This window comes from Candidatus Limnocylindrus sp. (genome assembly GCF_040397235.1).
Taxonomy (GTDB): domain Bacteria; phylum Chloroflexota; class Limnocylindria; order Limnocylindrales; family Limnocylindraceae; genus Limnocylindrus.
Genome location: NZ_JBBAWH010000002.1, coordinates 56,272 through 168,014, shown reverse-complemented (window position 1 = coordinate 168,014; position 111,743 = coordinate 56,272). Strand labels below are relative to the sequence as shown.

The 111,743-nt window shown below is 62.8% G+C and carries 112 protein-coding genes, 3 tRNA genes, 1 other RNA gene and 1 pseudogene (2 of these 117 only partly in view); 51 read left to right on the top strand and 66 right to left on the bottom strand.

The annotated features are described in order from the left end of the window. The 3 genes in view from AC3LB0_RS02495 to AC3LB0_RS02485 are tightly spaced (at most 17 nt apart) and all read left to right on the top strand, a layout consistent with a single transcriptional unit that may run on beyond the window. Positions 1–424 carry the 3' portion of a response regulator gene (locus tag AC3LB0_RS02495; protein WP_488649588.1) on the top strand. The gene continues 305 nt to the left of window position 1, outside the view, so 424 of the gene's 729 nt are visible here — the last part of the coding sequence; its start codon lies off the left edge, out of view; its stop codon occupies positions 422–424. 17 nt (positions 425–441) lie between these two features. Continuing rightward, on the top strand, positions 442–2,175 hold the full coding sequence (locus AC3LB0_RS02490; RefSeq protein WP_488649587.1) for an ATP-binding protein: 1,734 nt from the start codon (positions 442–444) through the stop codon (positions 2,173–2,175). Further along, entirely contained in the window at positions 2,168–3,406 is a 1,239-nt protein-coding gene (locus AC3LB0_RS02485) for a S1C family serine protease (RefSeq protein WP_488649586.1), read from the top strand. Before AC3LB0_RS02490 ends, AC3LB0_RS02485 begins: the two co-directional genes overlap by 8 nt. 18 nt (positions 3,407–3,424) lie before the next feature. Here AC3LB0_RS02485 and folP read toward each other — a convergent pair whose 3' ends face one another. Further along, the gene (folP, locus tag AC3LB0_RS02480; protein WP_488649585.1) at positions 3,425–4,771 is read right to left on the bottom strand and encodes a dihydropteroate synthase; all 1,347 of its coding nucleotides are present in this window, start codon (positions 4,769–4,771) and stop codon (positions 3,425–3,427) included. Then, positions 4,768–6,252, bottom strand: a complete 1,485-nt coding sequence (locus AC3LB0_RS02475; RefSeq protein WP_488649584.1) for a bifunctional folylpolyglutamate synthase/dihydrofolate synthase — start codon at positions 6,250–6,252, stop codon at positions 4,768–4,770. The genes folP and AC3LB0_RS02475 overlap by 4 nt, the downstream gene beginning before the upstream one ends. A gap of 46 nt (positions 6,253–6,298) precedes the next feature. Between AC3LB0_RS02475 and AC3LB0_RS02470 the strand changes: the two genes are divergently transcribed. Next, complete coding sequence (locus tag AC3LB0_RS02470) at positions 6,299–7,468, top strand: hypothetical protein (RefSeq protein ID WP_488649583.1); 1,170 nt, start codon at positions 6,299–6,301, stop codon at positions 7,466–7,468. Positions 7,469–7,581: 113 nt separating this feature from the next. Next, complete coding sequence (locus AC3LB0_RS02465; RefSeq protein ID WP_488649582.1) at positions 7,582–7,791, top strand: hypothetical protein; 210 nt, start codon at positions 7,582–7,584, stop codon at positions 7,789–7,791. Between the two features lie 4 nt (positions 7,792–7,795). Here the strand turns inward: AC3LB0_RS02465 and AC3LB0_RS02460 are convergent, their stop codons facing one another. From AC3LB0_RS02460 to AC3LB0_RS02445, 4 genes are read right to left on the bottom strand one after another with little or no spacing between them, the layout of a single operon-like run. Further along, a complete protein-coding gene (locus AC3LB0_RS02460) occupies positions 7,796–9,619 on the bottom strand; it encodes a protein kinase domain-containing protein (protein ID WP_488649581.1) in 1,824 nt (607 codons plus the stop codon). Next, positions 9,616–10,503 carry a UTP--glucose-1-phosphate uridylyltransferase GalU gene (gene galU, locus AC3LB0_RS02455; protein ID WP_488649580.1) on the bottom strand — a complete coding sequence of 296 codons (888 nt, stop codon included), beginning with the start codon at positions 10,501–10,503 and terminating at the stop codon, positions 9,616–9,618. The genes AC3LB0_RS02460 and galU overlap by 4 nt, the downstream gene beginning before the upstream one ends. Positions 10,504–10,540: 37 nt before the next feature. Next, positions 10,541–11,584 (bottom strand): hypothetical protein, encoded by a 1,044-nt coding sequence (locus AC3LB0_RS02450; RefSeq protein ID WP_488649579.1) that lies wholly within the window; start codon positions 11,582–11,584, stop codon positions 10,541–10,543. A 12-nt stretch (positions 11,585–11,596) separates the two neighbouring features. After that, complete coding sequence (locus AC3LB0_RS02445) at positions 11,597–11,953, bottom strand: hypothetical protein (RefSeq protein WP_488649578.1); 357 nt, start codon at positions 11,951–11,953, stop codon at positions 11,597–11,599. Between AC3LB0_RS02445 and AC3LB0_RS02440 the strand changes: the two genes are divergently transcribed. The 3 genes from AC3LB0_RS02440 (at position 11,937) to AC3LB0_RS02430 (ending at position 14,801) form a co-directional block, all read left to right on the top strand. Then, positions 11,937–14,324 carry a glycoside hydrolase family 13 protein gene (locus AC3LB0_RS02440; RefSeq protein WP_488649577.1) on the top strand — a complete coding sequence of 796 codons (2,388 nt, stop codon included), beginning with the start codon at positions 11,937–11,939 and terminating at the stop codon, positions 14,322–14,324. The two genes, AC3LB0_RS02445 and AC3LB0_RS02440, sit on opposite strands and share 17 nt — an antisense overlap. A gap of 21 nt (positions 14,325–14,345) precedes the next feature. After that, positions 14,346–14,684 carry a hypothetical protein gene (locus tag AC3LB0_RS02435; protein ID WP_488649576.1) on the top strand — a complete coding sequence of 113 codons (339 nt, stop codon included), beginning with the start codon at positions 14,346–14,348 and terminating at the stop codon, positions 14,682–14,684. Positions 14,685–14,724: 40 nt separating this feature from the next. Then, positions 14,725–14,801 (top strand) — tRNA-Glu (locus AC3LB0_RS02430). Between the two features lie 22 nt (positions 14,802–14,823). Here AC3LB0_RS02430 and AC3LB0_RS02425 read toward each other — a convergent pair. The 4 genes from AC3LB0_RS02425 to AC3LB0_RS02410 form a co-directional block, all read right to left on the bottom strand. Next, the gene (locus AC3LB0_RS02425; protein ID WP_488649575.1) at positions 14,824–16,422 is read right to left on the bottom strand and encodes a glycoside hydrolase family 13 protein; all 1,599 of its coding nucleotides are present in this window, start codon (positions 16,420–16,422) and stop codon (positions 14,824–14,826) included. Beyond that, on the bottom strand, positions 16,419–17,327 hold the full coding sequence (locus AC3LB0_RS02420) for a sugar ABC transporter permease (protein WP_488649574.1): 909 nt from the start codon (positions 17,325–17,327) through the stop codon (positions 16,419–16,421). Before AC3LB0_RS02420 ends, AC3LB0_RS02425 begins: the two co-directional genes overlap by 4 nt. Continuing rightward, positions 17,314–18,294: a carbohydrate ABC transporter permease gene (locus tag AC3LB0_RS02415; RefSeq protein WP_488649573.1), complete on the bottom strand. Its 981-nt coding sequence runs from the start codon at positions 18,292–18,294 to the stop codon at positions 17,314–17,316. Before AC3LB0_RS02415 ends, AC3LB0_RS02420 begins: the two co-directional genes overlap by 14 nt. A 109-nt stretch (positions 18,295–18,403) precedes the next feature. Further along, positions 18,404–19,603 carry a sugar ABC transporter substrate-binding protein gene (locus AC3LB0_RS02410; RefSeq protein ID WP_488649572.1) on the bottom strand — a complete coding sequence of 400 codons (1,200 nt, stop codon included), beginning with the start codon at positions 19,601–19,603 and terminating at the stop codon, positions 18,404–18,406. Positions 19,604–19,839: 236 nt separating this feature from the next. On the opposite strand from AC3LB0_RS02410, the gene AC3LB0_RS02405 reads away from it, so the two are divergent. The 3 genes from AC3LB0_RS02405 to AC3LB0_RS02395 are packed head-to-tail and all read left to right on the top strand — an operon-like array spanning position 19,840 to position 21,889. Next, a complete protein-coding gene (locus AC3LB0_RS02405; RefSeq protein ID WP_488649571.1) occupies positions 19,840–20,193 on the top strand; it encodes a hypothetical protein in 354 nt (117 codons plus the stop codon). Then, entirely contained in the window at positions 20,190–21,074 is an 885-nt protein-coding gene (locus AC3LB0_RS02400; RefSeq protein ID WP_488649570.1) for a histidinol-phosphatase HisJ family protein, read from the top strand. The genes AC3LB0_RS02405 and AC3LB0_RS02400 overlap by 4 nt, the downstream gene beginning before the upstream one ends. Further along, on the top strand, positions 21,053–21,889 hold the full coding sequence (locus AC3LB0_RS02395; protein WP_488649569.1) for an MBL fold metallo-hydrolase: 837 nt from the start codon (positions 21,053–21,055) through the stop codon (positions 21,887–21,889). Before AC3LB0_RS02400 ends, AC3LB0_RS02395 begins: the two co-directional genes overlap by 22 nt. A 10-nt stretch (positions 21,890–21,899) precedes the next feature. On the opposite strand, the gene AC3LB0_RS02390 is transcribed toward AC3LB0_RS02395, so the two are convergent. Next, positions 21,900–22,556, bottom strand: coding sequence for a hypothetical protein (locus AC3LB0_RS02390; protein ID WP_488649568.1), 657 nt, complete (start codon positions 22,554–22,556; stop codon positions 21,900–21,902). On the opposite strand from AC3LB0_RS02390, the gene argS reads away from it, so the two are divergent. From argS to AC3LB0_RS02370, 4 genes are all read left to right on the top strand, one after another. Next, the gene (gene argS, locus AC3LB0_RS02385) at positions 22,550–24,286 is read left to right on the top strand and encodes an arginine--tRNA ligase (RefSeq protein WP_488649567.1); all 1,737 of its coding nucleotides are present in this window, start codon (positions 22,550–22,552) and stop codon (positions 24,284–24,286) included. The two genes, AC3LB0_RS02390 and argS, sit on opposite strands and share 7 nt — an antisense overlap. Before the next feature lie 232 nt (positions 24,287–24,518). Beyond that, positions 24,519–25,244 carry an MBL fold metallo-hydrolase gene (locus AC3LB0_RS02380; protein ID WP_488649566.1) on the top strand — a complete coding sequence of 242 codons (726 nt, stop codon included), beginning with the start codon at positions 24,519–24,521 and terminating at the stop codon, positions 25,242–25,244. Between the two features lie 45 nt (positions 25,245–25,289). Beyond that, positions 25,290–25,499, top strand: a complete 210-nt coding sequence (locus AC3LB0_RS02375; RefSeq protein ID WP_488649565.1) for a hypothetical protein — start codon at positions 25,290–25,292, stop codon at positions 25,497–25,499. Continuing rightward, positions 25,492–25,683 (top strand): hypothetical protein, encoded by a 192-nt coding sequence (locus AC3LB0_RS02370; protein WP_488649564.1) that lies wholly within the window; start codon positions 25,492–25,494, stop codon positions 25,681–25,683. The genes AC3LB0_RS02375 and AC3LB0_RS02370 overlap by 8 nt, the downstream gene beginning before the upstream one ends. Before the next feature lie 26 nt (positions 25,684–25,709). Here AC3LB0_RS02370 and AC3LB0_RS02365 read toward each other — a convergent pair whose 3' ends face one another. Continuing rightward, on the bottom strand, positions 25,710–26,660 hold the full coding sequence (locus AC3LB0_RS02365) for a glutamate formimidoyltransferase (protein ID WP_488649563.1): 951 nt from the start codon (positions 26,658–26,660) through the stop codon (positions 25,710–25,712). Further along, positions 26,660–27,418: a GNAT family N-acetyltransferase gene (locus tag AC3LB0_RS02360; RefSeq protein WP_488649562.1), complete on the bottom strand. Its 759-nt coding sequence runs from the start codon at positions 27,416–27,418 to the stop codon at positions 26,660–26,662. The genes AC3LB0_RS02365 and AC3LB0_RS02360 overlap by 1 nt, the downstream gene beginning before the upstream one ends. A gap of 20 nt (positions 27,419–27,438) precedes the next feature. Between AC3LB0_RS02360 and AC3LB0_RS02355 the strand changes: the two genes are divergently transcribed. Together AC3LB0_RS02355 and AC3LB0_RS02350 are read left to right on the top strand one after the other, a co-directional pair. Next, positions 27,439–27,597: a hypothetical protein gene (locus AC3LB0_RS02355; RefSeq protein ID WP_488649561.1), complete on the top strand. Its 159-nt coding sequence runs from the start codon at positions 27,439–27,441 to the stop codon at positions 27,595–27,597. A 13-nt stretch (positions 27,598–27,610) separates the two neighbouring features. Then, a complete protein-coding gene (locus AC3LB0_RS02350; protein WP_488649560.1) occupies positions 27,611–28,147 on the top strand; it encodes a DUF305 domain-containing protein in 537 nt (178 codons plus the stop codon). Between the two features lie 30 nt (positions 28,148–28,177). Here AC3LB0_RS02350 and AC3LB0_RS02345 read toward each other — a convergent pair whose 3' ends face one another. The 6 genes from AC3LB0_RS02345 to AC3LB0_RS02320 form a co-directional block, all read right to left on the bottom strand. Continuing rightward, positions 28,178–29,110, bottom strand: a complete 933-nt coding sequence (locus AC3LB0_RS02345) for a DUF4349 domain-containing protein (protein ID WP_488649559.1) — start codon at positions 29,108–29,110, stop codon at positions 28,178–28,180. An 81-nt stretch (positions 29,111–29,191) separates the two neighbouring features. Beyond that, positions 29,192–30,904, bottom strand: a complete 1,713-nt coding sequence (locus AC3LB0_RS02340) for a formate--tetrahydrofolate ligase (RefSeq protein WP_488649558.1) — start codon at positions 30,902–30,904, stop codon at positions 29,192–29,194. A gap of 9 nt (positions 30,905–30,913) precedes the next feature. Continuing rightward, positions 30,914–31,789 carry a tetrahydrofolate dehydrogenase/cyclohydrolase catalytic domain-containing protein gene (locus AC3LB0_RS02335; protein WP_488649557.1) on the bottom strand — a complete coding sequence of 292 codons (876 nt, stop codon included), beginning with the start codon at positions 31,787–31,789 and terminating at the stop codon, positions 30,914–30,916. Between the two features lie 6 nt (positions 31,790–31,795). After that, entirely contained in the window at positions 31,796–32,398 is a 603-nt protein-coding gene (locus AC3LB0_RS02330; RefSeq protein WP_488649556.1) for a cyclodeaminase/cyclohydrolase family protein, read from the bottom strand. Positions 32,399–32,442: 44 nt separating this feature from the next. After that, the gene (locus AC3LB0_RS02325; RefSeq protein ID WP_488649555.1) at positions 32,443–32,967 is read right to left on the bottom strand and encodes a phosphate-starvation-inducible PsiE family protein; all 525 of its coding nucleotides are present in this window, start codon (positions 32,965–32,967) and stop codon (positions 32,443–32,445) included. Positions 32,968–32,987: 20 nt separating this feature from the next. Beyond that, positions 32,988–33,305: a hypothetical protein gene (locus tag AC3LB0_RS02320; protein ID WP_488649554.1), complete on the bottom strand. Its 318-nt coding sequence runs from the start codon at positions 33,303–33,305 to the stop codon at positions 32,988–32,990. A 154-nt stretch (positions 33,306–33,459) separates the two neighbouring features. On the opposite strand from AC3LB0_RS02320, the gene rplI reads away from it, so the two are divergent. The 5 genes from rplI (at position 33,460) to AC3LB0_RS02295 (ending at position 38,532) form a co-directional block, all read left to right on the top strand. Further along, positions 33,460–33,906: a 50S ribosomal protein L9 gene (gene rplI / locus AC3LB0_RS02315; protein ID WP_488649553.1), complete on the top strand. Its 447-nt coding sequence runs from the start codon at positions 33,460–33,462 to the stop codon at positions 33,904–33,906. Next, the gene (gene dinB, locus AC3LB0_RS02310) at positions 33,903–35,072 is read left to right on the top strand and encodes a DNA polymerase IV (protein ID WP_488649726.1); all 1,170 of its coding nucleotides are present in this window, start codon (positions 33,903–33,905) and stop codon (positions 35,070–35,072) included. The genes rplI and dinB overlap by 4 nt, the downstream gene beginning before the upstream one ends. 56 nt (positions 35,073–35,128) lie before the next feature. Continuing rightward, entirely contained in the window at positions 35,129–35,776 is a 648-nt protein-coding gene (lexA, locus tag AC3LB0_RS02305) for a transcriptional repressor LexA (RefSeq protein WP_488649552.1), read from the top strand. A 130-nt stretch (positions 35,777–35,906) separates the two neighbouring features. Then, complete coding sequence (dnaB, locus tag AC3LB0_RS02300; RefSeq protein ID WP_488649551.1) at positions 35,907–37,283, top strand: replicative DNA helicase; 1,377 nt, start codon at positions 35,907–35,909, stop codon at positions 37,281–37,283. A 4-nt stretch (positions 37,284–37,287) separates the two neighbouring features. Next, positions 37,288–38,532: an MFS transporter gene (locus AC3LB0_RS02295; RefSeq protein WP_488649550.1), complete on the top strand. Its 1,245-nt coding sequence runs from the start codon at positions 37,288–37,290 to the stop codon at positions 38,530–38,532. Here the strand turns inward: AC3LB0_RS02295 and AC3LB0_RS02290 are convergent. Both AC3LB0_RS02290 and AC3LB0_RS02285 read right to left on the bottom strand, forming a co-directional pair. Further along, a complete protein-coding gene (locus tag AC3LB0_RS02290) occupies positions 38,525–39,664 on the bottom strand; it encodes a Rieske 2Fe-2S domain-containing protein (RefSeq protein WP_488649549.1) in 1,140 nt (379 codons plus the stop codon). The two genes, AC3LB0_RS02295 and AC3LB0_RS02290, sit on opposite strands and share 8 nt — an antisense overlap. Further along, complete coding sequence (locus AC3LB0_RS02285; RefSeq protein ID WP_488649548.1) at positions 39,661–40,623, bottom strand: nucleoside hydrolase; 963 nt, start codon at positions 40,621–40,623, stop codon at positions 39,661–39,663. The genes AC3LB0_RS02290 and AC3LB0_RS02285 overlap by 4 nt, the downstream gene beginning before the upstream one ends. Before the next feature lie 142 nt (positions 40,624–40,765). Here AC3LB0_RS02285 and AC3LB0_RS02280 point away from each other — a divergent pair, with 142 nt between their 5' ends. Further along, the gene (locus AC3LB0_RS02280; RefSeq protein WP_488649547.1) at positions 40,766–42,478 is read left to right on the top strand and encodes an AfsR/SARP family transcriptional regulator; all 1,713 of its coding nucleotides are present in this window, start codon (positions 40,766–40,768) and stop codon (positions 42,476–42,478) included. Here AC3LB0_RS02280 and AC3LB0_RS02275 read toward each other — a convergent pair. Both AC3LB0_RS02275 and AC3LB0_RS02270 read right to left on the bottom strand, forming a co-directional pair. Then, on the bottom strand, positions 42,435–42,875 hold the full coding sequence (locus tag AC3LB0_RS02275; protein WP_488649546.1) for a vitamin K epoxide reductase family protein: 441 nt from the start codon (positions 42,873–42,875) through the stop codon (positions 42,435–42,437). The two genes, AC3LB0_RS02280 and AC3LB0_RS02275, sit on opposite strands and share 44 nt — an antisense overlap. 4 nt (positions 42,876–42,879) lie before the next feature. Next, a complete protein-coding gene (locus AC3LB0_RS02270; RefSeq protein ID WP_488649545.1) occupies positions 42,880–43,551 on the bottom strand; it encodes a DsbA family protein in 672 nt (223 codons plus the stop codon). Positions 43,552–43,643: 92 nt separating this feature from the next. On the opposite strand from AC3LB0_RS02270, the gene AC3LB0_RS02265 reads away from it, so the two are divergent. From AC3LB0_RS02265 to AC3LB0_RS02250, 4 genes are read left to right on the top strand one after another with little or no spacing between them, the layout of a single operon-like run. Further along, positions 43,644–44,075 carry a Fur family transcriptional regulator gene (locus AC3LB0_RS02265; RefSeq protein WP_488649544.1) on the top strand — a complete coding sequence of 144 codons (432 nt, stop codon included), beginning with the start codon at positions 43,644–43,646 and terminating at the stop codon, positions 44,073–44,075. Beyond that, positions 44,072–44,998 carry a metal ABC transporter substrate-binding protein gene (locus tag AC3LB0_RS02260; RefSeq protein WP_488649543.1) on the top strand — a complete coding sequence of 309 codons (927 nt, stop codon included), beginning with the start codon at positions 44,072–44,074 and terminating at the stop codon, positions 44,996–44,998. Before AC3LB0_RS02265 ends, AC3LB0_RS02260 begins: the two co-directional genes overlap by 4 nt. 12 nt (positions 44,999–45,010) lie before the next feature. Beyond that, entirely contained in the window at positions 45,011–45,808 is a 798-nt protein-coding gene (locus tag AC3LB0_RS02255) for a metal ABC transporter ATP-binding protein (protein WP_488649542.1), read from the top strand. Then, positions 45,805–46,659 (top strand): metal ABC transporter permease, encoded by an 855-nt coding sequence (locus tag AC3LB0_RS02250; RefSeq protein ID WP_488649541.1) that lies wholly within the window; start codon positions 45,805–45,807, stop codon positions 46,657–46,659. Before AC3LB0_RS02255 ends, AC3LB0_RS02250 begins: the two co-directional genes overlap by 4 nt. A 7-nt stretch (positions 46,660–46,666) precedes the next feature. Here the strand turns inward: AC3LB0_RS02250 and AC3LB0_RS02245 are convergent, their stop codons facing one another. Continuing rightward, positions 46,667–47,587: a PIG-L family deacetylase gene (locus AC3LB0_RS02245; RefSeq protein ID WP_488649540.1), complete on the bottom strand. Its 921-nt coding sequence runs from the start codon at positions 47,585–47,587 to the stop codon at positions 46,667–46,669. A gap of 84 nt (positions 47,588–47,671) precedes the next feature. Between AC3LB0_RS02245 and AC3LB0_RS02240 the strand changes: the two genes are divergently transcribed. After that, the gene (locus AC3LB0_RS02240) at positions 47,672–48,499 is read left to right on the top strand and encodes an SDR family NAD(P)-dependent oxidoreductase (RefSeq protein ID WP_488649539.1); all 828 of its coding nucleotides are present in this window, start codon (positions 47,672–47,674) and stop codon (positions 48,497–48,499) included. Between the two features lie 11 nt (positions 48,500–48,510). Here AC3LB0_RS02240 and AC3LB0_RS02235 read toward each other — a convergent pair whose 3' ends face one another. Then, positions 48,511–49,185, bottom strand: coding sequence for a pyridoxamine 5'-phosphate oxidase family protein (locus AC3LB0_RS02235; RefSeq protein ID WP_488649538.1), 675 nt, complete (start codon positions 49,183–49,185; stop codon positions 48,511–48,513). A gap of 41 nt (positions 49,186–49,226) precedes the next feature. Further along, positions 49,227–49,303: transfer RNA gene (locus AC3LB0_RS02230), tRNA-Asp, on the bottom strand. Positions 49,304–49,346: 43 nt separating this feature from the next. Between AC3LB0_RS02230 and AC3LB0_RS02225 the strand changes: the two genes are divergently transcribed. From AC3LB0_RS02225 to AC3LB0_RS02195, 7 genes are all read left to right on the top strand, one after another. Next, complete coding sequence (locus tag AC3LB0_RS02225) at positions 49,347–50,480, top strand: GntG family PLP-dependent aldolase (RefSeq protein WP_488649537.1); 1,134 nt, start codon at positions 49,347–49,349, stop codon at positions 50,478–50,480. Positions 50,481–50,493: 13 nt separating this feature from the next. Then, positions 50,494–51,207 carry a 1-(5-phosphoribosyl)-5-[(5-phosphoribosylamino)methylideneamino]imidazole-4-carboxamide isomerase gene (locus AC3LB0_RS02220; protein WP_488649536.1) on the top strand — a complete coding sequence of 238 codons (714 nt, stop codon included), beginning with the start codon at positions 50,494–50,496 and terminating at the stop codon, positions 51,205–51,207. A gap of 37 nt (positions 51,208–51,244) precedes the next feature. After that, positions 51,245–52,216, top strand: a complete 972-nt coding sequence (locus AC3LB0_RS02215) for a DMT family transporter (RefSeq protein WP_488649535.1) — start codon at positions 51,245–51,247, stop codon at positions 52,214–52,216. Positions 52,217–52,220: 4 nt separating this feature from the next. Continuing rightward, positions 52,221–52,853 carry a peptidylprolyl isomerase gene (locus AC3LB0_RS02210; RefSeq protein WP_488649534.1) on the top strand — a complete coding sequence of 211 codons (633 nt, stop codon included), beginning with the start codon at positions 52,221–52,223 and terminating at the stop codon, positions 52,851–52,853. 91 nt (positions 52,854–52,944) lie between these two features. Next, a complete protein-coding gene (locus AC3LB0_RS02205) occupies positions 52,945–53,397 on the top strand; it encodes a peptidylprolyl isomerase (RefSeq protein ID WP_488649533.1) in 453 nt (150 codons plus the stop codon). 276 nt (positions 53,398–53,673) lie between these two features. Then, positions 53,674–53,750, top strand: a tRNA-Arg gene (locus AC3LB0_RS02200). Between the two features lie 20 nt (positions 53,751–53,770). After that, a complete protein-coding gene (locus AC3LB0_RS02195) occupies positions 53,771–54,214 on the top strand; it encodes a hypothetical protein (RefSeq protein ID WP_488649532.1) in 444 nt (147 codons plus the stop codon). Here the strand turns inward: AC3LB0_RS02195 and AC3LB0_RS02190 are convergent, their stop codons facing one another. The 7 genes and pseudogenes from AC3LB0_RS02190 to hpt all read right to left on the bottom strand — a co-directional run bounded on the left by AC3LB0_RS02190 (position 54,215) and on the right by hpt (position 60,546). Further along, positions 54,215–54,919, bottom strand: coding sequence for an HNH endonuclease family protein (locus AC3LB0_RS02190; protein WP_488649531.1), 705 nt, complete (start codon positions 54,917–54,919; stop codon positions 54,215–54,217). Between the two features lie 393 nt (positions 54,920–55,312). After that, positions 55,313–55,717, bottom strand: a pseudogene (locus tag AC3LB0_RS02185) (acyl-ACP thioesterase domain-containing protein); the annotation flags it as partial. After that, positions 55,714–56,751: a hypothetical protein gene (locus tag AC3LB0_RS02180; RefSeq protein WP_488649530.1), complete on the bottom strand. Its 1,038-nt coding sequence runs from the start codon at positions 56,749–56,751 to the stop codon at positions 55,714–55,716. The gene AC3LB0_RS02180 and the pseudogene AC3LB0_RS02185, both read right to left, overlap by 4 nt. After that, positions 56,748–57,935 carry a DNA polymerase III subunit gene (locus AC3LB0_RS02175; protein ID WP_488649529.1) on the bottom strand — a complete coding sequence of 396 codons (1,188 nt, stop codon included), beginning with the start codon at positions 57,933–57,935 and terminating at the stop codon, positions 56,748–56,750. Before AC3LB0_RS02175 ends, AC3LB0_RS02180 begins: the two co-directional genes overlap by 4 nt. Before the next feature lie 4 nt (positions 57,936–57,939). Continuing rightward, positions 57,940–59,331 (bottom strand): LabA-like NYN domain-containing protein, encoded by a 1,392-nt coding sequence (locus tag AC3LB0_RS02170; protein ID WP_488649528.1) that lies wholly within the window; start codon positions 59,329–59,331, stop codon positions 57,940–57,942. A 159-nt stretch (positions 59,332–59,490) separates the two neighbouring features. Next, positions 59,491–59,961, bottom strand: coding sequence for a hypothetical protein (locus AC3LB0_RS02165; RefSeq protein WP_488649527.1), 471 nt, complete (start codon positions 59,959–59,961; stop codon positions 59,491–59,493). Positions 59,962–59,964: 3 nt separating this feature from the next. Beyond that, positions 59,965–60,546 carry a hypoxanthine phosphoribosyltransferase gene (hpt, locus tag AC3LB0_RS02160; RefSeq protein WP_488649526.1) on the bottom strand — a complete coding sequence of 194 codons (582 nt, stop codon included), beginning with the start codon at positions 60,544–60,546 and terminating at the stop codon, positions 59,965–59,967. Positions 60,547–60,638: 92 nt separating this feature from the next. Here hpt and AC3LB0_RS02155 point away from each other — a divergent pair, with 92 nt between their 5' ends. The 6 genes from AC3LB0_RS02155 (at position 60,639) to AC3LB0_RS02130 (ending at position 67,526) form a co-directional block, all read left to right on the top strand. Continuing rightward, the gene (locus AC3LB0_RS02155; RefSeq protein WP_488649525.1) at positions 60,639–60,968 is read left to right on the top strand and encodes a metal-sensitive transcriptional regulator; all 330 of its coding nucleotides are present in this window, start codon (positions 60,639–60,641) and stop codon (positions 60,966–60,968) included. A gap of 53 nt (positions 60,969–61,021) precedes the next feature. Further along, on the top strand, positions 61,022–61,735 hold the full coding sequence (rsmG, locus tag AC3LB0_RS02150) for a 16S rRNA (guanine(527)-N(7))-methyltransferase RsmG (RefSeq protein WP_488649524.1): 714 nt from the start codon (positions 61,022–61,024) through the stop codon (positions 61,733–61,735). A 63-nt stretch (positions 61,736–61,798) separates the two neighbouring features. Next, positions 61,799–63,811 (top strand): APC family permease, encoded by a 2,013-nt coding sequence (locus AC3LB0_RS02145; RefSeq protein ID WP_488649523.1) that lies wholly within the window; start codon positions 61,799–61,801, stop codon positions 63,809–63,811. 122 nt (positions 63,812–63,933) lie between these two features. Further along, entirely contained in the window at positions 63,934–64,290 is a 357-nt protein-coding gene (locus AC3LB0_RS02140; protein WP_488649522.1) for a MerR family transcriptional regulator, read from the top strand. Beyond that, positions 64,287–66,800: an endopeptidase La gene (lon, locus tag AC3LB0_RS02135; protein WP_488649521.1), complete on the top strand. Its 2,514-nt coding sequence runs from the start codon at positions 64,287–64,289 to the stop codon at positions 66,798–66,800. Before AC3LB0_RS02140 ends, lon begins: the two co-directional genes overlap by 4 nt. Positions 66,801–66,809: 9 nt before the next feature. Continuing rightward, the gene (locus AC3LB0_RS02130; protein WP_488649520.1) at positions 66,810–67,526 is read left to right on the top strand and encodes an NUDIX hydrolase; all 717 of its coding nucleotides are present in this window, start codon (positions 66,810–66,812) and stop codon (positions 67,524–67,526) included. Between the two features lie 11 nt (positions 67,527–67,537). Here AC3LB0_RS02130 and AC3LB0_RS02125 read toward each other — a convergent pair whose 3' ends face one another. From AC3LB0_RS02125 to AC3LB0_RS02025, 21 genes are all read right to left on the bottom strand, one after another. Further along, positions 67,538–68,722, bottom strand: a complete 1,185-nt coding sequence (locus tag AC3LB0_RS02125; RefSeq protein WP_488649519.1) for a glycosyltransferase family 4 protein — start codon at positions 68,720–68,722, stop codon at positions 67,538–67,540. Beyond that, complete coding sequence (locus AC3LB0_RS02120) at positions 68,719–69,546, bottom strand: CehA/McbA family metallohydrolase (RefSeq protein ID WP_488649518.1); 828 nt, start codon at positions 69,544–69,546, stop codon at positions 68,719–68,721. Before AC3LB0_RS02120 ends, AC3LB0_RS02125 begins: the two co-directional genes overlap by 4 nt. Continuing rightward, a complete protein-coding gene (locus AC3LB0_RS02115) occupies positions 69,543–70,439 on the bottom strand; it encodes a lysophospholipid acyltransferase family protein (RefSeq protein ID WP_488649517.1) in 897 nt (298 codons plus the stop codon). Before AC3LB0_RS02115 ends, AC3LB0_RS02120 begins: the two co-directional genes overlap by 4 nt. Further along, entirely contained in the window at positions 70,436–71,494 is a 1,059-nt protein-coding gene (locus AC3LB0_RS02110) for a lysophospholipid acyltransferase family protein (protein ID WP_488649516.1), read from the bottom strand. Before AC3LB0_RS02110 ends, AC3LB0_RS02115 begins: the two co-directional genes overlap by 4 nt. 100 nt (positions 71,495–71,594) lie before the next feature. Beyond that, the gene (locus AC3LB0_RS02105) at positions 71,595–72,803 is read right to left on the bottom strand and encodes an inositol-3-phosphate synthase (RefSeq protein ID WP_488648590.1); all 1,209 of its coding nucleotides are present in this window, start codon (positions 72,801–72,803) and stop codon (positions 71,595–71,597) included. A gap of 129 nt (positions 72,804–72,932) precedes the next feature. After that, positions 72,933–73,613, bottom strand: a complete 681-nt coding sequence (locus tag AC3LB0_RS02100) for a CDP-alcohol phosphatidyltransferase family protein (RefSeq protein WP_488649515.1) — start codon at positions 73,611–73,613, stop codon at positions 72,933–72,935. 2 nt (positions 73,614–73,615) lie between these two features. Continuing rightward, on the bottom strand, positions 73,616–74,044 hold the full coding sequence (locus AC3LB0_RS02095; protein ID WP_488649514.1) for an ArsR/SmtB family transcription factor: 429 nt from the start codon (positions 74,042–74,044) through the stop codon (positions 73,616–73,618). Positions 74,045–74,137: 93 nt separating this feature from the next. Next, positions 74,138–75,577, bottom strand: a complete 1,440-nt coding sequence (locus tag AC3LB0_RS02090; protein ID WP_488649513.1) for an NADH-quinone oxidoreductase subunit N — start codon at positions 75,575–75,577, stop codon at positions 74,138–74,140. Further along, entirely contained in the window at positions 75,574–77,085 is a 1,512-nt protein-coding gene (locus tag AC3LB0_RS02085; protein WP_488649512.1) for a complex I subunit 4 family protein, read from the bottom strand. Before AC3LB0_RS02085 ends, AC3LB0_RS02090 begins: the two co-directional genes overlap by 4 nt. After that, positions 77,082–79,031, bottom strand: a complete 1,950-nt coding sequence (nuoL, locus tag AC3LB0_RS02080; RefSeq protein ID WP_488649511.1) for an NADH-quinone oxidoreductase subunit L — start codon at positions 79,029–79,031, stop codon at positions 77,082–77,084. Before nuoL ends, AC3LB0_RS02085 begins: the two co-directional genes overlap by 4 nt. Positions 79,032–79,034: 3 nt before the next feature. After that, the gene (gene nuoK / locus AC3LB0_RS02075; protein ID WP_488649510.1) at positions 79,035–79,355 is read right to left on the bottom strand and encodes an NADH-quinone oxidoreductase subunit NuoK; all 321 of its coding nucleotides are present in this window, start codon (positions 79,353–79,355) and stop codon (positions 79,035–79,037) included. After that, positions 79,352–79,912 (bottom strand): NADH-quinone oxidoreductase subunit J family protein, encoded by a 561-nt coding sequence (locus tag AC3LB0_RS02070; protein ID WP_488649509.1) that lies wholly within the window; start codon positions 79,910–79,912, stop codon positions 79,352–79,354. The genes nuoK and AC3LB0_RS02070 overlap by 4 nt, the downstream gene beginning before the upstream one ends. Positions 79,913–79,915: 3 nt before the next feature. Continuing rightward, positions 79,916–82,462 carry an FAD-dependent oxidoreductase gene (locus tag AC3LB0_RS02065; protein ID WP_488649508.1) on the bottom strand — a complete coding sequence of 849 codons (2,547 nt, stop codon included), beginning with the start codon at positions 82,460–82,462 and terminating at the stop codon, positions 79,916–79,918. A gap of 1 nt (position 82,463) precedes the next feature. Further along, the gene (locus tag AC3LB0_RS02060; protein ID WP_488649507.1) at positions 82,464–83,723 is read right to left on the bottom strand and encodes an NADH-ubiquinone oxidoreductase-F iron-sulfur binding region domain-containing protein; all 1,260 of its coding nucleotides are present in this window, start codon (positions 83,721–83,723) and stop codon (positions 82,464–82,466) included. Continuing rightward, positions 83,720–84,541, bottom strand: a complete 822-nt coding sequence (locus AC3LB0_RS02055) for an NAD(P)H-dependent oxidoreductase subunit E (protein ID WP_488649506.1) — start codon at positions 84,539–84,541, stop codon at positions 83,720–83,722. The genes AC3LB0_RS02060 and AC3LB0_RS02055 overlap by 4 nt, the downstream gene beginning before the upstream one ends. Positions 84,542–84,543: 2 nt before the next feature. Continuing rightward, positions 84,544–85,884 (bottom strand): complex I subunit 1/NuoH family protein, encoded by a 1,341-nt coding sequence (locus AC3LB0_RS02050; protein ID WP_488649505.1) that lies wholly within the window; start codon positions 85,882–85,884, stop codon positions 84,544–84,546. Then, a complete protein-coding gene (locus AC3LB0_RS02045; RefSeq protein ID WP_488649504.1) occupies positions 85,881–87,092 on the bottom strand; it encodes an NADH-quinone oxidoreductase subunit D in 1,212 nt (403 codons plus the stop codon). The genes AC3LB0_RS02050 and AC3LB0_RS02045 overlap by 4 nt, the downstream gene beginning before the upstream one ends. A gap of 2 nt (positions 87,093–87,094) precedes the next feature. Beyond that, entirely contained in the window at positions 87,095–87,646 is a 552-nt protein-coding gene (locus AC3LB0_RS02040; RefSeq protein ID WP_488649503.1) for an NADH-quinone oxidoreductase subunit C, read from the bottom strand. Next, positions 87,647–88,129, bottom strand: a complete 483-nt coding sequence (locus AC3LB0_RS02035) for an NADH-quinone oxidoreductase subunit B (protein WP_445844411.1) — start codon at positions 88,127–88,129, stop codon at positions 87,647–87,649. Between the two features lie 215 nt (positions 88,130–88,344). Next, positions 88,345–88,701, bottom strand: a complete 357-nt coding sequence (locus tag AC3LB0_RS02030; protein WP_488649502.1) for an NADH-quinone oxidoreductase subunit A — start codon at positions 88,699–88,701, stop codon at positions 88,345–88,347. Between the two features lie 72 nt (positions 88,702–88,773). Next, complete coding sequence (locus AC3LB0_RS02025) at positions 88,774–89,955, bottom strand: SAM-dependent methyltransferase (RefSeq protein ID WP_488649501.1); 1,182 nt, start codon at positions 89,953–89,955, stop codon at positions 88,774–88,776. Positions 89,956–89,989: 34 nt separating this feature from the next. Here AC3LB0_RS02025 and folK point away from each other — a divergent pair, with 34 nt between their 5' ends. After that, positions 89,990–90,580: a 2-amino-4-hydroxy-6-hydroxymethyldihydropteridine diphosphokinase gene (gene folK / locus AC3LB0_RS02020; protein WP_488649500.1), complete on the top strand. Its 591-nt coding sequence runs from the start codon at positions 89,990–89,992 to the stop codon at positions 90,578–90,580. A gap of 4 nt (positions 90,581–90,584) precedes the next feature. Here the strand turns inward: folK and purH are convergent, their stop codons facing one another. Then, a complete protein-coding gene (purH, locus tag AC3LB0_RS02015) occupies positions 90,585–91,994 on the bottom strand; it encodes a bifunctional phosphoribosylaminoimidazolecarboxamide formyltransferase/IMP cyclohydrolase (protein WP_488649499.1) in 1,410 nt (469 codons plus the stop codon). A gap of 55 nt (positions 91,995–92,049) precedes the next feature. Between purH and AC3LB0_RS02010 the strand changes: the two genes are divergently transcribed. Next, entirely contained in the window at positions 92,050–92,463 is a 414-nt protein-coding gene (locus AC3LB0_RS02010; RefSeq protein ID WP_488649498.1) for a hypothetical protein, read from the top strand. A gap of 36 nt (positions 92,464–92,499) precedes the next feature. Beyond that, positions 92,500–92,880 (top strand): cupin domain-containing protein, encoded by a 381-nt coding sequence (locus AC3LB0_RS02005; protein ID WP_488649497.1) that lies wholly within the window; start codon positions 92,500–92,502, stop codon positions 92,878–92,880. Here AC3LB0_RS02005 and AC3LB0_RS02000 read toward each other — a convergent pair. Next, positions 92,791–96,975 carry a phospholipid carrier-dependent glycosyltransferase gene (locus AC3LB0_RS02000; protein ID WP_488649496.1) on the bottom strand — a complete coding sequence of 1,395 codons (4,185 nt, stop codon included), beginning with the start codon at positions 96,973–96,975 and terminating at the stop codon, positions 92,791–92,793. The two genes, AC3LB0_RS02005 and AC3LB0_RS02000, sit on opposite strands and share 90 nt — an antisense overlap. Before the next feature lie 34 nt (positions 96,976–97,009). On the opposite strand from AC3LB0_RS02000, the gene AC3LB0_RS01995 reads away from it, so the two are divergent. Beyond that, the gene (locus AC3LB0_RS01995) at positions 97,010–97,765 is read left to right on the top strand and encodes a glycosyltransferase family 2 protein (protein ID WP_488649495.1); all 756 of its coding nucleotides are present in this window, start codon (positions 97,010–97,012) and stop codon (positions 97,763–97,765) included. Here AC3LB0_RS01995 and AC3LB0_RS01990 read toward each other — a convergent pair. The 6 genes from AC3LB0_RS01990 to dnaA form a co-directional block, all read right to left on the bottom strand. Beyond that, positions 97,762–98,250: a bifunctional nuclease family protein gene (locus AC3LB0_RS01990; RefSeq protein WP_488649494.1), complete on the bottom strand. Its 489-nt coding sequence runs from the start codon at positions 98,248–98,250 to the stop codon at positions 97,762–97,764. The genes AC3LB0_RS01995 and AC3LB0_RS01990 overlap by 4 nt on opposite strands. A gap of 18 nt (positions 98,251–98,268) precedes the next feature. Beyond that, on the bottom strand, positions 98,269–100,755 hold the full coding sequence (locus AC3LB0_RS01985) for an SMP-30/gluconolactonase/LRE family protein (RefSeq protein WP_488649493.1): 2,487 nt from the start codon (positions 100,753–100,755) through the stop codon (positions 98,269–98,271). 15 nt (positions 100,756–100,770) lie between these two features. Beyond that, on the bottom strand, positions 100,771–101,112 hold the full coding sequence (locus AC3LB0_RS01980; RefSeq protein ID WP_488649492.1) for a DciA family protein: 342 nt from the start codon (positions 101,110–101,112) through the stop codon (positions 100,771–100,773). After that, positions 101,109–102,263, bottom strand: a complete 1,155-nt coding sequence (recF, locus tag AC3LB0_RS01975) for a DNA replication/repair protein RecF (protein ID WP_488649491.1) — start codon at positions 102,261–102,263, stop codon at positions 101,109–101,111. The genes AC3LB0_RS01980 and recF overlap by 4 nt, the downstream gene beginning before the upstream one ends. A gap of 31 nt (positions 102,264–102,294) precedes the next feature. Next, positions 102,295–103,410, bottom strand: coding sequence for a DNA polymerase III subunit beta (gene dnaN, locus AC3LB0_RS01970; RefSeq protein WP_488649490.1), 1,116 nt, complete (start codon positions 103,408–103,410; stop codon positions 102,295–102,297). Positions 103,411–103,721: 311 nt separating this feature from the next. Then, entirely contained in the window at positions 103,722–105,161 is a 1,440-nt protein-coding gene (gene dnaA / locus AC3LB0_RS01965; RefSeq protein ID WP_488649489.1) for a chromosomal replication initiator protein DnaA, read from the bottom strand. 442 nt (positions 105,162–105,603) lie between these two features. Here dnaA and rpmH point away from each other — a divergent pair, with 442 nt between their 5' ends. The 6 genes from rpmH to AC3LB0_RS01935 are packed head-to-tail and all read left to right on the top strand — an operon-like array spanning position 105,604 to position 108,958. Then, the gene (gene rpmH, locus AC3LB0_RS01960; RefSeq protein WP_445843764.1) at positions 105,604–105,738 is read left to right on the top strand and encodes a 50S ribosomal protein L34; all 135 of its coding nucleotides are present in this window, start codon (positions 105,604–105,606) and stop codon (positions 105,736–105,738) included. 35 nt (positions 105,739–105,773) lie between these two features. Continuing rightward, a complete protein-coding gene (gene rnpA, locus AC3LB0_RS01955; RefSeq protein ID WP_488649488.1) occupies positions 105,774–106,112 on the top strand; it encodes a ribonuclease P protein component in 339 nt (112 codons plus the stop codon). Further along, complete coding sequence (gene yidD / locus AC3LB0_RS01950; RefSeq protein WP_488649487.1) at positions 106,109–106,345, top strand: membrane protein insertion efficiency factor YidD; 237 nt, start codon at positions 106,109–106,111, stop codon at positions 106,343–106,345. Before rnpA ends, yidD begins: the two co-directional genes overlap by 4 nt. After that, entirely contained in the window at positions 106,342–107,478 is a 1,137-nt protein-coding gene (locus AC3LB0_RS01945) for a YidC/Oxa1 family membrane protein insertase (RefSeq protein WP_488649486.1), read from the top strand. Before yidD ends, AC3LB0_RS01945 begins: the two co-directional genes overlap by 4 nt. Then, positions 107,478–108,386, top strand: a complete 909-nt coding sequence (gene jag / locus AC3LB0_RS01940; RefSeq protein WP_488649485.1) for an RNA-binding cell elongation regulator Jag/EloR — start codon at positions 107,478–107,480, stop codon at positions 108,384–108,386. The genes AC3LB0_RS01945 and jag overlap by 1 nt, the downstream gene beginning before the upstream one ends. A 17-nt stretch (positions 108,387–108,403) precedes the next feature. Further along, positions 108,404–108,958, top strand: coding sequence for a DUF4287 domain-containing protein (locus AC3LB0_RS01935; protein WP_488649484.1), 555 nt, complete (start codon positions 108,404–108,406; stop codon positions 108,956–108,958). Between the two features lie 29 nt (positions 108,959–108,987). Here AC3LB0_RS01935 and ssrA read toward each other — a convergent pair. From ssrA to AC3LB0_RS01915, 4 genes are all read right to left on the bottom strand, one after another. After that, positions 108,988–109,363, bottom strand: a transfer-messenger RNA (tmRNA) gene (gene ssrA, locus AC3LB0_RS01930). A gap of 50 nt (positions 109,364–109,413) precedes the next feature. After that, positions 109,414–109,932 (bottom strand): SsrA-binding protein SmpB, encoded by a 519-nt coding sequence (gene smpB, locus AC3LB0_RS01925; protein WP_488649483.1) that lies wholly within the window; start codon positions 109,930–109,932, stop codon positions 109,414–109,416. Between the two features lie 286 nt (positions 109,933–110,218). After that, positions 110,219–111,436, bottom strand: coding sequence for a S41 family peptidase (locus AC3LB0_RS01920; protein WP_488649482.1), 1,218 nt, complete (start codon positions 111,434–111,436; stop codon positions 110,219–110,221). A gap of 28 nt (positions 111,437–111,464) precedes the next feature. After that, positions 111,465–111,743, bottom strand: the 3' portion of a protein-coding gene (locus AC3LB0_RS01915; protein WP_488649481.1) for a cell division protein FtsX. It continues 645 nt past the right edge of the window; only the last 279 of its 924 coding nucleotides appear in the window; its start codon lies off the right edge, out of view; it ends in the stop codon at positions 111,465–111,467.

The window sequence follows — 111,743 nt, the reverse complement described above, 5'->3', positions numbered from 1 at the left end:
GAAGCCCTTCCGCGTTCGCGAACTGCTGACCCGGGTGAAGTCACATCTACGCCGTGCCTACGGTGACCTCGCCGATGCGATGGGCGGGCGTGTCATTCGGGCTGCAGATCTGGTGATTGACCTTGAGCGCCGCAGGGTCACACGTGGTGGCGCACGCATCACCCTCACCCCAACGGAGTTTGAAATTCTGCGCATCCTTGCCGAGAAGCCGGGGCGCGTCTTTGGCCGTCGAGACCTTCTTGAACGTGTCCGTGATTACGACGCGGCGATTGCAGGTGACGAGAAGACGATCAACGTGCACGTCAGCCACTTGCGCGACAAGGTTGAGCCGAATCCAGCCAAGCCACGCTTCGTGTTGACCGTTCGCGGGGTGGGGTACAGCTTCTCTGACCGCAGTGATCGTGGCGAACGGAGCGGCACCTGAGCCCGCTTACCGACTCCTTGTACGGCGTACCGCCCCGAGGGCTGCGCGCTCGCCTCACCATCGCCTTCCTCGGTATTGTTGCGATCTCCCTCGTGCTCTCTGCCTATCTTGTTGTTGACCGCGTCTCACAAGAGTTCGAGACACAAGAGCGCGCGGCACAGGCGGCTCGAACATCGGCCGTGTCAAGCGCCGTCCGCAGCCTCGCGCAGAGCGTTGCAGGGACTGATGACATTATTGATAGCAAAGGGCAGCTCAACGACAAGGTACGTGAGCGCTTCTTGTTGCAGGATCCAGAGTTGCAGCAGCTCGCACTTGGCATCGCCCGTGCTGACGTGCGCGTTCGATTTGGCACATGGAATCCAGATAGGGAGCGCTTCTCTCCTGCAGCTGAATCGGAGTTCTTGATTAGCTCTGACGGGGCCGTATTAGAGCCTGGCGAGGAGCGTGACTTAATTCAGCTTGAGCCGAGCGTCGTGATCATTGGCGGCGCGCCTTCGTCGATTGGTATTGAGGTCACGCTGATCTCGCCACTTACCACCCGTGAATGGCGCGTGGCGGGAATCACCGGCACGATTACCTTTGTCGGCATCCTCGCAATGATTGTCGCCATCATCATCTCTACAATCGCTGCAGCAAGATTCGCAAAGCCCGTACAGCTTCTCTCTGAAACGGCATCAGCGATTAGTGATGGTGATCTCTCTGCTCGCGTCCCTACCGGCATTGAGGTCGCAGCAAACGACGAGATGGTGGCGCTGCTCAATCAGTTTAATCTCATGGCTGATCGGCTGCAGGGATCAATGCAGGCGCTACGCCGCGAACGAGATCGGGGGCAGCAGCATCTCGCGGATGTTTCACACGAGCTCCGCACGCCGCTCGCCGCCTTGCGCGCATTCGTTGACCTGCTGCAAGATTCAGCGACTGATGAGGTGACACGGAAGAGGCTTTTCGTTGAGGCGGGTCGACAACTTGAGCGAATGGACTCACTTACGTCAAACATTTTGGAGCTCTCGCGGTTTGATGCGGGGATCGCACGCCCTGTATTCCTTGTTGCCGACATGCGTGCCAGTGTGCAGTTGGCCGTCGAGCAGGCGGCGGCAGGTGCACGCCGGGCTGGTGTTGCGGTCGACGAGCGGGTGCCGACGCGTAAGGTGCTGGTTCGACACGACGCTGCGCTCGTTGGGCATGCTGTTGCCAACCTCGTCGCTAATGCGCTGAAGTTCACCACGCGGGGCGGCAGCGTCCTTGTCTCGGTACAACTCCTCTCAACCGGGGCCGCGACGGTGACCGTCCGCGATACGGGGGTCGGCATCTCGTCGGACGAGCTGCCACGCATCTTCGATCGCTTCTACCGCGGTACCGAGGGCCTGGCGGCGGCGAGCCGGGCCGCCCGAGCCACGGGCTCTGGCCTCGGCCTGGCGATCGTGAAGTCGATCGTGGACATGCACGCTGGGCGCATCGTGGTGGAAAGCCTCCCTGGCGAGGGGACGAGCTTCGCCCTCACCTTCCCAGCCGACCCCGAGGCGGTTGAGGAGGAGGTCCCTGAGGCTCCCCTAACTGAGGCGGGACCAGCCACGCTCGTGAGCTTCGGTCGGCGTGCCGCAGCCCTCCTCGGTGAGGTTGCGAAAACTTCACTCCGCCTTCGCAGTGTTCTACGTGCCGATCCCCCATCCTCTACGGTGAGTGAGACGCCCGCCTCATTGAGCGTGGCACCTGAGAGCGCCGAAGATCCAAAGGAGACGCAACGTGGTTGAGAAAGCGAAGCGCACCCCCGCCGCCCCAAAGAGGGTGACAAAGGCTCCAGTGAAGCGGCGCTCGCCACTTCGATTTGAACCAGAGCCCGCCACGGGACCAGCCGCCTGGGTCACGCGAGAGAGTGGCCCCCTACAGGCGGCGCGCAATTCGCTTCGTGCCGGAAACGGATCGCTCAGCCGCGGCGCGATCGCCGGGATGCTCGCCCTCTCGCTGCTCTTTGGCGCTGGCGGTGGCGTTGCGGCGACGATTCTCCTGCTTGATGGCCTCTCTGGTGGTGACATCACCACGCAGATTCGACAGACACTGGTCTCCGAGCAGTCGGCGATTGTTGCTGTTGCAGAACGGGTCTCTCCAGCAATCGTCACCCTCGAGGTCACCACAGTTGATGGTGATTCCATCGGCTCTGGTGTGATTTATTCGGCTGATGGTTGGATTGTGACAAACAAGCACGTTGTTGCCGGCGAGACCTCCATTCTTGTTCACCTCAAAGATGGCCGAGACTTTACTGGCACGGTCTACGGCGTTGACACCCTTACCGATCTTGCTGTCGTAAAGATTGACGCCGCCGGGCTGCCTACGGCAACACTCGGACGCTCCGGTGGCATCAAGGTTGGGCAGACCGCGATCGCGATCGGCTCACCACTCGGCGTGTACACCAACTCTGTCACCGCTGGCATTGTCTCGGCACTCGGCCGTGACATCACGACGGAGAGCGGATCCATCAACGGCCTCATTCAAACAGACGCCGCAATCAACCCAGGAAACTCTGGTGGCGCACTGGTCGACTCAAGCGGTGCCGTGATCGGCATCAACACCGCAATCTCTACAGAGGGAGCTGGCATTGGATTCGCAATTCCAATTGATATCGCTCGACCGATCCTTGAGCAGGCGCTCGCGGGCATCCCGCTGTCGCGACCGTGGATCGGCGTGCGCTACACGGCACTCAATCTGCGTATTGCCACTGAGAATGGTCTCTCTGTCAGCGCCGGTGCATGGATCGTCGCTGACGGAACCACATCGCCAATCATCTCCGGCAGCCCAGCTGAGGCGGCGGGACTGAAGAGCGGTGACATCATCACCGCCGTCAACAAGACAGCGATTGACGAGGGGCACCCACTGCAAGATCTGTTGGTACAGTACTCGCCCGGCGCAACAATTACGTTGACCGTGCTTCGCGATGGCTCATCAATCGCGATCACGGTGGAGTTGGGGATTCGCCCAACCGAGTAGGTTGATGCGTCGCTGGCCTTACGGCTTGCGTACAACCTCAACACCGGCCCAATCAATCGGCGCCGCTACGGCAGCCTCAGGCTTGCGTACGCGCACCCGTACCTCGTGCACGGTCGCTCTGCTCGTTGCAACAACCTCCATCGCGGCGTCGGCGACGCGCTCTGCGATTGCCTCAATAAGATCGGCGTGTCTGCCTGCACCGACGCGCTCAACCGCGACGCGCACGAGTTCGCTGTAATCGACTGAGGCGGCGAGGGCGTCGCCGCGACCAGCTGGGGCAAGATCGGCGTCCACTTCAACGTCGACGAAGAATGGCTGCGGCTTCTGATGCTCCTCCGGGTAGACGCCATGTGCCGCATCAAAGCGCACGTTGTATACGGTGATCCGGTCACGCTGGCTCGGGCGCAGAGGCCGGTCAGCACGATTCGGGTTGGGGCCGATGGCATCATCGGGCTGATCGCCCTTTGCGCGAAGTGCAGCATCGATGACGCGCACCGCATCGCGGTTCTCTTGCACGTCATGCACGCGCACGATATCGACCCCAGCCAGGGCCCCGAGCGCGCTCGTGGCCACCGTGGCCGCCAGGCGGTCAGCTGGGGACCCGTCGATGACGCGCCCGAGCGTGGACTTACGGCTCGTGCCGAGCAGCACGGGATGGCCCAGGTCACGCAGGGCGCCGAGGAGGCGAAGGCTGACGAGGTTCTGCGCGGGACCCTTCCCGAAGCCGAATCCAGGGTCGAGGATCAGCCGCTCCGGCGGAATGCCCAGAGCGCGGCCGCGCGCCACAACGGCCGCCATCTCGTCCATGAACTCCTCGGTGAAGTTGGCGGCCTGCTCGCCAGTGGCTACCTCTTTGCGGTTATGCATGACGACGATCGGCACGCCGCGCTCAGCGGCGAGCTGCAGCATCTCATCGCCCGAACGCGTCCCCCAGATGTCGTTCAGCATGTGCGCCCCTGCATCGAGTGCGGCGGCGGCCACCTCAACCTTCTGGGTGTCGGCGCTGAGTGCCAACGTTGGGAGCACGCGACGAAGGCGTTCAATCGCGGGGATCAGCCGAGCGATCTCGTCCGCTGCTGAGATCTCCGTATGTCCCGGTCGCGTCGACTCAGCGCCAAGGTCAAGCAGATCAGCGCCATCGCGCACCGCGTCGCGCGCGAGCTGCTCTACGCGATCCAGTAGATCGTCTGTGGTGTCACTCGGCGCAATGAGGCCATCGCCCGAGAAGCTGTCGGGGGTAAGGTTCGCCACCGCCATCACGTAGGTACGGCTCCCCCACACAGCGCGCAGTGGGCCGATCGTCGTGGCCGGAATTGGCGCGTACGAGTGGCTGATCGCTTCGCGGTTCGTTGGGCTCTCACTCATAGGGCTGATCCTGCCACGTCATCACGGCTCCCGTCATCTGGGAGCACACCCCGTCGCATCAGTTCGCCGCGGATCGCACCGACGAGGTAGAGCGATCCCGCTGCAACGATTGGTCCCTGATGCTCTGCCGCTGCAAGCAGTGCCGCGTTCGGGTTTGCAGCGATCTGCACCTGCACGCCAAGTCTGGCGGCACGCACCGCCGCGGCAAGTTGCTCTGGTGCAAGGGAGCGCACATCACCAACGCTCGTGCAGATAACCTGCGCGGCGCGCAGCGTTGGTGACGTAGCAAGCGCGGCGCTCAACTCCGCAATCGATTTGTCAGCCATCGCGGCAAGGATCAGCACGGGTGGCGTGTTCCGTGCACCGTTTGCGCTGCGTAGGTGTGGCGCAAGGTCTACGAGTGAGGCTGCCAACGCTGCGGCGCCATCTTCGTTATGTGCACCATCAAGGAGGATGTCGCGCTCATCACCACCACCGAGTGCATTTGGGATCAGCTCCATACGGCCCGGCCATCGCGCTGCGGCAAATCCGGTGCGCATCTCTTCATCGCTCACTGAGGCAATCCCTGCGTCGCGCAGGGCGTCGAGTGTCGCGGCGGCAACCGCAGCATTCGCTCCTTGATGTCGGCCGAGTAGCCCGATGCGCACCGCGCCACGCCCCTCAAGCTCCACCTCAATGCCATCGCGGCCGAGTGAGCGAGTGGTGCCAGCACGCGCGATCGTGAAAGGCGCGCCAACGCGCTGGGCACGATGGCGAATCACGTCGAGCGCACCGCCGCGTTCGCTCGCCCCAATCACGGCACGATCGCCGCGCACGATGATTGCCGCCTTCTCTTTGGCGATCGCTTCAATGGTGTCGCCGAGGTACTGCTGATGATCTAGACCAACATTGGTCACCACAGCAACGCCGCCATCCCAGGCGTGCGTGGCATCGAGCCGCCCACCGAGACCAACCTCAACGATCGCCGTGGTGATCTCCTTCTGGCGGAGCGCTTCGAAGATGGCGCCGACGAGGATCTCAAACTCGGTGGCTGGTCCCACGCGCTCTTCGATCTGGTCGGCGGCGTCGAGGGCACGCGCGACCGCCTGGGCGAACGGGAGTGGGGCGAGTGGCTGCCCATCGATCTGCACCCGCTCCCGGTAGCTGACCAGATGCGGCTTCGGCGTGGTGGCGTGGCGAATCCCCGCCGCGCGGAGGGCCGCCGAGACGAGGGTAACGACGCTCCCTTTGCCGTTGGTTCCGGCGACGAGCGCACCACGAACTCCCGTCTCGGGTGAGCCGAGGGCACGGAGGAGGGCGTTCGAGCGCCCCAACCCCATACGAATGCCGAAGCGCCCGCGCGACTCAAGCGCCACCAGTGCGGCGCGCCACGCGTCGGCGCCACGCCCCTCTCCTACGGCGAGAACGATCTCGGCGCGAGCGCGCGCAACGCGATCGCGCATCTCGAGGATCAGCTGCGGGTCACTCGGTTGATCGGGCATCGTTGGAGCGTAGCGGTCTCGGCGCGCTGCGTGCGAGAATCGCCCTATGGGACTCTTCCGTCGATCGAGTTCGAAGCCACCACAGCGCGGCCTCCCTGGTCGCTCTGAGGGGTACACGCCCCCTTATCGCGTTGACTCAGCATCTCAGCGATCCCAATCCACGTCACGCGGCCTCGGCGGAACGATTGCGACCGCCCTCTCCATGTTTGTCACCCTCTTCGTCGCTGCTGGCGCGATTGGCCTCGCTGCAATTGCGCTCCCCTTCATCACCTCAATTGGTGGCAACAGCTCGCCTACGCCGCCGCCCGCCTCAGTTGAACCGGGGCGGCCGACCCTCAGCGCGCCGAGTGACCCGATCACCGCCGCCGCAACCATCACCGTCAGCGGCACACTGCCGCAGGATCTCCTCGATAAGAGTGATGCAATTATTCGCATCATCATCACGCGCGATGATGGATCGGTTATCACTGGCGCTGAGATCAACATGCCGAAGACGGCAGGCTTTGACGTGGCGCAGATTCCTCTCTCGGCTGGCACCAACGTGATTGAAGCGGTCGTCGTGGTGAACGGCGTTGAGGGGACGCGCTCAGCTCCAATCACAATCGTGCGCGATACAACTGCACCGTCGCTGACCATCACAGCGCCGACTCCAGGAGAAATCATGAACGGTGACGCTGTCACCGTCACGGGGAAGACTGATAAAGATATTGATGTGCAAATGCGTAACGAGACAACGGGAACGATTGAGAGCGGAAGATCCACAACGAAGGGTGCGTTCTCCATTGGCATCACGCTGCGCGATGGCACAAACGTGCTAACGATCACGGCGACCGATGGGGCCGGCAATCAGACATCCAAGAGCGTTGAGATCTCGACGAGCGCATCGGTCGGCCAAATCTCAATCATCTTAAATCCAGGAACGATCATCCTGAGCAAGAAGCCGATCGCATTCCGCGTCACCGCAACGGCAACCGACTCAACAGGTGCACCTGCTGCAAACGTGCGGGTGTGCATGTATGTCACTCCATATCAATTGCCCCCAAGTTCTCCCGTATGTGTCACCTCCGACGTGAATGGCCGAGCCGCATGGGATTATCTATTCCCTGATAATTACGCTGCCGAGGGACGTGGCCTTGTCACTGTGACCTATGAACTTTCTGTGGGTGACCCAATCTCTGGCACCCAGAGTTTCCGCTCCTACCTGGTGAAGCCGTGAGTGCTGCACCGGCCCTCACGTGGCGCTGCCCAACGTGCAGCGCGATCCAAGAGGAATCTGGTCAGTGTTGGGTGTGTAAGACGCCGACCGCCTCGTGTGGAAGCTGTCGGCACATGCGCCGCTCCTTCATTAGCAAGGTCTCGTATTGCGGCATCGATAAGAAGCGTCGCCTCGTCGCCGAGAGTGACGTGAAAGAGTGCTGGACGGCGCCGGTGCCGCTGCAGGCCGCCGCGCAGCACGAGCGCGGAGTGGATGGAACGCTTCCTGAACGCCCCCGACTTACCTGGGCGAGTGGCGGCCTCTGGGAGGGGCTAGAGGCCTAGTCCGCTACGGGGAACAGCCGTCGAGCAACGTCCCAGCTGGCACACTCGACACGATCGTAATCTCGCTCCCAAGTTCGACGGACACTCCTGCAAACGGCGAGAAGCTGTCGATGCGATCTGTTGGATCCAGTAGCGCTGATGGCGCGTCTAGCGAGAGGCCGAGCGCTGACAGGAGCGCTGACGCGTCTGCGATGCTCGAGCAGCGAAGGTCTGGCACCTGCGGCAAGTCCACACCGCTTGCACTTGGTGACGGGCTCGGCGCAGGCTCGGGCCCCAGCGAGACCACAAGATCAATCGCCGTACCGCTCGCAACCTGCACGCCAGGGCGTGGGTTCTGTTGGATCAGTTCACCAGCAGGAACGGTGTCTGAGTATTCAGAGAAGGTCGCGCCTCGAACGAGCTTCGCTGTAGCTAGCGCAGCGATCCCGTCCGCCTCACTCAGACCGCGAATGTCAGGGACCACCACGAATCCGCTCCCGGCCACCACACGAACCTCAATGACGGTGTTCAGTGGCACCAGCGTCTCGCTCCCAGGCGACTGCGAAAGGATCGTGTCGACCGGCTGGTCAGACGAGCTCACCCGCTCAACGACCTGTACGCGCAGACCAAGGCCCTCAGCGATGGGGATCGCCTCAGCCAGCGTCAGCGTGGTGAGGCTCGGCACCTTCACGTTGTTATCTGGGCCAGTCCCCGCGGTGAAGAGGCGAAGCGCCAAGATCACACCACCGACAAGGAGGAGTGAGGTCAGGGCGACGCCGCCAATCGCTAGGAGCATGGTGCGCAGCGACATCGTGTCGCCCGCATCAGAGGGCTCCTCGCCACCGACGTCGTTCGGATCTGGAAGCATCTCCGGCTCACCCGGCCCGGCCTCCGCTGCAACCCGAGCCACGCGTGTCCCCGCAAGCGCACGCGGTGCGCCGGCGGCTGGCCCAACCGCACGAGATGGGATCGCGGTGCGATTCGCCTGCACCACGTAGGTCTCAAGCGCATCTGCGGCAGTCGTTGCGTTCACATACCGTTCGTTCGGCTTCGGTGCCAACAGCCGCATCGTGATTAGGTCAAGCTCTGGGGAGATGTCGGGTCGCAGCTCGCGAGGCGATGGGGCGGGCGCCTGGCCGCGACGCTCCTTCAACTCCACGCCGCTCAGGCGATCAAACGGGCGATGCCCTGTCAGTAGCTCAAAGAGCACGACGCCGAGGCCGAAGAGGTCTGACGCCGCAGATTGCGGACTCCCGGCCAAAACCTCTGGCGCAAGGTACCCAACCGAACCCTCTGGACGCTGGCCGCTGCGCGCAGCCGCTTCACTCCCGTCGACCTCATGCATTGCCTGCGCGATGCCAAAGTCGGCAATCTGTGCGCGACCTTCACGGTTAATCAGAATGTTGCGCGACGAGACATCGCGATGAATGATGCCGCGCACATGTGCAGCGGCAAGTCCGCGCGCGACCTGTGCGGCAACGGCTGCAGCGCGACGTGGCACGAGTGGGCCGACACGGCGCAACATTGAGGCGAGGTCTTCACCGTCGACAAATTCCATGATGATCGCTGGTGATTCACCCTCTGGCGCAACGTCAAAGACGGCGGCAACGTTTGGGTGCGCAACGATGGCCGCGGCGCGACCCTCGGCACGGAATCGGTCAGCAGCGTCACGAGATGTTGCTAGTGGTGCGCGGAGCACCTTGACAGCCACGTCGCGGCCGAGCGCCTCATCGGTGGCGCGAAAGACGAGTGCGGCTGCCCCTTCGCCGATCAGCTCTTGCAGCCGATAGCGACCGGCAACGATGTCGCCGGGCTTTAGCGTGCGACCGTCACGCGCTGATGGCGTCACGTAAGGCGCTCGTTTTCGGCGGCGACCGCCCCACGAACGACCGGTCCATAGACCGGGTGATCGAGCGCAACATGAAGGTTTGCGCGCAGCCAGCCCTCTGGCGAGCCAACGTCATAGCGCGTTCCAGAGAAGTGGCGCGCGACGACAGGCTGCTCCTGCGCCAGGGTGTGGATCGCGTCGGTTAGTTGGATCTCACCGTTCAGGCCGTGTGGCGTCTGTTCAAGACGCTCGAAGATCTTCGGGCTAAGGATGTAGCGACCAACAACGGCAAGGTCTGAAGGTGCATGCGCTGCGTCAGGCTTCTCAACGACGCCGCGAAGTGGAATGGTTCGCCCCTGATCACTGGTTGGCAGCGTGGTGTCTGGGTCAACGATGCCATAGCGATGCGTCTCTGACGGCGCAACGCGCATCACGCCGAGCACCGATGCCTGTGTGGCGACATACGCGCCCATGAGTTCGGCGAGCGCAGGGGTCGTGCCGAAGATGAGGTCGTCGGGGAGCATCACGGCAAATGGCTCATGACCAACGGCGTCTCGCGCCATGAGCACGGCGTGGCCGAGGCCGAGCTGCTCTTTCTGACGAATCGTCACAAGGTGGACCATGTCGGCAACCGCTCGCACGGCGCGAAGGTGCTCAATATCCCCGCGCTGTTCAAGGATCGCCTCAAGGTCGGCCGAGATGTCGAAGTGATCCTCGATCGCTCGCTTATGTTCGCTAGTGACGAGGATGACTCGCTCAATCCCAGAGGCAACCGCCTCCTCGATGGCGTACTGAATGGCGGGGCGGTCGACGATCGGCAGCAGCTCCTTCGGAACGGCCTTCGTCGCGGGAAGGAATCGGGTGCCCCATCCGGCAACGGGGAGAACTGCGGTGCGGATCTTCATAGGGGCCTCCGTGCGGTGCTGGGGTTCAGGATACCAGTCACCCCGCGCGGCGAACCCACCTGAGCAACGCTCTCACGGGCCGACCAAGGAGCGGGAGTCGCACCTCACTCGTCGCTTCGACGCTCGCCAGGAACCCGCAGAGTAGGAGGAGTGCCCCGATCAGCTTCCCCACCTGGTACCCCTCGGTGGAGCCGGCTCGATTTAGCGTATCGGTGAGGCTCGGCACGAAGGCACCCAGGGCGATGAGCGCCGTCGCCGGAACACGACGATTGAGGCTGCCATCGCGCCAGGCGCGCCAGGCATCGGGAACGCTGCGCACGAAGTTCACGGTAAGTGCCACGGGCGCGATCGCCAGATTAAAGAGCAGCTCATCACCGCGCTGATCTGGATCACTCGAATAGGGGAGCACACGGCGCTTCGGCATGAAGACGTAGATCGAGAAGAGAGCGCCGGTCAGCAACGCGAGTCCACCGCTCACATTCAAGATCGGCGTCAACAGGCGAAGTGCTGGCGGGAGCAGGAGTGCGATTGGCGCGCCGGTCGCTGGGTCTGTCGCCCACCCTGGCGCGGGAAGCTCGGCGATCACCACAAGTGGCACGGCGATAACGCTCAGCCCTGCGGTCAACGTGATTGCAAAGCGTGCCCACCGCACATCGCCCATGTACGAGAGCCAGCCAATCGCAATCGCGGCGCCCCATGCGGTGAGCGCATAGACAAGCGCTGTTGGGCCTGCCGACGAATCCTCCAATCGACGTGCGACCAGAATCGTAAAGAGGCCAGAGAGGGCGAGGCAGAGCGCATACCAGTATCCGAAGCGCGTCTTCGCCAGTAGCAGAATCGTGCCAGCACCGAGCCAGCCTGCGGTCCAGACCGCGCCGAAGAGATACCAGACGCGATAGATCGGTTCACTCCAGCCGATTGCCGCGGCGAGCGCCTCAGCGCCCGCTGCGATGGAGAAGGCGAGTGCGCCAACGCCCCAAGCCAACTGATACGCACCGCGACGCGTTCGATACTGATCAAAGAGGAGCGCGGCGAAGAGCAGTGCAAACAGCGCGGTGAGCGCTGGGATGAGCGTTGTCACGCTGCTTCCGGCCTACGCCGGCAGAAACTCGTGAGCATCGTGATGCAGACCATCGCAGAGTCCGAACTCAGCGCCGGCACCGTGTGGCAGTCGGATCGGACGCATGATCTCGCGCACGCCGCTGCGACTGCAGTGAAGCCAGCCACGCGCCGCCATCCAGCGCGGCGGGCATGCGGGGTCGGTGCAGAACTGGAATGGCCCAGGATTAATCGGCGACGGTTCGCCGAACGAGGGGGCAACCTCGGTTGCGGTGGTGTCGAGCACGCTGATGCGGAATGGGGCGCCCTGGATCTGCGCCGAGCAACTGTCGCAGCGCGCGGCACTATTCTCAGCGATGATTGTGGGGATGCGGATGCCGTTCACTTCCATAGTTCCTCTGATCGTACCCGAGCCCGCCGCGCCTTGGCGCCGCGCCCTTCCCATCACCCTCGTTGCCGCACTCCTTGCCGCCGGGTGCGGGCCAGCGGGCGACCCGACCGACCCTGCCGCAGAGGTCAGGGGTGACGACAAACTCCAGGAGCTCTTGATTCGTCACGACTCTCGTGACCCCGCCTATCGCCTTACAGGTGGCGCGGTCGAGGTTGGCACCACTGTCGTGCTCCAGGTGCGCACCGGGAGCGACGACGCCGTTACCGTCGCGCTCTCCATCGCCGCGCCATTCGGCGGATCCGCAACGAAGAGCCCCGCCATACGCGTCGCACGAGGCGTTCCGTGTGCCGAGGTCAACGAGTCTGACCGTGGGGCGAGCGGTGAGCTCACCGCCCTCCTCGCCCCTGATCCCGTCCTTGACCCTGCGAATGAGCTCACCGATGCCCTCTGCGATGTCTGGCAAGCCAGCATCAACGTTGGGGGTGAGCCCACGGCGATCGGCTATCACTTTGATATCGCGGACGGCTCCGCAGCGGTGAAGCTCTCTGACGACAACATCAACGATCAGGGCCTCGGCAGCATCTCGCCAGCCAACGTGGGTGGTGACTGGGCGATCGTTGTCTCACCGAAGGGATTCACCGCCAGCCCGATCCTGAGCGGCTCGGTTGTCTACCAGATCTTCCCAGACCGATTCGCCAACGCGAATCCGCTGAACGATGGTGGCGCACAGCGGCGCTACAAGGGCGTCGCGTCGATCATCCCGTGGAATACGATTCCAGCAACACCACCGAAGGGTGAAGACTTTTACGGCGGTGATCTCGACGGCGTTCGCCTCCGCCTGCCGCATCTCGTCTCCATCGGCGTGAATACGATCTACCTCAACCCGGTCTTTGATGCGAACTCCAACCACCGCTACGATGGCAATGACTTCATGCAGGTTGACGAACGGCTCGGCGGAAACGCGGCGCTGCAACGCCTCTTAATCGCAGCGCAGAGTCTGAACATCGCAGTGATCCTTGACGGTGTCTTCAACCATGTCAGTTCCGACTCGCCGATCTTTGACCGCTACGGGCGGTGGCCAACGGTCGGTGCCTGCGAGTCGGTTGATTCGCCGTATCGCGAATGGTTCATCTGGACAAAGTCGGCTGGAGCAAAGGGGCCGTGCGCAGGCGCGTCCGGCCCGAACACGGCGGGCTATGTGGCGTGGGCGAACTACGACACCCTTCCCGTGCTCAACAAGAACAACGACGCGGTACGCGCGCTAATCCTTGGTGATGCCTCGGGTGCACCTGCAGACACGCTCCTCGCCTCGCCGGCTGGCGATGCGGGTGTGGCGCGCTGGTGGCTGCGGCAGGGCGTTGCCGGTTGGCGACTCGACGTGATGCCCGACGGCAGCTTCCCCGAGGGATTCTGGCAAGAGTTCCGCATCGCGCTCAAGGCGGCGTCGCCGAACGCACCGATCATTGGTGAGCTCTGGAACCGTCGCGACGCGCTACGCCTACTGCGCGGCGACGCCGCCGACGCCACGATGAACTACCGCTTCCGTGATGCCATGCTCGCCTATCTCGGTGGAAAGCCTGAGGCGGGAGCAACCGACAGCACCAATCGAAGTGCAGTGTTGTTCATTCGAAAGCTGATGGGGATTGCCGAGGATTATCCGACGGCTGTCACCCTGGCAAATCTCACACTGCTCGACTCACATGACACATCACGATCACTCTGGGAGCTCACCCCCGGCAACGGCCGCGATGGAAAAGAGATCGCGGAGAACCTCACCGTCGGCAAGGCGCGTCAGCTGCTCGCCGCAACGATGCAGTACCTGCTCCCTGGCTCGCCAACGGTCTACTACGGCGATGAGATTGGCGTGAGCGGCGCGACAGATCCAGACGATCGTCGCACCTTCCCAATCTTGCCAACCGACCCTCGCACCGCCCGCCTCGACGGCAGTGGCTCTGGCGGTCGGCGCCCAACGCCGCTCCCTGCGGCGCGCGCGGCGGACCTGAGCATGCTCTCCTGGTACCAGACGCTCGCCGCCATCCGCGCCGCTCATCCCCACGTGCGTGGCGCGTCCGTCGATTGGCTCGCCGTTGGAGCGAGTGGCGCAACGAGCCGTACCCTCCTCTTCTCGCGCCGTGCCAACGGGGTCGTTGGTGAGATTGCCCGACTCAGCGCCGCTGGCTCGTGGACGGTTGGCGACCTCTTGGTCGCCGTCAATGCGGGCGGCGGGGGCGAACGCCTCACCTTCAACCTTGGTGTCGGGGTCAACCTTCGCGAGGTCGCTCGGTCGAGCGGCGCTGCAGGGGGTGGCGACCCTACCACCGGGGTCGACGTGCCAGCTCGCGCCGCGATCATCTGGGAGGTCGTACCCTAGGCCTATGTGGAGCCTGCCGCGATGAGTGCACCAGCCAAGCTGCGTAGCCGCCTGCGCGGCGTCGTTTCGCTCGGCACCTTCGTTGCCGTTGTCGTGGCGGTGGGCGTCTCGCTCCTCTACCTCGCCTGGGTCGCCACGATCCGCAACTCCGACCAGATTGGTGAGCTCTCGGTGGGCACCTTCATAGTTGGCCTCTCCTGCGCCTTCGCCTCACTGATGCTCACGATCAGCATGATTCGCGCGATTCGTGGCGCCCGTGACGGGCGGGCGATGCTCGCCGCCCTCCTCGCTGGCGGGTTCGCGATTGCCGCAGGAATCGCCCTCGGCGCCTCCGACATCCTCGGCAAGCTCGCCTCATAGGGGCGGCGCTCTAAGGGCGGTGCTACGCTGCGATCCGCGCGCCCCTGTCGTCTAGAGGCCTAGGACGCCACCCTTTCAAGGTGGAGATCACGGGTTCGAATCCCGTCGGGGGTACCACCCCACCGCGCGACCCCCTGCATCAGCGGAGCTGAAAGATCGCCCCACTGACGGGCGGCAGCTCAATTGCCAGGGCACCGTCACCAAGCAGCGTTGCCGCGCCGGTGACACCCTCCCAATCGATCCGCGTCACGCCACTCACCCCGTCGAGCCGTACCTGTACGCGCGCGGGGGTATCGCCGGTGTTGGTCGCCACCACCATTCGGCGAGCCGCCCCTGGCTGAAGCGCGAGTGGGGCCCCTTCAAAGCCGACCGGGTCCGCGCTCCGCTCGAGAACGAGCGCTGGCCCCTCGGCGTACACCACGCGTAGGGCACCAGAGCGGAGCACCGCATGCTCATGTCGTGCCGCTATGGCGCCACGCACATAGGCACGGAACGCCGCAGCCTCAGCGTCGACCGAGGTGAGGTCAGCAGGGAACGGACCGCGGTTTGCTGGGTCGTTCGCACCGAGCGCACCCAACTCGTCGCCGTAATAGATGCACGGCGCGCCGGGGAGGGTGAGCTGCAGGAGCGTCGCGAGCTGTGCCGCAGCGGCGCTCCCGCCCACGATGCTGCGCAGGCGCGGCGTGTCGTGCGATCCGAGCAGGTTCAGCTGCACCGCCGTAGTGGCCGGGTGATACCAGCCCATGATCTCGGTGAGCTTCTCCGAAAACTGCGCCGCATCTAACTCTGGTCGCTTATATGTGTCGTTATGGTCGCCCAGGTCCCGCGCCAGCCGCCCACTCCCCGCATAGCCAAGGATCGCCTCGGTGAGCGGGTAGTTCATCACCGCGTCGAAGCGATCGCCGGTGAGCCACGCATCGGCGCGCTTCCAAATTTCTCCAACCGTATATGCCTCAGGATTAATCGCGCGAACGCGTGTCCGAAACTCCTGCCAAAAACTCTCATCATCAATCTCTTCTGGCACATCGAGTCGCCAGCCGTCGGCGCCGAAGCGAATCCAGAACTCGGCCGCCTGCAGCAGGTGCTCGCGCGCCTCTGCATTGCCAACGTTGATCTTCGGAAGTGCAGGGAGCTGCCACCACGCCTTGTAGCCGATCGTTGTCTCTAGGCTGCTCGCGGCTCCTTCACCGGCACCGCCGCTCTGCTTCACGTGCCAATCGACCGCCTCCGGATAGGCGATCAGTGGGCGATCGCCGCGCAAGAACGCCTCGTCGGTATAGAACCAATCAACGTAGGGTGACTGCGCACCGTTCTCAAGCACATGGTGGAAGGGCCAGAAGCCGCGACTGGCGTGATTGAAGACGCCGTCGAGAATGACGCGCATCCCACGCGCGTGCGCCGCATCAAGAAGTTCGCGGAACGCCTCGTTACCGCCGAGCATCGGATCCACGTTGAAGTAGTCGTACGTGTGATAACGATGGTTCGAGGCGCTGGAGAAGATCGGGCAGAGATAGAGCGCAGTGATGCCGAGCTCTTGCAGCTCACCGAGTCGCTCGGTGATGCCGCGGAGGTCGCCCCCCTTAAAGCCGTGGCGTGTTGGCGCCGCATCCCACGCTTCGAGTGGGCCGGGTGGCCGCGTTCGCCCGGAGCGCGCGAATCGGTCGGGGAAGATCTGATAGAAGACGGCGTCGCGCACCCAGGCTGGCGTGTGTGGCCCCGTGGGCCGCGGCGAACTCACCCCTTAACCGAGCCGACCGCAAGTCCGCCCGTAATGAAGCGCTGGCTCAGCAGGTAAACGATCGCTGGTGGCAGCGTGAGCATGATTGAGAAGGCGGAGACGAGCGGCCACGGAATTGCCGACGCATACGTGCCGGTCATCGCCGAGAGCGCCATCGCTAGCGTGAAGTCACGCGGCTGCGTCAGGAACATCCAGGAGTAGTAGAACTCGGTCCAGCCGCTAATGAAGCCCAGGAAACCGGTGACGGCAATGGCGGGGAGGGCAAGCGGCAGCACGATGCTGCGGAATATGCGCATTTGCGATGCGCCATCGACGGCAGCCGCCTCTTCAAGTTCGCGTGGGATCGTGTCGAGATAGCCCTTCAAGTTCCAAATCGCAAATGGGAGGGAGCCCGAAACGATGGCGATGCCGACACCGAGCTGTGAGTTGCGCAGGTTGAATGCGCCGAGAATCGGCAGGTCGAGCTTGATGCTGTTCAGGGTGACGAAGAGTGGGGCAAGCGTGGCAACAGCGGGGAGCATCAGCACGCCGAGAATCACCAACATGATGAAGGTGCGCCCCTTAAATGCAAGGCGGCTAAGCGGATAGGCGGCAAGCACGCCGAGTGCAACGCTCGCCAGCGCTGTGCCTCCAGCGATCTTCATCGAGTTGAACGCCAGTTCAAGGAAGCTCACCGGGTTGCCGGTAGGCCGTTCGATCACCTGGAGATACGACTCGAGGGTCGCATCCTTCGGGATCAGGTTGAGACCGTCGGGGCGGATCAGATTGAGCGGCGAGAGCGAGACACTGAAGACCCAGATGATCGGGAAGAGCACGGTGATGAGGATGCCGATCGCGGCAACCTGCAGCAGGATCTTGGTGAGGAGTGACGGCTCCCGGAACGAGCGGCGCTTAGAAGTCGTCATATCGCGCCGTCGCCTTCGAGATGCGATTGGTGATCAGGCTGATCGTGAGCAGAATAACGAAGAGCACGACCGCAAAGGCGGCGCCCACCGCATAGAGTTGTCGCTCATTCACCAGTCGATACGCCTGGGTGACGAGCAGCTCGGTGCGGCCAAACGGCCCACCCGCGCTCATGAAGTAGGCGAGGCTGAAGAGGTTAAACGTCACCACAAAGCCGTAGATGGCGAAGGGGACCATCGCCGGTCGCAGGTAGGTGAGGGTGATCGTCTTGAATGAGGCCCACTTGCCGGCCCCATCAATCTCCGCCGCCTCATAGAGGTCTTTTGGGATTGCCTGCAGCGCGCCAGTGGCCACCACCGCGTTCAACGGCCAGCCGAGCCAAATGTTGGCAATCAACATGGCGTAGTAGCTGAGCGGCAGCGGAATGAAGCTGATCGGATCTTCAACCTGACGGAGCCAATCGAGCTGGAACGTTTCTGGCGGAATGCGAAACACCTGCCCAACGAGCCCAAGCAACATGTTTATTGCGCCTGCGTCTTGGTTGAACATGTTGCGCCACGTGGTCGCGACAACGATCGGTGGAATCAGCACGGGGAGCACATAGAGCGCGCGATAGAGGCGCTTGAGCTTCAACCCTGGGTGATTCAGTAGGAGCGCGATCGCCACACCGAGAATGATGTGAATGGTGACGTTGCTCAGCGCCCAGAAGATGTTGTAGAGGAAGAGTCGGAGGAATGAGTAGTTTGGAATCGCCAACTCGCTGGTAAGAATCTTGACGTAGTTCTCGAGGCCAACCCAGTCGGGCGCCGGTGCACCTTGGCGCAGGTTGGCGAGACCATAGTTGGTGAACGACATCCAGAACTGAAAGATCAACGGATAGATGGTGACAATCGCCATGACGATCATGGCGGGGGCAAGGAACATGTAGGGGGTGAGCGAGCGGCGGTTGACGCGTGTGAAGATGCTCACCCTGCCCTCCCTCTCTTCTCTCCCCCCTGGATAGCAATCGGGGCGGGAGCCGAAGCCCCCGCCCCAATCGCGGTTACACCTGTGCGGCTAGCCCGAGGCTAGCAGTCGACTATGGCCAGAGGCCAGCGTCAGAGTTTGCAGTCTCCATGCCATCGCATGCGGTCGAGCCTGCGTCAGCACCTGCGGCGCCGGTCTGTAGGACGCTGTCCCACGCCGAGCCGAAGTTGCCCCAGTAATTGTTCATCCACGCCTCAACTGGACGTCGGGTGCCCGTAGCGATCGCAGCTGCGAAGGCCTTGGTTACCGGGTCCTTGATCTCGATGGCGGTTGATGCTGGCACGTGGCCGGCACCGTCAACCATGATCTTGGCGTAGTCAGGCGAGGCAAGGATCGAGGCAACCTTGATTGCCAACGGCTTGTTCATGCCTGATGCGTTGATGTGCCAACCGTCAACACCAACCATGCCCACCGAAGGAAGGCCGTTGGCGCCAGCTGGGAACGGAGCAACCTGCGTGCCCGGGCGGGCCTTCAGGTAGTCCGCAAGAACCCAGTTGCCGTTGAACATCACGTCAACTTCACCGCTCATGTACTTCTGACCGAGGTCGCCGTCGTTGCCATCAACAACTGCGCCGCCAGCCTTCAGGCTCTTGACGTAGTCCATAGCATCGCCGATCCCCGATCCGCTGAAGCAGGCTGCGTGGCCGGTGCTGTCGAAGATTGATCCGCCGAAGGCCTTGTACCAGCCCCAGACGTGATACACGCCGGCAGGAACGGCAACCTTGCCGCCATTGTCGACGTAATCCTTGAACTCAGCAGCGGTTGCTGGAGGAGTTGCGATCTTTGCCGAGTCGTAGTACATGACGACTGCCTTGAGGCTCTCTGGAACGAGGTAGAGCGTGCCGCCGACGGTTGCACCGTCGAGTGCCTGCTGCGAAACCGTTCCCAGGTCCGTCACGTCCGTGATTGGCTCGAGCAGACCGGCCGTAACCAGGTTGCCAAGCTCATCGTTCGGAGCAATGAAGAGGTCTGGTCCGCCGCCGGCGGCAGCCTCTGTCTTGAACTTCGTGAAGATGTCGCTGAACGGCACCTCAACGGCGACGATCTTGATCTTTGGGAAGTCCTTCTCGAACTTGGCGAGCTGTGCAGCGAAGGCGGTGCCTTCAGCTGAGCCGCCGGACGAGCCGTAAGCGTGCCAGAGCGTTACTTCGCCCTCGAGGCCGGATGCCGATGGGGTATTGCTCCCACAGGCAGTGGCCACGACGGCAAGCATCGCTGCAACTGCAGCGAGCTTCCAATTCTTTCGTGCCATGCGTTAGTCCTCCTTCTTGCGAGGCCTCCCCACCAGCGAGGCGTCGCGTAGGGCGCCAGCAACTGTTGGCGCCGACATATTGCAGGGTCGCCGAGCGACCCAGTGGTGCGGTAAGGGTAGGGCTCCCCGTGCTCCTGCGTCAATGCGGTTCCCGCTGGGCGCACGGGTCGGGGTGCGGGGAAACCTCACGTCACGTCTGGCGGGTGCAGATGGGGCGCCCGTGGCATCCTGAGCGCATGCCGATTGCTGTCGTCGCCTTCCTCGCCTACGCCCTCCTCCTGCTGGCGGGGCTGGGGCTCACGCTTGGCCCAATCGTGGAGGAGGCGACCGCCGCCCCCGTCACCCTGCAGGGGGTGGTCTGGATGGCCTTGATCGCCGCCTGCATCTTCACGATCACCCTCGTCTGGCAGCGCAAGGAGGCGGGGCGGGGCTTCGCCCTCGGCCTGAGCACGATTCTGATCCCTGCCGGCCCCCTGATTGCCCTAACCTTGGGGAACTGGCTCCCCGGGCTCCCACTCATCGCCCTGGCACTCCTCTTGATCCAGGGGCTGCGGGGGGCTGCCGCCCGCGCCTGGCTGAACGAGCAGTGAGCCCCGCCCCGCTTCGTCGGATCGGCGACCGCGACCGCCGCCCAGAGCTGGCTCTCGCGGGGGCCTTTGACTCCCCCCTCGACGTGCACCTGCACACCCTCCTCTCTCCCGACTCGAAGGTGCCGCTCGACGTCTACCCCGCCATGGCGATCGCCCTGGGGATGCCCCGCATCGCCCTGACGGACCACCTCGACTTTGACCCGCGTGAGGTGGGGGCCACCCTGGCCCCCCACCAGAAGCGCGTCGAGACGGTTGAGGCGCTGCGGCGGGAGTTCGGCGATCGCCTCGAGATCCTGCTTGGCGTTGAGATCTCCTATGAGCGGCAGTACGAGGCCGAGATTCGCGAGCATCTGCGCACCAACCAGTACGACCTGACCATTGGCAGCGTGCACCCCGGGGTCGACTCGCCCTTCAAGCGTTCGCTTGCGGCGAACTGGGCGGGGCACGACGTGCACGAGACCGCACCCTACTTCGCCGAGGTGCAGGCGGGCATCGAGAGCGGCCTCTTCGACATCGTGGGCCATATGGACTACGTGCGGAAGTATGTGTACCCACATATCGACACACCGGCATTTGAGGCGGCACCCGACCTGTACGAGCCGGTGCTGAAGGCACTGATCGAAACGGGGACCGCGCTGGAGATCAATACGTCAGGGTGGCGACAGCGAACTGGGATTCCGTATCCGTTGCCGCAGGCGGTGCATCGCTATCGCGAACTCGGCGGTGAATACATCGTGACCGGCTCCGACGCACATCAGCCCGATTGGTTCGCAATGAACTTTGATCTCGCTCGTGAGCTGTTGCTTGGTGCAGGATTTGAAGAGCTCGCTACAAAGCGCTGGAAGGCAGCAGGGGAACAGTGGCGAATCCCAAGACGCTAACCCTCACGGTGCTCGGCTCAGCTGGTGCGTATCGCACCCACGATGGCTCGCGTGCATCGGGATACCTGGTGCAGCACGGGCTCACCACGCTGCTCCTTGATCTTGGACATGGTACCTATGCGCCACTCGCAGCACACATAGGTATTAGCGCGCTGCCGCAGATCAGTGCAGTAGCGATCTCGCATCTGCATCCCGATCACTGGGTTGACCTTGCAGCGCTGCGACACGCGCTCGTGCACGGCAACAAGATGGGGATTGATGCGCGCAGCGTTTCGGTGATTAGTCCGAGCGGCCTTGTGCCACGACTTGCAACGCTGCTTGATGATCGAACGCCAGAGGAGCAGGCTGCTGGTGCACATGACTCGTTGCAACCATTTGCGTTCTCAACGTGGCGGAGCGACACCGCACTACCGCCGCTTGGCGGCGGACGTGTTGTCCCGGTGGGCGATCTAACGCTGCGGAGCGCGCGCGTTCGTCACACAGGTGAGTCATACGCGATGCGTGTTGCTGTAGGTGATCAACCTGGGCTGACCTACTCCGGCGACGTCTCGCACTGGGAAGACCTTGCGGCGATCATGCGGCCTGGTGACACGCTGCTCTGCGAGGCAGCAGGTGGTGCAGCGCAGTGGCGCGAGAGCGACACGCATGTCACGGCATACGGCGCAGGAAAGGCAGCTGCAACTGCAGGTGCTGCAAAGTTGTTGCTCACGCACTTTGGTGCAGAGGTTGATCCAGCCGAGGCTGTGCGCGCTGCAGCAACAGAGTTCTCTGGTGAGATCGTTGCGGTGCGCGAAGGGGATCGCTTCGAGATCTAGTTCGCGCGGATCAGTCTGGCGGCAGCGTTGGATCGGTATCGGCAAACCCGCGCTCTACCGCAAGCGCAACACGACCAGCTTGATCAATTAGCACGTAGGCTCGAATCACATCCATCGCATCTCCTGCCGGAATCTCCATTGAGGGGCGAACGTCGTCAGTCACGATGAGCCAGAAGGTTCCCTTCAGATCTGGCGCATCGGTGCCGCCACTGGTCAGCGTAATCAGGCGCACTCGCGGCGTTGCACCAACGGGCGCATCGGCCGAACGAGCTGCGCGAACGGCGCTCTGCGGCGAGATCCCTGCCAGCACGGTGTCGGCGCTCACCGCCGACCAGCCGGCTGGAAGTGGCAGGTCGAGCGGTCGAATGCGGTCCGCCTGCATGCGCAACAACAGGGCGCCCACCAAGAAGGTGACGAAGAGAAGCAGTCCAACCCGCGCGATCTGCCCACGGGTGACTGGTGCCGCGAGTACCGCCCCCTCAGGTGGGCGTGTTGGTGGGGTGCCTGCTGGAGCCGTCTTAGATGTCATGGCGCCATCGTGCCAGAGTTCGCGGCTACGATTCAGCCATGAGCGCTCCGTCTGCACCAACTTCTCGATCCGCAGCGTTGCCGCGTGATCCCCTGCTCGGGCTCCCGCTTCGCCATACCGTGCGCGATGCAGTGGCACGCGCCCTCCGACGCGCCGTAGCGAGCGGCGCCCTTCCGGCCCCTGACGACGCCGACGCACTCGACGCACTCGTTGCTGGGATCGAGGTCGAGATCCCTGGGAATCGTGATCACGGCGACTACGCCTCCAACATCGCCATGAAGGGGAGCAAGGTACTAAAACGTGCCCCAGCACAGATCGCCGCGGCGATCGCTGCAGAGCTCACCGCCGAAGCGTCGGAGCGCATGCACGGCGGCGGTGGCGCACTCGGGCCAATCGCACACGCCGAAGTTGCGGGGCCCGGCTTCTTGAACTTGCGACTCCGCGCTGGGCTTCTCGCCGATCATCTCGACGCCATTGTTCGCGCGCCGCTGGCATGGGGGCACCTTGCCGTTGCGGCGGGGGCGCCGGCGTACCGCGTCAACATTGAGTTCGTCTCCGCAAATCCCACGGGCCCGCTCACCATCGGCAATGCACGCGGCGCATTTGTTGGTGATTTGCTTTCACGCGTCCTTGAGGCGGCTGGCCAGAGCGTGACCCGCGAGTACTACTTCAATGACTTCGGCGAGCAGGTTCGCCGACTTGGCGAGAGCGTCATCGCACTACGCAATGGTGTCGCTGTTGCCGAGAACGGCTACAAGGGTGACTACGTGGGAGAGCTCGCAGCGGCTATTCCGCCCGACGTTGCAGCACGCGCCGCAGCAGCACCGAAGCGCAGTGGCGAGATTGATGTGGAGGGGTATGACGGCACGGTTGCCGATGACGAGATTGCAGTGATTGGCCGCTGGGCATCGGAGCGCATTCGCGCCGGCATTGAGGCGTCGCTGGCGGTGCTCGGTGTTGAGTTTGATGTGTGGCGCTCTGAAGGCTCGCTCTACACCGAAGGGTTCGTTGACCGCGCGATCGGCAAGTTGCGTGAAGGGAACTGGCTCGAAGAGCGCGAAGGTGCACTCTGGTTCAAGAGCACCGCATTCGGCGACGACAAGGATCGCGTGATCCGTAAGTCGAGCGGTGCATACACCTACTTCGGTTCCGACCTCGGTTACATCGTTGAAAAGTTCTCACGCGGTCATGATCGCTTGATCTATGTGTGGGGGCAGGATCATCACGGCACCGTTGCACGACTGCGCAACGCCGGAGAGGCGCTCGGCTTCAACAAGGAGTCAGTTGAGATGCTCCTTGTGGCTTGGGTGCGGTTCGTTCGCGACGGCGTAGAGATGAGCATGTCGAAGCGCGCCGGAACATTCATTACGCTTGATGAGCTTCTCGAAGAGATCGGGGTTGATGCTGCCCGTTGGTACTTCGCATCGCGAAGTGCGACAACGGCAATCGACTTTGACATTGAGGCGGCAAAGGCGAAGAGCAGCGATAACCCTGTCTATTACGCGCAGTACGCGCATGCACGAATGTGCTCCATTCTGCGCAAGGCCTCCGCTGAATCGCTCGCTCCTGCGACGGCAATTGGCAGCCTGCTCGACGACCACACCTCACCAGAGGCGAAACTGGCGCGCGCGATTGTGCGCCTCCCTGAGGTGGTTGAGGATTCCTCCACGCATCATGAGACGCAAGGTGTGACGACCTATGCGACCGAGCTTGCGACCGCCTTCTCTGCCTTCTACCGCGACGCAAAGGTGGTTGATGCATCAGCGCCGGAGCGGTCGGCCGGCCGACTACGCCTCGTTGCGGCGGCGGCGGCGAGCCTCTCGGCCTCGCTCCGCCTCCTTGGCATCTCCACCCCCGAGGAGATGTAGCGGAACGCTGCGGAGTGAGCGCCCCCGTGGGGGATTCATTGCGAACTCTTTACCCGATTCCATATTGCAGATTCACCTAGCGGGCGGATGATGGGTTTCGGCTCACTGGACCTCCCTCCCGTGATCCGACCTCCACGCCAGGAGGGCCGACGGGCATCGACCCTCCTGGCATACCTCCCCCTCCACCCACCACGATGCGACGGCGTGCCGCGGCGCGTGGGAGAATAGGGGCATGGAACTCACCTATTACGGTCGCACCTGTGTCCGCATCCGCAGCCGTGAAGCGACCATCGCCTACGACCCGTACACGTCGATCGTGGGGCCAACCGGGCGCGGCATGAGCGCCGACATCGTGACCCTGAGCCACCCGGACGACGCCCCGCTCTCGCGCGTGAAGGGGCGTCTCGCCCCGCGCGACAACCGCACCCCCATCGCCACAAGCCTCGACAGCGCCGTGATCCTAGAGGGGCCAGGCGAGTACGAGGTGAAGTCGGTGCTGATCACTGGCATCCGCAGCTACCGCGACGAGCATCGCGGCCCTGCTGCACGCCATAACACCGTCTTCTCCGCCGAACTTGACGGCATGCACGTCGTGCACCTCGGTGATTACGCCGATGGGCTCACCGCCGAGCAGATCGGCGAGCTCCCAGGTTGCGACATTGTCCTCGTCCCTGTGGGCGGCGAGCTCTCTCCGCAAGCCGCATCGCGCCTCATCAGCCAGATGGAGCCGAAGATTGTGATCCCGATGTCCATGGTCGACGACGCGACCAAGGCTGCGGCGGCGATCAAGGCGTTCTGCAAGGAGCAGGGCCTGGCAACACCGCCACCTGCGCAGCAGAAGCTCGCGATCACCATCTCAGCGCTCCCCGAGGAGACGACGACCGTCATCATCGAGGCGCGTGTTGAAGGGCTTGGCGGCACCGAAGCGGCGGCCAGTGGAACACTCGGCCTCGGCTGATCCCCGCGACAGACTGTTGGCACAGCCAACTGCTCTACTCCCTCTATGAGTGATCTTCGCTGTATCAACTGCCAGCGTGACATTGCCCCCGGCGAGCCCGTGTACGAAATTCGAACCTCCCTTGATCCGCAGCCGCCCAACGGCGTAGCCTGCTCTGAGCAGTGCCAGCAGCAGAAGGAGAATGAGAGCAAGCAGCGGGCAATGCTCTTTTATCAAGTGATGGGCAATCCGTTTGGAGGCGACAAGAATGAGTGATGGCGATTTCGGTGGCGATGGTGGCGGCGGAGACGACGGAGGGAGTGACGGCGGCGCGTTTGATCTGAATAACAACGGCTCGTCGCTTGACGAGTTTGTTCTACTCGCTGTACTTACCGAAAACGGACGAGCAAAGCGATCATCAGGTGGCGGGCCAGGGAAGCGATCCTGCTCCCAGCGGTAGCGATTGCAATCTTCGCTCTTGGGCTCCTAGCGCTCTAGCACGACGCGCTCCCAGCCGCCGCTGATCTGCAGCGCTGCTGGGTTGCCGCCGGCAACCAGCGCACGTTCAGGGAGTAGCCCAACAACCTCTGTCTGACCAATCTCAACGCCACGGCTACTCGCTGCCGCGCGGATGCGCTCACGAATCGCATGCAACGTTTCGCCGCGATCGGTGGCCTCAAGAAGGTCATGCAGGTTCATCGACACTTGCGCGATCCCTTTGCTTGCAAGTGGGAAGCCGAGCGCCTGCAGCCCGCGCACGCCACCAGGCGTTGTGCCGCGAATCTCCTGCGCGATCTCTTTTGAAACTTGTAGAAGCGTTTCGGCGTCGGCGCCAGCCAGTTCGATGTTCCACGCGGCCATCAGCGTGCGCGCACCAACAGCCGTTGCGCCTGCGGTTGGGTGCGGCTCGAGTGGGCCGAAGTCAGGTGCGCCACCCTCCGCCGCTTGGTGCGCTGCGAGCTGCTCGAATCCACCACGCCGCAACGTTGGGAGGGAGCGCCGATCTTCGTTGCGCGCCGCCGCGCCATAGAGATGCACAGGGAGGCTCAGCGTTGTGGCGAGCGCGGCACCAGCCACGCGAGCGATCTCGGCGGCCTGCTCGAGTGTTGCTGTTAGGAAGATCGGCACAACCGGCACAACATCGATCGCGCCAATGCGCGGGTGCACGCCGCGACCCGCTCCCGATTTTGCTGGGCTTGAGAGATCAATAGATGCGACGGCGATGCGTGCGAGGGCGAGAGTTGCCGCCACGAGCTCAACGCCGCCGGCCCCGACATACGTGAACACGCTCCGGTCGTGATCGGCATCGGTATGCACGTCGCGGAGCGTTACGCCGGAAACCGCGCGAATTGCCGCGGCTGCCTGCTGCAAGATTGCAGGGTTACGCCCTTCGCTGATGTTCGCGACGATTTCGAAGTTCGCGTTGGTGGTGGTCATTAGTCAAGCGTACGGCGCATGACGGGCCAGCGACCATCGGGGCCCGTCGCTGCAACCGTGAAGCCGAGACGCTCCCAGAAGCGCTGCGTGGCGGCCGACGTTTGTTCTGGATCAGCCACATCCTCTGGTTCTTCAGGATACGCCTCAGCGGCGGCGAAACCGGCGGTGCCGAGTCGAGCGAGCACACCGGCGACCAGCGCACTACCGAGCGCGCTGCCGCGCGCCGCTGGCACGACCGAGATGCAGGTGATGATCGCTGGCGGCGGGCTGTCGGGAAGGTCGGGGTAGCGATCACGCAAGCGTTGTGCGCGCGGGAAGGCCGAAAGAGGTCCCGCTTGGCAGTAGGCAACTGGCTCACCTTTCGCGAGAAGAATCCAACCCATCGGCCCACTTACTGGGAGTTGTCGCGTGAGTAGGCGCAACTTCGGTGGCTGTCCGGGCGCAGCGGCGGCATCACGCAGCGCCTCTTCGCGCGTTGGCGGCTCTGGCGCAAATGGATTAAATGCTGGCGCCTGCTCTACATCGGTGCCGAGGAAGGCGGCGAGGGCGCTCTTCCCACCAGCCGGTGTGCTGGCTCGCGCCGCAGGGTTCGGTTCTGCACCGCCGCGTACTGCCGCCTTGCTGCCACGGTCGGCGTCCTCCCACCAGGTGCAGGTGGCGTGGTCCGCGCTCGCGTTGGCGCACGGCGGCACGAGCAGCAACTCATCGGCGCTCTCCACGCCGACCAGCTCAAACCCGTCTCCGATGTTGATTCTCATCGTCTGGGATACTACGACGCATGAGCGATCATGCGACTCCTGGGCACGGTTCACACGGCGAGGCCGAAGGCGCCCCCCTGGGCGCCATCAACCTTGCTGCATGGGGGGCCGGTGCTCTTGGCATCGCAATTGGCCTCCTGACGGCGGCCATCATCGCGATCGCCGCAGGCAGTATTTAGGGGGGTGAGAAACATGAAGACTCGACTTGCACTGGTGCTCTCCGCACTCACATTTGTCGCTGCATGCACCGCTGGCGCTGCAGATCACAACGAAAGCGACGTTATGTTTGCCCAGATGATGATCCCGCACCATCAGCAGGCAGTGGAACTCGCAGATCTGGCACTGAGTTCAACATCCTCTGCTCGCCCAGAGATTATTCAACTCGCACAGAAGATTCAAGGAGGGCAAGAGCCGGAGATTGAACAGATGACGGCGCTGCTCACGAAGTGGAGCCAGCCGCTAGAGGGGCATGCCGCAATGGGGCATGGGTCGGAGATGGAGAGGATGCTCAGCGAGCAGGAGCTCATCGATCTTGCCTCCCTAACAGGGTCAGCCTTTGATAGCGCGTGGATCGCCGCGATGACGTTCCATCATCAAGGTGCAATCGCCATGGCCGTTACTGCCAAAGAGGATGGCATCAGCACCGAGATCAAAGAGCTCGCCACTGCAATCATTACTGCCCAGCAGGGTGAAATCGAGACCATGCAGATGCTCTCCGCCGCACCATAGGCTGCGACTAGTTCGCGCTTTGCTCACCCGTTAGCGGCGACGTACCGTTCGCTTCGCTACCGCCCCAACGCGTATCAGTCGGCGCAACAGCGCGAAGAGTGGCGTGATCGCCCGACCGAGCAGGCCGCCCGCAAGCGCGCCAACCAGTGCGATCGGCAAGACCACGATGACCAGGTTGATCGCCGCAATGATGACCGTTCGGCCAACAGCGATCAGGTTTGCAATCGCGCGTGCAACCTCTTTGCCGAGGTCAAATCCGCTTGTTGCGTTGCCGATTGACGAACCGATCGGGCTGATCGTCACCGAGACCGTGGTCATAGCGACCTGATCGGCGAGAGATGCGCGCTGCGCATCGTATGACTCAATGTCGCTGCGCACTGAGGTGAGCTGCGTCTGCACCGCGAGGACATCCGAAACGGTCGTCGCTCGCGACATAAGTTCAAGGAGCGCCGTCTCCGAGGCGCGCAGGTTGCGCAGGCGTGCCTCGAGGTCAACGAGCTGCATCGTCACCTCGTACGTGCTGATCTGTTCCGAAAGAACTGTGCCTTCCGCTCGCAGCGCAAGCACCGCTGCGTCAAACGATGCGGCGGGAACCCGGAACGTCACGGTGAGGTACGGGGTCGACGTATCGGTATAGCGATAGCTGCCAGATACATATCCGCCTTGGCTCTTCACCACACTCGTGAGCTTGGTAAGGCTGGTATCGACATTCTCGACCTCGAGGGTAAAGGTGCCGGTCCGAATCACGTCGATGCGGTCACCAGTAATTGAGCCGTCACCTGGGGGGGCGGTTGGGACACCACCGGTGTCCCCTTTCTCCTGTGGGCTAGAGGCGCCGCCACTTGCACCAAAAAAGAGGGCTCCAAACCCGCCGCTGGCGCTAAGGGCGAGCACGAGTGCAGCCACCACGCCAATCTTTGCTGGCGAACTAAACGACGGGAGGGTGAGTGATCCGATCTTCATAGGGTGCACCTCAGCTTGGGCGTTCGCAGGGGGACGCCTCACCCCCTTAACGCTGCCTGGGGGCGTGGGGTTCCTGGGAGGCTAGAAGAGGCCGACGATCTCCCCGCCGTGCTCCAGATCGAGGTCGATGCGCTCACCGCCAGGGGACTTGTTGAGGCCTGGCATCAGGCGCATATCGCCGCACACGGCAGTAATAAAGCCGGCACCTGCGGCCAGGGTGACCGCCTTCACGGGGACCCGGAAGCCTGTTGGGCGGCCGAGCTTGCTCGCATCATGGGAGAGCGAATACTGCGTCTTCGCCATGCAGATCGGTAGGTGCCCGTAGCCAAGCTCTTCCAGGCGCGCGAGTCGCTTCGCCGCAGCGGGCGCAATGTCAACGCCATCTGCGCCGTAAATGCGCTTGGCGATCGTCTCGATCTTCTGCGCAAGTGGCATGTCGTCGGGATAGATCGGCGCAAACTTCGCCTCGCCTGAGCTCGCGGCGGCCCACACCGCTTCGGCCAACGTGGCCGCGCCAGCGCCGCCATCGGTGAAGTGCGTGGTGACCACCGCAGCCCGAGCTCCTGACGCGAGAGCGACCGTTCGAATCGCCTCATGTTCGGCAGCGGTGTCCGTTGGGAAGGCATTCACGGCCACCACTACCGGGATGCCGAAGGCGCGAACGTTTTCAATCTGCTTCACAAGATTCTGTGCGCCAGCGGTGACCGCCGCGACGTTCTCGGCGCTGAGCGCTGGATCAAGTGGCTTACCGGCAACAATCTTGCCGACGCCGCCGTGCATCTTCAGCGCGCGAACGGTTGCCACAATCACCGCCGCATCAGGGGCGAGGCCAGAGGCACGGCACTTAATGTTAAAGAATTTCTCGGCGCCCATGTCAGCGCCAAAGCCCGCCTCGGTCACCACGATCTCACTTGTGGCGAGTGCCGCGCGATCGGCAATGATGGAGTTGTTCCCATGGGCAATATTTGCGAATGGACCGGCGTGCACAAACGCAGGGCCGCCTTCAAGTGTTTGCAGGAGATTTGGCTTGATGGCATCGCGCAGCAGCGCGGCCATGGAGCCAGCTACTTTCAGATCTTCTGTCGTGACGGGTTTGCCATCAAGGGTTTCAGCGACCACAATGCAGCCAAGGCGCGCACGAAGGTCGGTAAGATCTGATGCGAGTGCGAGCACCGCCATCACCTCACTTGCAACCGTGATGATGGTTTCAGATTCACGTACGACGCCGTTCTCGCGACCGCCGAGACCGATGATCGTCTTTCGGATGGCGCGATCGCTGATGTCGACGACGCGCGGCCAGGTGATGCTGCGCAGGTCAATGTTGAGCGCATTGCCGTGATGCAGGTGGTTGTCGAGGAACGCTGCCGCAAGGTTGTGTGCGACGCCGATGGCATGCACATCACCAGTCAGGTGCAGGTTGAACTCTTCCATGGGGATGACTTGGCTGTAGCCGCCACCTGCGGCGCCGCCCTTGATGCCGAAGACTGGTCCGAGGCTCGGCTGTCGAATGGCAACGGCGGCGCGGTGGCCAATCTTGTTGAGCCCCTGGGCGAGCCCAACGGTGGTGGTGGTCTTCCCTTCGCCGAGTGGTGTTGGGCTGATCGCGGTGACCACAACGTACTTGCCGCGTGCGCCGCTCCTCTCTAGGCGCTCAATCCCCTCAATGGAGAGCTTCGCCTTGGTGCGACCGTACGGCTCAACCTCGTCATCGTGAAAGCCGAGGGCCGCCGCCACCTCGCCAATCGGATTCGGCGTAACGCCACGTGCAATCTCAAGATCTGAAGGGAACCCCATGCCGTGAGTTTACGCTCGCCCGCGCACGAGGCGCTCGGCGGCCTGCGCAGCGTGGAGCGCCAAGATCGCACTCGTCATTGGCCCCACGCCGCCGGGCACTGGGCTCAGGCCGCCCGTCTCGCCGAGCAGGGCCTCAACACTGGGGGCATCAACATCGCCCACGATCGTTTCGCCGCTCGGATGGATGCCGACATCAATCACCACGGTGCCTGGCGACACATGCTCTCCGCGCACCAGGCCGCGCACGCCCGCAGCCACCACGAGCACAGCAGCAGTGCGCGTGACCACCCCTAGATCGGGCGTCTTGGAGTGGGCGACCTCAACATGCGCCCCCGCAGCCTCTAGGAGTTGGGCCACGGGCCGGCCGACGATGGCGCTGCGCCCCACAACGACCGCGGCTCGCCCCTGAAGCGGGATCTCGTACGCCCGCAGCAGCTCCATCACCGCCGCCGCGGTGGCGGGGAGGAGCGATGCATCGTGGGTGCCATCGGCAAGCCGCTCGGCGTTCACGAGGGTGATGCCGTCAATATCTTTCCCTGGCGCAATGGCAGCCGCGACGATCTCTCGCGACACGCCGCTCGGGAGTGGCGACTGCAGAATGATCCCCGCAACGTTCTGATCCGCTGAGAGTGAAGTGAGGGAGGCGAAAATCTCAGCCTCAGTTGCCGTCGAGCCAAGTTCAACACGACGACCGACGAGTCCGGTCGCGCTCACCTGCTTTAGGAGTCGGTCAACGTAGAGGAGCGAATCTGGCTCGCTTGTCGTAATCACCACTGCGATCTCCGGCGCGGTGCCGTGCGCGTCGGCAATTGCGTGTGCTGCAATCTCAGTGGCGCGCGCCGCGATCTGCTTCGCAAATGGCTGCGCTGCGAGCCGCTGCGTCATCGCGAGCTACGACTGTGTGCTGCGCTCAAGCGCCGCAACAGATGTAGTGGTCTGATTCGCTAGCGTCGCGCGTCTCTCGGGGTTATCAATGAACGAAAGATTGACCTCGATATTCTCCGCGGCACTCAAGCCCGCAGCGCGTGCAAATCGCAGCGCAACCTCTAGGTCGCTCGCGGCACTAACTAAGCTGCGACCGGTAAGTAGTCGCGCAGCCTCTGCAATAGAGGTGATCGCGCGAAGCGTCTGCAGTGGAATCTCTGCGGCACGCTCGGCTGCTGCAGACATTGCGCGACTGCGCTCCTCACGCTCGCTCTCTTCAATCTTCGGGAGTCGCATCGCTTGAATGAACGCGTCATACGCGTTTGCATCGTCATCTGCAAGGGCGAGCAACTCACCACGAGCTGCTGCCATCTGCGCAGCGGTGCGTTGCTGCAGTGCGGCATCGGCGCTTTCGGGGCTCTTCTTCAGTGAGAGCCCGGCGACCATCTCCACAAGGGCGGCCGCGGTTGCGCCACTCACTGCGGCGGCTGCTCCGCCACCAGGCGCGGGTGTCGGCGCAGCGAGCGCTGCAAGATAATCAGTGAGGGTGTGCTGTGCGAACAATTTCATCTGCGCATCCTATCGTGCCGCGCAGCGGAGGCGCGAGGTGCTGGTTAGTCAGCCTGTAGATCGCGTGGGCCGCTGCCATTTCGGCGAGCGAGGGAGAGCGCGACTGCAAGCGAGACGATGAGCCCAGCGAGTACGCCGAGCTCCCAAAGGATCGGCTCAAGGTTGCCACCCTCACTCAAGATTCGCTCAGCCTGGGCGGTAACGACCAACACGCGGCGAACGACCGCAACGAGACCGATGATGAGGAAGGGCTCAAGGATGAGCTGAGTGCGTGCAAGCGAGAGCCGCAACGTATAGAGCAACTCCGCAATGATGAAGACGAGGAGTACGCGATCAAGAATCAGGAGCGCTGCGTCAATGCCGCCCTCTTGGATCCCCTCAGCAACGAGCCCGACGGTATCTGCGCCGATCAGGGCGATGGCAATCACCAAGACGCCAGCAAGGGCGATATCGAGGGTGATCTCGAGACCGTGCAGCACACCGCGGGCGCGACCGACGACGCCGGTGAGGACCGGGCCGAGGACGTGTTCTGTTGGCGACGAGGTTCTAGTGCGCGATTGCCGCTTCATGCCGCCCATTATGGCAGGAGCTATGCGTGGACGAGAACTGGCTCCATCTCGGGGATCCCCGAAGCGAATGGCAGGGTCGCCCATGCATCGTCAAACGCCTGGATGGACCAGGCGCCCGTGCGGCGCGAGAAGCTCAACACGAGGGAGGCATCTTCGGTCTCGATCTCCCAGAGGGTGCGAGGGCCGTCGCTGGCGCTGAAGACGCCGTATTCGCGGCGGAGCGCGAGGACCTGGGTCACCTTGCGGCTGATCCCCTCGAAGGCGACCGCGGTTGGGGCGCCGGTGCGCCAGTGTGCCGTCACGGCTACCGCGACTGGGCTAATCGGTTGCATTGCCATCCTGAACCTCCTCCCCTCGTGGGGGTCTGCATTAGAACATCTGTTCGTAGTGTCATAGAACATCCGTTCTGTGTCAAGGGGGGAACCTGTGCGAGAATCGGGCTCCAACGGGGGGCGCCCAGCCCTCCCAGCCACGAGAGAAGGAGCCCAACTGATGAAGGTGATCTTGACCGCCAATGTGCCCAAGCTCGGCAAGGCCGGAGACCAGAAAGAGGTCGCCGGGGGGTACGCCAAGAACTTCCTCTTCGCCAATGGGCTGGCGATCCCAGCCATCGGCGGGGCCGCTTCGCAGGTCGCCGCAGGGATCGCCTCCCGCGCCGCAAAGCAGGACCGCCAGCGCGGTGAGGCCGAAGGCTTCGCACAGCGCATCAGCTCCACCACGCTCACCATGGGCGTCAAGGTCGGCGAGGGTGGCAAGCTCTTCGGCTCCATCACCACAAAAGAGATTGCTGAGGCGCTTGATCGCCGCGGCATTAGCGTTGAGAAGCTCCAGGTGATGCTCGACGAGCCGCTGAAGCAGCTCGGCTCCTACAAGGTGCAGATCAAGGTTGCGGCACACCTCGTCGCCGAGTTGACGGTCGTCGTTGAGCCGAAGGGCTGATCACGACCCGTCGCGTTCTGCACGTCGACCTTGACGCGTTCTTCGCGTCGGTTGAGATTCGCGACAATCCGTCGCTCGCCGGCAAGCCCGTTGCCGTTGGCTACGGCGAGGGTTCCCGTGGCGTGATTTGCGCCGCCTCGTATGAGGCGCGCGCGTTCGGCGTTCGCGCCGCTACCTCGGTGCACGTTGCGCGTGCGCGTTGCCCCAACCTGATCCTGATTCCGCCGCGCCACGATCGCTACAGCGATGTCTCGCGCGAAGTGATGGAGGTGCTCGGCGGATGGAGTCCCATCGTTGAACAGGTCTCAGTCGACGAAGCGTATCTTGACCTCAATGGCACCGAGCAGTTGCACGGTTCACTTGAAGATGCTGGTCGTGGCATTCGCGCCGCAGTCAAATCAGCGACGGGCCTGACGATCAGCGTTGGTGGAGCAACGAGCAAGCTGGTGGCGAAGATTGCTGCAGGTGCAGAGAAACCGAACGGCCTGACAATTGTTCCGCCAGGAAACGAGGCCGCGTGGCTCGCACCGAGAAAGGTTGGCGTGATTCCTGGCATCGGGCCGGTCGCGCAGATCGTCTTGCGCGAACTCGACATTCTCACGTGTGGCGATCTCGCTCACGCACCCGATGATCATCTTGTCCGCCGCTTCGGTGATCGCGGACCTGACTTGAAGTTGCTCGCACGCGGCATTGACGACACACCAGTTGACGACGGTGGCGAACGAAAGTCGCTCGGTCGCGAGATGACGCTTGATGACGACATTGCGGACCCAGAGGCGCTGGAGACGTTACTCCTTGGGCTCGTTGAGTCGGTCTCGTACTCACTGCGCAGCGAAGGCCTGCTGGCGCGCACTGTGACACTCAAGCTTAAAGATGCGGAGTTTCAGTCAATCACCCGCCAGGTGAAACTTGTTCAGCCATCAGATCTTGCCGGGCCAATCTTTGAGGCGGCGCGCGCGCTCCTTGAGAAGACGGCGCGTGGCAGCGCCTATCGACTCATCGGCGTCTCAACCTCCGATCTAGGGGAGGAGGAGCAGCTCGCACTCTTTGACGGCGCGGCCCAGGCACGCGAACGCACCATCACGGCGGCCGCCGACACCATGCGCCGCAAGTACGGCGAAGATGCGATTACGCGAGCACGGCTGCTGGAGGAGACCGAAGAGTAGACCGGCCGCTGTGCCACCCACTTGACACGGTTCCGAACAGGCGTTCTAATACCCCTATGACCCGACATGATCAGGACCGCAAGACGAGGATCCTCCAGGCGATCGCAGAGGGGATCCGCCGTTCAGGCACGCCACCGACCGTGCGAGAGATCGCCGACCTGGTCGGCCTCGCCGCCCCCTCCGCCGTGCACCACCACCTTGAGACCCTCGAGCACGAGGGGTTGATTGAGCGTGGCGCCGGCCTCTCGCGCTCCGTGCGCCTCACCGCCCGCGGCCGCTCCCTCCTGGAGATCGACAGTGAGCTTGAGACAACCAACCTGCCGATGGCCGCCCGCGAGCTGGTCGTGGTGGGGCAGATCGCCGCCGGTGGACCGATTGAGGCCTACGAGGAGCGCTCCGAGACGGTCGCCGTCCCGGAGTTCATGTCCACCCCCGACTCCTACCTGCTAAAGATTCGCGGCGACTCCATGATCGACGCCCAGATCGCCGATGGTGACTACGTCGTGATCAAGCCGAGCAAGGTGGCCGCCGATGGCGACATCGTGGTCGCCCAGGTCGAAGAGAACGAGGTGACGCTAAAGCAGCTCTTCCGCGAGACCGGTCGGGTTCGCCTGCAGCCCGCCAACAAGGCGTACAAGCCGATGTACTACCCCGCAGTGAACGTGCAGGGTGTGCTCGTCGGAGTTCTTCGCCGAGTTCACTAACCTTCGCCTCGGCGCCGGGCGCCGACTTATCCACAGCCGAAGGGGCCCGATCCCCTCTTCGTGGAGAGATTGGGGCAAGTTTGTGGGCATCCATCTAGAGCGTCAACGGCGCGACTGAGAGAATACGACCATGTCAATCCAACTCCCACCACAGTCCTCTGAGGCCGAAGAGTCCGTACTTGGCGCCATCCTGATCGACGGCGACGCGATTACCGAAGTCTCCGAAACGCTCAAGGCGACGGACTTCTACAAGCCGGCGAACAGCAAGGTCTATGCCGCCGTCCTCTCGCTCTACGAGCTGCGCCAGCCGATCGACATTCTCACCGTCTCCGAGGAGCTTGAGCGCCGCGGCCAGATCGAAGAGATCGGCGGGCGTGCAGCACTCGCCGATCTCTGCGACCGCACACCAACGGCGGTGCACGCCAAGCAGTACGCAAAGATTGTAGAGCGCAAGGCGGTGCTGCGCGGACTGATTAGCGCCGCCGGTCGCATTGCGTCGATCGGCTACGAAGACCCCGCCGATGCCATCGAAGCGATCGATCGCGCCGAGTCGGAACTCTTTGCGATCAGCGAGCGCCGCACTGTATCGGGCTTCACTGCACTCGAAACGTTGCTCGGCCAGGCGTATGAGCGCCTAGATCATTTACACCAGAACCGCGGGCAGCTCATGGGCCTGCGCACCGGCTTCACCGACATTGACAGCAAGACGCAAGGGCTGCAGGCGTCAGACTTCATCGTGCTCGCGGCGCGACCCTCGGTTGGTAAGACCTCGCTCGCGCTGAACATTGCCGAGTACGCCGCAGTGCGCGAAGGGAAGTCGGTCGGCGTCTTCTCACTCGAAATGAGCAAGGAGCAGCTGGTGTTGCGGCTGCTGTCGAGCGTGACCAAGATTGATTCGTTCAAGTTGCGCAGCGGCTTCCTTGCTGAGATGGACTTCCCAAAAATTGCTGGCGCAATGGAAACCCTCTCGCGTGCAAAAATCTTCATTGACGACACGGCGAGCATCTCCGTGATGGAGCTGCGCACCAAGGCGCGACGACTCAAGATGGAGCACGGACTCGACCTACTCATCGTGGACTACCTGCAACTGATGCAGCCAGGCTCTTCGGGGCGTGAGTCCAACCGCGTGCAAGAGGTCTCTGAAATCTCACGTGGGCTCAAGGCACTCGCCCGTGAACTTGGCATTCCGGTGCTCGCGCTGAGCCAGCTCTCGCGTCAGATCGAGATGCGCAGCGATTCAAAAGAGCCAAGGCTCTCCGACCTACGTGAGTCGGGGGCGATTGAGCAGGATGCCGACGTAGTGATTTTCTTGTGGCGCAAGACCGATCGCATTGAGGAGAGTGATGCCGTTGGTGAGGCGATCGACTTCAGCATCGCCAAGCACCGCAACGGCCCAACCGGTGCAGGGCAGCTCTACTTCATGAAAGAGCAGACGCGCTTCGTTAACTTGGTTCGCGAACGCAGCGATGGCGCACAGGGCGGAGGCGAGGGCGAGCCAGTAATGTAGCGACATGAACTTCATGTTGCTCCGACCTGGAATGCGCCGCGCCTCATACCTGTACCTCACGGTTGGCATCATGCAGGCCTTCTATCTCCCCTTTAGTTCGATTGTCTTTCGCGATCGCGGCGTCTCTTTCGAGGCGATCGGACTTGTGGGCGCGATCAACTCGATCCTTGCGCTCACGGCGGCGCCCATCTGGGGACACCTTGGCGACGCGACCCTCGGCCGCGTCGCAGCATTCCGCATCGCGATCTTCGCAACCGCCATCGGAGTATTTGCATTTGCGGCTGGCCCAGTAGCCGGCATTCCCGGTTCAATGCTCGCCGCCTTCGCGGGCGCTGGGATTGTGCCGCTCCTCGACGCCATCGGCATGGAGCGGCTCGCTGAGGTGAAGGGGAACTGGGGAACGTTGCGCGCTGTCACGAGTGCTAGCTACGCCGCAACCGGCCTAATTAGCGGAGCTCTCGTGGTTGCTGGCGGCGCATTTCTTGTAGGGCCGCTCTATGGGGCAGGGGCACTGATCGTTCTTGCAGGGACCCTTGGTCTTCACGTTACACACCGACGCCATCGCGTTGTGAGCGAAGCCGAACTTGAGGCAGAGCGCAGTGAGCTTGCGGGCGGTAACGCAGAGATTGCAGTCGCTGGTGATTGGCGAGATCGCTTCGGTACGGTGAGCTTGGCTTTTGCACAGTCACCAAAACTTCTTTCGTTTCTCCTCTTGAGTCTCTTGGTCAACATTGGCGCTGGCATCTTCTACTCCTACGGTTCGCTGCGCATTCAAGAGGTCGGGGGGAACGCTGCGATGGTGACACTTGGCGCAACGATCTCTGCAGCCGTCGAAATCCCATTCTTTCTGATTGGTGGCGCCGTTGCACTTCGCTTCGGCATGCGCGCCGTCTATTCCGTTGGTCTGGTTGCCCTTGGGCTCTGCTGTTTCGTCTACGCCTTCGATTTGTCGCCGTTCGCGCTTAGCATCATGCGCGGCTTCGTTGGTGTTGGATATGCCTGCACGCTCCTCGGGAGCGTGTTGACGGTGCGTGCAATCGTTCCGCTGCAGCTGCAGGCAACTGGGCAGGCGCTCTTCCAGGCGGTGTCGTTCGGCCTTGCACTCTCCGTATCTTCGATTGTTGGCGGAGTGATCTATGGCGAGATCGGCGCGTTCCCAGTCTTCGTACTTGGTGGAGCCATTCTGATCGGATCAGTACCGTTCGCCTGGCGAATCTTGCGCGTGGACACAGCGCCAACGACTATTTAGTTCCTTCTGCCGCACGGATGCGCGCGGCCACCTTGCCGAGATGGCGGCGGAACTCAATTGAGGCCTGATCGGGCCCAGCGATGTGCAGCTCTGCAGAGAGATCGACCGGCAACGCTTCTGGGCGTTGCGACTCGGTGATCGGCTGATCTTGATCAAGGATGAGGCGCTGGAAGTCTGCAAGTTCCGTGTCGTCTGATGGATCAAGGCGATAGCTTCGTGCGTTCCAGGTGAATGTTCTCGTCTCTTTTGCTGAGAGCGGCGACGCGGCCATAAAGAGAACGAAGCGGTTCCCCTCGGGGAGCTGTTGATCAAGGGTGACGGAGTAGGGCAGGTGCACCGTGTACGTCGTTGGATCACGTTGCACCTTCGCGCCCGGAGCGCCATCGCCCTTCACGCTGGTCTGCGGCTCTTCAAGTGCGATCTGGAAGCTGATCGTTGTCTCGCTGCTCTCCACCACATGGTCAGGGCTGAGCGGCTTGGCGCGGTCGCCGAGGATCCCCTCGTGCACCCAGGGGAAGTGACTGAAGTCGATGAAGTTCTCGATGCGACGCGCGGGCGAGCACTTCCAGTCGTAGGTGGTGATCGGGATGGTGCGCAGTGAGGGGTCGCCCCACCATGGCGCCTCGGGGAGCGGGTAGAGCGGCGCCGGATGCTCCCAGCCGCCAGGGCCTGGCTCAAGCAACACCCAGACGAGGCCGAGATGTTCGGTGGCGGCGTAGCGCTCAATGCGTGCGCGACGTGGGATCGCGCGGCCGTGGACGGCGGGGATGCGCTTCACTTCGCCGTTCTGGCCGTAACTCCAGCCGTGATACGGGCAGACCAGGCAGGCCTCCCCCGTGGCTGGGCTCCCATCGGGGGCTGGACTCGTTCCTGGATCGACCCAACCAAGCGAGAGGGCGGTGCCGCGGTGCACGCAGAGGTCTGGGAAGGCGGCAACCGTGTCGCCCAGTCGGGCGACGACCAGCGTCTCGCCTGAGAGGCGGATCGGGAGTGGTCGGTCGGTCAGCTCGCCGCTCTGGCAGACGGGCATCCATGCCGAGCGGAGCGCCTGGTCGAGGGCCGCCTCGCCGGCGGCGTCGAGGTCGTTGGGGCCCGCCTCGCCCGGAAGGGCCGCCTCGCCGAGGCTGCTCATCGCTGGCCGAAGATCTCCATCATCAGCGCAATGAAGCGCGGGGCGTTGGCGTCGAAGGCGACGTCGGCGTTCGGCTCCTTGCCGCCGCGATGGTGCGTATCCACGACGGTGCGCCCAAGGGTTAGCGTGCCCGTGGTCTCCACCGCAACGTGGCAACGCTTCGTGGTGATGATGCCTGGCTCCACCAGTGCCGCAACGCAGAGCGCGTCGTGCACTGGCGCCGACTCTGGAACATCCATCTTCTGGCTGCTCTCGTAGCTGCCAATGCGTCGCTTGATCACCGTCTCAGTCGCCATGCCTGCAGGTGTGCCGAGTGCGCCGAATGCCGCGCACTCTTTCGCGGTGACGAGCGCCTTATGCGTTGCGTCGAGCGGCACCATCAGCACATCCTTGAAACCCGCCTCAAAGACGCTCGCGGCGGCTTCAGCGTCAGCCCAAATGTTGAACTCCGCCGACGCCGAAATATTCGGCACCTCGTGTCCGCCACCCATGATGATTAACTTCGGCACCCACTCGGCGAAGCGCGGCTCTAGCGCAACGGCGGCGGCGATGTTGGTCAGTGGCCCAATCGGCATGAGCGTGATCGGCTGCGTGGCATTTCGGTAGGTCTCAATCAGGTACTCCACCGCGCGTTCAGAGGCTGGCTTGCTCGCGCTGCGCGGAATGTCGAGATAGGTGCCGTGCGGGTCTTGCACGCTATCGGTTTTGAAGAACCTCTCCGACGGCATCGCCTTGCGCACCAGGGGTCGTGGGAAGCCGGCGTGCACGGGGATGTGCCCCTTGCCGATCAGCTCCAGCACCGAGAGTGAGTTCGTTGTTGTTGCGTAAAGCGGTGCGTTACCGAACACGGTCGTCACCCCGATCAGGTCAATCTCGGGGTGCAGGGCGGCGAGCATCAGCGCAACGGCGTCATCGGTCCCCGTGTCGCAGTCAATGATCAGGCGGTGCTTGGTGCTCATGGGGGGGATTGTAGGGGCGGGCGCACACCACTGCGGCGCGTGATGCGCGGCTGATACGTCGGCGGTACGCGACGCTGATTCAGTATCCGCCCAGCCGATCCGCGGGCGCCGCCCACGGCGGCGCGACGTGGAGGACTCCACCATGATGAAGACCCCTCGTGTTCATCCAGCTCGGCCCCGCATCGACTCTGCACTCGACGAGCTCACCGATGGAGGGCTCGCCCTCATCTGCGGCAGTGCCGGGTACGGCAAAAGCAGCGCCGTCGCCGCGTGGGGCATTCGCGCCGACCGACCGATGCGGTGGTTGCGGGCAAGCCGCGGCCTCGGTGACGCCCTACATCTCGCCGCCGATGAGGATGACGGCGTGCGCTTGCCGCGCCTCGCACGAGCGGTTCGCCAGCAGCAGTCGGCGACGGTGTGTGCGGCAGCGCTCATTGCTGATCTCACCGCACCGCACAGTGAACTGATCCTCGTCATCGACGACGCCGACGCATTAGCCGAATCGCTAGAGGGTCTGGAATTTCTGCGTTCACTAGCGGAGCGCGCCCCTGATCGATCCCGTGTCGCACTTATCGGGCGCCGCGTTGCGCAACTGCGCCTTATTGCTGCACGCGCGAAGCGGCAGGTGATGCATATCGGTGCGGCGGCGCTGCGTGTGACGCCGCGGCAGACGCGACAGATTGCCGAGGCTAAAGGTTGGAGCGGCGCGCCGACGGCGCTCGAAGAGGCGCGACGTGCGGCGGCTGGAAACGGCGGCATCCTTGCCACGTGGCTTGATCAGATGCGTGAGGGCGGCGACCGCACCGAGCTCGATGAGTTCATCCGGCGCGATGTCGTCGGCGGTAGTGGCCCACTCCTTGCCCGACTGGCCAAGCCCGCAGGAGAGGAGCCAAATCCGGAGCTCCTTCGTGCGCTGTGGGAGGAGGGGCTCCTCATCGCCCCTGCTGACCAAGATGAGCTCGGCGAATCGTGCTGGATGATCCCTCGATTCATTGCCGAGACGCTCGATCTTCCACAGGTGCTCGGCACAGTACCGAACGGCTCTGAGGTCACGCCTGCAGCCTCGATCGCGCCGCGTGTGCTGAGCCCCGTTGCTGTCATTCACGACTTGGGACCGCTCAGCATTGAGGCTGCCGGGCGAACGATTGAAGGGACCTCCATTCGCCCACGCTCGGTTGCGCTGCTGCACTATCTCGCCACGCGACCCCGACACGCCGCAACACGTGATGAGGCGATCGATGCGCTCTGGCCCGAAGCGGAGGCGCAGGCCGGATTGAACTCACTCAACCAGGCGATCTATCACTTACGACGCGCGCTCGACCCTGACTATGATCTTGCGCTCCAAGAGGGGACGCCAACGCCGTACATTCGCCATGAGGCCGAGATGGTGACGGTCAACCTTGATCTCGTCACCTTCGATTCAGCTCAACTACGAAGCACGCTTGATGCGGTGCGACGTCGAGCACGGGTCGATCAGATTGACGATCTCCTCGACTCGTACCTTGGGCCGTTCGGCGTTGAGGTTCCGTTTGAGCCGTGGGCAGAGCAGCATCGCAGCGCGCTTGATATAAGCCTTTTCGCAATCATTGAGCGCGAGATGGTTGCGGCATATTCTGTTGGCGACATTGATCGCGCGATTGATCTCGCCCTTCGCGCCGTTCGCATTGACCCAACAGACGGCGCAATGCTGGAACATCTGGCACTGCTGTTAGAAGAGAGTGGATCTATTGCTGCTGCGCGTCGCGCGGCGGCGCGAGCAGTTTCAGCGTTGCGCGAAATGGATATTGCGCCGAACCCGGCGCTACAACGACTTAGCGCGCAGCCGCACCGCGTTCGGCCTGCGCTGCAGCAATGACCGCGGCAATAGCAGAGAGGATGATAGTGAGCCCGTACAGCAAGCACCAGCCGCACCATGCGCCGATGGCAAATGCCTGAATTGCAATGAGCACAAGTTCGATGGCGGCGCCGACTACTGCTGCAAGCACCCAGATGTTGAGCGAGATTGTTGAGCGCGTACGCAGGTAGTGCACCGATGCAAAGAGCAGTACCAGTGAGCCAACAACGCCGACCAGCGCAATGGGAATTGGGCCGATGCTTGAGTAGACCGATGACTCTACCTTGGCGCAGCCGCCAAACGGACCGAGCGCGGGGCCACAAAGTGCAGGGATGCCTGCATACCTGATGGCGAGGAGATAGGTCGCGATGACCGTTCCGATGGCGGAGACGACGGCGCCGAACCGTGCGGCACGCATGAGGTTACGGCTTGAGTGCGTCGTCGATGCGCTTGTAGAGGTCAGCCTCAGCTGGGATGCCCGCCTGCATCCAATCACCAATCTTCAGTGTTGGTGTGCCCGTAACGCCGGCGGTGCGAGCTGCTGCGCTCTCAGCTTCCACTTCGGTACGAATTGCAGGATCGGCAATGCAGCTGTCCCACGCAGTCAGATCGAGGCCTGCAGCCCCCGCGAGGATTCGCAAGCGTGGTGCGCTGAATGCGCCTTCGTTCTCTCCATCTTGGTTCGCGTAGAGATATGAGTGGTATGCCCAGAACTTATCTTGCTTATCAGCGCAGACCGCGCCGACTGCTGAGGTGAATGACTCTTCGCCGAGGAAGGCAAAGAACCTCTGCTCAATGCGGAGCTTCCCCTCCTTGATGTACTTCTCGTAGAGGAGAGGCTCGCTACCGTTCGCCCAGATGCCGCAGATTGGGCACTGGAAGTCGGTCCACACCTCGAGGGTGACGGGGGCGTCCACGGCGCCGATTCCCCGGCCAGAGATGAACTCTGCATCGGGGGTGTAGACCGGCGCAACGGGGGTGAAGGAGTCGCTTGCGGTCGGCTTGCCACTAAAGGAGCCTGAGAGAAGGAGCACGACGAGCCCCACGGAAAGGACGGCGGCGCCGATCCCGAGTGCGTTCTTGATGATGCTCATGGCTGAATCATACCCGCGGTGGCTGAGCGAGCCTCGTTTCGTGCTCCTTGCCTCCTATTGAGACTTAGTCTCAACTCTGGTAGGCTGCCTCCATGGCACGAGAGTTGCTCGAGGCGCTTGACCAGGCGGGGGTTCGCCTTACCGGGCCGCGCCGCGAACTTGCCGCCCTAATCGCACGGCGGCAGGGGCACTTCACCGCCGCCGACCTCCTCGCCGACGCCGGGCAGCGCAGCCTCGGCATCGGGCGCGCCACCGTCTTCCGTCTCCTCGAACTCCTCGCCGACCGGAACCTCGTCGAGCGAGTTGACCTCCCCGACGGCCGACACGCCTATGTCCCGTGCGAGCCATCTCATCACCATCACCTGGTCTGTGTCTCATGCGGCGCAATCTCTGAGGTCGATGACTGCGGCATTGATGCCGTAACCGCTGAGGCCGCCCGACGCTCTGGCTTCGAGATTCAGTCACACCGCCTTGAGCTCTTCGGTCGCTGCCCTCGCTGCCAGAACGTGGAGCCACGCCAATGAGCCGCCGCCTCGTCGCGCTGCTCATGGTGCTGCTTGCTGCTGCTGCAGCCTGCGGCGGCTCCAGTAGCTCACCGACGGCCTCGACGTCGGGATACCGCGTGATGGCGACAACGAGCGTCTTCGCCGATCTTGCGCGGCTCGCTCTCGGCAATTCAGTGCAGATTGATTCCATCGTTCCTGCTGGTGTAGACGTGCACACCTTCGAGCCGTCGCCCTCTGATGCAGCCAAGATCGCCGCAGCTGATCTGATTCTGATGAACGGGCTCGGTCTTGATGAATGGGTCGTCTCGCTCATTGATGCTGCGCGCAAGGGTGAAGGCGACGTCTTGCGTCTCGGCGAAGGGCTAGACACAACAGATGCTTGGACTTATCTAGCTTCACCAGAGGCGGAAACGGAAGATGCCTATGACCCACATGTGTGGCTTGATCCAACCGGGGCGGCGCATTACGTACAGCGCATTGCAGATCGTGTTGTACAAGATCGACCAGAACTCACCAACACAGTTCGCTCAGCTTCAGCTTCGGGCTTCGCCGCTCTTCAAGATCTTGACACTGAAGTTCGTGCGCTATTTTCAGAGATCCCTGAAGCGAATCGCGAGATTGTCACCTTTCATGAGGCGTTTGGGTATTTCGCTCGGGCCTACAACATCACGATTGTTGGCGTTGCGATTGCATCGCCGGGCCAAGATCCAAGTGCCCGAGAGATCGCTGCGCTCATTGACGCGATCCGCGCCTCAGGAGTGACGACGGTATTTAGTGAGGTGCAGTTTCCGTCGAAGGTGCTGACCAGCATCGCGGCGGAGACAGGCGCCACGGTGCTGGCTGATCTCTACTCCGACGCGCTTGGTGCCGCACCTGGAGATTCCTACCTCGGTGCAATGCGCGCAAATGCCACAGCCATCGCAGCATCGATGCAGCGATGAGAACATATGGCAATGAGTAGCCAGCCCAACGCGATTGAGCTGATTGATGTCACCGCTGGTTACGGCGACCGTGCGGCGATCAGTAGCGTCTCACTCAGCCTTGCACCAGGCTCGCTGACCGCCATCTTCGGCCCGAACGGTGGCGGGAAGTCGACGCTGCTGAAGTGCATCGCTGGGCTGATGCAGCCGTGGAGTGGCAACGTGCAGGTGCTTGGAGCCGCTGTTGGCATGCACGCGAAGCGTGTTGCATATGTGCCCCAAGCCGAGCAGGTCGACTGGAGCTTCCCCGTATCGGTCGGCGAAGTGGTGATGATGGGGCGTACGCCAGCGCTCGGCCCACTCGGTCGACCTGGGGCCGCCGACCACGCGGCGGTGGCTGACGCGCTCGGCCGTGTCGATATGGTCGATCTTGCACAGCGCCAGATCGGCGAACTCTCGGGCGGTCAGCGTCGCAGGGTCTTCTTGGCGCGTGCGATCGCTGCGGACCCAGAGATCTATCTGCTCGACGAGCCTGTCACCGGCGTTGATCCCACGACGCAGGAGAAGATCATGAACATCCTTGACGCCGAAGCCGCGCGCGGCCGCACGGTCGTCGCCACCACGCACGATCTCGCCTGCGCCGCGCAGCGCTTCCACGATGTGGTCGCACTCGCTGGTCGCGTCGTTGCCCATGGGCCGGCACAGCTCGTGCTCGACCAGGCGGTGCTCGAGAAGACCTATGGCGGCCACCTCGTTCCACTCGCTGGTGGTGGCGTGGTATTGCTCGATGACCCACACCACTCCCACGGCGCACATGAGGGCCACGAATGAACCCGCTCGACCTTCTCATTGCGCCGCTCGGCTACGACTTCTTTGTTCGCGCCCTGATCGCGAGTGCGCTTGTCGGTGTCGCCTGCGCCATCGTTGGATCCTTCGTCGTACTGAAGGGGACGAGCTTCATCGGCGACGCCGTTAGCCACGCCGCCTTCCCTGGCATCGTGATCGCCTACCTGATTGGGGCGCCGATCATCCTCGGTGGTGCGATTGCCGCAATCGGCACCGCTCTTGGCATTGGCGCCATTACGCGCCGCTCAGGGCTCCGCTCCGATGCCATCATCGGCGTCCTCTTCGCCGGCATGTTTGCACTCGGCGTTGCGATCTTCTCTTCGATTCCGAATTACGTTGGGGACCTCTTCCACTACCTCTTCGGTGATGTGCTCGGCATTAGCGTTGGTGATCTGGCAGCGCTGACCCTGCTTGTGCTCGGCTTGCTGCTTGTTCTGCGACTCTTGTGGAAGGAGTTGCTCTTCAGCACCTTCGATCCGCTCGGCGCTGGCGCCGCAGGGCTACCTGTTCGACGACTGGATGACCTGTTGCTGATCCTCATCGCCGTAACGATTGTGATCAGCCTGCAAGCGGTTGGAATTGTTCTGGTGGTGGCGATGATCACCACACCTGCAGCAACCGCGCAGCTGCTAGTGAAGCGATTCACCGCAATGATTCAGGTTGCGGCGCTCATTGGCGTATCGGCCGCAATTGTTGGGCTGTATATGAGCTATTCGCTCGACATCGCTTCAGGGGCGGCAATCGTGCTCTTGGAGACGCTGATCTTCTTGCTTGCCCTTGCCTTTACCTTGATTCGATCGCGCATCTACGCCGCACGAGGCGCAGCCAAGATCTAACGCGTCGCTAGCGCAGCCCTGCGAACAAATCTGACTCTGGAAGTGCTGGCGAACTCGTAAGCCGGTTTCCAATAAGCCGGTACTGCTCAACAGCACCGAGGTCAATGTAGTCCTGCTCCGTCAGCACGAGCAGTGGCCCATCGCTCTTGATCTGCGTGGCGTGCGCTTGAATTGCGCGGCGCTTTGCGGTGAGCTGCTTCGTAATGTCAATGCGGGTGGTGATCAGATCATCTGGGCACGCCATGGCGGCACGCCACTGATGCCACTGCTCAAGCTCTTCTGGCGTTGCCTCCTTCGGCACACTCCACCACGATTCAATTCCACGCGACTCTAGTAGCGCAAGCACCTTGTCGCGCTGTGAATCTGGCGTTCGCACTTCGTAGAGTTTCTTTGGCGTCCATGCCGGTCCCGCTGCGGGCCGCCATGTTGGATCGCCAGCAACCTCCCATGCACGACGCGCAACGCGCGCGGCGGCAATGTGGTCGGGGTGGCCGTAGCCACCAAAGTCGTCATAGGTGGCGATCACGTCGGGCTGCACGCGTCGAATGATGCGCACGAGGTGCTCGGCTGTGCCGTCGAGATCGGTCGTGCTGTGTTTGTGATACGAACGTGAATCCTCGTTCCCCGGGTCGCCAACCATTCCGGAGTCACGGAAGCCAAGATTTTCGAAGTGCGTGACGCCCAGCGCCGCCATTGCGGCTGCAATCTCGACCATCCGTGTCTCGCCGAGGTGCTCATGGGCTTCGGGGGTGTCCCATTCTGGGATGACGATCTCTCCGAGCTCGCCACGAGTTCCAGTAATCACGTAGGTGTCGGTAGTGGCGCTATGGGCGGCCGAGTAGGCGGCGAGGGTTCCACCCATGCTGATCGTCTCGTCGTCTGGGTGGGCGTGCACCGCCATCAGAATCAATCGTCCGCTGCTATCCATGCCGAGATCGTACGCGCACAGGGCGGAGTGGGTCGGCTACCCTGAACCTACGCGGCGCATGGCGCCGCACGAGGGAGGTGCCTGATGGGAGCAACCGATCCAAAGGTCCAGCGCTGGGCGCTGATCCTGGGTGCCTCAAGCGGCATCGGCGAGGCCACCGCACGCCTGTCGGCTGAGGCCGGCTACAACATCTGTGGCGTCTACCTGGGCCGTTCCCGCGGCGAGAAGCTCGATGCGGCCATTGCCGCCGTGAAGGCGACTGGTGTCGAGGCCCTCTATATCCGCGGCAATGCCGCCGACGATGAGAAGCGCGCTGAGGTCATTGCCCAGCTCGGTGAGAAGTTCGCCGCCGCCCGCGCCGCTGGCTTCACCCCCCAGCTTGGAATTGCCGTGCACTCACTGGCCTTCGGCAGCCTGCAGCCCTTCCTCCCCGACGGCGAGACGCCACTCATCACCCGCAAGCAGATGGATATGACCTCTGACGTGATGGCGCACTCCCTTGTCTATTGGACGCAGGACCTGTACGCCGCAGGTCTGATCGGCAGCACCACGCGCATCTTCGCCACCTCTTCGGAAGGCGCCTCGAAGGCGGTGCCGATGTATGGCGCCGTCTCTGCAGCAAAGGCCGCGGTCGAAGCACACTGCCGCCAGCTCGCGCTCGAGCTTGCGCGACTCGTACCTGGCGCGACCGTTACCGCGTTGCGTCCAGGTGTTGTCGATACCCCAGCACTGCGCAAGATTCCAGGAAGCCAAGACTGGATTGACGTAGTAATGAAGAAGCATCCAGGAAAGCGCCTCACCACCGCTGACGATGTTGGCTACGCCATTGTTGCCCTTTCGGCGCCAGGCATGAACTGGGTCACGGGCAACACCATCACGATCGACGGCGGTGAGCAGATCGCTGGGGGCTGAGCGCTCTTTGACTAGAGCTTCTTGCCAGTCAGTCCTGAAAGTTTCGCGCTAGGCTCCGTAATCACTGGCGTATCTTCGTCTGGGTGTAGTGCGCCGAAGAACGTATTGATCTCAATGACTCCTGCCCAAATCTTTTCTTGTGCATCATCTGGATTGTCATGCACGCCCCCATTGCGAATCTTTCCCGATGCTTCGGTGATCGTCATGCCGAGAAGGGTTGTGGCCTTCAGCTCTTGCTCTGTAGAGGTGCGTAGTTCAGCAGCGCGCCCTGGAACGATCTTGTTGACGAACGAATCAAGCTGCACCGCCTTCTCACCACCGGTGATCTCTTCGCAGGTGCCGAAGAGCGTTGCTGAGCGATAGTTAAACGAACTGTCGAATCCGCTTCGTGCCAAGACGATGCCATCGGTCAGGTGAATCGAGACCGACACCTCAGTTCCTACGACTGACTTCAGGAAGCGGCTGGCCGCCGAGCCGTGCCAGTAGAGACGGTCGCCGTCACGCCAGTGCGCCGTTGCGGTGGCGTGCGGGCGGCCATCGAGGAGGTAGGCGACGGTGCAGGTGAGGGCGGCATCAACCACCGGGTAGATATCGGCCCGCTCGTAGTGTCCGCGCTCAGGGAGTCGTCGCACGCGTGTGCGCTCGCTTGGCGGGTATCCGTCGGCTACGGGGATCTCTCGTGGCATGGGGGCATCGTAAAGGAGTAGCTTCAGGTTGGGAGGTTTCCTGGCGGACCCGACCGGATTCGAACCGGCGATCTCCAGCGTGACAGGCTGGCATGTTGGGCCGCTACACCACGGGTCCGCGTCAGGACTGCGAAGCCTACCAGAGGGGGTAGGATCCGACTATGGGATATGGATCAGACGCAGCATCACGAGGCGGCGGGGCTGGCCGTATCGACCTGCGCTCCGACACGGTCACCCACCCAACCCCTGAGATGCGCCGCGCCATGGCCGAGGCGGAGGTCGGCGACGACGTCTTTGAGGACGATCCAACCGTCGCTGCCCTAGAGGAGCGTGCCGCCGCCCTGCTCGGTAAAGAGGCAGGTCTCTTCGTCGCCTCGGGCACCATGGGGAACCTCGTCTCTGTCATGGCCCATGTGCCACGTGGCGGCGAGATCATCACCCCCGCCGAAGGGCATATCCCAAACGACGAGGCGGCTAACTACGCCGTAGTCGCCGGCGCTGGACTTCGACTAGTCCAAGAGAACCCCAACGGAGAGATGCCAGTCGCCGATGTCCTTGAGGCGATTCAAGACGCATCCGACCCACACAGCGCCATCACCTCGCTCGTCATCGTCGAGAACTGCCACGCCCATACGTTCAGCCGGCCAGTAACTCCCGCCTACATGCGCGAGCTTCGCACGGCGCTGAAGCCATCTGGCATTCCGATCCACGTCGATGGCGCGCGCCTCTTCAATGCGGTTGTCGGGCTCGGCGTCTCTGCACGTGAGCTCGTTGCTGATGCTGACAGTGTGACCTTCTGCCTTAGCAAGGGACTCGCTGCACCGATCGGCAGTGTTGTCGTTGGCAGCAGAGAGTTCATCTGGAAGGCAAGACGCGCGCGCAAGCTGCTTGGCGGTGGCATGCGACAGGTGGGTGTGCTTGCGGCTGCCGGCCTGGTCGCACTCTCTGATGGTCCAGAGGGCACGGTGAAGCGGCTCGCTGAGGATCACGTCAACGCACGTCGCCTGGCGACCGAGATCGCAGGGCTGCCGGATGTGATCTCCCCAGGACACAATGCGCAGCGAGAAGGCGAGCGGCTGGACCCCTCTCGCGTCGTCACGAATTTTGTGATCTTTAAGGTTACTGGCGGCATTGCGCGGCGAACGCGCTTCCTTGACGCATTAGAGAAGCGTGGCGTACTAATGGTTGCGTATACGCACGGACAGGTTCGCGCGGTAACGCACTATGGGATTGGCGATGAAGAGATCACCAAGACAATCGCGGCCACTGCTGCGGCGCTGACCGAAACCGCGTAGCGCAGCGCAGCCGATGCGCATCGTTCCATCAATTGATCTTGAGAAGGGTCGCTCCCGCATTGTCTTCTGGCCTGGCGCTGCAACCGGTATTGGCGCACCAACAGATCAGCCAGCGCGCATTGCGCGTCACTTTGTTGATCGCGGCGCAACACTGATCCACCTGGTGGACTTTGACGGCGCTCGTGCGGCGGAACCGATCAACATTGAATCAATTGGTGCAGTTGCAAGCCTCGTGGCAACGCCACTGCAGGTTGCGGGCGGGCTAGAGTCGCCCGAGGCTATTCGTATCGCGTTTGCCGCGGGAGCAACGCGGGCAGTGATCTCTCTCGCGCTCATTGATGAGCCAGAGCGACTCGCCGCATGCATCGCCGCCGCGGGTGATTGGCTCGCCGTTGGCTTTGATCCACGGCCTGAGCGAATTGCATCGTTTAATTGGAAGCGCTCAAGCGCGCCAACAGCGGAGAGCCTCATCGATGAACTCGCTGCCGCAGGGGTAACGCGCATCGTGTTGAGCCACGGTGGTAACGCGAGCGAGAGCGCGGCGTTTGCGAACCTCGCGGCGCGTCAGCCAGGGATGGAGTTGAGCGTTGCTGGAGGTGTAAGCGACCTTGATGGCGTGCGCCGACTCCGCGATGCTGGGGTCGCCACCCTGATCTTGGGTGAGGCGCTCCTCTCGGGCGCGATCGATTTTGAGGAAGCCTCAAGGATTTCTGACCCCGCGCAGTAGCGAGCACACGCTGCGCGCCTCGCGTAGACTCCCCCGCATGGCAACTGCAAAACGCATCAGCGAGCCACTCGCGTTGAGCCCCCTCGCGGGGCTCGGCGCCGTCATCCTCACGGGCATCCTCTGGGGCACGATCGGCGTTGTCACCGGCCAGCTCAAGGCCGCCTTCCCTGGCGCTGACGGGGGTCCGAGCACGCTCAGCTCCCTCGTGCTGGTCGTCGTACGCCTTGCGATCACCGCCCCAGCCGCCGCCATCACGGCGCGCATCCTGCTCGGCCGCGGCGCCTTCCGCCTCCCTGGGCGAGTGCTTGGGCTCGGGCTCGGCCTCGGGCTTGTTCAGGCGTTCTTCCAATACGCCTACGTTGAAGCGGTCACGAACGCCGGCGTTGGCATCGCCACGGCGATCGAACTCTGCCTCGCCCCAGTACTTGTCGCCACACTCAGCGTCGTCTTACTTCGCGAGCGACCCGACCGCATGATCATTGGCGCAATCGTCTTTGCTGCAATCGGCACCGTCGTCATTGCCCTCAATGGCGCAGCCACTGCTAATCCCGCAACGTTCCAAGCTGGAATTCTCTGGTCTTTCGCCTGCATGGTTGGCTATGCCTCGTACATCGTGCTCGTGCGTCGACTCGCAGCAGGCATTCACCCTCTTGAACTTGTCGCGCTATCTGCAACCGGTGGATTTGCCGTCCTGTCGGTGGTCTCGTCCGTCGTTGGAGTAAAGCTCCCAGAGCTTGCCGGAAAAGATCTTCTTCTTCCAGGGCTGCAGTTTGCCTACCTCGCACTCATCGCAACCTGTCTTGCCTATGCGCTCTTTGTCTCGGGAGTTCGCGCAACAAGCGCCACCACTGGCTCACTCGGCGCCCTCGCCATGCCACCAACGGCGTCAATTCTTGCAGCGCTGCTCCTCAATCAGATCCCTACGATTGAGGTCGTTATCGGCCAGGTGCTCTTGATGTCCGCAATGACCGTCACCATTCTGCGCACCGCTCGCCGATTGAATGCGTAGCAACATGCGCACAACCGTTGTAGCGCTTGCACTTACCGCAGCGCTCACGCTGAGTGCGTGTGGCGCCGATGCATCGCCAAGCGCGTCAACAAACGCAAATGGCTGCCCATCGTCTCAACCCGCAACGTTGAACACCGAAGCGTCGAATGATATTGCGTTTGAAACATCACTCGGCACATTTGTGGTGCGGCTTGCGGTGAAGAACTCGCCCATCGCAGTGAGCAACCTGACCGCACTTGCGAGCTGCAACTTCTACGACGACGTGATCTTCCACCGCATCGCCTACATGGAAGACGGCACGCCGTTTGTGATTCAGGGTGGCGACCCAACGGGCACCGGTTCGGGTGGCCCTGGCTACTTTATTAAAGACGAGCCAGTCCTTGGCACGTATCGCCGCGGTGTGATTGCGATGGCGCGGTCGAGTCAGCCAGACTCGCAAGGGAGTCAGTTCTTTGTCATCCTGGATGACGCTGCAGCGGGCCCACTTGAGAGCGCTCGCACCTACGCGATCATGGGCGAGGTTATCTCCGGCATGGATGTGGTTGACGCCATTGCCGCACTCGAGCGCAATGGGGAAGACCGCCCGATTGATCCTCCGAAGATCATCTCAACCACGGTCACCCCCTCCGCGCCGTAGCTGCTCCGCGCAACTGATCATTCGCGGGTAAACTCTGCACATCGTCGGCACCAGCCGACCACGTGGCCTTGCGCCACAGAGGAGTGATGGAATGGCAACCGCCAAGATTGAGACGACCGCCGGCGTCATTGAGATTGAACTTCTGGACGACGCGGCACCGAAGACCGTTGAGAACTTTGTGACCCTGGCGAAGAAGGGTTTCTACGACGGGGTGATCTTTCACCGCGTTGTTCCGGGATTCGTGATCCAAGGCGGCGACCCTGATGGAACCGGCATGGGCGGGCCAGGCTACAAGTTCGACGATGAGCCGGTGACGATGGGCTACGCCCGCGGCACGGTGGCGATGGCCAACTCAGGGCCAAACACGAACGGGAGCCAGTTCTTCATCTGCCTCGATGACCTTGCCAGCCTGCCGCCGAAGTACACGGTCTTCGGCATGGTCACCTCAGGGCTCGCCACGGTCGACGCGATCGCCAAGGGGGCCACAGGCCCAGGTGACCGCCCACTGGAGCCGGTCAAGATGACCACGGTGACGATCGCCTAACCCCCGCTCTCGGCACAAGGTGTGCCAGGGGGGTTGGAATCCGACCCTCCAGGAGGTATTCTCTTCTCAGCTGTTCTTGTTCAAAGACCATGGGTAGGTGGGTTAGGGTAGTCGCTATAGGCGACGTGATAGATGCTCTTTGAGCGTTGCGGGCGGGGCTGACTTGTTCGTCCCACAAGCGGATCGGCTTGAGGCGACTCCTGTCAAAGGGGGTCGCCTCATTTATTTTCTCTAGCCTTTTTGGCCCTCACGCCCCTGATAAACTCGCCACCCCTCGCGCTCGTAGCTCAGTGGATTAGAGCGTCTCCCTCCGAAGGAGAAGGTCGCAGGTTCGAATCCTGTCGGGCGCACCACACGGAGTAGACTCCTCCCCATGGCAGACCAAGATCTCGTCGCTGTTCCGCTGCTGCGCCGGCCGCTCTTGCTTGTTGCTGCAGCCGTCAACCTTGGCGCTGTGGTTGTTGGCCTCAGTGGCACCGACGAGCGCCTCTTCTATGTTCCTGCAGCGCTCGGACTCCTCTGGCTGATCGCCTATCGCGCACAACCGCGCGAGGGGGTGCGCCAGCTGCGTCGCGCGCCACAGGGTTCGATCGTCGTGCGCCGACCAGATCGACCCGCGCCACGACAACGCACAGAGATGCCACCGACGCCATCTGGCTTTGCACCATCTGCGGCGGTTGCTGCAGCACAGGCGCGCGGTGGCCTACGCAAACCGATTAAACCGGTCGAGATTGGAATGCCAAGCAAGGGTGCTGCGCCTGAGAAGAAGCGTCGTCGCGGGCGTAAGGGTGGAGACGGACCGAACCTCGGCCTCTAGCTACGGTGCGATCTTTACCGTAACCACCGGTGGCTTGCCGAGCGCAAAGCAGCGAGCATCAAGCCAGCCGTCGCGGATTGCCTGGCGCTCCTCTGCATCAACAGTGAGCTTCCAACGAATTTTTACGGCGACCCACTCCGCCAGATAAACACAGTTTGCCGATTCAAGTGGTGGGAGCCAGTAGGTTGGATCGTCGTCGCTCTTCGACTGATTCACGTTATCGGTCACTGCGCGCAGCGTCCATGCAACCCCTATGTCATTTGCATACGACTGTCGGCGCGAGGCAGACCACTTCCATGCGCCTGATCGCCACGCCTCACCGAGCGCCACAACATGGTCAACATCAACGTCAGAGGCAAGTGTCCATGTTTCTCCGTCGTAAAGGCTCAGCCACTTTCCCGTACTTACTGTCTTGCCCGTTGAGGTAAAACGCACAGAGATCAGGGATTCAGCGATTAGCACCTCTGCACGGGTGTTCTTGCCGTTGCCATTTGCATCAACCCAATGCTTGAAGAGCTTACGGTCATAGCCGCCAATGTGCTCTTCTGCAACTGGCACGCAGTCGAGTGCGGTGAGCAAACCGAGTTTGGTGTTGTTGATCTTGCACGCTTTGGCGGCACTCGTAGCCGCGCCGACCGGTGCAGGCACAGCGAGCGTTGCGCTTACAAGAAGGGTGAGTAGCGCGACAGCAATGCGAGAGTTCATCAGATTAGATCAGGCGACTACGTCGAAGAGTGCGCGAACGAGCGCAGTGCCCCTTCCATCGTGAATATCGACGCGTGCCTCGTTCGCGGTGGCGCGAACGGTGCAGCGCACGGTTGCGCTGGTTGTGAGGCCAAGGTACTCCAGCCGAATGCGGCGGCGTGGTGCGTCGAGTTGTGCCGGTGAAGCTGCGTTGAGCGCCTCTTCGGCAATCTCGAGCCAAGCGGCATTATTCACGTGGCCGAGCGGATCGAAGTCGGCGACGCGTAGCGGCACGGTCACAGTGACGCCTGGTGTATCGGTTGGCTCCACAGGGATCTTCTCGGGTGTGAAGGTGGCGCCGACCTCCTTGACGAATGGTTCAAATTCCGTGGGGAAGCGGACCGGTCGTACGCTCTGGTCGGTCATCACCCAGTCAATGGTGGCGTCGGCGATCACGCGGCCAGCGCCGCCGAAGAGGCGTGTGCGGCGTCGCGCCATTACGTGCCGGAAGCCGACCAGGGCGGTAGTGCCCGTCATGGCCTCGTTGGAGCGAGGTGGCTCATCGATGAGTAGGTCGACGCTGCGAACCACCCAGCCGACGCCGCGCGACTCATACCAGGCGCGGCCGTACTCAAGCGTCTCGCTGTGCTGCCAAGCGAGGTCCTGAGCGTGGCGGAGCACTGCCGCGGCGCGCATGGTGCCGGCGCGGCTGCACTCATCGAAGCGCACGGAGCGGCCCTCGTCGCGGTAGCGGGCGTGCTCCGGGAGGCGGGCCTCATCCGGGGAGAGGCCAGGGGTAAGTCGGTCGGCGAGGCTCATCCAGCCGCCAGACGTCCGAGGGTTTCGAGGGTGATGAATCGCGTCTTCTCGCGTGGAGCACGCACGATGCTGAGGCGTGCAGCCACGATCGCGGCGGTATCAAATGCCACAACACCAATAGCGATGCGCGCGCTGCTCCCAGCGGCGCGAATGCGGGCATCCTCAAGTTCTGCGAGGAGACTGGCGTCAATGCCGCGGGCCCCCCACTTGCAGTCCCACAGCTCTGGAATAGGGCCGGCCTCGACGGTAACGTCAAACGGATGCGGGTCGGCAGAGACGCCGTCAATGGCGAAGCGGCGCTCGCGTCGCACTAGGCGATCAGCATCGTTAGCAAGCATCGGGCGTCGGCGCAGCATCTCAGCGGTGGTTGCCTCAACGACCGCGCCGCGGTATTGCGCGTTGGAAGCTTGTGCCTTGCCGCCAATTGCTAGTGCGCCAACGACTAACGGGTCTGTGGTGGTGCGGTGTGATGGGAGTGCGGCGAAGAGCGCCGCTGTCTCTGCAGTCGTTGGCTCTGGATCGTTCATCACTGCTCGAGCAATAAGACGCTCAGCGGGCGTAGCGTTCGCAATCGCCACTGCAAGCGGACGCAGTATCGGATCAGCTTGGATCCCTGAGTACACCACGGCGCGGCCGTCGCGTGGCGCATCGCTGAATGAGATCCCCGCAGGGATCCGCGATGCAACCGTTATGCCGACACTTTGCGGAACAACATCTTTCGGCAGGCTTGCAGGGTTCAGCGTGGCTGCCAGGAGTGTCAGCACAAGTCGCGGCTGCATCCCAATCCAATCAATGGCGCGGTGTGGATCGTTTGCAGCGATGACGCGCTCAATACTGGCGGCAACGGATGCAAGTGCGGCTGTCGCGGCATCGGGAAGTGCGCGATCACCGATGGCACCGATTGCACGATTGAGCTCCTCCTCACCAAGTGTTGATACGACGTTCGTGTGATCGAGTGCGTCGATAACCTCTTCGCCGAGTGCAACGAGTCGCGCGAGCAGCTCTCGCTGATGCGTGAGTGCGTTGCCACTCATAGCGTTGGCCAGCTGAGCGCTGCCGCATCGAGCAGAAGTTCTGGGTTGCCATTACGACGGAGTGCGTTGAGCGCTTTATCGATGGTGCGTAACGCCTCACCCCAGGTTGCAGTTGGGAGTTTGTGTGCAACGGCCTCAATCTCTGCGCGGTCTTCAGGGAAGGCGATCTGGTCTACCGCACCGACGCTCACCAGTGCAAGATCACGGGCCACGCCACGCCAGAGGCGCAACAGTTCAGTTGCAGCGGCGCGGCGCTCTGCAGGTGTCGGCTTGCCGCTGCGCTTCGCTGGACTCTTCTTCTTTGGATCGGCATCAACATCTGGCGCGTCATCACTGCCATCTTCACTCTCGGAGCCATCAGCCGCGTCGCCGTCATCAGCGCCCGCAACCAGGATCGCGCGCGCATCGGCGACCAGCGCGCCAAGCTGGCCGAGCCGCGCATGCGGTGAGGTTGCGGTGAAGTCGAGAATTTGTCGGCGAATCTGCGCGTGTGCGCGTGCCGCGTCGCCTGTTGCTTCGGCATCAATGAGTGGCCCGGGGCGACCAGACGACATGCGCAAAAGCCGCACCGCTGTTGGCGCATCAACGCCGAGTCGTTCGGCGAGCAGCTCACTCGCCTGGTTCGCGTCTGGAAGGCCGATACGGATCACCGCGCAGCGACTGCGAATGGTTGGCATGAGCCGTGAATCTTCCGCGGCCGCGAGGATCACGTGGGTGCGAGATGGTGGCTCTTCGAGGGTCTTGAGTAGCGCGTTTTGCGCATCTTCGTTTATGAGGTCGGCGCGTTCAATGAGCGCAATTCGGCGGCCCCCTTCCACCGAGAAGAGGGCGAGACCAGCGGCGAGGGCGCGGATTTGGTCGATCTTGATCGTGTTTGACACGCCAGTTGGGGAGATAACGACGAGGTCGGTATGGCTTCCTGAGGCGATCAGGCGGCAGGCGCGGCAGGCGCCACAGGGGCCGCCGTCGACTGGCGCGCCGCACATGAGCGTTGCGACGGCGTCACGGGCGAGTGTGCCTGCACCTGCGCCACGCGGGCCGACAATCAGCAGGGCGTGCGGTGGTGCCTCGGTGAGCAGTGCGGCGAGGTGCGCCGCAGCGGCGTCGTGACCGCGGGTTGCAAAGCGTGCTGGGCGGCGCGCAGGGTGAGCGGCGTCAGACGGCGTTGAGACCGCCCGCGCCATCTCGTTAGGCTCCCTTGCTCCCCTTAGCCTTTGGCCGCGTGGTGCTCTTCTTTACGAGGGCAACCTTCGCGGCGGGCTTGGAGGCAACGCGTCCTGCAGGCTTTGCGGCCGGCTTCGCGGCAGGCTTCGCAGCACTCTTCGGTGCCGGTCGACCGCCACGCGAACGACCCTTGCCGCTCACAGGTGCCTCTTTGCCGTTGAATGCCGCCGACTCGCTTGCCGATCGGCCAGTCGCCTGAAGTTGGGACTGCAAGAGCGCGGCCACATCTGGCGATACATCGCTGATGCCATCATCGGCGTCGTTGTAGCTCGCACCTGAACGAATCGTGTCGTCCTTGTGTGAGCGAGCAACTTCGTCAGCGATTCGCGATGGGCCGGAGCCGAGCTGCTGCCGTGCAGCGCGCACCGGTCCGCGACCCGTTGCGCTGCGTCGCTCCGTGGCGAGATATTCAGGAACGCCACCTGGCGCACCATCATCAGCGTCGTCGAGCGTCATCGTCTCAATGCCGTCGAGTGAGTCTCCACCAACTCCGCCACGACCACGACGTCCGCGACCGCCGCGACGACGACGACGACGTGGGCCGTCCTCACCGAACGCAGCCGCGCCTTCGTGGTTGTGTGGTGATGTCTCAGCACCTGCGGCGAGGTCGTCTGGCCCGAGATCGTCAAGTGTCAGTGTCTCAATCGAGTCAGCGTCGACCATTGTGTCGCCGACGCGGATTGTTGACGAGCGGCGCACCGGTGTGCCAATGCGTGGTGCTGCGGTCCGTGTGGTGCGCCCGCCGCGAACTCGTTCGCGCTCAGGCGCTGCGCCAACGCGACGTGGTCGTGCTGGTGCCTCGGACTGCTTGTCGGGAACCTCTGTCATGGAGAGATCCTCTTCGCCTTCGGCGGCAACGCGGCGACCGCTTCGTGCGCCCGCCTCAACCTTGGCGATCGTGGTGATCTCAATGAATTGGTCAGCAACTTCAACGAGGTCGCTGCTGGTGTTTGCGCGGAAGCTTACGACTTCGACGCGAACACCCATGTCTTGCACCGCACGGATTGCTGGTGCAAAGTCGCCGTCGCCAGAGATGACGACTGCAATGTCGAGCTTTGGCGCAAGGCGCACAAGGTCGACCACGAGTTCAATGTCGAGGTTTGCCTTGAAGCGGCCATCGCCGTACTTGCGAACATCCTTGCTCACAACCTTGTAGTTGTTGCGTGCGAGGAAGTTGTGGAAGGCCTTCTGGTTCTCATTGTCTGGATCAAGACCGGTGTAGGCGTAGGCGCGAACGAGATCGCGGTTCGCCGTAAGGGTCTTTAAAAGCGTGACGTAATCGATGTCAACGCCTGCAGCCTTTGCTGCGTAGAAGACGTTTGCGACGTCTACGAAAATAGCGACATTACGTGACATTACTTTGTACCTCTGGTTTCTTAGTAGATAACGTGGCGTGCGCTGCTACGACGGGGCTGGGCCGGTATCGGCCTCCTGCCCGCGCGTCGGAGCGCACGGCTGCACATACACACCCTAGCAGGTGGAGGCACGGCACCCCCTTTTGAGCACGAGCCGCGCTTAGCGGTCGTCTCGCGCGTCGACTATCTGAGCGACACCTGAGATCCAGACTCCCAGTGCGATGAGGGTGATCCAGAGGCCAGGGGCGCGGTCGATCCCGAAGACGAAAGAGAGGGGCAGGTCATACCCAGTTGCAGTGACCGCAGCTCCGATGAGGGTGGCGACCAAGCCGATGGAGGCGGCGGTCACGAGCCCCACATGGACGGGCCACCAATCGAATCGCAGCTGCTCGCCGAAAGCATCTGGGGCGATCAACAGGAAGAGGGTGGCGAGAGCAACAAAGAACCCGGCTGCACCGTAGGTATCGAAGGCGTTCCCCATCGTTGCGGGTACGCCGGGGGCGGCGAGCGTCCACCAGGCGGGCAGTGCGCCAAGCACCACGCCTGCGGCGCCGATGCCGCTCAGGCGTCGACCTGAGCTTCGTCGGAAGAGATTTCCAGAGGTTGATTGGATACGGCCGATCGGCTTCACAGGCTATTCCTCGCCAGGGGTCGAGGTGTACATCGAGGGCTTCAGTACGCCGACGTAGGGCAGGTTGCGGTACTGCTCGCCGAAGTCGAGTCCGTAGCCAACCACGAACTTGTCGGGGATCTCAAAGCCCATCCACTGCACTGGGATATCAACCACTCGTCGCGCGGGCTTGCTGAGCAGGGTGACGATTTTCACCGAGCGCGGGTTCTTTCCTGCGAGGTAGTTCGTGAGGTAGTTCAAGGTGATTCCCGTATCGATGATGTCTTCGACGATCAGCACGTCACGACCTTCGATGGTTCCCGAGAGGTCCTTAAGGATGCGCACGGTGCCGCTCGACTCGGTGCTCTTGCCGCCGTCGTACGACGAGACTTCCATGAGGTCAATCTGCACTTTCCCTGGAATGGCGCGCATGAGATCGGCAACAAAGACGATGGCGCCCTTCAGCACGCTGACGAGGATCAGTGAATCGTTCCCCGCATATGCCGCACCGATCTCTGCGCCGAGCTCGCGCACGCGCGCGACAATCGCCGCCTCGGTAATCAGTACCGACTCGATATCGTCGTGCGGGTTCTGGCTCGCCGCCATGGTTGCTCCTCCCCACTTGGCGCCCCGGCTGGGGCCTGCCGCTCTGCGGCTGAATCGTAGCATCGCAGCGTGATCAGATACTCTCAGGGGGTATGGCAGAACATGTCGGGCATAGCTACACAAAAGACCGCAAGGTCCTCCTTAATCGCCTGCGGCGACTTGAGGGACAGGTGCGCGGCATTGCGCGCATGGTCGACCGCGAGGAGTACTGCGTCGACATCTTGCAGCAGACGGCCGCGCTGCGCGCCGCCGTCGACGCGCTCGGCCTCTTGATCCTTGAAGACCACATCCGCGGTTGCATGAAAGATGCCGCCGAGAAGGGCGACGCCGAGAAATCCATTGAAGAGGTGCTCGATGTGGTGCGTCGCTCCATGGGCCGCCCGGCGCGCAGCGCCACGCCAAAGAGCGGAGCGAGCGACTGAACTCCAACACAACGCCCCCAGAACGCGCACCACTCCCTACTGACCCGAGTGCGTTGCCGCCAACCGAACGCGAAACACTCGATGAGCTTGCACGCCAACTTTCTGCAGCCTCACTTCCTGAACTCTCTGCTGCCGAGACTGCATTCATCACTGCGCACCTGCGACTGCTGGATGCATGGAACCCGGCAATCAACCTCACGCGCGTCAGCGATCCGCTCGAACGCGCGACGCGGCATCTCCTTGATTCGCTGGTAGCTACGCCGCACATTGAGCGACTCCTGCCGAACGGCGGAAAGATTGCTGACCTTGGCTCTGGTGGTGGGTTTCCTGGCGTGCCGTTGGCGGCGCGTCTGCTTTCGCGTCACGACAGTCTTTCGATGACACTGATTGAATCCATCGGCAAGAAGGCGCACTTTCTTGAAGCGGTCACCGCAGCAAGCGGACTTGTTCCGCGGCTGCGCGTCGCTCATGCGCGCGCTGAAGATTTAGCGCAAGGGGGCGGCGTTCGGTTCGATCTAATCACTGCGCGAGCGATCGCACCACTCGGTGAACTGATTCGACTTGCAGCGCCAATTCTCACGCCAACAGGCTCGTTGCTCGCATGGAAGCGTGCAGGAGAGGGCTGGGATGCAGAGCTGAGCACCGTCTCCTCTTTCATTGGATCCAGTGCAATTGAGGTGATTCCGGTGAACGTGGCCGCACTAGAGGGGGCGCTTCTTGTGCGCGTCACTCCGCACGAATCGGAGCGGGTGCGAGCGCGGGTATAGGATTAAGGCGATAAGAAACCCTCAGGGACCCCTGAATCGATGGGAAAGGCGCAGTGAATCACGATGACCTCTGACCAACAGAAGGGAAAGCCCGACTGGCACCACAACCACAACGGCGAAGAGCTTTTTGTCGAGCCTTCGCCAGACCACCTCGTCGCCTCTGAGGCCGGGAGTGTCGCAACCGACCTTGGTGTGGTCGGCGAGGCCACCCATGCTGCGAAGCGGGCGCTCTTCGGCCGACCCATCTCCAACGCCGAGGAGGGTGAGCAGCGCCTGAGCCGCAAGCTAGCGCTCCCAATCTTCTCGTCGGACGCCATCTCATCAAGCGCCTACGCCAGCGAAGAGATCCTGCTGGTTCTCGTGGGCGCCGGTGCGAGCTTCCTCATCTACGGGCCCTTTGTCGCCCTAGGGATCGGCCTCCTCCTTGGGATCATCGCCATCAGCTACCGCCAGGTCTGCTTCGGATTCCCAAACGGTGGTGGTGCGTATGCCGTGGCGAAGAGCACCCTGGGCACCTGGCCCTCACTCATCGCGGGTGCGAGCCTGATCGTCGACTACATCCTCACCGCAGCCGTGAGCACCGCGGCGGGAATCGCCGCCATCACTTCGGCTATTCCGTCGCTCACCCCGATCAGACTTGAGCTCGCGCTTGGGGCGCTAGTCCTTCTCACATTCGCCAACTTGCGAGGGCTTCGCGAATCTGGCCGAATTTTCGCACTCCCGACCTATCTCTTTGTGGCTGGTGCGTTCACCGTTATTGCAGTCGGAATCTTCAAAATCATCACTGGTGATCCGGCGATAACGTGGAGCCAAGGTGTTGTCCTCCAGGCAGAAGAAACTGGAGCCGTCCTCTTGCCAGTCTTGCTGTTGAAGGCGTTCGCACATGGATCGGTTGCCCTCACTGGAACGGAGGCGATTAGCAACGGTGTCGCCTCCTTCAAGAAACCCGAGGCAAAGAATGCCGCGTCGACCCTCGTCGCCATGGCTGTGCTCCTCGCAACACTTTTTGTTGGTATTTCGCTTGTCGCCTTTGCCTACGGCAAGGTGCCGCAGGAGCTTGGCGGCGAGACGCTCCTCTCGCAAATTGCACGCACATCGCTCGGGAGCGGCCCTCTCTACGCAATCTTCCAAGTCGCAACGACGGGTATCTTGCTTCTTGCCGCCAACACTGGATTTAATGGCGGCCCACAGCTCACCCGCATCTTGGCCGTTGACGGCTATCTGCCACGACAAGTCGCTCAACGTAGCGACCGCCTTGCCTATGGTGTGGGAATTATCATCGTCGCACTCTCTGCGGCGCTGTTGCTCGTTGGCACTGATGCCGTGGTGACGTTGCTCGTTCCGGCATATGCAATCGGCGTCTTTATCGGATTCACAATCAGCCAAGCGGGCATGGTGCTGCATTGGCGACGCCTCCGAAACGATGGCTGGGTTGGCAAAGCCGTCCTGAACGGCGTTGGAGCCGTGATTACGGCGGTGGTCTTGATCATCATCACCACATACAAGTTCACCGAAGGTGGTTGGCTGGTTTACGTCGCCATTCCAGTGCTCGCTATCTTGATGAAGATCGTGCGTAATCGCTACGACCTCCACGAACGAGAACTTACAATCAGGCCCGGCATTGTGTTTGATGCGCCACATCGCCCACGGCGTATCCTCGCTCCATTTGGTGAGATCAACCGCTCAACTGTTCGCGCGATCACCCTTGGCCGAATTCTTGAGGGCACAACGGGCGAGCTCACCGCGATCCGTGTGGTCTTCAGCGACGATGAGGAGCGTGAGGTTCGGACGCGATTTGAGGCGCTCTTCCCAGGCGTACGGCTCGTTACAGTTGATTCGCCATTCCGCGCGATCGTGCAGCCGATCTGTCACTACCTCGACGAGGTTGAGAGTGAAGATGAGCATCTCCCCACTGAACAGCGCCGCATCAACGTGGTGATGATTCCGGAGTACGCCGGCCGTCACTGGTGGGATCGCATCCTGCACAACGGCAATGGGAAGCGCCTACGCGAGACGCTGCTCGGCCGACGCAACACGGTGATCCTCGACGTTCCGTACCGTCGCGACCTCGAGTAGGTAGCTCCCGCCCCAACGACCCCCGCACATCACCCTCAACCGAGGGCGTCCTTGCCCCCGTGGCTGCCATCCTGTGGATAACTCTCTTGACAATGGTATTGATAAGGTTGTAGCCTGTCTGGGTGTTGAAGAGTGGGGGTGCCGGCGTCGATCCAGCACGGCCGGTCTACGTGATCAGCGTGGCCGCCAACATCGTCGCGGTCCACCCCCGCACCCTGCGCATATACGAGGAGGAGGGCCTGATCTGTCCCTCCCGCACCGAGTCGAACATCCGCCTCTACTCTGAGAACGACCTTCGGCGCATCCTCTGGATACGCCACCTGACGCAAGACTTTGGGGTCAACCTTGCTGGCATCAAGCTCCTCTTCGAGCTTGAGGAGCGGCTCGGTGAACGAATCTTGGAGCGACTGTATGAAGAGGGCCAGGCGGAAGAGGCGAAGCGAGCGCCGCAGGAAGCGGCAGGAAGGGGACGAGCATGAGCAAGCGAACCGAGCGAGAGATTCAGGCAGACCTTGATGAGGAGCTGAACGAAGAGGAGCAGCTCGCCATCGACGAGGCTGTTGCCGCGAGCGACGACGAAACTGTGGTGCCGCGTGGCCGTGGCTCCTTCCCCCTCGTCCCACTGCGCGAGATCGTCATCTTCCCCGAGATGGTTGCGCCGTTGAAGGTTGGCCGCGATAAGAGCGTCGCAGCGATTCGTGCCGCGGCTGCCACTGGCAGCTGGATCGCCCTGGTCACCCAGCGTGAGCCAGAGCAAGAGGAGATCACCTCGGTTGACCAGCTGCATGCGATGGGCACGCTCGCCAAGATCGCGCAGGTCGTGAACCTTCCTGACGGCACGCTCCGCGCCGTTGTGCAGGGCCAGCGTCGCTTCAAGGTGAAGTCGCTCGACACCACTGGAGCAGCACTCATGCTGAAGGGAACCATCGTTGAGACGCCAGAGGTCACCGGCGTTGAGGTTGAGGCGTTGATGCGCAGCGTGCAGGCGCAGGTGGAGACGTACGTCACCTCTGGCGCGCCGGTGCCACCGGAGGCGGCTGTCGCAGCGAAGAACATTAGTGATCCAGGGCTGCTTGCCGACATGACGGCCTACACCCCGGACATGACGACCGCTCAGCGCCAGGAGCTTCTCGAGACGGTTGATGTAGTTGCTCGACTAAAGTACGTCGCCTCATTCTTGTCACGGCAGATTGAGATCCTTGAGATCAAGGGAAAGATTCAGTCTGAAGTGCGCTCCGAGATGGATAAGAGCCAGCGCGAATACTTCCTGCGCGAACAGCTCAAGGCGATTCAGCGCGAGCTTGGCGAAGAGGATCCGCAGCAGGCGGAGACGAATGAGTTGCGCGAGAAGGTTGAAGCCTCCGGCATGCCTGAGGAGATCAAGTCGCGTGCGCTCAAAGAGCTTGACCGCATGAGCCGCATCCCTTCGGCATCGCCTGAGGTTGGTGTGATTCGTACGTACGTTGATTGGCTGATCTCGATGCCGTGGAACGTCGCTACCGAGGATCGCATTGAGATCAAGGAGGCGGCCAAGGTGCTCGCCGACGATCACTACGGCTTGGAGAAGGTGAAGGAGCGCATCATTGAGTACCTCGCGGTGCGCAAGCTTGCGCCGCAGGTGAAGAGCCCGATCCTCTGCTTCGCCGGCCCTCCAGGGGTTGGCAAGACGTCGCTCGGCAAGTCGATCGCTCGTGCGATGGGCCGCAAGTTCGTGCGCATGAGCCTCGGTGGCTTGCACGACGAGGCGGAGATTCGCGGGCACCGCCGTACCTATATCGGCGCACTCCCCGGCCGAATCGTGCAGGGAATCAAGCAGGCCGGCACGAAGAACCCCGTCTTCATGCTTGATGAGATCGACAAGCTCGGCGCGGACTTCCGTGGCGATCCTTCGTCGGCGCTCCTCGAGGTGCTTGATCCTGAGCAGAACGCAACTTTCCAGGACAACTACCTTGAAGTGGAGTTTGATCTCTCGCAGGTGCTCTTCGTGGCCACCGCGAACCAGCTCGACACGATTCCTGCGCCGCTTCGCGACCGCATGGAGATCATCCAGATTCCTGGCTACACCGAGGCGGAGAAGGTGCAGATTGCCAAGCGCTACATCCTGCCGAAGCAGCGTGAGAATCACGGGCTGACCGAGGCGCAGGCGATCATCCCCGACGAGACGCTGGTGCACTTGATTCGTCACTACACGCGCGAGGCGGGCGTGCGCAATGCGGAGCGTGAGATCGCAACCGTGATGCGCAAGCTGGCACGCGCCGTTGCCGAGAAGAAGGGGCGCAAGCCAGAGGTCGACGCCAAGCGGCTCGCCACCTGGCTCGGGCCTGAGCGACATGAGTACGGCGAGATGGATAACGACGACCAAATCGGTTCAGCCACCGGCCTCGTCGTAACGCCAGTCGGCGGTGACGTTGTCACGGTCGAGGTTGGCGTCATGGAGGGGCGCGAGGAGCTGATCCTCACCGGCCAACTCGGCGATGTGATGAAGGAGTCGGCGCGAGCCGCCCTCACTTGGATTAAGGCGCACGGCGCAGAGCTCGGCATCGCGCCGGAGCGATTCGAGAAGTCTGGCCTCCATATTCACGTTCCAGCGGGTGCCATTCCGAAGGATGGCCCTTCGGCGGGCGTGACGATGGCGACGGCGATCGTTTCGGCGCTCACCGGCATCCCAGTTCGCAAAGAGGTCGCGATGACCGGCGAGATCACGCTGCGAGGCCGCGTGTTGCCGATCGGTGGCCTCAAGAGCAAGGCGTTGGCGGCACACGCTTCAGGTGCGCGCGTGGTGCTTGTCCCGAAGAAGAACGAGAAGGACCTGCCGGAGATTCCTGAGGAGATCCGCAAGTCGCTGAAGATCATTCCGGTGGAGACGATCGGCCAGGTGCTCGAGCATGCCCTGCGCCGCAAGCCGAAGCCGCTCCCAGCGAACCACGGCACGCCGCGTCCGCCACGGATTCCTGTCCGTTCGCATGACGCAACGGGCCGACCAAGCTGACCTGTCGCGTTGATCAACCGACTCGCAGACCGTATTGAGGAGGCGCTCCGTCGCGACGCGGCGGGGCGTCTCCCCGCACTCCCCTTTCCGCTCCCAGAGGCACTCACCCCGCTTCGCCTTCCAGGCCTGGAGCCGGTCGACCTCAATCCGCCTGTGAGCAGCAATCCGCGCATTGCGGTGGTGACCGCGCTCCTTGTGCCTCCGGTTGCACTGGGGAGCTGCAGCCCGACGGGCGGTGGCGAGAGCGTTGACCCGCACCCGTTCGACTGCCAGGTGCTGCTGATTAAGCGGGCAGAGCACGGCCGTCACGGCGGACAGATCGCCCTCCCGGGGGGCAAGGTAGAGGGAAACGAAACCTCACAAGAGACGGCGATCCGCGAGCTTCATGAGGAGCTCGGCTTTCACGCCGCAGACCCTGAGCATGACATTCGTTTCGTTGGTTCGCTTGACGCCGCCTATGTGCCAGCCAGCAACTTCCTTGTGCAGGTGCTTGTTGCCGTAGCGCCACAGACCCCGCAGATCACCCCTGATCCGCGAGAAGTCGCCGAAACACTCGGCGCTGAGCTCGGCCTCTTTGACCCGCGACATGAGGTGCACGTCATCGATGCAGAGGAGCAGGGCCAACTTCTGCGATACGGCATTATTCCAGTGCCGGGAGAGCGACGCGTGTGGGGCCTTACTGCGCGTCTCCTCTGCGAGCTCGCCTCGCGACTCGCGCATGCCTAATGGGCGATGGACTAGGCGCTGCGGCGACGCGGCCCTGGTACCGGAGGAATCGGTGCGCTGAAGCCGCTCGGTAGCGCGCCCTGATCCGCAAGGCGACGGATCACAAAGCCGTAGTACTCATCAACCGAAGCGCCGACGCGTTCCCAGGTGAAGAGTTCTGAGCGCTCGGTGCCCGCTGCGCTCAATCGCGCCTTTAGCTCTGGGTCGTGAATGACCCGCGCGAGCGCATCGGCTAACGCATCAGAGTCGGCTGGCGGAACCAAGATGCCGTCACGCTCGCGACGAACCACGGCGCGATAGCCGTGAATGTCGGAGCAGATCACTGGTGCGCCAGAGGACATCGCCTCAAGGAGCACGATGCCGAATGACTCGCGCCCTGTTGCCGGAGAGACAAAGACATCGGCGGTCTTGAAGAGCTGCGCCTTCTCTGCATCACTCACACGCCCGAGGAATTCAACATCGTTGAGCTGCCGCGTAAGAACGTAGCGGCGCGCCTCGCGCTCACCTGGCCCGGAACCAACGATGAGAAGGCGGACCTGCTCGCCGTTGACCTGCATCTTGCGAATCGCACGCAAGAGGTGGATCAAGCCTTTGCGTGGCTCCATTCTGCCAACGAAGAGCACGTTCGGAACGCCGTCGCGATAGCGGGAGATCGGTACCGCGTCGCGATAGCGACTCGGCTCGACGCCGTTCGGCACGATCTTGTATTCGCTCGGGAAGTAGTGGCTGATGAAGTGACGCGCCGCGGGGCTCACGGCAATGCGCCCGTGCAGCCGATTCGCGTAATCGCCCATCACGCGTCGGCCGAACTCGTAACTGAGTGAGAGCCCACCAAATGCGTGGAAGGTGCCGATGTTCACCGATTTGGAAAGCGTCAGCACTACGAGGCTGAGAAACGGCACAAACGGTTCATGGAAGTGCAGTACGTCAAACTGCTCGCGCTCGAGGAGCTCTCGCACTTGGCGCAGGTAGGTTGGGCTCAGCGTGATTGTGCCCATGGATCCGTTGAATGGGACGCTGAATCCCTTCCCGATGCGAATCACATCGCCTTCGGATGCCTTCTGCAAACCGTGGCTACTGGTGATGATGCGCACATCATGGCCGCGTGCTCGGAGGACGCGGTAGAGGCTGCCAACGTGATCGTTCACGCCGCCTGGCATCGGATAGACGTACGGGGTGACGAGTCCGATTTTCACCTCTGTTTCACCGGTCGCTTGTGGCTCTCTGGGTAGCCGAGGTCGCGCCCATGTCGCTCGCCGCCGAGGGTCCAGATTGGGCGAGTTACGCCGCGCAAGTCTTGTCCGAGACCGATGAGGTTGCGCAGCATCTGCCGGGCGAAGATCGCCGGACTCTCCAGCACGGTGTGGTCCTCACCAGCGCCGGGCTTCACCGTGCCGGCGATGATCGCTCGACGCAGTGCGGCGGACGACCGCCCTGGGAAAACGGTGTAAACGCGTCCGATCGCCTCGAGCACGTGGGCGTCAGAGGAACCGACCCCAGGGAGGCCCAGCTCCTTCGCCAGACGCTGCACTCGCGCACGCGGGAAGGTGCCGAAGATTGTGGGGTTGAAGGTTTCCAGGGCATCGGGACGGCAGGCTGGATCACGATCGTTCGCTACGGCCCGCAGAGCCCCCGCCTGGGCACAGAGAGGGTGCGGGAAGAGCGGGTGGGCTGGGATGGCGATCCCTCCCTGCTCGTGGATCTCGGCGATGGTGCGGCGAAGCGATCGGAGGGGGCGAACCCGCTCCTCGAGGAAGAGCCCAAGCACATGGCCCTGCAGCGTGGAGATCTCCTCGCCAATGATGACCTGCACGCGCAACTTGTTTTCGATCGCCATTGCCTGTGCCGCCCGGGCCGCGTCGATACGGTCGTGATCAGTGATGGCAATCACATCGAGTCGCGCCTCTTGCGCCCGCGCCAGCACCTGCGCAACGCCGGCGGTGCCGTCGGAGGCCATCGTATGAATATGCAGATCGGCTCTCCCCTGCACACCAGTCATCCGTCGCTTTGTTGGGCTCATGAAGGTAGATCGTCCCAGATTGGGTAGAAGAGCGTCCACCACTGCTCAGGGGCTTTGCTGATCAACTCTTCAAATGCCGCGGCGACGCCAACGAGCGCCGCGCGCGTTCGCTCCATACGATTTCCGGTGGTCGGAACCTCCACCTGCCGAATGTAGCCCGTATAGAGCCCACGATCTTCGCGAATTACCGCGGCGACAAAGAGGCGTGCGCCACTCTCTACTGCAAGCAGACCGGCGCCGATCGGCAGTCGTGCCGATGCACCGAACAGCGAAACGGGCACTCCTCGCCCAGAGATATTTCGATCACCAACGAGGCCAACGATTCCACCAGCGGCGAGCTCCGCAGACATCACCGCAGCGGCACCCTGCGCAGGAATAATGCGGAGGCCGAGGCCCTCTCCCCGCACGCGTAACATCCACCGTTGCAGCACAGGGTTGCCGAGCTCCTCCATTGGCGCAACGGGCCTCATGCCACTCCGGTCAGCGAGAATGCTGCCAGGAAGTTCGATGGCACCGAGGTGTGCGGCAAGGAAGATTGCACCGCCACTGCCGCGCGTAAATGCTGCGCGAACGGACTCTTCGCTCTCAATGCGTACGCGTGTGGCAATGATCTTGCGGGCATGTCGCGGTGCCCGTGCGGTTTCAATGTAGAAGCGCACATGATGTTCGAAGAGCAACCCAACACCGCGATCGAGTGCGCTGTTTGTTGGCGCTGCACCATCACGATAGGTGTAGACACGTGCAAGATTCTTTCGCGCGATCGCTGCGCGCGCTCGCAGAACGCGCGGGCCAACTCTTCCCCATGCCCGCGCGATTGCAACAAGAAAAGATTCTGGAAGCCGCGAGATGAACGAGAGCGCTCCGATGATGATATAGCCGAGCAGTGCGCTCATGATGTGCTCTCGCTCCCACGGCGAGTTGTCACTTTTGACATCTTCGTTGCGCTGTTCGCAAGCTCTTGTTGTCTGGCTGCGTCAGGCCAGAGTGGCTTGAAGCAGTTCCACTGCAGTGGTTCAATGCGAACTAGCTTCTCCATCGCGGTGGCTGTCTCTTGCGTTGCACGTAGGATCTCTGCTGGTGAGCCGTTACCCGCACTGATTGGCAAGCCAAAGATAATGCGAAATCGGCCAGGTGTTTCACGACGAACAAAGAACGGGATGATTGGCGCATTGCCGCGCGCGCCTAGTACCGCTGGGCCGCTTGGAAGCGTGGTCCAGCGGCCGAAGAGCTGGCAGGGAGTACCGTCGGGCCTATAGCCCCAGTCGCTCAGCAGCACGATCACGCCTCCGCGCTTCATTGTGCCGAACACTTCGCGGATCGCCTTCCAGTCGATCACCTTGATCCCCCACGATGCGCGCAGGCGGCGGAGATGCTCGTACATTTCAGGGAAGGCGCTGTCGTCGGCAACGACGCTCACGTCGTATCTGCGCTCGCCGAGCGCGGCGGCGCCGAGCTCATTGTTGCCGGCGTGGAATCCCACAAAGATCGCTGCTTGACCACGCGCTCGGAATTCGTCAAGGAGCGAGGTCTCAGTGAGATCAACATCGGTCGCAATGTCGCGCAACGAGCGGCTCGGCAGGCGCAGCAGCTCTGCTGCGAATCGTCCATAGGTGCGGTAGTTCGCAAGGGAGCGGGCGCGCACGAGTTTTTCGCTCCCCGGGAGTGGCCGACCCTCCACATCGGCCACGCCGAGAACGACCGCGGCATTCCCATCGGCGATGCGACGCTTGGCCGGCCAGAGGAGATAGGCGAGCGGGGCGAGTGTGGAGAAGAGCGCCTCGACGGGGCGTGGAGGGAGGATCCCAATAACCCACATGAGGAGGCGGTAGCCGGCGTAGACGCTGCGCTCCCAGGCGCGCCGAGCGAGATGGCCAGGGGTGCGCTTTGGCGCCTGGCGGTGGAGCGGCGAGGGGGTGGCTGCCCCCTGGGGCGGCTGTGGTTCGCTCATTTGGGGAGTGTAGGGGAGAGCCGCCGCCCCCTTGCGGGGTACGACGGCTCTCTCCAGTGTGAAGGCGGGACTGGCCGGAGCCAGCCTCGCAGCGGAACGCTTAGGCGCGAACGGAGTTCAGTGACTCAGAGGTGGGGTACCCCTCTTTGGTCACCTGGGTTCCGTCGAGGACGCGATTGTCCTCGCCGCGGATGAAGGCCTCTACTGCGGCGTGGGCGACATCGTCGCGCAGCTGCATTGGCGGGCTCTTCATGAAGTACGACGACGCCGCTACGAGCGTCCCCGCCAACTTACGGTCAAGGCCGAGCTTCGCGCAGCGAATAGCGTCCGTGATGACGCCGGCGCTGTTTGGCGAATCCCACACCTCGAGCTTCAGCTCCGCCGTGAGTGGCACACCGCCGAAGGTCGTCCCTTCAAGGCGAATGTTTGCCCACTTCCGGTCAAGGAGCCACGGCACGAAGTCCGATGGGCCAACGTGCACCTGGTTATCACCAAGCTGCTCGTCGAGGATTGAGGTGACCGCGTTGGTCTTGCTGATCTTCTTGCTCTCAAGTCGATCGCGCTCCAACATGTTCTGGAAGTCGGTGTTGCCACCGAAGTTCAGCTGATAGGTGCGGTCGAGCTGCACGCCACGATCGGCGAAGAGTCGAGCAAGAACTCGGTGCGCAATCGTTGCGCCGACCTGGCTCTTGATGTCGTCTCCGACGATTGGGAGGCCGGCTGCGGCGAACTTCTTCTGCCACTCTGGCTCGCGACCAATGAAGACTGGGATTGCGTTGACAAACGCGCATCCCGCCTTGATCGCCTGCTCAGCGTAGTAGCGAATCCCCTCCTCGCTGCCGACCGGAAGGTAGGCAACGAGCACGTCAACCTTGCGCTCCTTGAGCACAGCGGCGACGTCAACTGGCTTCTCTGGTGACTCGATCACCACGTCCTTGAGGTACTTGCCAATGCCGTCGAGCGTTGGTCCACGCTGAACGATCACGCCGGTGGTTGGGATCTCCTGGAAGGTCCAGGTGTTGTTTGGCTCTGCGCCAAGTGCAACGGAGAGATCCTTGCCAACCTTGTTCACGTTGACGTCGAACGCGGCAACGTAGTCAAGATCGCGTACGTGATAGCCGCCGATGTCGACGTGCATCAGTCCTGGGACCTTTGCGTCGTTCGCCACGTCGGCGTAGAAATATCGGCCCTGCACCAAGCTACTGGCGCAGTTGCCGACGCCCGCGATTGCAACGCGGATCGGGTTCGTTGCCTTGATCGGCGTTGTCGGCGCCGGTCGGGCATTCCACTGAGCGCGAGGCCCATTCATCTCTACCATTTTCCTTTTACCCCTTTCTCTGTCGCCTTTGCGACCTTTCCGCTTTGCAAGCCCACACTCGTGAGTCCGCCTTCACTAACCGCCCGTTTCACGTCAGGCGGCGAGTATTCAATTGACGCGCTATGCGCGACGCCCGGTGGTTGCCAATGCGGCGCGAATAAACAAGATTCGCTGCAGCACGGTGACTACTGATAGCGCGACGATGATGAGGAGTGCGTAGAGCAGGTAGCTCGTCTCTCCGCTGAGACCGGCGGCGAGCAGGCCGAGGATGAGTAGAACCGCGCGCTCGGCGCGCTGCGCAATGCCACCGTGTGCGGAGACGCCGAGGCCTTCGCCACGCGCGCGCACGTAGCTCACGAGCGAGCCGATACCGAGCGCAAGTGCCGCTGTGGTCCCGATCTGAATATCACCTCGAACTGCGGCGCTATAAACGATGCCGGCGTAGATCACCGCCTCTGCCGCGCGGTCGAGCGATGAATCAAAGAAGGCGCCGAACGCGGTTACGCGATTCGTTGCACGGGCGAGTGTGCCGTCGAGCCCATCAAAGAGCGTGCCGGCGATAAGGATACCTGCAGCAATTGCCCAGTTGCCGAGTGCAACCTGCGCGGTGGCGATCAACACGATGCCGAATCCAACAAGGGTGAGCCCGTCGGGCGAGAAGCCGATCTTTCCCAGCAGGAGCGCGATCGGCTCACCGATGCGCTTGATCGCAGTGCGCTCGTTGCTGGTCAGGAGGCTCCCCTGCGTGACGCGCGTGACGCGCTTGCCGCTTGTGCGCTTCGCGATCTTGCTCTTGACCACGGTTAGGCCTCCTCGCCGCGAACGGCGTCTACGAGTGGCGTGGCGCTCGGCAGCGCATCGGCTGGGGCAATCCAGGCGGCGGGGTCAGCGATGCCGAGGGCGGAGAGCATCAACGCGTGGCCTTCGGCGATGGTGGCGATACGGAGCGTGCAGATCGACTCGCGACCGGAGCGCTCGGTGGTGACGAGGCCGGCGGCGCGAAGGCGGCGCAGGTGCCACGAGACGAGCGGCTGTGAGAGGCCGGTGAACTCAATCAACTCAGAGACGGTGGCGGGGCCAACCGCAAGGCGGCGGACCACCTCAAGGCGGTTGGTATCGCCCAGGGCACGGTGCACGCGGCGCGCCGCCTCAATGACGTCGCGCTCTCCCGCAAGGCGGGAGACGGCAGCGCCCGTGGCGGCGGGGAGTGCGGTTGCGTGCTGTGCGCTCATAGAAGCAGAAGTTTATATGAATTCCCGCTGATGCGACGGGGCAGTGGCGTGGCGGGGAGCTGGATTGTTACACCCCCGCTGTGGGGGCGGCGCCTACGTGGCGAGGGCCTGGATAACCGCCTCGATGATCGGGGTGGGGGCGAGTCCAAGAGCCACCGTGCCAGTGGCGGCGATCAGCAGGCCGGCGCGCAGCATTGGCCCCTCGGCTACCTGGGGCGCTGGCTCCGCCGGGTCGCGCATGAAGAGATAAACGATGACGCGCAGGTAGTAGAAGGCGGCGATGGCGGCGTTGAGCACCGCGATCACGGCGAGGATCGTGGCTGGCCCGCCCGCCTGCACCGCGGCCAGGATGACGTACGTCTTGGCAAAGAAGCCGGCCGTCGGCGGAATACCGGTGAGGCTCAGCAGGAAGATGGCCGCGAGGATCGCCATGCGCGGATGCTTGCGGCCGAGCCCAGCGAGATCGGAGAGCTGCGTCGTGGCACCAGGTCGATCCTGCAGCGCGGTCAAGAATGCAAACGCGCCGAGGTTCATGAACGCGTATGCCGCCGCATAAAAGAGGACTCCTGCGATCCCCGCCGCCTCTCCCGCACCAGCCGCGACGATGCCGACCATCAGGTAGCCGGTGTGCGCGATTGACGAGTAGGCGAGCATGCGCTTTACGTTGCTCTGGGTGAGGGCCACCAGGTTGCCGAGCGTCATCGTTGCCGCCGCCAACACCACCATCACTGGGATCCAGAGAGCGGCGAGTGGCGCAAGAGCGATCACGAACAGTTTAATGAGGAGCACGAAGGCACCAACCTTCGGACCGACCGAGAGGTAGCCAGTGATCGGCGTTGGTGACCCTTGGTAGGCGTCGGGGGTCCAGTAGTGGAACGGCACCGCCGCGATCTTAAATGCTGAGCCGGTGGTGATCAGCGCGAGTGCAACGGCAAGCCCTGCGCTCGCCTCTCCAGATGCGAGCGCAACTGCAATACCGCTCAGCGAAGCGGTTCCCGCAGCGCCCCAGAGCACGACAATACCGAAGAGCAGGATGGCGCTTGAGAAGCTGCCAAGCAGGAAGTACTTCACGGCGCCCTCGGTGCTCAGTGGATCGCGCTTCGCATATCCGGCGAGAACATACCCAGGAATGACCATTAGTTCGAGGCCAACAAAGAGTGTGACAAGGTCGGTTGCGGCACCGAGAAGAATGGCGCCAGCAAGGGCAAAGAGCAGTGTTGCTGCGAGTTCGGCGGTTGGATACTTACGCGCGGCAAGATACGCCGGCGCAATCAAGAGCGTGATCGCCACGATTGAGATTCCGAGGAGGCCGAGGAAGGCGACGAATGGCCCCGCAACGTAGCTGCCGCCAAGCGCGCTGGCGCTGCTTCCGCCCTGGTTGATCAGCAGTGCGGCGGTTGCGCCGAGAGCAGCAAGTGCGACGGCAACCGGCGCGTGATTGCGATTTGGCGTGATCATGTCGCTCACGAGCACCGCTATTGCGCCGACGACGACCGTGATGAGTGGTGCCAGGGTGAGCAGGTCGTTATTCATTGTCCGACCACACTAATCGCCGACATCAGGAAGGTTTCAACGCTCTTGGCAAATGAGCTGGTGAGCAGTGTTGGCATCACACCGAAGATCACGATCAGAGTTGCGAGTGGTGCGAGCGTCAGGATCTCGGTTGGCGTGACATCGGTCAGCTTTGCGCCAAGCCCCTTCAGGAACGGCGAGAGTGGCCCAGTAAAGACGCGCTGGTACATGTAGAGCAGGTAGACGGCGGCAAGGATCATGACGAGGGTTGATGCGCCGGCAACCATCGGGTTGGCGATAAAGGCGCCGAGTAGCACCAGGAACTCACCGGCGAATCCGGAGAGACCAGGGAGGCCAACGGAGGCGAAGAGGAAGAAGCCGAAGAGCGCGGCGTATACGGGAGTGCGCACCGCCCAGCCGCCCATCTTGGCAATCTCGCGATCGTGCGTACGCTCGTAGCCGATACCAACGAGCAGGAAGAGGCCGCTGGTGATGAGGCCGTGGTTGAGCATCTGCAAGATTGCGCCGTCGACTCCTTGCTGGTTGAAGGTGAAGATGCCGAGCGTCACGAAGCCCATGTGGCTCACAGAGCTATACGCGATCAGTTTCTTCAGGTCGGTCTGCACGATCGCCACGAGCGCGCCGTAGATGATGGCGATCACGGAGAGGGCGATCATGAGTGGGGCGAAGAGGTGCGCGCCGTCGGGGAAGAGCGGGATCGCGAAGCGAATAAAGCCGTAGCCGCCGAGCTTCAGCAGCACGCCGGCGAGGATGACGGAGCCCGCTGTGGGGGCCTGTACGTGCGCATCAGGGAGCCAGGTGTGGAAGGGGAACATAGGCACCTTAATGGCGAATGCGAGCGCGAAGGCTGCGAACCCGAGGATCTGCAGCGTTGGGTCCGTGATCGTGCCCCGCAGCGCCAGCAGGTCGAATGCCCCGGTCCACGAGCCGGTGGAGGCCTGGTGGCTAAAGGCGGTTGCCAGGATCGCCACGAGCATGAGCAGTGATCCGACGAGCGTGTAGAGGACGAATTTGATCGTGGCGTAGATGCGGTCGGCACCGCCCCAGATGCCGATGATCAGGTACATCGGCACGAGCACGATCTCGTAGAAGATGTAGAAGAGGAAGAGGTCGAGCGACAAGAAGACGCCGAGCAGGCCGGTCTCGAGGATGAGGAAGCTGATGAAGTACTCCTTCACGCGTGTCTGAATCGGACCGAAGCTCGCAAGGATGCAGATCCAGCTGAGCAGCGTTGTCAAGACGACGAGTGCGCTAGAGAGCCCATCAACGCCGAGGTGATAGGTGATGCCGAACGATGGGATCCACGAGAGCTGCTCGCTAAAGGCGAACTCGCCGCTCTGCCCACGAATGCCCAGCAACATGCCGAGGCTTAGCGCAAAGGTGATCAGTGAGATGCCGAGTGCGGCGAAGCGGACCAGGCTCGGTCGCGACGATGGAAGGAACGCGATGCCGAGCGCACCGAGAAGCGGCAGGAAGATAATCAGCGAAAGGATTGGCATGCCACTCATCCCGCAAGTACCAAGTAGGCAGCGGCAATGGCGACAAGGCCGAACGCGATGCCGAGCGCGTAGTTTTGCACGCGACCGGTTTGGATCTGTCGCAGGCCACGGCCGCCGCTTGAGGTGAGTGTCGCAACACCGTTTACAGTGCCGTCGACAACCCGACGATCAAACCACCAGAGTGCGTTGGCAACCTTCCGACCGAAGCGGACAAAGATAAGGTCATTGAGGTCGTCGAAGTACCAGCGGCTACGGCTCCCGTCGTAGAGTGGCTGCAGGCGCTTGGTCACACGACCAAGGAGCTCGTTGTTATCGCTGCGGAAGAGTCGCACCCCGACGACGGTGCCAATTGATGCAACAGTGACGCTTGCGAGCATGAGGAGGCCATCAATACCGAAGAGTGTCCACGCCTCATATTCGTGACCGAGCATCTCGCTTGCTGGGTGGAAGATCGGCTCAAGTGCGTGCACGAGAACGCCGTCGGCGAATGGGAAGCCGAGCGCTGCGCCGATTGCGATCGATGGCACAGCAAGAATGATCAGCGGCAGCGTCATCGTCCACGGCGACTCGTGCACATGTGACTCGTCGTGCACGCGGCTCTTCCCCCAGAAGGTGAGCCCCATCAGTCGGAACATGTAGAAGGCGGTCATTGCAGCGACGACCATGCCCACAAGCCAGACCCAGGCGTAGCCAAATTTAAATGCTTCGCCAAGGATTTCGTCTTTCGAGAAGAAGCCGGCAAGTGGTGGGAGCCCAGCAATTGCAACGGTACCGATCAACATCGTGGCGTACGTAATAGGGATCTTGCGCCAGAGTCCGCCCATCTTTGTCATCTCTTGCTCACCGTTCACCGCGTGGATCACCGAGCCTGAGCCGAGGAAGAGAAGCCCCTTGAAGAATCCGTGGGTGATGAGATGGAAGATCGCTGGAATCCATGCGCCAACACCGAGCGCGGCAAACATGTAGCCGAGCTGCGAGAGGGTTGAGAAGGCGAGCACGCGCTTGATGTCGGTCTGCGTGAGCGCAATGGAGGCGGCAAAGATTGCGGTGAAGATGCCGATGGCGGCAACGATGAGCATTGCGTCGTGGCTCGCGGCGAAGAGTGGACTCATGCGTGCCACGAGATAGACGCCCGCATTCACCATGGTTGCCGCGTGGATGAGTGCGCTGACGGGGGTTGGCCCCTCCATGGCATCAGGGAGCCAGACGTGCAGTGGGAACTGCGCCGACTTGCCAACGGCGCCGCAGAAGATCAGCAGGGCGATCACCGTCGCCGCGGGGCCAACGAGCGCGCCCGCCTCAACGCCGGCGAGCACCGTGTGGATGTCGAGCGAACCGAAGACCACCACGAGGGCCATCAGGCCGAGGGCGAAGCCGACGTCGCCGACGCGGTTCGTGATGAACGCCTTCTTGGCGGCCAGGCCCGGGGCGGTCTTGGTGTACCAGAAGCCAATCAGCAGGTAGGAGGAGAGACCGACGAGCTCCCAGGCGGCAAAGACGACGAGGAGGTTGTCGGCGAGGACGAGCAGGAGCATCGAGAACATGAAGAGGTTCAGGTAGGCGAAGAAGCGCCAGTAGCTGTCGTCGTGGCTCATGTAGCCAACGCTGTAGAGGTGCACCAAGGCGCCAACCGTGGTCACCACCAAGAGGAGGGCGCCGGTGAGGGCGTCAACGTGCAGGCCGAGCCCGAAACTGAGGTCGCCTGAGGCGATCCAGGTGAAGAGCGGCATCGAGGCACCCGCCTCGCCGAGGCCCCCGGTGAGGGATGGGATTGCCAGGCTCATGGCCAGCGCCCAGGTGGCGATGATCGCGCCGAGCGGCACGAGGTGGGCCATCTTGCCGAGGCGGCGTCCGACCGTCGCCGTAAAGGCGAAGCCGATCAGGGGGAGGAGAAGAAGGAGCGGCGCGTAGCCTGGAAGGGTGCCGACTTCGACCATCGTCTCCGCGGTGATCATCGGCTACTGCCTCATCGTGTCGTACTCGTCGACCAGCGGCGTCTTCCGGTTGCGGAAGATGGCAATCACGATCGCAAGGCCAACGGTGGCCTCTGCCGCCGCCACGGCGATGATCAGCAGGGCAAAGGCTGCCCCCTGCCCTGCGAGTGACGGGATGAATGCGCCGAGCGCTAATGCGGCGAGGTTCACAGCGTTCAGCATCACCTCGATGCTCATCAACATGCTGATCGCATTGCGTCGTGCGAGGAAGCCGAATGACCCGATGGCAAAAAGCATCCCCGAGAGAACGAGGTACGGCTCCAGATGCCCAGCGATCTGGCTCACGGAAGCTCCTCGCCCACTTCGTCGCCCTTCGGCTCCATCGCGAGATAGAGGCCCCCGATCACGGCCGCGAGGATGAGCACGCTCGCAATTTCAAAGGCGAGGAGGTACGGCCCAAAGAGTGCCGCCGCGACTGGCGCAGTGCCGGTTGCGGCTGGAGTGTCGGTGAAGACAGTGGAGCTCCAGTCCGTGCTGCCGAAGGCGAGGCCGAAGAGTAGAGCCAGAAGCACCGCTGCGAGCGCGGCGGGGGCTACCTGTGTTTGGAACGCCAGCTTCAGTGGCGCGACCTTTGTCTGCGTGAGCATGATCGCAAAGAGGATCAGCACGCTGATCGCACCGATATAGACGAGCACCTGCGCGCCAGCAACGATAGCGGCGCCCAACATCACGTAGATGCCGGCGAGTGCGCCAAGGGTAAGGATCAGGAAGAGGCCACTCTTAATAATGTCGCGGCCGAAGACCACGCCAAACGCTGCGGCGAGGACCACGCCGCCAAGAAGTAAGAAGAGAACGTCCGACCACCCAAGTCCGATCAACGGAATGACGTCGGGGAGCGGCATCCGTTATTTTCGTAGGCTTTGTGGCAACACAGGGAGCTGTCGGGCTGGATCGTAGCGTCGCCCGGCGACGGTGTTCTCCCAGTTGGCTTCGCTACGAATGAAGGTTGCCTCCGACGTGCGCTCGAGCTTCGAGAGGGCGATGAGGTCAATCATCGGCTCGCTGCGATCGGTGTGCGCAAGTTCAAAATCAAAGCCGCTGCGAAGCGCGTCATACGGGCAAGCGTCGACGCAGATGCCACAGAGGATGCAGCGCGACTCGTCAACTTCGAACTTGGCAAGGATTCGTGGCTTCGGCATCAGCGCACCAGTTGGGCAGGTCTCTGCGCAGCGACCGCACGAGACGCACGGTGATTCGTTGAGGCTCATGTCAAGCGGAGTGGTGACAAGCGTGTCAAAGCCGGTGCGCATGAAGTCGTAGCAGGCGGCACCAACCACTTCGGCGCAAACGCTGGCGCAGCGTCCACAGTCGATGCAGCGTGATGGCTCGCGCAAAATGAATGCGTGCGAGTCGTCGCGCAGGTAGTCATGGTTTGCACCGGTCCAGCGGTTCTCGGTAATGGAGCGGAACCCAGCCCCACCGTGATGATCCTTCTCGAGCGACTTCAATGTCGTGCCGTATTCAATGCCGAGGCGTCGCAGATCGCAGAAGCCGATGGCCTCGCAGGTGCACTGCAGGCAACGCGTGCTCTCGGCCATCACTTCAGGCTTGGTATACGGAAGTTCGTACTCGATGTAGTCGTTCTTGCGCTCTTGCGCCGGGAGTGCCTTCATGCGCAGGCGTGGCTCCTTCACCTCGGCGGTGAACGGCACGATGCTCAAGAACTCTGGCTGTGGCTCAGCAAGTGTCTGTCGGTTGCGAATCTCCGAGAGGTCGAGGCCTTGCAGGTACGCATCAACCGCGTAGGCGCAACGCCGACCATCCGCGATCGAGGCGACGACGGTTGTTGCGCCGTTGCGCAGGTCGCCACAGCCGAAGACGCCGTCGCGGCCCGACTGGAAGGTGACAGCGTCGGCCTTCATTCGACCGTTCTTGGTCGTTGCAACACCGTCAGCGCCAATGCTCGCCCAGGTCATGTCGGGGCCTTGGCCGATCGCCTTCAGGATGCGATCGCACTCAATGATGAACTCGGTGCCAGGGGCCGGCTCCGGTCGTCGGCGGCCCGATGCGTCGGGGGCGCCGAGCTGCATGCGGATGAACTCGAGACCGATCACCTTGTTATTCGCATCGGTGACGACACGGGTTGGGCCGGCCTGGAAGATGGCGCGTGCCCCCTCCTCGATCAGCTCGTGGACCTCGTCGGCGGCCGGCATGTCCTTCATGTCGCGGCGGTAGACAAGGGTGACCTCTTTGGCCCCCTGCCGCACGCTTGTTCGTGAGCAGTCCATTGAGGTGTAGCCGCCACCAACCACGACAATGCGGCTCCCCTCATGCCCTGGGTAGGTGAGGCCGAGCGCCGCCGTGTGCAAGTAGTCGAGGCCGTCGATAACGCCGTCGGCATCTTCGCCTGGGATGCCGAGGTCGTTCGTGTCGTAGCAACCGATGGCAACCACGACACCGTCGTAGCCCTGCGCCTTCAGGTCGGCGACGGTGAAGTCACGTCCAAGCATCTTGCCGCACTCAAAGCGTCCACCGAGTCGCGTGATGGACTGATACTCACCATCGAGCACTTCAATCTTTGGTAGTCGGTACTGCGGAATGCCGTAGCGCAACATGCCACCTGGCTCAGGGTCTTTCTCAAAGACGGTAACGTCGTGTCCGGCAACGAGCAGGTAGTACGCGGCTGATGCGCCCGCTGGACCAGAACCGATGACGGCGACGCGCTTGCCCGTCTTTGGCTGCAGCTCGAATGGCACAGGTGGATCGAGATCCTCATCCCACATTGCCTTCAACACCTGATCGCCGGCGTAGCGGTGGCTATCCCGAATTGCGATGGCCTCATCAACCTCGTCGCGGCGGCAGTGATCCTCGCACGGCGCCGGGCAGACGCGACCGAGGATGCTTGGGAATGGAATGGTGCGCTTGAAGATGCGTGCCGACTCGCGGAACTGCGACTCTGCATTCGCCTTCAAGAATCCAGGGATGTCGATGTGGCTCGGGCACTTGTTCTGGCAGGGTGGCAAGCAGTAGGCGTTGTGGTCGCTGAAGATCAACTCAAGGTTGGTGCGCCGAATCTCGCGAATTCGGTCGGTTTGCGTTGAAACGACCTGTGCCGGCTCCGCCTTTGATGAACAGCTAATGGATGGCTGATCGCATCCTTCAACATCGACGACGCACATGCGGCAGGCGCCGAATCCTGGCAGCTTCGGGTCGTAGCAGAGGGTTGGAACCTCGATGCCGTTCGCGCGGCACACTTCGAGAATGGTCTGCCCTTCGAATGCTTCGAGTTTCTGCCCGTCAATCTCAACGTAGAAGGTCGGCGTGCGCTGCGGTCGCTGTGGGCTGCGCGTGGTGAGCAGCTTGTCGACGGCGACCTCTGCCGATGGTGCTGGAGTGATCGCGCGCGAGACTGGCGCCACTCCGCTTGCCGGCTGATCAATCAGGTCGGTCATTTTAGCTCCGTCCGCTTGTAGGCGTTGCCGACAGCACGGCGCCCGCAGGTCCAAACTCAGAAGGAAAGTATCGCACTCCTGTCAGAAGGGGGTTTGGCGCCAGAGCCTCATGGGCGCAGAGGGCGCTATCGGTAACATCGGCGGCGAGCTTCTGCAGGCGCTCTGCATCTTCAGGGCCCGCGAGCCCATCCACAAAGCGCTGGCCGATCTCGGCGAGTCGGCGTGTGCCGATACGGCATGGGATCGTCTTGCCGCACGCCTCGTCGGCGCACCAGCGTGTGAGCATGGTGGCGAGCTCAGGGATGGCCACGGAGCTGTCAAGCGCCAGGAGCGCGCCTGAGCCGATGTGCGCACCGACGCCCTTGAGCCCTGCGCCGCTATAGGGCGTGCCGCCGAAGAGGTTTGCGGGAATGAATCCGCCAGTCGGCCCGCCAGCGAGCAGCGCCTTGATTGACGCGCCGCTTGCGGTGCCGCCCGCCGCCGCAATGATCTCGTTGAGCGGCGTACCGGTCGGCACCTCGAGCACGCCAGGGTTCGTGACCGATCCGCTGATCTGCACGAGCACCGTCCCTGGCTGTGTCGTGTCGCCAATCTGGGCAAAGGCTTCTGCGCCGTTGGTCAGGATCCATGGCACCGCGGCGAGTGTGGCGACGTTGTTCACGGCCGTTGGCTTGCCGAGATAGCCAACCGTTGATGGGTATGGCGGGGTCTGCTCTGGCTGGCCACGCTTGCCAGCGAGCGCCTTCATCAACACGGTCTCTTCGCCGATCATGCTGGAACCCTGCAGTGGGCGCACGGTGATGATCAGCTCGCGACCGGTGCCCAGCAGCGTTGCGCCGAGGGCTCCCTCACGTTCGGCGTTGGCAATCACCGCTTCGAGTCGCTTGATCGCCTCGGTGTATTCGGCGCGCACGGCGATGAACGCCTCGCTGGCGCCCACGGTGAGGGCGGCGATGGCAAGCCCCTCAACGATCCCCTGCGGGTTCTCCTCCATGAGGAGGCGGTTGGTGAAGACGGCCGGGTCAGATTCGTAGCCGTTCGCCACGGCGTAGTGCTGGCTGGCTGGCTCGGCGGCGGTCGCCTGCCACTTCGCTCCCGTGAGGAAGCCACCTCCCCCGTGACCGCGCAGGCCGGCGGCGATCAGGGTCGCGCTCGTGCCAGCGGCCCCGGCGGCTGCGGCGGCGCGGAGTGCCGCCCACGGCTCGGTCGGCGCCACGAACAGGAGTTGGCTCCAACCCTTAGGGGCGTTCAGGCGCTTCATGCGGCGTACCTGCCAGCGAGGGCGGCGGCCCAGCTGGCGGCATTCTTGGCGCTCAGGTCGCGCTGCGGCTCACCATCGATGACCACTAGCGGGGACGGGGCGCCGAGCAGGTGGTTTGGGAGCGACTCGAGGCGCAGGTTGCTCCATGGGATCGCTCGGCCGAACTCGGTGCCGAACTCGTAGCTGAGGGTGCCCATGACCGAACCCGCCCCCGAGACGAGGCAGTTGGCGCAGCGGCAGACGGCGATCGAGCGGGTCACCCCTGGCTCAAAGGCGAGGTGCTTATAGAAGGTGGCGGTGCCGTAGACCATGGCGTACCAGGCACCTGTCGCGCCGCTAACGCGCTTCAGCGCATCGACAGGGAGGTAGCCGTACGCCCCCTGAATCGCTTCAAGGATCGCGAGCATGTGGTGCGGGTCGTAGTCGTGCGCTTCGAGGATCTCATCAACCTTCGCGATGTTGATGGTCGCCCCTGTTGCTGCCGCTGCGTCGGAAACAGTTCGCCCGGAGCGACGCATCGCCGACTCTTCGCGACGTTCGGCGTACTGCTCGCCGGGGCCCCAATGCACCGCGAAGCGCCCCTTCGTGTCGGTGCCGCCCATGTCGATGCACTCGATCGGACACGCCTGTGCGCACTGGAAGCAGGTCTCACACTTCAGCGTGCCGTGTTCGTCGGTGACGAGCTCGAGTCGGCCGCGGTTGCGCGGAGCGATGTCGGGCTTCACCTCTGGATACAGCACGGTGCGCTTCGGCTGGAAGAAACGTGTCAGCGTGAGGCGCATCCCTGAGAGAAGTCCGGCGCCAGGAATTCGTGGCATAGCTACCTCCCCGCAATCAGTACGGCGAATGCCGTAGCAAAAATATTGAGCAGCGATGCTGGCAGGAGCCACTTCCAGGCGAAGCCCATCAGCTGGTCGATGCGTGCACGCGGCAGAGTGCCGCGCATCCAGACGAAGGTGAAGACGAGCGCGAAGGTCTTGATCAAGAACCAGATGAGGCTTGCGACAGGCGGCAGCATCACAAAGGCCCATAGGCCAATCGCCGCCGTTGATACGCCACCGAAGATCAAGAATCCGCCAACTAGCGCCTGCCATCCCTTAATACGTGTGCTGGCAAACCAGAGTGGCGCCGCAAACAGTAGCGTGCCGATAACGGGTGCGAGTCCGGCAATGAGCGGCAACCCAATGCCGAGCGCGCTCAGGTCAATCAGGATCTGTGGATTCACGTCAATGTGAATCGGCGGGTTAGATCCGCCGAGGAAGACCGAGCTGAATAGTGCCGAGACGATGAAGACGTTGACGTACTCCGCGAAGAAGAAGAATCCGAAGCGCATGCCGGAATACTCGGTGGCGAATCCGGCGACGATCTCTTGGTCAGCCTCGGCATTGTCGAACGGGGTGCGGTTTGCCTCGGCGGTGATGGCGATAAAGAAGATGATTGCTGCAAGTGGCTGGCGGAAGATGAACCAGTCAAGGAACGAGCCGTCTTGTGCGGCGACGATCTTCGGCAGTGAAAGGGTGCCGGTCAGGATCACGATCCCCACGACGGATAGCGTCAGCGGAATCTCGTAGCTGATCGCTTGTGCTGCGGCGCGGATGCCGCCGAGCAGTGAGTACTTATTGAACGACGACCAGCCGGCCATCATCAAGCCAACCACGCTGAGCCCACCAATCGCAAAGAAATAGAGGAGCCCGAGCTCAAAGCCCATGCTCGTGAGTTCTGGCGCAAACGGAATGACGAGCAGAGTCATGAAGCTTGCGAGATAGACAACGACTGGTGCCAGCGTGAAGACTGGAACGTCGACGCTTGGTGGCGTGTAGTCCTCCTTCATCAGCACCTTAAGGCCGTGCACCACGCTCATCACTGCGCCCGCTGGGCCGATGCGATCGGGTCCGATACGCAGGTTCATGAGCGCAATGATCTTCATCTCCATATAGATCAAGAGGAATGCGACTGGCACCGAGATCAAGAAGGTGACGACCGCAGCTACGAGGAAGCGCACGATCGGCAGGTTCGCGCCGATCGTTGCGGCAATAGCGCCGCCAAATGTGGCGAGCAGTACGGTCGTCAGCCCGCCACCAATTGCGAGCACGGGGAGCAGCACCGCGAGTGCGCGGCCGGCTGGCGTCAGGCGGTTCCAGGCCATCGATGCGCCGCTCACTTGTCAACTCCGCCCATGACCGGGTCGAGGCTTGCCATGACGGCCATGATGTCGGCGATGAGGTTTCCCTTGGTGAGCGGCCCAACAAGTTGCAGGTGCACAAATGATGGGTCGTGGATGCGCATTCGGAATGGCTGGTCGGTGCCGTCGCTGATTGCATAGGTGCCATACACGCCGCGTGGTCCCTCGACGGCGCCGAATGCACGGCCTGGTCGCGGGCGAAGTAGGCGCGGCAGCTTCGCCATCACTGGGCCGTCGGGCATCTCGTGCAACACCTGATCGATGATGCGGATCGACTGCTTGATCTCGTCCATGCGCACCAGGTAGCGCGCCAGCGAGTCACCCTCGTCGCGGGTCGGCACGTCGAATTCGAGCGCTGGGTAGACGAGGTACGGGCGGTCGCGGCGCAGGTCGTATGGGACGCCGCTCGCCCGAAGGTTCGGACCCGTCACTCCCATCTTGAGTGCTGTCTTTGCATCGAGAACCCCGAGGCCGCGGGTGCGGCGCACGAAGATCTCGTTCTCGTTGATGAGGGCCAGGTTGGAGTCAATCTGCGCGGCGGCGCGGCTCATCCAGGTGCCGAGGCGGCTCATGAACTCGTGGTTGAGGTCGCCGTTCACGCCACCAATTCGGTAGTAGTTGTAGAGGAGCTTCTGTCCGGTGAGGGCGGCGAGCATGTCGACAATCTCGTCGCGCTCAATGAAGGCCCAGAGGATCGGGGTGATGCCGCCGAGGTCGAGTGCCATCCAACCCTGGAAGAGGGTGTGGCTTGCGATGCGGTTGAGCTCCATCGTCAGCACGCGGATGTATTGCGCGCGGAGTGGCACCTCAACATCCATCAGCTTCTCGAATGCGGCGACGGGGGCCGCCTCGCAGAAGAGTGAGGCCACGTACTCCAGCGGATCTGTGTAGCAGATCGCCGAGTGGTAGTCGGCGTTCTCGCAAAGCTTCTCGACACCACGGTGCAGGTAGCCGAGCACTGGATCAAGGTCAATAACTTTTTCGCCGTTCACCTTAATGATTACGCGCAGCACGCCGTGCGTTGATGGGTGCTGCGGCCCCATGTTCACGAACATCTCACCATCGCGCAGTGTGAGGAACTCCGCCTGTCGCTCTGTCTGTGGGATTGGTGCTGGCTCGTACCAGGTTGAATCCGCGGGAATTGCGACGCGTGGATCGTCGAGCGATGGGCGCATCTGCTGTGTCATCGCTATACCCCTGGGCTCTTGCGCAACACGGTTGCTGCGGTTGCATCGGCCGGTGTTCCAGCGCGCTCCATGTTGCGCACGCCAGCGGCGGGTGAGCGCGATGCATCATCGGCGAGATAGAAGTCCTTGCGCAGCGGGAAGCTGCGGTAATCGTCTGGCATGTAGATGCGGCGCAGGTCGCGGTTCCCTTCGAAGATGATGCCGAACATGTCATAGGCCTCGCGCTCCATCCATTCGGCGCCTGGCCACATGAACGTTGCCGATGCGATGCGTGGCGCGGTGCGATCAAGTCCTGGCACAATCACGCGCAGCCAGTCGCCACTTGTCGACGAGGAAAGGTGATACACAACCTGCATCTCGTCACCGGTGTCGACACCGCACAAATCAATTAGCATTTCGAATCGCAACGATGCGTCATCGTGCAGCGTGCGCAGCGTGTCGGTTGCGTCAGCGAGCGCAACGCGAATTTCGCTCTCGTCGTATCGCTGGCGCACAGGCGTAAGGAGTCGCTCGCCAAACCTCTCTTGCAGTAGTGCAGCGAGACGACGATCCACTTAGATCCCCTTCGGAACGGTTGGACCGATCGCGCGCTCTGGCCAGTGGCCGCGTCGATCTTTGATCAACTGCTGCAACTTCATCATTCCGTAGATCAACCCTTCCGGTCGCGGTGGGCAACCAGGGATGTACACATCGACTGGCATCACGCGATCGATTCCTTGCACCACGGAGTAGCTGCGCTTGTAGCGTCCACCAGAGCATGTGCAGTCGCCCATCGCAACAACCCACTTCGGTTCAGGCATCTGCTCCCACAAACGAATCAGTGGTTCAGCCATCTTGGTGGTGAGCGTTCCGGCAACGATCAACACGTCAGCCTGACGTGGGCTCGCACGGAACGGGAACATGCCCCAGCGATCAATGTCGTTTTTCGGCGTTGCTGTCGACATCATCTCAATGGCACAACAGGCGAGCCCAGAGAGCAGCGGCCACAAGCTATTGGCGCGAATCAGATCGAGCACAACGTCAGCCTTCGTCGGAATAGCGGAGAGTGCGCCGCCCCATCGCGCATCATCGACACGGCCTTCGCCGGTCGCGTCGTATCGCGCGAGCTCCAGGTTCGGGTGTGCCTCGAGCGGTAGTCCGCCGTACGCTCGCGGATCATTGGTGCTCCACAACGTGTTGCCGACGGTTGCTGGCGGCTGAACGCTGCCGTCGGGCTGAACCTCGGGGAGGTTGCTGAACTTCGGGTCGCGCGTTATCGCCATGCGAGGACCCCCTTGCGCCATGCGTAAGCGAGGCCAACAAGCAGCACGCCGATGAAGATCGCCATGGAGATCAGTCCGTCCATCAAGAGCACCTTGAAGTTCAGCGCCCAGATGTAGATGAAGATGATCTCGACGTCGAAGGCGACGAAGAGGAGTGCATAAAGATAGAAGGAGAGGCCGAAGCGTCCGTGGGTGTCGCCGTACGTGTCGATGCCCGACTCGTAGGGAACCTGCTTGCCGCGGCTGCCACGCGTGCGGTGGGAGATCAGCCAGGCGAGGCCAATGGTAAGGAAGACGAAGGAGACGCCTGCGCCTGCGAAACCGAGGACGTACCAGAGACCTGTCATGAAACTCCCCCGTTCGATCCATTAACCCGGCGCGTACCCCGTAGCGGGGGCTCGGGTGGCTACGCTCAGATTCTAGACGAGGGGGCGATTCGGAGCCGCCGTTCCGGGGAGCGGCGATGCGGGATCGGCGAGCGCATTTGCCCTTGGGGAACTCCCCGCCACAAACAGCTCAACGGCAAAACCGCCCATGCGGCGCGGGTCCATCAGTTGGGCGAGTGCGGAGCGCAGGGCGATCGCCTCTTCGAGGGTTGCCGCTGGCCCAGTTCGTGTCCGGGTGACCTCGCCGTCGACCCCCGCCGTTGCGAGGAACTTGGCCTGGTTCGTGCTCGTCAGGTGGCGGAGCCCACCGGCCACCGCCGCCGCCCGCAGCAGGGTGAGGTCCACATGGGCGGTCAGGTCGCGGCTCCCTGGCTCACTGAGGAGGTCCGCGGTGGCTCGGTGCCCCCGGTAGGCGAGGGCGGTGCCGGCCATGCGGCTGGTGGCGTCACGCAGGGCGACCCCCTCGCGGCCGTAATCGAGCACGATAACGACCCCTTCCGTGAGTTCGCCGCCCAGCCTGTGGGCCCATTCGGCCGTGGCTGGCGAGATCTCAGCGAGTTGCCCCTCTGCCAGCGGCGGCCAGTCGGCCGTGAGGCGGCTGATCTGCTCAGCGGCTCCCGCGTCAAGCACCCCTTCGCTCCAGGCTAGGGTGTTTGTTACAGGGTCAATCGAGACGCGACGCTCGGCGAAGCTGGCTGGGGCGGCGGCACGGCCGACCACGATGTGAAAGGGGAGGGCGTCGGCAAACTCATTGGCGACCACGATCCCTGCAACGGGTGGGTTCGCCGCCGTGACGAGGGGTGGCCCCCCGCCAGGGAGCGCCGCCAGTGCGGCCGTCAGATCGGCGAGCCGGTGTGGGTTCGCCTCACTCACCGAAACCTCCAGCGCGTCGAGAAGGGGGTGCCCCTCTCGGGCGAGGTGGTTGAGTGACGCCAGCAGGAGGGTCCCCTCGCCGGCACCGTACTCACGCCAGCGGAAGGTTGCTGGTCGGCCAAGGCGCTCCCAGGTTGCGGCGGCAAGTTGCGCGATGGCGGCGCCAAGGATGGGGTGTAGCTCTGGCGCGGTCATGAAGTCTCCGCTGCGACCGGCCCGGCGCTGGGCGGTTGCGTAGTAGCCGAGCCCTGGCTCAAGAAGGGCGCGCTCCATAAACCGCGCAAAGCTGATCGAGCCCTCGCGTTGGACCTCTTCGCGAATGAGACGCTCTACCTCTTCCATGCAGTAGATCCTACGCGGCGCTACCGTCGGGCACATGCGTGAACTCGTTCTACACCTAGGGATCGGGGCCAACCTCGACGACCCTGTCGCCACGCTCGCCGAAGCGGTAGTCGCACTCGCGCACATTCCTGGCTGGAGCCTTGAGCAGGTCTCGCCGCTCTACCGCACCACTCCGGTCGGCCTCGTTGATCAACCAGAGTTCTTCAACGCCGCGCTCCGAATGCGCGCGACGCTTCCCGAAGAGCCGGCTGCCGCGGCAATTGAGGTGCTCATGCGCGTCAAGGAGCTAGAGCAAATCTTTGGCCGCGTGCCGACGGTAAGGTTCGGCCCACGCCGACTTGACATTGACATTATTGCCATGGAGAACATCGCGGTAGTGCATCCGCGACCACATGGTACGGAGTCCGACGGTGCTGATGCTGATCGGCCACTGGTTGTTCCGCATCCAGCCGCTGCCGAACGACTTTTTGTATTGGCGCCACTCGCCGACATCTCTCCAACGCTAAAGGCGCCAGGGTGGCAAGGAACTGCACGCGAGCTACGTGATGTTCAGCGACGCCTTGAAGGCGATGCCGCTGCGCTCTGCGTCGGCGCATGGGATCCGGCGGCGCTGCGCTGGGTGTAATGCCTTAGCGACGGTAGTGTCGCCGCCCGGTAAAGACCATCGCAATGCCGTGACGATCGGCGATCTCGATTGCCGCTGCATCGCGACGTGAGCCGCCCGGCTGAACAATTGCGGTAACGCCCGCTGCCGCTGCGGCAGCGATCCCCTCTGCAAATGGGAAGTACGCATCACTGGCCATCACTGCGCCACGTGCGCGCTCTCCCGCTTGGTTGAGCGCAATGTCAACGGCGACGCGACGATTCACTTGTGCGGCACCAATGCCGAGTGTTGCAGCACCGCGCGCCACTACGATGGCGTTCGACCGAATGTGTCGAACGATGCGCCACGAGAAGAGTAGGTCGGTGAGCTCGTCAAGTGTTGGGCGGCGTTCGGTGACGACACGAAGTTGCGAACGCTCAATGTTTCCGGTGTCGGCTGTTTGTAAGAGTACCGCGCCGCTGACGCCAATCATGTCAAACTCTGTTGCGCGATAAGAGGGGTCAATGACGACGCTCAGTTCTGGTCGCGTGCGCAGCGCCTCCGCAGCGCCATCATCTGCAAGTGCTGGCGCGAGCACCGATTCAAATGTTCCCGATGCGATCACAGCGGCAACGGCGCGATCAATTGGAACGTTGAGGACAACGATTGAGCCGGAGCTAGCCGCTGCATCTGTCTCAATCGCGCGCGTGAGTGCACCGAGCGCCGTCTCGGCGGTTGCGACGCCAATCGGATCTGTGTGTCGAATGAGCGCGACGCTCGGCGTTGGTAGGTCGGCAACGAGTCGCGAACCGGCGTCAAGGTCAAGCAGGTCGTTGAAGCTGGGCTCTTGCCCCTGAAGCACTCGAGAGCTAATGATCCCCGCGTTTGCAGCATGAACGCGCCGGTACGCCGCGGCGGCCTGGTGCTGATTCTCGCCGTGGCCAAATGTACGAATGCGCTCAAGCACAATTACGTCACGAGCTGGCATGGCGCTCTCGCTGTCGCGAACCAGTGGCGCAACATGGGCCGCGATGACGAGGGCCGCCGAACGCCGGAGTTCGCTCCGCAGTGCGGTCAAGTTGCCAGTGGCTCCCATGTCGGAGAGGAGGTCGCCGATCGCAGTTGGGTCAACAACGATGATCGGCCCCTCCTCGGCGGCGAGAAGTGCCCGTGTAATGGCGACGATTGCGGCGGGTGGGGCCTCGGCCCCTGCTGGGGCGATCAGGAGGTCGGCGCTGGTAAGGCTCGCCGCCGCCTGATCGAGCGTCGCGGCATCGGCATGTTCGGTCACCTGGATCTCTTCCGCCCGAAGGTGCGGGGCGGCGGGACCGGCTTCGACCGTGGCCCCACGGGCGATAAGGGTCGCGAGGATGGGTGTCAGCCCTGCGAGGGCGGGGCTCTCGGGGGAGATCAGCAGAAGGACGCGCATGCTGCTGATGGTGGCATACTCGCTCACACAAACCCGCACGCTGTTGTGTTGGGTGAGCCGAAACCTAGCGAGTGAGGACAAGATGTTTCGTTGGCCTTGGGAGTACCTCTTCACCGTCTTGAACGCCGATCTTGGAACGTTCTACACCCCGTTCTGGATGGCAAACCTGGCGCTCTTCCTCGCAACGATCCTGGTCTATTCATTCGCGACCCGTGGCGCTCGTGGACGAGGGGTGGTCGGCGACGAGTGGGAGTACATCTTGTGGATCAGCCTCGGCACCTTCGGCATGAATCTGGTCTACGCCGCATTCCAGTGGTACGGCATTTTCCCCATTGCCACCACGCTTGTTGGGCTTCTTGCGCTGCGCGACACCGTCACGAAGCGTTTCCCTCCACTCATCGCCGCTGAGGCGCAGCATGCCGAGCTCTTGCGCACGCGGCGCCAGGTTGCCGACGGTGTTGAGGCAACCATTCGCCCAGCGAATCGTCGCGGATAGCCCTTTGGTGTGCGCAGCTGCGCACTGCGGAAGAGCATGAACATCCGAAGTTTTGGCCCTGGTCATCGACGTGCCGACCGCGCTGCGGGCTCCCAGGGTGTTCTCAGTAGCGCCATCTTCTCAAACGACATCGCGCAGATCACCGAGTTCACGGTCACGCCAGGCGGCACGTACGGCCCCCTGCGCAGCGCTGGTGATGTTGTGCTCGTGGTGATTGAGGGTGGCGGATGGGTTACCGCCCACGACACCCGGGTGCAACTTGCCGCTGGTGAGTCGCTGCACCTTGAGCGACTAACGCCCTACAGCATCGCTGCACGAGAGTTGCCGCTACGCGCGATCCTCGTCGAGCTTTCTGCGAGCAGCGTGACTGAGTCGGCTCGCACCATAGGCACCAGCGGCGGCGGCGCAGAGGAGTAGCACGCCAACGACGAGCGTCGCGCTACTGACAAGCGCGGCCTCGGCGGAACTTTCAAGGGTGACGCCGAATTGGAACGGCCAGGCCCATGTTGGCAGTACGCCCTGGTACCAGTTATGAACGCCGGTTGGGAGTGGCAGCGCTGACCAGTTCGGATACCAGAGAAGTGCAACTGCAGCGATGCTGCTGATGGTGATCGTAAAGATGCGACGCAAATCATTCGCCCCGAGAATTGACCATGCGGCCACCGTTGCAGGAACGAGCGCGATCGCACCAACGAGTGGTCCCGGTGTACCGAACCCACCCGAGAGGCAGACTTGGCTTTCTGGGTAGACGCTTGTCACTCCTGCGAGCGCGCAGAGCGCGCCGGTAGCCATCCAAAGCACTGGCGCAGCGAGCACCACGCATGCGCCACCGATGCGCACGATCTGCGCAGCACGCTGTGATCCGGCGCGAAGATCAGCTAAGAGAAGTGCGAGGCCGATCAGGGCGATCTGTGAAGTTGGGTAGTAGTGATATTGGAATGCGACGCGATCGATGCGCGCCCACGGTAGCCAGAGCGCAAGGCCGAGAACGAGAACCGAGGCGAGGCCCCAGCTTCGTCGGCGCCACGCCTCTGCCACGAGCCAGAGCGCACCGCCGATGCTGAGGGCGCGCGAGAGCACGTTGCCGCCGTCGTACACCGCGGCGGTCCATGAGCTGCCGCCCGCGGTGAAACTCGACTGGAAGAGCCAGACAGGCTTCAAGTCGAGCGGCCACGCCCACCATGGTGAGCTCGCGGCATGCGCGGCGCGCAGCGTGTCGTGATAGCGATACATTGACGCCGTGAGATCGGTCAGCGTCTGTCCGCTGTTGCCGATCGGCCAACCGGTAATCAACTGATTGCCGAGCGCCGCCCACGGCAAGTAGCTCGCGATGTAGACGCCGAGCGGAAGTGCGGCGAGCGTAAAGAGGACGAGCGTCGCTTCACCCGGGAGCGAGAGGAGTCCGAGGAGTGAGCGTGGGGTTGCTTCGCGCCGCGAGATGCCACCAGCGCGATGGATGGCCACGCCTGTCGCCGCAAGGAGTAGCACCAGCACGGCGGCAAACGGCAGATTTGGGATGCGGGTGGAGCCGTCGGCGACCGCGAGCGCTGGCGGGAGAAGCACGGCGCCGAGTAGGGCGAGCCCGCCCGCGACCAGTAGGCGCCCTGGCGCTGTTCGCGCGAGCCAGATGATGCCGAGACCGAAGATGCCGTAAAGGGCGACCCACTTGCTTGCCAGCGCTCCGCCGAGCAGAAGTCCGGCCACGACGAGGAGGAGCCCCCCAGAGAGGGCGCCTCGCGCGCGACCCTGCAGCCATGCCACGAAGGCGACCGCGCCGCCAAGCAGGAGGGCCATGAGGTAGACGTCATTCATGCCGATGCGGCTCTGCACGAACCCGGCCCCGTCGAGCAGGGCGAGTACGCCGACGAGGGCGGCGACGTCGCGGCGCTCCGTCAGGAGCCGCGCCAAAAGAACCAGGAGGGCTGCGGCGAGTGCGCCGGCAATCACCCCGGGCCAGCGCCAGCCAGCGGCGAGGTCGCCCACGCTCACCTGTGTCATGGCACCAGATGGCGCCGCAATAAGTAGCTCGCCGTTGCCGCCATCGGCGCGCTCGTCTGAGGCATCAAGGGCTGCGCCGCTCACGCCAAGCGTGAGTGCATCAGCGCCCACGGCAACGTCGGCAAATCGGGCGTTGCCGTTCGGCTCAACCGTCCACAGCGATGCGCCGGCGCCATCGGGCCCAGGTGCCACCACGTGCACCATGCGGCTTGCATCATTGGGCACGATCGCCGTGGCGCCTGGGATCGTGATCTGCGAGATGAGCGTCGTGCTCTCGCTCTTTGCGCTGTACACCCGTACGCCATCGCGACCCGCTACGTAGAGTCGCAGCGAGTCAAACCAGTCAACGGCTGCAACGGCAACTGCGCCACCCTCAATGGGCGAGGATCGCATGTTCGACAGGTCACGTGCCGCGTAGCTCGTCAGCCCGCTAGCGCTCGTCACAAAGATTCGCTCCTCATCATCTACCGTGAGCGCGAGTACCGACGTCCCGCGCACAAGTGGTGCACTCGTCACGACAACTCCATCGCGCATGATCAGCACCTGATCGCGTTGCACAAGGGCAACACCGCCATCAGTAAGTGGCGCAATGCCCAGGATGGCACCGCCAGTTGATGCCCACGTGCGCAGGCCGCTTGCGCCGCCCTGATCGGCGGTGGCGCGGTCGACCGAAAAGATTGTGCCGGTTTCAGTAGCGCCCCAGAGTGAGCCATCATGGGCGGCGAGCAGTTGCGAAACGCTGCGTAGTGGGAGTGTGCCAAGGACTGCGCGCGTTGACGCGTCAATCACGCTGATCTTGTCTGGCCCTGCGATCCAAATTCGGCCAGGGCTTAGTGCATCCTCTGGCCGAACGGCAATTGCGCCGATCCTTGTTGGGTATGTTGTTTGCGCATCGACACGAGGTGCGCCAAACGTTTCGAGACCGAGTGCAATGAGGTACTTGGCAAGATGCGGGTGTGTGTACTCATAGATCGCATGCGGCTCGCCGTACTTCCAGTCTTGCATGAACTCTGTCGCGGTTCGTACGTGGTACACCTCGTCAAATTGGAAGTGCGTCGGCTCGCCAACGCGCCAGCCTCTCAGAGACAGGGTGCTCACTGTCACCAGGATCAAGAGCCAGAGGTCAATCCGTGTCAGGATTCGGCGGGGCTCCGGCTTCGCGATCACCGCCCGTCGCGGCACGGCGTCAACCTGTTTCCGCTGCGTGGCTGCTCGTCGCGCACCCATTGTGCGTTTTTCGGTGCTCCACGCTAGCCAGATTGCTGCGAACAGCGTTGCGGTGATTGCGATCGCGGTAGCCGTCACCGCAATCGGTGTGTGGAGTGCGTCGGTAAAAACGCCAAGGTTTGGTAAGCCTGGGTTCTGGAAGTACGAGATGGTGAGCACGCCCCAGCTGTTCATAAAGAAGGCGACGGAGGTTGCGACAGCAATCCAGCGCCAGGCGGGCCGTGCTGCGGCAAGTGCAATCGTGAGCGGAATCGCCGGGAAGAGGTAGCGCTCGTGCACGCGCGTTGGCAAAACGAAGAAGGCGATAGCGAGGATGGCGACAGCGGTAACGGTACGGATCGCCGTATCGCGTCGCACGTAGCGCATCGCAACGAGTACGGCGCTGGCGATCGCCGCACTGCCGATTGCGACTCCCGGAATGCCGATCAGGGGGAGTGGGTCGATGTCGGACGCCCACCCGCTCGCATCAACGACCGCTCGCCCACCGACCGTGATGAGCGCCCAAGGGTTCCAGGCATTTACCGAGAGATGTGGGTAGGTGCCCGCCGCCTCTGCGATCTTGGCCAACACGTCAGGAAGCGTGAGCCCGAACGGCAGGGCGGCGAGGGCAATGGTGGCGGCGCCAGCAAGGCCCGCCACGACGAAGGCCCAGGGGTCGCGTGCAGACCGCGCTCGCACAAAGGCGAGGACGCCAACGATGGGGATCAGGATGCCGAACTGTGGCTTGAGCACCGCAGCGAGGGCGGCAAAGATCGCTCCGCGAACAGTTTGGCCGCGGATGAGCGCGGAGAGTGAGTAGAGGAGGGCGGCGGTTCCGATGGAGTCGACCTGCCCCCACACGGCCGAGTCGAGCCAGATCATTGGCCCGAAGGCCATGGCGACTGCCGCGGCGATCTGGCTGCGGCGTGGGGCGCCAAGGTCGGCGGCAAGTCGCACCGTTGCTAGTACCAGCAGCCCGTCGGCAAGGATCGCAGGGAGCTTTACGAGCGCCCCCGGGTCGGTGCTGCCAGTGATGAGTGCGCTAACCGAGCCGAGCGCCCAGAGGACCCACATGTAGCCGGGGAGATAGTCGACAAAGATTCCGCGCGCATAGAAACCCCACGGTCCACGGGTCCCCAGCTCAGACGCCCACGCTCGGAATGCGTTGAGATCAGCAGCAAAGCCTGCGTCTGGAGGGAGTGCCACGTATGCGATGATCACCCGCAAGAGAATCCCGAGCGCAGCGATTAGCGCGATTGTGCGGAGGCTGACCTGCTCGGTTGGTCGACGGGCCGTCTGAGAAGTCATCTGCCGAGTGTAGCCGTGAAGGAGGTTGTGGAAGGTGCCACTGCAAGAGCTCTCGCTCTTCTTCCCTTGCCACAACGAGGCTGAGAACCTTGAGGCGCTCGTCGCCGATGCGCTCGCAGCGCTCCCCACCCTCGCCACGACCTATGAGGTCATTCTCGTTGACGACGGTTCGCGTGATGACACTGCCGGCGTGGCCGAGCGCCTAGTGCAGCGGCACGGCGGAGCCGTTCGCCTGGTGCGCCACGAGGTAAACCGCGGGTACGGCGGCGCGCTTCGTTCGGGTTTTGCGGCGGCACGGTATGAGCACCTTGCCTACACCGACGGCGACCGCCAGTTCCGTGTCGCTGACCTTGCGCGCCTTGTCGAGTGTGCCGAGGCGACACGCTCGCCGGTTGTCATTGGGTGTCGCGTGCAGCGTGCTGATCCGCCACTGCGTCTCATCTACGCCACCCTCTATCGGGTCGCGAATCGCATCTGGTTCGGACTTCGTGTCCGCGACGTTGACTGCGCTGCGAAATTATTTCATCGCGATGCACTGCGTGGAATCATCGTGCACTCTGACGGCGCCTTCTTCTCTGCAGAGCTACTGATTCGTTTGCGACTCGCTGGCGTGAACATCCTTGAGGTTGGCGTGCCGCACTATCCGCGCACCGCCGGCTCACCTACGGGGGCGCGCCTCTCGGTTATTACGCGAGCTGTGCGCGACTTCTGGTCGCTACGCATTGGGCTCTGGGTGAGCCGCGCTCGAACACTCTCGCGAGGTCGCGCGCTGTTGAACGATGAGCGTTAGCGCGCTGCCGGTGGCTCCTCGCCGTCGAGCGAGTTAACGAAGTCACGAAAGAGTGAGAGCCGCTCCTCTTCAGCGGCCTCTGGAACGATCCCTTCGGCTGAAAGCAGTTCTGCTGAGATAAAGATTGGAGCCTCGGCACGTAGCGCGAGTGCGACTGCATCACTCGGCCGTGCATCTAGCTCAGCCTCTTCGCCGCTTGGGGCAACCATCACCATCCGCGCGCGGAACGTCTCTTCACGGACTTCAATGATGCGCACCTCGCGCAGTGTCGCCCCTAGGGCGCGAATGGCGCGGAGTGCAGTGTCATGCGTGAGTGGTCGTTCTGGTGTGATCCCCTGAAGGTGATAGGCGATGGCGCTGGCCTCGTTGGGCCCAATCGGAATCGGCAGGTAGCGTGCCTCTTCGGCGTCGCGTAGGAGTAGCACGTGCGTCCCAGAGATCATCTGGATGCGCACCCCCTCAACCACCGCGCGTCGTAGTTCCATCGCTCTATGATCGCACGCTTACGGCGTAGGAATCGGGGTCTCGATAACAGGATCAGGAGTTGGGCCAACGCTCGCCCCTGGCTCTTGTGTAATCGGTTTCCCAAGGACGGCGCTACGAACGCGTCCCGCCTCAGCCCAGACAAACGTTGGTGCCCCGCCATCAGATGCGGGGAGGATGTATCCGCCGAGAATCTCACCGATTTGGTCGGCTTGATCACTAATGACGTACTGCGCGAGCATGGCGCCGGACGACGCCTTGCTGTACGCGATCACTCGGTGTGCGCTGCTATCCCAGACGTAGATGATCCCTGTTCGGCTCGCCCCCGCGGACATCACGACCGTTGGGGTGAGCAGGGGCCGCAGTAGCTCGTCGCCAATCTCTGCTGGGGTCCACTCGTCTGGCGCACCGCCTGAGTAGCGGCGCAGCGCACCGCCGCTCGTCATATAGACATCGCCGTCGATCGCGATGCCCGTCATGGTGCCCAGCGACATCGGGTTGATCAGATACGCCGTTGGGGCGGCGGGGTAGCCCGTGCCGTCGGGGGCTGGCTGGTACCGCAAGATCTGACGTGCCGAGGGGTCAACGACGTAGAGGCGGTAGAGCCCAGTCCCTGGGTCGGCTGCGAATCCGACAATCGCCTTGACGTCGCTCCCCCACAGCTCGCCGTCGCGAACGCGAAGCTTGACCAGCGTCCCCTTGCCGGCTCCGTCGGAGGGGCGCCAGCGCCATAGGTTGGAGGAGGCATCAAACACCACGAGGTCGGGCCCAGAGGCGGTGATGAGTAGTGCGCGCCCCGTGCGCGTGCCGTAGAGGTCAAACCCTGGCTGGTACACAACGGTTGCACGGCCGCGCTCGGCATCAATTCGGTATACCGCGCCCGTCACCTTGTCGATGACATACGGCAGGCCGTCTGGCCCCTGGACGATCGCCTGGATCTCAACTGTTGCGCCCGCCGCCTCAAAGTCGAAGAGCTCGATCGGGGCCGTGTTGTTCACCAGGAAAATCTTATTGAGCGTCTCTGCCGCCTCTGTTCGTAGCATCGTGATTCGGGCGAGCGGGCCGCCTCCAGTCTCTGCAAGATTCAGGTTGCCAACGGCGGTGAGCAGGAGGCTCTTCGCGCGCGCTGGGTCGTTCACAAGAAGGTTGGTCTGGGGATCAAGCGCTTCACCGATACCGATCTCCGCACTTCGTAGGGCCTCGCGGGCCTTCGCCGCAGCGTCCAGCTCCGGAGTTGATCCGTTTAGCACGAGTGCAGTTGCGCCGCCGACCCCGGCGACCAACACCGCGGCGAGAAGGATTGCGGCTGAGCGGCGTCGACGTGTGCGCTGAACTTCGTGCTCTGCCTGCTCGTCGCTCCCCGTCGCTGCGCGGAGCGTTGGCTCAGCTGGGGTGACTGTTAGCCATGGTGCTCGGCGCTCAATCTCGTTTGCGATGCGCGCAGCGGCGCGCTGCCAGAACGACGTTGACGTTGCGGCGCGCTCTCGCCACGATCGCTCAACTCGTGGCTCTGCTGCGCTGCGATGCTCTGCGCGCAGTCGCGCCTCCGCGCGCGCAGTCTCTTGCGCCGCTCGCACTGCATCGCTTGTGCGCTGGTCGCGCGCCGGTGGCGGTTGAGCCTTCCCTCGCGCACGTGCCTCCGTCCCGCTTCGTGTGCTTGGGCGTCGCGCATCAATCACCGCCTGTGCTGCGGTGTCAATTGGTTCATACGGCCGTGTCTGCGCGTCTGGCCGATTCGGATCGGCCTTTGGCGCCACTGGTTTTGCAGCGGCGATGCGCGCCTCGCGCTCAAGGTTTCCCTCCTCCCAGCGTGTGCGCGCGTTGATCTTTGCGACTGCTACTGGATCGGTCGGAACGTTGATCAGCGTGTCGGAGTCTGGCGCCGCCCACTGAACAGCCTTTCGCACTGGCAGAAGCACCTCGAGGAGCACAGCTGTGTAAGCGAGTGGTGCAAGTACGCCGCTCACAGGGGTGTGGGCTTTGACTGCGCGTATCGCATCTTCCGACGTGATCGCCAGCGCGACGCGATCTTTTGGGGACATCGAGAGCCGTGTCGCTGAGATCCCGCCGCGCTCAAGCGTGCGCGACGATGCACCAGGCGCGTCGTCGGGCAACATGATTGTTGACATGCGGCCCTCTGTCGTTCGCCGTGCGGCAATCGCCACGCCGCTAGTGCGCGCTACGAGGACCTCGTTACGCGATAGGGCGACGAGCCCAACTGCGACGCTCTCGCCGAGTCGCTTCTGTGCAGCGGTGAGCGCGCGACGCGCTCGCTCCGCGGGACTGGCCGACGCGTCTCTGTCAAAGAGGTCAAGTGTTTCGTTAGCAGCTTTTTGGAGCTGCGCCGCTGTCGCGCCGACGAGCGAAATAAGTAAGGCGCGTGTGCCGAGTACGCGCTCCTCAGACGGCCCCTTCGGCGTGCGTGCAAGCAGGAGCCAGCCTGGACCAAACGCTGGCTCGGCAGCGGTTAGTACTGCAGGGTGAATGGTCTGTTCGGTCTGGTCCATGTGTTGAGAATACGCTCAGTCTTGCTCACTGCCTGAGATGGCGATCCGTACCGTTAGGCCAATCGAGCGTTCTCCGCCGGGTCGCTCGCTAAAGGCGCGGGCGAGCTCTGCGCCGCGAAGGTGTAGCTCCTGCGCCGCCACGGGGTTCCGTGCTTCAACAATGAGCCGGCCGCGCTCGATCGCAACAAGGTGGCTGACGGGGGCGAGGTGTGGCGCCACTTCGCGCAGGAGGTCACCGAAGACGCCCATCGTTCGCGCGAACCGAAGCTCCTCTTCAAAACCGAGGGCGCGTGCCGCTTCGGGGAGTAGGCCAGCGAGCCCCTCTGGCCGCCCCTTTCGCGTGCGTTTCGTGCTCACGCTGTCACGCTGCTGCCCTGTGGGCCCCGCTGGATCTCGCGCGAGGTCGCCTGCGCCACGAGGCTGGGGGCTAAGTCTTCGAGTGCGGTCGCCGTAATGATGCTCTGCGGTAGCGCGGCGATGCGCGCCACCAGGTGTTCGCGGCGTTGCGGGTCAAGTTCGGAGAACGCGTCGTCGAGTAAGAGGACCGGCGGGTGGCCGTGCTCGTCGGTGAGCAGCTTGATCTCAGCGAAGAGGAGCGCGAGAAGGAGGCTGCGCTGCTGCCCGCGTGACGCTGTTGGGGCGATGTCGCTCCCGCCAACGTGGAAGGCGATGTCGTCGCGGTGTGGGCCGACCAGTGTGTATCCCTGATAGCCCTCTGTCTCGGCGGTCTGGTCAAACGTCTCCGCAAGGCGCGTCGCGCATTCGCTTGCGGATTCGTCGGGGCGGTACCCCTCGCGCGAAAGGTAGTGCGTTTCAAGTTCGGCTTCGCTTGGCGCAACCTCACGGTGCGTTGCCGAGAGAACTGGGGCGAGCGCTGCAAGGAGGGCGAGGCGGCCGGCCACCACCTCTGACCCGGTAGTGATCAGCATCTCGGTCCATGGGCGCATCTCGCTCGCGATGGCGCGGCGTGCGGCGCCGTCGGCCTCAAGCGCATCTTTGAGCAGGCGGTTGCGTTGACGGAGCGCACGTTCATAGCGTGTCAGGGTTGCCTCGTACCCGCGCTGCCACTGCGACGCAACACGGTCGAGCAGCCCGCGGCGCACGGCTGGCGCGCCAACAACGAGGCCGGTCTCTTCAGGAACAAATGCCGCGACGCGCAGCCGCTCTCCTAGGGCCGCTGTGGTGCGCGGAATTCCGTTCAGTAGGTGTTTCGCTCGCCCCGCGCGCGAGATCTCCACGCCGAGCGTTGACTGCGCAAGTGTGTCGGTGGGGTCGGTGCCTTCATCGCGCACCGTGACTGTGATGGCCGCCTGGTCACCGTCGCCGGCGATCACTTCGCGCAGCGCACCTGCGCGGTGCGAGCGCCCGGTCGCGGCAATGATGCACGCCTCAAGGATGGTGGTCTTCCCTGCGCCGTTCTCACCCCAAAAGATGTGTGTCCCTGGCGTTAGCGCAACGCTGCCGTCGGCCCAGCTTCGCACCTGGTGAAGTCGCACGCTCTCAATCATTGCTGCGCCGCGCCTTCGCGAGCGGTGCGGGTCAGGAGGGCGTGCGCACCGGCATCACAACGTGCAGGTAGTCGCGACCGTCAAGCGGGCGAAGCAACCCAGGTGCGACAGGGCCGGTGAGCTCGAGTGAGAATTGATCGGCCTCAACGCGTGAGAGCACATCAACAAGATACTTCGCGTTGAATGCGATCGTTGTCCCCTCGCCCTCAACCTTCGCCTCGATGTGTGCCGCGTGGTCACCAACATCCGCCGCTGCGGTGATGTCGATAGCGCCGCCACCGGTGGTGGAGATTGCAAAGCGCACGATGTGCGCTGATGCGTCGGCAACAACCTGCGCCAGTTTTACCGCTGAGAGGAAGCTGTCTCGGTCAAGCGTCACCTTAGTAGTGTGGCTTGTTGGAACAACCTGCTGGAAGTTTGGGAACTGCCCCTCGATCAGACGGCTCACCAACATGGTGTCGCCAAGCTTGAATTGCAGCTGGTTCTTCGTTGGGGTGAATGTGATCTCAACAAGATCTTCAACATCGGAGAGGAGGCGCAACAGCTCTGCATATGACCGAGCGGGCACGATCAGGCTTGTCTCTGAGGCCGCCTCTGCGAGCGGTGCACCAGCAACGGCGATGCGATAGTTGTCGGCGGCAGCGAATGTCGCCTTCTCGCCGGTGAACTTTGTCAGCACGCCGGTGAGGATCGGTCGCGCCTCGTCACCAGCGGCGGCGAAGACGGTCGACTCAAGTGCGGCCTTCAGCGCCTTCTGGGTGATGCGCGCTGTTGGTCGCTCGCTGGCGGCGCCCACCGGTGGGTAGTCGTCGGCGGGTGTGGCGCGAAGGTGTGAGGCGTTCTGGCCGCACTTGATCTGCACGCGCCCGTCAGTAAGGAGTGAGAGGTCGATCTTCTCGTTCGGTAGGCCGTTCACCACATCGGCGAGCAGCCGGGCCGGGATGGTGGTGGAGCCCTTCTCTTCAACCTTCGCTGGAACCCAGTGGGTGATCGCAATGTCGAGGTTTGTGGCGACAAGGCGAAGCCCGCCATCCTCGGTGCCGAGGTAGACGTTCGACAGGATTGGCAGGGTGTTGCGGGTCGCCACGGCATGGCCAACGATGGCGAGTCCGCGGGCTAGGTGCTCCTGGATTGCTGAGAGCTTCATCGGTTCCTCCACATATAGGTTCCGTCTCTAGGGTAATAGTGTCTTAGTTGTTTTAACTCGTCATCACCGTATTAGTACTGTGGGCGGCGCGGAGAGCCGTGCTCACCTTCGCACAAACGGGCCGTGGGAAGGGCCCCTCTCCGCGTGGAGAACCCTCACCCGGCCCCCTGAGGCACCCCCTAAGCTGGGGAGACCTTGCGGAGAACCACACCAGGTTACCCACACCTCTCTTCACACCCTCCTGGAAAAACCCCCACAAAACCACACCTAAAGGGGTCTTATCCACGAGATTTCCACACCTGTAGCGGAGGTTACGAGCGGGCGGCAACCCCTTGGCCGAGGCGAAGCAGAGCTTCGCGCAGCAAGGCAACCTCTCGGCGCAGCTCGCCGTCGTAGCCCATCTCCCGTTCAATCTTGGTGCAGGCGTGAATGATGGTCGAGTGGTCGCGACCGCCCAAGGCGGCCCCAATGCGAACGAGTGAGGCGTCGGTCTCCTCACGGGAGAGGTACGCCGCGATCTGCCGTGGGGTCACAATCTCTCGATCGCGCTTCGGTCCACGGAGCTGCTCAACCGTCAGGCTGAAGTGCTCGGCAACGGTGGCGACCACCTGCTCTGGCTCAAGGATGCGCTTCGGGTTTGGATAGACAGCCTCGTTCAGTACGCGCGCCGCGAGCTCCATTGTGACCGGCATGCCGCTGAGTCGACCAACAGCGACAAGTCGCGTTAGTGCGCCTTCAAGCTCACGCACGTTGCTCTGCACGCGGCGCGCAACCTGCTCGACAACATCGTTTGCAACGATGACGCCACTCTCTTCCGCCTTGGCGCGCAAGATTGCAATGCGCGTCTCAAGATCTGGTGACGAGATGTCGGCGATGAGGCCCCACTCAAATCGCGAGCGAAGGCGCTCCTCGAGCAACGAGATCTCTTTCGGTGTGCGATCCGACGTCAACACAATCTGCTTCCCGGCGGAGTGCAGCGCGTTGAAGGTGTGGAAGAACTCTTCCTGCGTGCGCTCCTTATCGGCGAGGAATTGAATGTCATCAATAAGCAACACATCGATCTTGCGGAAGCGCGAACGGAATGCCTCTGTGCCACCCTGCTGAATGCTGGTGATGAACTCATTCGTGAACGCTTCGCCTGTGATGTAGAGCACCTGGCGCTTCGGCGAGCGCTCAGCAACAGCGTTGCCAATGGCGTTGCCAATGGCGTGCAACAGGTGTGTCTTGCCGAGGCCGGTGCCGCCGTACAAGAAGAGTGGATTGTATGCGCCGCCAGGCCGCTCGGATACAGAGAGCGATGCTGCGTGTGCGAGACGGTTCGCTGCGCCAACAACATACGTCGCGAATGTGTAGCGAGGATTCAAGTTCGTTGCACGCGCTGGCACATCACGATCAATGATGCGCACGCTCTCTTGTGGTGCGGTGACACGCGGTGCCGTATCGGCAGAGGCGACACCCTTCCCCTTCGCGGCGAGTGCGCCGTGCGCGTCGAGCTCAGCGTCGCTCACCACCTCGACTGAAAGCGTCACGCTGTAGCCAACAACCTTCGCCAACGTTTGTGCGATCAGGGAGCGATAGCGCTCATCAACCCAATCTTTTGCGAATCCGGACTGAACGCCGACAGCAAAGGTGGCAGTCGACTCGTCGACACGAAGGAGTGCGGTGCGACGGAACCAGGTCTCGAAGGTGGCCTGCGAGAGGCTGATCTCCAGCTCTCCGAGGACCGCACGCCAGACCTGTCGTTGATCCATTCCGCAGCGCCCCCCTTTGTCCCGTTGGTGTACGCCACCAACACTGCGGCAGAAGGGCGAGTCGCCGAGGAGTCGGCGGTACCACCCTGGTGCAAGATTGAGTCTGTGCTGACCGGCTTACGCCAGCCCCTCCCACAGCCCCGCGAGAGAGACCAATCGACGGTGTGATGTCGATCAGGCCCTTTATGGGGAGGCGGAGAATAGCACCCACGGTGCTTCCTGCAACCCCAGACTCACCCCGATTTTGGATACCCCCTAGGGGTATCTGGCTAAATCCCCGTTACAGGGGCAGCAATTGACACCGCCGCCTGCGAGGAACGATACTTCCCCTCTCAGAACCGCCCTCCTCGCGGCCTGAGTGAAAACTAGGAAGAACCCCTTGGGGGCCACCGCCGACGAAGGCAACCGTGGCACTTGAGACCACCGGATCGGAGCGATACCAATGAAGCGAACATATCAGCCGAAGAAGCGCCAGCGGTTCCGCGAGCACGGATTCCGTAAGCGCATGTCGACAACGTCCGGCCGCCGGGTTCTTGCCCGACGCCGCGCACGTGGTCGCAAGCGCCTCACCGTCTGATCAAGGCGGCGCGTACACGCCCCAGCAGCATCGACATGTTGCGCACCCCCTCTGACTTCGCCGCGCTGAGCGCCGCACCCGGCGCTACCACGCCGCTGCTCGGCGTTCGCCATCGCACCGTCGCCGTCACAGAGGGCACCGCGTCACTCCGACTCGGCATCGCAACGAGCCGCAAGGTAGGGAACGCCGTGGTGCGCAATCGCATCCGCCGTCGACTGAAGAGCATCGCGCGCGAGCTTGCACCACAGGTGCGCCCTGGCGCAGAGATCCTGATCGGCGTTCGCACTGCAGCCAGCACCGCGACCAGCGCAGAGCTGCGCGCCGCGCTCACCGAGTGCCTGCGCCGCGCCCGACTCGTTGAGGTCTCTGCATGACCGCGCTGCGACGTGTTGCCAATCTTCCAGCGATCGCTGGAACGCTGTTGATCAAGGGATACCGCGTGTTGTTCTTTTGGCTCCCGTCGAGCTGCCGCTTCGAGCCGAGCTGCTCGCGCTATACAGAGGAGGCGATCTTGAAGTACGGACTGCTCAAAGGTTCATGGATGGGGGCCAAGCGCATCGCGCGCTGCTCGCCAATCAGCGCTGGCGGATTGGATCCGGTCCGATGAGCCGCCACACGATGAAGGTCATCGCACTGCTCGGCTTCACAACCCTCCTGGTTGCCGCCTGCGGCGCTGACGGCGCAACGGCGAGCGTTAGCCCAACCCCGTTCCCACCGCTCGTTCCTGCTACACCAGGCGCGGATCCGTTTAGCCTCCTCGCCTGGCTCTTCACGCCAGTCTTTCAGGCGCTCTTCGTAGGACTCGTGCTGCTCGATCGACTCACTGGCGACATTGGCATCTCAATCCTGATCTTGACGCTGATCATTCGCATCATCCTGATCTCGCCATACCGCAAGCAGCTGGTCTCACAGAAGCGCACCCAGCTCCTCGCACCAGAGGTGGCCGAGATTCAGCGACGCTATAAGGGCGACAAGGTAAAAATCCAACAGGCGCAAATGGCGCTCTACAAGGCACGTGGCGTCAGCCCGTTCGGCGGCTGCCTCCCAACGCTTCTGCAGTTCATCGTGCTGATTCCGATGTACACCGTGATCTCGAGCGGCCTCACGAGCCCAGACCCTACTGCCATGCTGAGTGTCTTTGGGTTCAACATCGGCGATGCGGTTGGGCTGGTGTGCGCAAACGGAGCACCCCTACCCGGATACAACGACATGGAGGCATGCATCAAATCAACAGTGCCGTGGCTAGGTAACCTCGACGCATCGAAGCCTTCAGTGATCGACGTCGCCGGGTTCGGCGTCTCGATTCTCGCAGTCATCAGCGCACTTCTCCAGGTCATTCAAACGCGCATGGTGATCAATCCGAATGCGTCAAAGAACGATCCAATGTCAGGCGCCCAGGGTCAGACCATGGTGCTCCTGCCACTCATTTCGGTACTGTACGGCGGGATTCTTCCCGCCGGGCTGTTCATCTACTGGATCTCGTCCACGCTGTTCTCGATCGGGCAGCAGTACTTGATCCTCGGCTACGGTGGGCTCTTCCCGCTCTTCGGCTGGACGCCCGCCTTTGCCGTTAACCATGCCCCGCGTTTCCCAGTGGCGATGCCGGAATTGATTCCGGATGCTGCTGGGGAAGTTGTGGCACCACACGAGCGAACGGAGCTTGACCGCGCCGCATCAGCGGCCGCCACGATCCGTTCGGCGAAGAAGCGCGACCGACATGGTCGACGAGGGAGTAAGTAATGGCGAACGAGAGCGCATATCAGGAGTTCACCGGGAAGAGCGTTGAAGAGGCACTGAAGGGTGCCTGCGAGGCGTTCAAGGTTGGCATCGGCGATCTCGACTTCGAGATCATTGCCCCAGGGTCGCGCGGCGTGCTCGGCATGGGCGCTGAGCCTGCCCGCATCGTCGCCGCGCCAATCAGCGCACTCGGCGGCGCCGCCCCAAAGCGTGCCGGCGAGTCAAGCCGCCCAGCACCAGCACCAGCGCCGGTTCGCGAAGAGCGTGCGCCGCGCCCCGCATCACGCAGTGATGCACCCGTAGAGCGAGCCGCTGCACCGCGAGCTGCAGCACGCCCAGCGCCACGCGGCGACCGTGCCCCACGACCTGAGCGTGCACCGCGCCCCGAGCGCGCGCCACGCGAGGATCGCGAGCCACGAGAGCGACGCGAGCGCAGCGAGACGACGCCAGAGATGATCAGCGGCGGCAAGGAGATCCTTGAGACGCTGGTGAAGCACCTCGGCTTCGAGGCCGAAGTGCGCACCACTGGAACTGATGCTGACACCGTGTTGAACGTTGCCGGCACCTCACCAGAGGCGGTCGATGAGTTGAACAACTTGATCGGCGGCCGCGGCGAGCGACTGCAGGCGATCCAGCATCTCGTGAACCTGATGCTCAGCCGCAAGATGGGCGAGTGGGCACGTGTCACCGTAGACATCGAAGAGTATCGAGGTCGACGTGAGGCACAGCTCCGCGCACTTGCGCGCAAGGCGGCAGACCGCGTCAAGGAGACCGGCCGCGCCGTGCAGCTTGAGCCAATGACGGCGCTGGAGCGCCGCTGGATTCACGTTGAGCTTCAGGAAATGGACAACATTGCGACCGAGTCGGCGGGCGAAGAGCCAGAGCGCCGCGTCGTCGTGATTCCAGCCTAATAACCCGCTCGGCCAACATGCCGACAAAGGATCCACGACGGGAGGCGCACTTCCCTGCAATTGAGAAGCGCTACGGCGAACCGATGAAGCACTGGTTCGCCATGATGCAGAGCATTGCAGGGAGGCGCTACCCAGAACAGATCGCACACTTGCGAGAGAACTACGGATTCTCGCAAGCACACGCAAATGCACTGGTGCTCTTCTCGCGTGGCTCGACATCGTCACAGCGGCATGCAACGCCGACCGCCTATTTCAAAACCATCGAAGCGCAGCAGGCCCGCACGATGCGCGCGATCTTCAAAGTGGTGCGCACAAAGTACCCAGAGCTCGAGTTTGTAATCGCCTACAACCAGCCAATGTTGCGCAAGGGAACGCAGTATGTGCTCGGAGGGTCAGCACTGAAGAGGTACCTGTTGATCAATCCGTTTAGCAAGGCGGTCATCGATGCCTTCACCCCGAAGATGAAGGGGCTCCGTGTGCTGAAGCACTCGATCACGATCCCCAACGACTGGGAGATCGACGAGAAGCTGCTGCTGGCGATGGCGAAGGCGCGCATCGCGGAGATCGCATAGCGCGCGCCGACGGCGCCACGGGTGAGATTTGGTGGAGATGGAGGAGAGTCGAACTCCTCGTCCGAAAAGCCTTCCTTGAGACCACTACGAGCGTGTCCTGCGGTTTAGTCTGAGTTGAGGCGCTCCCACAGGCCGGATCGACCCTCAACCGAGACACATCTCCCTAAATCGGGCTTACTTGATGACTATGCGTCGCTTGTCATCACTGCAGCTTCGCTTTATGACGCTTCCACGACCCGCGAAGCGGGGGCCGCTTCCACGCTCACCTTACTGCCTTAGGCAGCGAGGGCGAGAGCAGGCTGGCGATTGCCAGTTACTTCTTTTTGCTACCGGTTTAACGAGGCCTGATAGCAACCTCGACTCGCGTTCCCAAGGTGCGGATCTCCGTCGAAACCACGCATCCCCAAGGCGATAATGATACCGCGCGTGCGACGCGATTGCTAGTGCGAGCGAACCTACTCGCCACGCTTCCAGTCGCTGAGCTGGCGCTCCGCCTCGCGGCGCCCCTCGCGATCGGCGATAGCGGCACGCTTATCGAAGGACTTCTTGCCGCGCCCGAGGCCAATCTCCACCTTGCAACGCCCGCGCGAAAGGTAGAGGCGCAGCGGAATCAGTGTGAGCCCCTTGGTCTTCACCTTCGTGCCGATGACAATGATCTCGGACTTGTGGAGCAAGAGGCGCCGCACCCGCTTCGGCTCGTGGTTTTGGCTGGCGGCACCGGGCCACTCGGCAATGTGCATGCCAATCAGGCGACCCTCGCCCGCCTCGAGGCGCACGTAGGCATCGCCAATGTCGGCCTTGCCGGCGCGAATCGACTTGATCTCGGTCCCCGAGAGAACGATCCCCGCCTCATAGCGCTCGATGATCTCGTACTCATACGAGGCCTTCCGGTTCGAGGAGAGCGTCGTCCCCGACGGGGGCGCCTTCGGCTTTGGGGCAGGGGAGGGCGCCGTCTTTACTGGAGCCTTAGCCATAGAGTTACCTCCTCTCGAACTGCGTTGCCACCCGTGGGCGCCCCTGTAGGGTACGCGCCAACCGTGGGTGGGGGTACTGCGGGGTGACTAACGCCGGAGACGAGAGAGCCCCGGCCCGAGGGCCAGGGCTCTGCTCAGTTTTTACCGCTCTCGCGGGTCAACTATGCGCTGACCTCGTGAGAGGCGGCGGTACAACTGCCATTTGACATTGCACACCACCTCCTTTCGTCTGTGACGAAGGATACGCCTCCGCAGAGGCGGGCGCAAGTACCGCACAGCACGAGTGCTACTTAAAGGCGGCCAGCGCAGCGTCCAGCACCGGATCGGCGTCCGAGCCTTCAGGGGCCGAGGGGACGGCGATGTCTGGCGTGAGGCCGACCTTGTGGATCCAGCGCCCGTTTGGCGTCAGCCACTTGGCGATCGTGAGCTTCAAACCAGACCCGTCACTGAGGTCAATGAACGTCTGCACAACCCCCTTACCAAAGCTGGTCTCGCCGATCAGGATTGCCCGCCCGCGATCCTGCAGCGCACCAGCAAGAATCTCGCTTGCCGATGCGCTCCCGCTGTTGATCAACACGACAAGTTGAATAGAGGCATCAGTCGCGATCCCGCCCGCCTGCGCTGAGGTGCTGGACTGCTCGCCCTTGCTGTTCTCTTCGATATAGACCACACCGTCGGCAATGAATTCGCTGGCGATTGTGAGCGCGGTAGAGAGATAGCCGCCCGGGTCATCACGGAGGTCAAGAACGATCTTGTCGCCACCAGCGTCAACAATCTTCTGCAGCGCCACACGGAACTGATCGGCGGCAATGTCGGTGAACTCGTTGAGCGCAATGTAATCAACGCGATCTCCAGCGGCCGTTTGTAGCTGCTCCGTCGCCACCACTGGAAGTTCAATCTTGGCGCGAACGATTGAGACATCGCGCGGCGCAGTGGTGCCCGTGAGAACGGTAATGACGACAGTCGTGCCCTCAGCGCCACGCACCTTGAGCACCGCCTGGTCAACAGAGAGTCCCGTCAGCGCATCACCATCAACGGCGAGGAACTTGTCGCCACCACGGATTCCTGCGGCACGCGCCGGGGCGCCTTCAATCGTCGAAGCAACAGTAAGGAGGCAATCACTACTGATCGCGGTGCAGAGCTCACCCGCCGATGTGCGCAGGTCAATCACGGCGCCGATGCCGGTGAAGCTCCCTGAGAGTCCCTCCTTCATTGAGGCCATCTCTTCGGCGGTGAGGTATTGGGAGTACGGATCATCGAGCGAGTCAACGAGTCCCTTGATCGCACCATTGATGAGATCTTCGTCAGTCTCGGTACCAACGTGTTGCTCTTGAATAAGGGTGAGCACCTCGTTGAAGCGTGCAAGATCAAGGGTGCCGTTCCCTTGTGGAGCGTTATCGCTGGAGCGCAGCCCAGCGCTATAGGCGGCAACGGCAATGATGACGGCGAGAAGAAGGCGACCGGCTCGCGTGAAGAGTGGCGTTCCGTTCGGTGTCAGGCTCATGGCGGTGCTCCTTCGCTACGCGTGGCGACTAGTTCAGCCGCCCTCGGAGAGAGAGTAGCGCGCCTAGTGCTCCAAGGCCGAGCCCAGCGGCGATCACCGAGAGCGAGACCTGCCCGGCAAGGATCGCCGAGGTTTGCACCGGAAGGACGCGGAAGAGATTGAGCATGACGGCGCCAATGCTGGCGCTCAGAATGCCGAAGATGAAGAGTGTGATCAGCGCTCCGGCGGCGCCGATCGCGAGGCCCTCGAGAATGAACGGAAGGCGCACCCAGGTGGCGCTCGCGCCAACGATGCGCATGATGGCGAT

Bases quoted from the DNA above. Each gene is read 5' to 3' on its own strand.
- AC3LB0_RS02190 (WP_488649531.1), bottom strand. From the start codon at position 54,919: ATGAACTCTCGCATTGCTGTCGCGCTACTCACCCTTCTTGTAAGCGCA.
- AC3LB0_RS02355 (WP_488649561.1), top strand. From the start codon at position 27,439: ATGAGCGATCATGCGACTCCTGGGCACGGTTCACACGGCGAGGCCGAA.
- AC3LB0_RS02155 (WP_488649525.1), top strand. From the start codon at position 60,639: ATGGCAGAACATGTCGGGCATAGCTACACAAAAGACCGCAAGGTCCTC.
- AC3LB0_RS02065 (WP_488649508.1), bottom strand. From the start codon at position 82,462: ATGACCGACCTGATTGATCAGCCGGCAAGCGGAGTGGCGCCAGTCTCG.
- AC3LB0_RS02205 (WP_488649533.1), top strand. From the start codon at position 52,945: ATGGCAACCGCCAAGATTGAGACGACCGCCGGCGTCATTGAGATTGAA.
- AC3LB0_RS02005 (WP_488649497.1), top strand. From the start codon at position 92,500: ATGAACATCCGAAGTTTTGGCCCTGGTCATCGACGTGCCGACCGCGCT.
- AC3LB0_RS02325 (WP_488649555.1), bottom strand. From the start codon at position 32,967: ATGAAGCGGCAATCGCGCACTAGAACCTCGTCGCCAACAGAACACGTC.
- dnaB (WP_488649551.1), top strand. From the start codon at position 35,907: ATGTCAATCCAACTCCCACCACAGTCCTCTGAGGCCGAAGAGTCCGTA.
- AC3LB0_RS02365 (WP_488649563.1), bottom strand. From the start codon at position 26,660: ATGACCACCACCAACGCGAACTTCGAAATCGTCGCGAACATCAGCGAA.
- AC3LB0_RS02090 (WP_488649513.1), bottom strand. From the start codon at position 75,577: ATGAATAACGACCTGCTCACCCTGGCACCACTCATCACGGTCGTCGTC.
- AC3LB0_RS02145 (WP_488649523.1), top strand. From the start codon at position 61,799: ATGACCTCTGACCAACAGAAGGGAAAGCCCGACTGGCACCACAACCAC.
- AC3LB0_RS02180 (WP_488649530.1), bottom strand. From the start codon at position 56,751: ATGAGTGGCAACGCACTCACGCATCAGCGAGAGCTGCTCGCGCGACTC.
- jag (WP_488649485.1), top strand. From the start codon at position 107,478: ATGGCGAACGAGAGCGCATATCAGGAGTTCACCGGGAAGAGCGTTGAA.
- AC3LB0_RS02470 (WP_488649583.1), top strand. From the start codon at position 6,299: ATGGGACTCTTCCGTCGATCGAGTTCGAAGCCACCACAGCGCGGCCTC.
- AC3LB0_RS02290 (WP_488649549.1), bottom strand. From the start codon at position 39,664: ATGAGCAGCCTCGGCGAGGCGGCCCTTCCGGGCGAGGCGGGCCCCAAC.
- AC3LB0_RS02095 (WP_488649514.1), bottom strand. From the start codon at position 74,044: ATGAGCGCACAGCACGCAACCGCACTCCCCGCCGCCACGGGCGCTGCC.
- AC3LB0_RS02055 (WP_488649506.1), bottom strand. From the start codon at position 84,541: ATGCCACGAATTCCTGGCGCCGGACTTCTCTCAGGGATGCGCCTCACG.
- AC3LB0_RS02475 (WP_488649584.1), bottom strand. From the start codon at position 6,252: ATGCCCGATCAACCGAGTGACCCGCAGCTGATCCTCGAGATGCGCGAT.
- nuoL (WP_488649511.1), bottom strand. From the start codon at position 79,031: ATGATCACCGCGGAGACGATGGTCGAAGTCGGCACCCTTCCAGGCTAC.
- AC3LB0_RS02280 (WP_488649547.1), top strand. From the start codon at position 40,766: ATGATGAAGACCCCTCGTGTTCATCCAGCTCGGCCCCGCATCGACTCT.
- folP (WP_488649585.1), bottom strand. From the start codon at position 4,771: ATGAGTGAGAGCCCAACGAACCGCGAAGCGATCAGCCACTCGTACGCG.
- AC3LB0_RS02000 (WP_488649496.1), bottom strand. From the start codon at position 96,975: ATGACTTCTCAGACGGCCCGTCGACCAACCGAGCAGGTCAGCCTCCGC.
- AC3LB0_RS02045 (WP_488649504.1), bottom strand. From the start codon at position 87,092: ATGACACAGCAGATGCGCCCATCGCTCGACGATCCACGCGTCGCAATT.
- AC3LB0_RS02255 (WP_488649542.1), top strand. From the start codon at position 45,011: ATGAGTAGCCAGCCCAACGCGATTGAGCTGATTGATGTCACCGCTGGT.
- AC3LB0_RS02440 (WP_488649577.1), top strand. From the start codon at position 11,937: ATGCCGTTCACTTCCATAGTTCCTCTGATCGTACCCGAGCCCGCCGCG.
- AC3LB0_RS02085 (WP_488649512.1), bottom strand. From the start codon at position 77,085: ATGAGTGGCATGCCAATCCTTTCGCTGATTATCTTCCTGCCGCTTCTC.
- folK (WP_488649500.1), top strand. From the start codon at position 89,990: ATGCGTGAACTCGTTCTACACCTAGGGATCGGGGCCAACCTCGACGAC.
- AC3LB0_RS02345 (WP_488649559.1), bottom strand. From the start codon at position 29,110: ATGAAGATCGGATCACTCACCCTCCCGTCGTTTAGTTCGCCAGCAAAG.
- AC3LB0_RS01990 (WP_488649494.1), bottom strand. From the start codon at position 98,250: ATGGAACTACGACGCGCGGTGGTTGAGGGGGTGCGCATCCAGATGATC.
- AC3LB0_RS02030 (WP_488649502.1), bottom strand. From the start codon at position 88,701: ATGACAGGTCTCTGGTACGTCCTCGGTTTCGCAGGCGCAGGCGTCTCC.
- AC3LB0_RS02285 (WP_488649548.1), bottom strand. From the start codon at position 40,623: ATGAGCACCAAGCACCGCCTGATCATTGACTGCGACACGGGGACCGAT.
- AC3LB0_RS02435 (WP_488649576.1), top strand. From the start codon at position 14,346: ATGAGTGCACCAGCCAAGCTGCGTAGCCGCCTGCGCGGCGTCGTTTCG.
- AC3LB0_RS02250 (WP_488649541.1), top strand. From the start codon at position 45,805: ATGAACCCGCTCGACCTTCTCATTGCGCCGCTCGGCTACGACTTCTTT.
- AC3LB0_RS02220 (WP_488649536.1), top strand. From the start codon at position 50,494: ATGCGCATCGTTCCATCAATTGATCTTGAGAAGGGTCGCTCCCGCATT.
- dnaN (WP_488649490.1), bottom strand. From the start codon at position 103,410: ATGAAGCTCTCAGCAATCCAGGAGCACCTAGCCCGCGGACTCGCCATC.
- AC3LB0_RS02260 (WP_488649543.1), top strand. From the start codon at position 44,072: ATGAGCCGCCGCCTCGTCGCGCTGCTCATGGTGCTGCTTGCTGCTGCT.
- AC3LB0_RS02215 (WP_488649535.1), top strand. From the start codon at position 51,245: ATGGCAACTGCAAAACGCATCAGCGAGCCACTCGCGTTGAGCCCCCTC.
- AC3LB0_RS02320 (WP_488649554.1), bottom strand. From the start codon at position 33,305: ATGGCAATGCAACCGATTAGCCCAGTCGCGGTAGCCGTGACGGCACAC.
- AC3LB0_RS02295 (WP_488649550.1), top strand. From the start codon at position 37,288: ATGAACTTCATGTTGCTCCGACCTGGAATGCGCCGCGCCTCATACCTG.
- galU (WP_488649580.1), bottom strand. From the start codon at position 10,503: ATGAAGATCCGCACCGCAGTTCTCCCCGTTGCCGGATGGGGCACCCGA.
- AC3LB0_RS02350 (WP_488649560.1), top strand. From the start codon at position 27,611: ATGAAGACTCGACTTGCACTGGTGCTCTCCGCACTCACATTTGTCGCT.
- AC3LB0_RS02195 (WP_488649532.1), top strand. From the start codon at position 53,771: ATGGCAGACCAAGATCTCGTCGCTGTTCCGCTGCTGCGCCGGCCGCTC.
- AC3LB0_RS02225 (WP_488649537.1), top strand. From the start codon at position 49,347: ATGGGATATGGATCAGACGCAGCATCACGAGGCGGCGGGGCTGGCCGT.
- AC3LB0_RS02245 (WP_488649540.1), bottom strand. From the start codon at position 47,587: ATGGATAGCAGCGGACGATTGATTCTGATGGCGGTGCACGCCCACCCA.
- AC3LB0_RS02445 (WP_488649578.1), bottom strand. From the start codon at position 11,953: ATGGAAGTGAACGGCATCCGCATCCCCACAATCATCGCTGAGAATAGT.
- AC3LB0_RS02025 (WP_488649501.1), bottom strand. From the start codon at position 89,955: ATGGAAGAGGTAGAGCGTCTCATTCGCGAAGAGGTCCAACGCGAGGGC.
- AC3LB0_RS02330 (WP_488649556.1), bottom strand. From the start codon at position 32,398: ATGAAATTGTTCGCACAGCACACCCTCACTGATTATCTTGCAGCGCTC.
- AC3LB0_RS02275 (WP_488649546.1), bottom strand. From the start codon at position 42,875: ATGCGTGCCGCACGGTTCGGCGCCGTCGTCTCCGCCATCGGAACGGTC.
- AC3LB0_RS02240 (WP_488649539.1), top strand. From the start codon at position 47,672: ATGGGAGCAACCGATCCAAAGGTCCAGCGCTGGGCGCTGATCCTGGGT.
- dnaA (WP_488649489.1), bottom strand. From the start codon at position 105,161: ATGGATCAACGACAGGTCTGGCGTGCGGTCCTCGGAGAGCTGGAGATC.
- AC3LB0_RS02375 (WP_488649565.1), top strand. From the start codon at position 25,290: ATGAGTGATCTTCGCTGTATCAACTGCCAGCGTGACATTGCCCCCGGC.
- rpmH (WP_445843764.1), top strand. From the start codon at position 105,604: ATGAAGCGAACATATCAGCCGAAGAAGCGCCAGCGGTTCCGCGAGCAC.
- AC3LB0_RS02115 (WP_488649517.1), bottom strand. From the start codon at position 70,439: ATGAGCGCACTGCTCGGCTATATCATCATCGGAGCGCTCTCGTTCATC.
- recF (WP_488649491.1), bottom strand. From the start codon at position 102,263: ATGATTGAGAGCGTGCGACTTCACCAGGTGCGAAGCTGGGCCGACGGC.
- AC3LB0_RS02175 (WP_488649529.1), bottom strand. From the start codon at position 57,935: ATGGCGCGGGCGGTCTCAACGCCGTCTGACGCCGCTCACCCTGCGCGC.
- rplI (WP_488649553.1), top strand. From the start codon at position 33,460: ATGAAGGTGATCTTGACCGCCAATGTGCCCAAGCTCGGCAAGGCCGGA.
- AC3LB0_RS02265 (WP_488649544.1), top strand. From the start codon at position 43,644: ATGGCACGAGAGTTGCTCGAGGCGCTTGACCAGGCGGGGGTTCGCCTT.
- hpt (WP_488649526.1), bottom strand. From the start codon at position 60,546: ATGGCGGCGAGCCAGAACCCGCACGACGATATCGAGTCGGTACTGATT.
- AC3LB0_RS02110 (WP_488649516.1), bottom strand. From the start codon at position 71,494: ATGAGCGAACCACAGCCGCCCCAGGGGGCAGCCACCCCCTCGCCGCTC.
- AC3LB0_RS02340 (WP_488649558.1), bottom strand. From the start codon at position 30,904: ATGGGGTTCCCTTCAGATCTTGAGATTGCACGTGGCGTTACGCCGAAT.
- AC3LB0_RS02360 (WP_488649562.1), bottom strand. From the start codon at position 27,418: ATGAGAATCAACATCGGAGACGGGTTTGAGCTGGTCGGCGTGGAGAGC.
- AC3LB0_RS02170 (WP_488649528.1), bottom strand. From the start codon at position 59,331: ATGTCACGTAATGTCGCTATTTTCGTAGACGTCGCAAACGTCTTCTAC.
- AC3LB0_RS01985 (WP_488649493.1), bottom strand. From the start codon at position 100,755: ATGGACCAGACCGAACAGACCATTCACCCTGCAGTACTAACCGCTGCC.
- AC3LB0_RS02010 (WP_488649498.1), top strand. From the start codon at position 92,050: ATGTTTCGTTGGCCTTGGGAGTACCTCTTCACCGTCTTGAACGCCGAT.
- lon (WP_488649521.1), top strand. From the start codon at position 64,287: ATGAGCAAGCGAACCGAGCGAGAGATTCAGGCAGACCTTGATGAGGAG.
- AC3LB0_RS02270 (WP_488649545.1), bottom strand. From the start codon at position 43,551: ATGAGCATCATCAAGAACGCACTCGGGATCGGCGCCGCCGTCCTTTCC.
- AC3LB0_RS02120 (WP_488649518.1), bottom strand. From the start codon at position 69,546: ATGAGCCCAACAAAGCGACGGATGACTGGTGTGCAGGGGAGAGCCGAT.
- AC3LB0_RS02465 (WP_488649582.1), top strand. From the start codon at position 7,582: ATGCGCCGCTCCTTCATTAGCAAGGTCTCGTATTGCGGCATCGATAAG.
- AC3LB0_RS02235 (WP_488649538.1), bottom strand. From the start codon at position 49,185: ATGCCACGAGAGATCCCCGTAGCCGACGGATACCCGCCAAGCGAGCGC.
- AC3LB0_RS02420 (WP_488649574.1), bottom strand. From the start codon at position 17,327: ATGACGACTTCTAAGCGCCGCTCGTTCCGGGAGCCGTCACTCCTCACC.
- AC3LB0_RS02335 (WP_488649557.1), bottom strand. From the start codon at position 31,789: ATGACGCAGCGGCTCGCAGCGCAGCCATTTGCGAAGCAGATCGCGGCG.
- AC3LB0_RS01920 (WP_488649482.1), bottom strand. From the start codon at position 111,436: ATGAGCCTGACACCGAACGGAACGCCACTCTTCACGCGAGCCGGTCGC.
- AC3LB0_RS02060 (WP_488649507.1), bottom strand. From the start codon at position 83,723: ATGAAGCGCCTGAACGCCCCTAAGGGTTGGAGCCAACTCCTGTTCGTG.
- yidD (WP_488649487.1), top strand. From the start codon at position 106,109: ATGACCGCGCTGCGACGTGTTGCCAATCTTCCAGCGATCGCTGGAACG.
- AC3LB0_RS02380 (WP_488649566.1), top strand. From the start codon at position 24,519: ATGGAACTCACCTATTACGGTCGCACCTGTGTCCGCATCCGCAGCCGT.
- AC3LB0_RS02210 (WP_488649534.1), top strand. From the start codon at position 52,221: ATGCGCACAACCGTTGTAGCGCTTGCACTTACCGCAGCGCTCACGCTG.
- smpB (WP_488649483.1), bottom strand. From the start codon at position 109,932: ATGGCTAAGGCTCCAGTAAAGACGGCGCCCTCCCCTGCCCCAAAGCCG.
- AC3LB0_RS01945 (WP_488649486.1), top strand. From the start codon at position 106,342: ATGAGCCGCCACACGATGAAGGTCATCGCACTGCTCGGCTTCACAACC.
- AC3LB0_RS02410 (WP_488649572.1), bottom strand. From the start codon at position 19,603: ATGGCACGAAAGAATTGGAAGCTCGCTGCAGTTGCAGCGATGCTTGCC.
- AC3LB0_RS01935 (WP_488649484.1), top strand. From the start codon at position 108,404: ATGCCGACAAAGGATCCACGACGGGAGGCGCACTTCCCTGCAATTGAG.
- rnpA (WP_488649488.1), top strand. From the start codon at position 105,774: ATGTTGCGCACCCCCTCTGACTTCGCCGCGCTGAGCGCCGCACCCGGC.
- AC3LB0_RS02405 (WP_488649571.1), top strand. From the start codon at position 19,840: ATGCCGATTGCTGTCGTCGCCTTCCTCGCCTACGCCCTCCTCCTGCTG.
- AC3LB0_RS02370 (WP_488649564.1), top strand. From the start codon at position 25,492: ATGAGTGATGGCGATTTCGGTGGCGATGGTGGCGGCGGAGACGACGGA.
- AC3LB0_RS02105 (WP_488648590.1), bottom strand. From the start codon at position 72,803: ATGAATGGGCCTCGCGCTCAGTGGAATGCCCGACCGGCGCCGACAACG.
- lexA (WP_488649552.1), top strand. From the start codon at position 35,129: ATGACCCGACATGATCAGGACCGCAAGACGAGGATCCTCCAGGCGATC.
- AC3LB0_RS02070 (WP_488649509.1), bottom strand. From the start codon at position 79,912: ATGCCGCTCCCCGACGTCATTCCGTTGATCGGACTTGGGTGGTCGGAC.